The organism is Actinomadura sp. 6N118, from assembly GCF_044326415.1.
Taxonomy (GTDB): Bacteria; Actinomycetota; Actinomycetes; order Streptosporangiales; family Streptosporangiaceae; genus Spirillospora.
The window spans coordinates 56146-166463 of the sequence record NZ_JBIRAZ010000021.1; the positions used below are offsets into that span (position 1 = coordinate 56146).

Below are 110318 nucleotides of genomic sequence, written 5' to 3' on the forward strand. Positions count from 1 at the left end.
TGGCGGGCTGGGTGCACAGGCCATCGCCGCCCGCACGTTCAGTATGTAATTCGATACTGATTGTGACATCTGGAGGACAGTCGGCGCTGGGCGTGCTCGAATGCCCGAAGGGCATGGGCTGCGAGGGTGAACTGTTGTCGATCGAGTGTGCTCCGGCCGGCGATCTCGCGGAAGGCCGGGATACCCAGGTTGATCGTGGCGGCTCGGCGGACGCGGTTGTCGAGTTGGGCGAGCTTGCCTTCCGTGGCAGCGAGACTGACCCGCAGGCCTTCGGCTTTGCCAAGCCATCCTTCACGTTCGGCTTCGGCGATGCGGGCGGTCAGGTTGTCGCGGATCTCGCTGACGACGGCAACGCGGAAGCCGGCGGTGGTGAAAGCATCGGTCATCGCGTGCAATGGCTTGCGCCAGAACCTCATCGGGACCAACTGCCCGTTGAACATCCAGTCGAAGGCATAGCTGCGGCCCTAGGTGTATTGACCTTCAGCGTTGTTGACGCCGCTGATGGGTGGCTGGCCTCCGAGTGCGGTGTGGCATTGGTGGGAGATCGCGTCCCGGGCGGTGAGGTGCCCGCCCTGCCGCGGCCCGGACCTGACGTTCATCCCCGAGCCGTCCGCCTTGGACACGCCCGAACAGGTACAGACCATGGAAGGCCAGGGTTCGGGGATGTGGGGAATGGCGACTACATCGTGTTCAACGTCGGGCGTTACTGCTGGTCTCTGTCGGGCAGGTGCTCCACCTTGCTGACCTCGTCCCTCGGGCGGACTCCGGGTCCGTCGAGGACGGGCGTCGCCCCGCCCTGCCCGTCGCCCTCGTCGAGGAGGACCACCCCGGACCCGACGGGAACGTTCACGGTCGGCTTTTGGGCGTCGCCACCGATCTCGCAGGCGAACACGACTTTCCAGTGGATGTGGTGAAGGTAGACCACGTCCACCAGCCGGTGGTCGTCGTCCTTGACGGCGACCAGCCACGTCCAATATTCCTTCTCCCCGCCGCACTCGGTCGGCACCCAGCCGACGAGGTCCGTCTGGCCGGGCCCGCCGAAGTAGAAGGGGGCCGCCGGACTGTCCGACAATTCGACGGTGACCGGTTTGGCGGAGTCGGCCTTCTCGCGCGCCTCGGTCCCGTACCAGCAGCCCTTGGGAGCGTCGCTGTCTCGCATGCGCTGCGGCAGCGTCCTGTGATACTTGGCGGCGTGCACGCCGTTCCGATAGAGCACCCAGTAGTCGGACGGCTCGACGGTCTGCACCCAGCCGATCTTCCAGGCCTCGTTCCCGGTGAACTCCACGGTCGCCTTGAATTCGACCCCATTAGATCCGATCGCGTGGGACGGCAACTCGGCGACGTCCTCTTCCTCGTCGGAGTCGGGCTGGTTCGGATGGACGACCAGCCCGGGCTCGTCGTGGCCGGGGTCCAGGCTCAGAACCTGGAACCCCTGCCCCCGCGGGCCGACGACCTTCAGATATTGCACGGCGCTGTCCTCCTCCGTGCGCACGTTCTGCGGAGGCTGGAACGGCTGATCGGTCATTGGGGCCCTCTCTCCGGCTTCGTCCTCATGGCATCACAGCGTGATCGGCGTCACAAGACCGCCGCCCGACCTGGCCACGCCCTACGCTCCCGAACCCAGCTACGTAGTGCACGAGCGGGAGCTGTGCGACCACTGCCGCAGCGGTCGCACCGTCCAGCAGGCCAAGGACGACGAGTACCTACGGCTGTGCGGCCCCTGCGCTGCTCGTCTGGGGTACATCCATCTCTCGCATCCGCTGGCGCAGCCCTGACCGGCGCCCGCGTCGGCCGAAGGAGTGCCGGGCGTAGCATGACCGGCCGTGGATAGCTCAGCCGAAACCCTCACCTCGACCGTCGCCGCGTCGGCCGTTCCCCTCGTCCCCAGTCTCACGGGGCAGCCGTGCCCGCTGTGCGCCGAACGGGTCCAGCAGGTCGTGCAGGCAGACAGCGACCTGCGGGTGCTCAAGCCCTGCGGGTGCGCGCTCTAGGCCGCTGGGGGTGCACGGACGCAGGGGCTTTCCTGGGGCGAGGAGTCGGTGCATGGAGGTTCGGCAGAACGCTCTTGCGCGCGGCGAGTGGGACGAGGCCTGGCTGGGGTTGACCAAGGGGTCTGTTCGGGTGGTAGATGGTCAGCCTGGTTGGTCGGAGGTGTATGACCAGCTTGCGTCGGCACTGCGTCCTGCTCTGGGTGCCTCGGCCGTGGCCATTGAGCACGTCGGATCGACCTCGGTGCCAGGACTGCCGGCCAAGCCGATCGTGGACATCGCGGTCGGCCTGGCGGCCGATGCGCAGCTTGGCGGCGTTCAGCAGGTGCTGCATCCTGCCGGGCGTGGAGTCGCCGGCGTGCTCGGCGATGCTCCAGCAGTTCTTGCGCGGCAGGTCGCTCATCAACGCCCGTACGTACTTGCGGGCCTGGGTGCGGGGTTCTCACCTGCGGAAACACCCGGCCATCAAGCCCATCAACTCATCGAGATGACCGCGGACGGACCCGACCTCTACCATGGCGGCATCAGCCGCCCAAGATTCCTCTTGCGTCACAACTCGAAGATCATCGGGCGGCTGTCTTGCGTTACGAGCCGCCCGCTATCGGCTCAGATCACAATCTCGGATTGCCGTATCAATCTGACCTACCAGTCGGCCTGGAACAGCGATCTCAACGGTGCTGAACCGCAACCGGCGCAGCGCCACGCGCGAGTTCCGGCAAAAAAGGAGCAGTCACGATGAGATCCAGAGTCCTGCGCGTGGTCATCGCGCTGATCGCCGCGGCGACAGGGTTACCGGCGGCGACAACGTTCACCGCTGCCGCCTCCGCAGCCGAGCCGGCAGCGGTGTTCCGGCCGGTGGCCACCTGCGAGGAGCTGGCGAGAACCTTCACCATCCCGGGCGCGGTCACTCATGTCGACAAGGCGCAGGTCCGCACCGTCACCGGCCAGCCGAGGCACTGTCTGGTGGAGGGCTACGTGGAGCCCGCCGTGAGGTTCACGCTCAAACTGCCGATGGACACCTACGGCGGGCGCTATCTGCAGTACGGATGTGGCGGCCTCTGCGGGGCCATCGAGGAGCCGGGATTCCCCGCCTGCGGCGGGCCCCCGAGCCGGGACATGGCCGTCGCGGCCACCGATGACGGCCACACCGGAGAGGGTGGCTTCTACGACGCCATCGTCGACGGGCGCGCGCTCGCCGGCAATCGGGCCGCCCGTGCCGACTACTTCTATCGCGCACCTCATGTCGTGTCGGTGGCCGCCAAGCAGATCATCAAGACCTTCTACGGGTCCACGCCGAAGCACTCGTACTTCAACGGCTGCTCCACGGGCGGCCGGGAAGGACTGCTGCTCGCCCAGCGCTACCCGGCCGACTTCGACGGCATCGTCGCCGGAGCCCCGGCCGCCTACATGGGCCCGCTGCTGGGCGTCTACTTCACCTGGCTGTCCACGGTGAACAACGACCGCAACGGTTCGCCGATCATCACCGCAGCCAAGCTGCCTGCCCTGCACCGCGCTGTCCTGCGCGCCTGTGACCGCCGGGACGGGCTCACCGATGATCAGATCGACGACCCCCACGCGTGCCGCTTCGACCCCGTTGCCATCCAGTGCAAGCCCGGCACCGACCAGCCGAACTGCCTGACCCCTGCCCAGGTCACCGTCACACGCAAACTCTACGACGGCCCCCGAGACCCGCACGGGCGCCGGCTCTATCCCGGTTGGCAAAACCGCGGCTCAGAGCTCGCGTGGGACGGATCGATCATCCCCAACCAGTACGGCTCCCTCGCCAAACTCCCTGACAACTACCTCAAGTACGTCGGCTACCCAATCGGAAAGCCGCACTCCTCGATCGCCGACTTCCAGTTCACCGCCCGCCAATTCCACCGGCTAACCCCCGAGGGCGCCAAGGGCAACGCGATGAGCCTTGACCTGAGCGAATTCCGTCGCCGCGGCGGCAAGCTGCTGCTCTGGCACGGCTGGGACGATCAGTCGATCCCAGCGGTCGGCACGCTGGACTACTACCAGCGTCTCACCCAACGCAACGGCGGCCTCCACCAGACCCAGACATGGGCCCGCACCTTCATGGTGCCGACCATGTACCACTGCACCCTCGGCGGCTACCGCATGACCACGTTCGACCCGTTCCCCCAACTCACCAGCTGGGTCGAGCACGGCACTGCCCCAGACCGGATCATCGCCACCGGCACCGACGCCAACAACCACCCCCGCACACGCCCGGTCTTCCCCTACCCGCAACAGGCCAAGTACGACGGCTCCGGCGACATCAACGACGCCGGCAACTTCACCCCCACCAACCCCTCCGAGGCGCCGAACGACACCATCCCTTGGATCGGTAGCTACCTCCACACACTCCCCGGGCCCACAGCGCCCTGACTCCCCAACCCCGATTCCCACCCGAACGCTCACACCAAAGCACAGGCGCTTCCCGGGCCAGGAACAAGGCCCGGGAAACGCCTGGCACGTCCACCCATCAAGGCACCTCACACGCCCAGCTGGCTGAACGGCGCGAGCTGGAGCACTTCCTGGAGGCAAAAGAGAGATCGCCCGGCGGTGGCGAACTCTACCGACGTCCGAGCACCTACCTTCGGCAAGGGTTTGGCGCCTGTCGACTCAGGACGCGACCGCTGCAAAGGACCAGCGAACCAGCGGACTGCAGGTGCAACCGGAAAGTCCGGCATGGGGCTGAGCGTGACGCTGAAGGACGTCGCTCGCCGGGCGGGTGTGGGCGTGGGCACCGTCTACCGGCACTTCCCGACCAAGGACGACCTGCTGGACGCGCTCTTCGCCGACCGGCTGGCCAGTGCGACCGACTGCGCCCGCGCCGCGGCGGCCGACCCCGACGGGTGGCGCGGCCTGGTCCGCTACGTCGAGGAATCGATGCACATGCAGGTGGGCAACTGCGGCCTGCGAGGGCTGGTGGTGTCAACCGCCCAGCAGCCCACTGGTGATCAAATCCCGGGAGGAGATCGCCCCCTGGTGGAGCAGATGGTCGCCAAAGCCCAGCAGCAGGGCACGCTGCGCCCCGACTTCGGCGCCGAGGACGTGACGCTCATCCAGATCGCCCTGGCGGCGATCATATCTGAGACGGCATCGGCCCAGGTCGCGATCTCACGTTCCGCGATCTTGGAGTGTCTCGGTGGACGATCCCCAAACGGACACCGATGCTCGCCCGTCCTGGCGAATCTGCATCGCGACGACGCAGTCCCCCGGTGCGCCAGCCCATGGTGACCATGACGGCCGCCGGGGTCTGGTCACCCCTCCAGGGCGCTCGGGTTCTGGGCGCGGTGGTGGAGCCCAGGCCCCGGGTCTCACAGCGCTCAGCGCACGAGGCCATGGTTGCAAGGAGATGCTCCGGGCCGGCCGGGCCGGCCCGGAGCGCCTCGCTTTCTCAGTTCTTGGTGCGGCGGTCGCGGTTGCGGGGTTGCCGGGCGTGGTCGGGGTTGATCTTTTCGCGGGTGGTGTCGGCCTGGGCCTGGATGGTGGCCAGGACCGCAGGCGGGACGTGCAGGTTGCGGAAGTGGTCGACCATCTGGTTGAGGGCGGCGTCGGCGGCGGTGGTGTCGCCGGCTTTGGCGTGGACGGTGGCCAGGCGGCGCATGGCGGCGTTGAGGGTGATGTTGTTCAGGCCGCCGGGGCCGGTGGAGGCGTCGATCGCCGCGGTCAGCTGGATGACGGCCTGCTTGGTGTCGGGCGGCCGGATGTGCAGGCGGCCGTCGCGGATGTGCTGGTAGTGGCGGCCGGCGTTGGCGCCGTGGGCGAGGTTGGCGTACACGGTCAGCGGGTGGTCGGGGAACCGGTCGGTCAGCTCGGCCAGCGCGGCGTTGCCGGTCTGCAAGGAGGGCGAGTCCGAGCCCAGCAGCGCCATCAGGGTGCCGGACTGGTCGTCCATCAGCAGTTCACCGGCGTCCTGGTCGTCGCCGGTGCGCGGCAGCCGGATCCGGACGGTCAGGTCGTTGGAGACGACGCGGGAGCCGTCGGGTGCGGTGTAGGCGGCGCGGACGCGGTAGAGGCCGGGGTCGGTGAAGTACTGCCCGTCGGCGCCCGAGCCCAGGTAGGCCGACTCGTACAGGGCCGGCTGGTCGGCGGTCAGCGTGGTCAGGGTGTCGTCGCTGTGCCCGTTGCAGTGGCGGGCCAGCGGCCGGAACAGCCGGGTGATGCCGGAGGGGGCGGTGATGGCGATGGTGAGGTATTCGCTCTTGGGCGACAGGTCGCGGTGCACGGTGACATCACGGCCGTCGCGGGCGAGTTTGAGCTCGACGGTGACCGGCTCGCCGTAGGCGAACGGCCGGGCCGACAGGGTGAGGGCCAGGCCGGAATCGTCGGCGATCGGGTCGTCCATCGCGGCCAGTGCCGGGTCGTGGGCGGTGTAGGCGGCGCTGCCCTGCGCGGCGTAGTTGGCTCCGCCGGGGATGATGTCGTAGCGGAAGGCGTGCCGCAGGTGGGCGAGCTCGTTGGCGGTGAAGGTGAACGGGAACCGGCTCCAGAAGACGTGCGAGTCGTTAGCGCCGCTAGTGCCGTCCTCGGCGATGTAGAGGTTCCAGTACTGCATCCATGACAGGTCGCCATAGCCGTTTCTGGGGCCTAGCGGGGCGCCGGAGTCGCTCTTCTGCCACGAGTGCTGCAGGTTGAGGCAGTGGCCGAGCTCATGGACGTACAGGCCCAGCTTGAAGTAGCCGGGGTTACCGTCGATCTGGTCGTAGAAGACGGCCATGCCCTGCCGCTGCTTGCCCACGCTGACATCGAACATGACGCCCGTGCTGTTGTTGACGTGCCGGCTGGCCACGAACGCCCACAGCTTCCACTGCTCGCTCTCGGCGTGGCCGGAGAAGTTGTGGACCATCGCAGTGTGCAGTTCGGCGTCCGACCACTTCACGTCGGCGCCGGAGTCGGCGTCGCCGACCTCGTTGACCGTGCCCGCGGCGCGCAACTCGATGCCCGCCTCAGCGAAAGCAGAGGCGATGGTCAGCTGCCGGTCGACGTAGTCGGGCGGGCCCGCCTCCGCATCGGTGGCGGTGTTGTAGGAGGCCAGCGCGGCCCGGCCGGCCATCGCGTCGATCTCCAGGTCGATGGTGCGCAGGTGCGCCGACTGGTAGGGCAGATCGTAGGAGACGACGTTGCCGTCGTCGAAGCGGAGCTCCACTCGCAGCGCGGGGGCGGAGGAGGACTGCGTCACCCGCGGAATGGTGATCTTGATGGTGCAGCCGACCCAGGCCGGTTTCCACTGCGCCCTGCCGGTGGCGATCACCTCGGTGGCCGAGGCGGCGATGGTCGGCGCGGTGACGCGGAAGGAGTACAGGGGGCTCCGCGTCGCGCCGCTGATCTGGTCGATGTCGCCGCTGAACTGCCGCGTCGCGCCCAGGCCGTCCAGATCGACGCGCACGGTGACCGGGTTGGGCGCGGCCGAATTGCCCCAGCGGCCCACGATCGGCTTGTACTGCGTGGTGTAGGACGCGGGCAGCGCGGCCACCTCGGTCATCAGCGTGGTGAGCGCGCCGGTCTTCTCCGGGCCGGTGTTCCAGTTGAACACGCACCCGTTGGCGCCCTTGACCAGCAGGCTGCGCTTGACGCCGCCCGCCGCGTCCGGCAGCGGCAGTACGTGGTCATAGTCGCGCAGCCACTCGGCCGGCAGCTTCGCCCAGCCCGCCGTGGCCTGCGCGCCCTGGTAGATCCGCACGTCCCGGGTGCAGCCGGTTCTCCAGTCGATGGTGGCGACCCGGTCGCCTTTGAACACATAGGTCTTCCACGACGACGAGTCGGCCGTGGAGTCCATCAGCAGCGCGTCCACGCCCTCGCGGTAGCCGGCGGGCAGCATCGTGCCCCAGGCCGGCAGGTCGGCGGCATACCTGAGATCGATGACCGGCTGCTCGCTGCGGACCTTGGCGTCCCAGTGGTACCAGCACACCCGGTCGCCCTTGAACAGCAGCATCTGCCAGGACCCGCCGGTCAGCGGCAGCATCAGCGCGCCCTCACAGCCACTCTTGTACGGCTCGGGAATACCGTTCAGCTTCCCGCTGTGAATGGTCGTGGCGCCGATCGGCCCGTTGTGGTCCAGGCCCGCCGCGCTGGTCTGCGCCATCTGATCGCCGCGCAGGAACATCGCCTTCCACGCCCCGGTCGGCAGCACCAGCGCCGAGTTGAACCCGGTGGTCTTGATCCGCATGAAACCCATGACGACCCGCCTCCCGGCCCCTGTGGTCCGGCCCTTTTCGTGCCGCCCCGGAGCCTTGCGGCCCACGCTCGCCCCCCACTCCGAACCGGTCAATCAGCCATCAACCGACTTCACGCAGACGAACCAGATACGACTACCCGAAACACACCCCGGCTCCTTGATCGCAGACCGCAAGCGGCCAACTACCAAAAGCCATGCGGTGCTGCCGCACCCAACGCCCCCGCCATCCTCACCGCCGGTTCCGCCCAGCAGACCTCGCCACCCCTTCCCCCTGCCCCCCGCCCAGGGATGTGACCAACCAGAACACCGCTGCCCCGGCCTCGCTCGGAACGCTTCTCATGCCAGCCGCGGCCAGCACCACCCAGACCGCCCGACCTCACATCCCGTCGATGGCCAGGTCCGGCCCTCACCACAACGCCTCGCCGCAACCCACCACCCGCCAACGCCCGCCTCGCTCGAACGGATCGTCCAGCGCCTCGTCGTAGCCCCACTCAACCTCAAGGATCGCGTCCTCAATTACACTCTGGCCGTCGCGACCTTCGCCGGCTTCGATGACCTCGGTGATGGTTGGCACCTCAGGTGCATCCCACCGGGCACGGACCGTATCCGCCATGGGCGGGCAAACCAGCCAGACCGGACCCGATGCCCCACGGCGTGAGGGACCCCGCCCTCCCCGGCCCGGACCCCGCACACGATGCGCAGGCCCGGCCGTGACCACCCACGCCCACCACGGGCACGGGCCACCACCCCAGCACGATCAGGCGGCCCGGGTGGCGGGAGCGAACGCGGGCGACCAGGACACCCAACACCGTTCGGGGTGCCCGGCTGTGCACGAGAAGTCCGAGCAACTACAACTCCTGCACAGTCTTTAGGAACGGTCGGAGCGGGCCTGGCCGAACAAGGAGGCGCTCCGCTGGAGGCGGCGTCCGACGCGCTGGTGGTGGTGGGACGGAAGGGCGGTCACCATCAGCGCGGCCACCGGACGGGCGGTCGCTGCCAGCGGCTACTTAGCGGCGGTCACTGTTGTGCCCTCTTGTACTGCGTGAGGACGGCGGCGCCTGCCTGATCGGACGACACGCACTCCAGGTACGCGGGCGGGCCGGCGGGAAAGAGCCGGTCGCCGGTGCCCAGGATCGTGGGGAAGGCCAGGAGCCGGTACTCGTCGATCAGGTCGGCGGCCATCAGCGCATGCACGACGCTCAGGCTGCCGGTGATGATGACATCGCGAGGCTCGCGCTTGACGACGTCGATGAGGTCATCGGTGATGACCTGCGAGTTCGCCCATGCCGATGTGTCGGTCAGCGTTCGGGAGGCGATCAGCTTCGGTACGGCGTTCATCCGCGCGGAGAACGGGTCGTCGCGGCCGGGCCACAGCTGTGAGAACAGCTGCCAGGTCGTGCGGCCCAGCAGCAACACGCCGTCCTCGAGCGTGCTTCCGAGCCGGAACTTGTCCCCGGCAACCGTCTCGGGGCCGTGCCGGAACGCCCAGCCGCCGGTCGGCGTGCCCGCGGATCCGTCCGGGTCGGACACGATCCCGTCCAGGGTGATGAATTCGATGACGATGACGCTCACGATGGGTGTCCCTTCGGTCGATGCTCACCCGTACGTACCGGCGGCATCGGCCCGACTCATCGCGGCCGGCGAAACTCGTCGAAAGAAATCTGTTGGGGCAGGTCGAACGCCTCGAACACGTGTGGATCGGCGAACACGACGTTGTGTGAGATCCGGCCTCCGGTGACCGTGAAGACCTGGAGGGTGTGCAACCGATGTCCGCCACTGGGCTCCGGCGCGTACGCGGCGAACGCGGGCTGGCCGTTGGCGGTGAGGCGTCTGGTGCCCCAGCCACTCCCCCACATCTCGAACACGCGGTGCATGAACAGGCCGTAGTCGCGGCTGCCCCGGTACCACAGCGGCACCGGCGGCATCTCCAGGATCGCGTCGGTGGTGAGGAGCCGTAGGAGCGCAGGGACGTCGCCCGCCTCGAACGCCCGCACGTACCGTCCGATCACCGCACGCACCTCGGGGTCGTCCGGCTCGGTGACCTCGCCTATCTCGCCCACGTCCGTGAGGCCGCCGCGGCCCTGCTGCTGGCCATCGCGGCCCTGCTGCAGGGCCGCGCGGGCTCGCTGCAGGGCGCTGTTGACGGCCGCGACCGTGGTCCCGAGCTGCTCGGCGACCTCGGCGGCGCTGAACTCCAGTACCTCGCGGAGCACGAGCACGGCCCGCTGACGCGGCGGCAGAATCTGCATCGCCGCCACCAGCGCGAGCCGCAAGTCGGCCCGCGCCCCCACGTCGAAGCGCGCATCGGGAAACGGCTGTATCCACGGGATGTCGAACGCCGGCGTGAGCGGCACCCCGGTATCGTCGCCCGGCGCTCCCAACCCGGACGGCAATGGCCGCCGCGCACGCCCTTCCAGCGCGGTCAGGCAAGCGTTGGTCGCGATGCGGTAGAGCCAGGTCCGGACGGACGCGCGTGTGTGGTCGTACCTATCGCGAGCCTTCCACGCGCGCAGCATCGTCTCCTGCACCAGGTCTTCTGCTTCGTGGAACGAGCCCAGCATCCGGTAGCAGTAGGCCACGAGTTCACCGCGATAAGGCTCCAGTTCCACGCCCTCATCATGGGGCATGCGGCCCACCGCCCGTTCAGCACTCTGGCCATGATGGGAAAGCTGCAGCTGCCGGGGCAGTGCAGTCGGTCAGTCGGTCAGCTCGACCGTGACGACGTCGGGGGCCACGTCCTTCCATATGGCGCTGTCGGCTGTGATCACCACGCAGTCGTGCTCTCGCGCGCAAACCAGAGCGTGCGCGTACAACAGTGCTCGGTCCTCTGGGGCGAGCCGTGACCCGGCCTCTGCGACCTGCAGCGCACGGTGCTCATCGAGCGCGTCCACAGTGATTTGCCGGAACCCAAGGGTGGCGTCGATGTGCCCGAGGAGCGACACCGCGTCAGGGTCGCCGAAGGCTTTCCGCGCCACGTGCTCCAGTGCCGTGGCTGGAATGACCACAGGTACGTCGAAGCGTTCTACCGCGTCCAGCAGGCGAAGCCCTTCCCAGGATCCGGCCGCGATCTGGCTGAGAGCCGTGTGGTCAACGATCCTCACGCGGCACCCTGGCGGGACTGTCCTGGTTGTTCGTCGAGATCTGCCGGGTCAATGCCCAGGGCGGCGGCGGCGCGGCGTCCTGCGGCGTCGAATGCGCTCGGGTCACTGGCTCTCATCTCGGCAAGCTTGTGATCCAGCCACTGGCGAGATCGGGCGTGGCGTTCCGCACGGTCTCGGACGGCGCCGTTGATGTAGTCGGATACCGAGCGGGCCTTGCCCGATTCGACGGCCGCCTCGGCGGCTTCTATCAGGTCACGGTCGATTGTGATCGTAATCTTGGCCTTCGCGGTCATACCTTTATCCTACCGTTCGCAGCCGACTCGCGGGCGGGCCCGCGAGGAGAACACCGGAACACCGGCCCGGCCCGGTCCGGTCCGGCAGATGGTTGACTCGTAAACCATGGGGCCCTCTCGTGCGTCCAAAGCACAGAGGTGATCCACTTGTCGAAGCGTTCAAGGGCGACCAGAGCCTGGCCATACTTAGCTGTCGGCGCCCTGGCTCTGCCCCTCGCCGTGGGGGGCTGCAATGCCGGGAGCACGGGGAAGACCGCCCCGACTGTCACGGTGACCGCCACCCCCGCGCAGACCGCGGCCCAGATCGCGGCGAAGGCACGGGACGCGTTCACCAAGGCGCCCAACGTACGGGTCCGCGGCAAGGTCAAAGCCGAGAAGGGCCGGATCACGCTCGACTACAGCGTCCGGGGCAAGAACTCCAAGGGCAAGGTCAGCGGCCCGTTGATCAGCAAGAAGAACACCACCACGCAGTTCGTCATCATCGGCGACAAGCACTACACCCGGGGTTCCGAGGTCATCGTCGGTGACGGCCCCAAGCCGCCTGCGGGCCTCCTGAAAAAGCTCAGGAACCAGTGGACCGTGATCCGGGGCAAGGACATGGGCGTCCTGGGTTCCCTCACGACGACCACCATGATGTTCGGCCCCGCCGGCACCGGCGAGACCCTTTCGATGGGACCCGGTCGCGACTTCGAGGGCAAGCCCGCCTTCGACCTGACCGACGGCAAGAGCGCCCACTTGTGGATCTCCGCCCAGGGCGAACCCCTGCCTCTCGCGGTCACCAACGACAAGTCACCCGACGATCGCCTCGTCTTCGCCTATGGCCAGGCTGAACGGATCAAAGCCCCGGCCAACGCGGTCGACTTCTCCAAGCAGGGCTTCCAACTCCCCTGACCGCCCGCACTTCGATGGGGGCTCGGGTCCAGCGCGGCGATCCCGGGCCCCATTTCTTCTACGCCGCAGTCGTCGTTCGGCGTCTCCGCGAGAGGCCAAGACGAGACCGCCGGGGCTGCCGGGATCGTCGCGGAGCGGGCTGGCGGGGATCCGGGTCCCGCGGTTGCTGATCTCGCGGGTCCAGGTGCCAGAGGGTGAGGCCGGCGGCTGTGGCGATGTGTCTCATGCCTTGGCAAGTTACGGACGATCTGGCCTAAGGATATAGTCCAGATCAATGGAAGATCAGTGGTCCAGATCGGAACTGGACCTGCATCTGCGGCTCGGCTCCGTTCATGGCAAGCGGGCCGGCCTTGAGCACGCCCTGCGCGAGGCCGTTCGCGACGGACGGTTGCCGCCCGGGACCAAGCTGCCGTCCTCCCGGGCGCTGTCGCGTGACCTCGGCATGGCGCGCGGCACCGTCACGCAGGCGTACGAACAGCTCGTCGCCGAGGGCTACCTGTCCTCGATGCCGCGCTCGGGCGTGCGCGTCGCACCGCAGCCGTGCGCGACTCCCGCCGAGGCCGTCCCGCCCGCGCCCGGCACCCTGCCGCCGGTCCGCGGCGCTGACCTGCGGCCGAGCCAGCCGGATCTGTCGGCTTTCCCGCGCCGCGAATGGGCGGCCGCGACCCGGCACGTCATGCGGACCGCACCCAACACCGCTTTCGGGTACGGCGACCCCACGGGTCACGCCGAACTGAGGGAGGCGCTCGCCGCGTACCTCGGACGTGCCCGCGGCGTCGTGACCAGCCCCGATCGGATCGTGGTGTGCGCGGGCTACAGCCACGCCCTGCAGCTGATCTGCCGGGCCCTCACCAGACTCGGGGCCGAGACCCTCGCGTTCGAGGACCCCTCACAGCCCTGCTTCCCGGCCTTGGCACAGGAGAACGGGCTCACCGCACGGCCCGTCCCGGTCGACTCCGACGGCCTGGACGCCGGGCTCCTCGGTGACGAGGCCGCGGTCGCCGTCACCCCCGCCCACCAGGACCCGCTCGGCATGACCCTCAGCCCCGAGCGCAGGACCCGGCTGCTGGAGTGGGCCCAGCGGAACGACGCGTTCGTGATCGAGGACGACTACGACGGGGAGTTCCGCTACGACCGGCAGCCCGTGGGAGCCCTGCAGCAGCTGGCCCCCGACCGCGTCATCTACGCGGGCACCACCAGCAAGACACTGGCGCCGGGCCTGCGCATGGCCTGGATGGCCCTGCCTCCGAGCCTGGCCGGGCCGGTTCACGAGACCTTGCTCGCGGACGAGTCCCATGTCAGCGTGATCGACCAGCTCGTTCTGGCGCGGCTCATCGCCACCGGCGAGCTCGACCGGCACCTGCGGCGCTGCCGGTCCCGCTACCGGCGCCGCAGAGATCTCCTGCACGACGCCATCTCACACCATGTGCCGAACGGGCACTTGACCGGCATCGCCGCCGGCCTGCACGCCGTGCTGCAGTTCCCGGGCGACCCGACGCCCGAGTGGCGGCTTCTGTCCCGGCTTGCCGAACGCCAGGTCTCCGTCGAGGGACTGTCCACCTACTACCACCGCGACGGCGACCATCCCCTCGGCATCGTCATCGGATACGCCGGGCCAGCCGACCACGCCTACGCAGGCGCCCTCGACGCACTCGTGGCAGCCCTCCGCTGACGCGCTATGGTTTCGACCACTTGATATCGGAAGGCACTTTGCATTCCGCAGCCGCCTTTGCATCCTCGATTGAGAGGTGCCCTCCGGAGTCTGGCCAGAACGATCCATCGCCACGAATGCCATGGAAAGAGACGTAGTAGCTGGCCCCTTCATCGTTGAGCCGGGGCTGCTCACCGGGCTCAAGCTGGCCATCCTCTTTCGCAACCTCGTACCAGAAATCGCAGTTGAGTCGAACGATGAAGACGTCCATGCGAACAGAGTCTGCGTAAGTCCACGCCCCCGTTGCGACGACGTCTTTCCGAATCCTCATGACTCCCAGCGCCTCCTAGCCGCGATCGGGCTCCTGTCGCCGTACAAGCCGCACTGAGGACAGGCTCGGCTCACGCGCCCATCGGGAAACACGGTTTCGACCGTGGTGGCCGGATTCGGACTGCACGTCGTTGAACGCTCATCCAACGCGATCCGTGATGCCTGCGAGGAGGAACCACGGCCCCGGCCGATTCGCCGGGGCAGATCCGGAAGCAGGGAGATCGACAATGATGCTTTCCCGACGAATGAACCGAGGCGTGCTGCTCGCGGTCGGTTCCGCCGCCGCGCTGCTGGGTGCCGCCGGACCCGCCCTGGCGAGCGGTGCGCTGTATTGCGGTGCCGGTCGTGGTCTGACCCGCGACGTCGCGATCCAGTCTGCGATCGACGACGCCAATGTCTCAGCCAGTGCCGACGGCAGATTCCACTGCGTGCTCAACGGCCAGCCCGAGGTCTTCGAGGTCTTCGACGATCCCAATTTCGGCCACATTTTCCGCGCTTCCGTGACCATGAACTGCGACTAGCCACAGAAGCCGACGAACGAGCGAGACCGACCCGCTCATCGAGATGTCCTGCGTGGAACGAGGGAACCCCCACCTACGAGGCGGGGGTTCCCCTGTCGAACGGGCCTGTCAGACTCCACTCACCCGTGGACCGACGGTCGCGGTGTCTCAGTCCTTCAGGGCGACGGCGATCGAGTCGGCGATCGGGGTGGTGGGACGGCCGGTCAGGCGGGAAAGGACGCCGCTGGTGTCGGCCAGCTCGCCCTTTTCGATGGCGGCCTCCACTCCGACCAGGATCGCCGCGAACGGCTCGGGGAGTCCGGCAGGGCCGGTCAGAATGGCGTTGAACTCCTCAGCGGAGACGGCGTTGTAGCCGATCTGCTTGCCGGTCTGCTTGCTCAGCTCGGCCGCGTACTCGGCGAAGCCCCAAGCGGTGTCGCCACTCAGCTCGTACGTCGTGTTCTCGTGGCCCTCGCTGGTGAGCACGGCGACCGCGGCGGCGGCGTAGTCGGCTCGGGCGGCGGAGGCGACACGGCCCTCGCCGGCGGCCTGGGTGACGGCGTTGTACTGGAGTACGGGGGCCAGCTGCTCGGTGTAGTTCTCGTTGTACCAGCCGTTGCGCAGCAGAACGTAGGGCAGACCAGACTCCAGGATCGCCGCCTCGGTTTCCCTGTGGTCGTCGGCGAGGGTGGCGGTCAGGCTGCCGGGGGCGCTGGTGTAGGCAAGGAGCGCGACCCCGGCCGCCTTCGCGGCGTCGATGACGACCTTGTGCTGGCCGACGCGGCCCTTGTCGAACTCGTTGCCGGAGATCAGGAGCACCTTGTCGCCGGCGGAGAAGAGATCGTCAAAGGTTTCGGGGGTGTTGTAGTCGGCAAGTGCGATCTTCACACCGCGGGCCGCGAAGGTGGCCGCCTTCTCCTGGCTGCGAACGACGGCGGTGATCTGGTCAGCCGGAACCTTGTCCAACAGGCCTTCGATGACAAAACGGCCGAGGTTCCCCGTGGCGCCGGTGACGACAATGCTCATGGTCAGAGATCTCCTTGTGGTTGAACTGTCTACCAACCTAGGAGCGCGCTAACCTTTCTGACAGTACCCACTTTGAAGTAAGGTACTGGTGTGGAAGTAAGTAACGCGAAGCTCATCGACCGGATGCGCACGGCCGACAGCGATGCGATGTGCCCTCACCGCCTGGTCCTGGAGCACGTCACCAGCCGCTGGGGCACCCTGGTCCTGATCGTGTTGCTGGACCACTCGTACCGCTTCAGCGAGCTGCGCCGGGAAATCAACAAGGTCAGCAAGGTCAGCGAGAAGATGCTGGCTCAGACTCTGCAGACTCTGGAACGCGATGGCATGGTATACCGCGACGCCAAGCCCGTGATCCCGCCCCGCGTGGACTACTCCCTCACTGACCTCGGCCGCGAAGCCGCCGAACAGGTCCGCGACCTCTCACTCTGGACGGAGCGACGATTGGCCGCGGTCCAGAAGGCACGCGCGGACTACGACGCAGCGAAGGCCTGACCCGCCACATCGAAGGCGGAGCGCGGACGGCACAGCAGGTGCCGCCGCCCGCGTCGCTCGACGCGTCCTGGCCCTGGCTGCGCCAGGTGGGGTCCCAGTAGCGAGAATTGGCAAAACTCAGAGCGGCGGCCGTTCGTACCCTCCGACCACGTCGGCGAGCACCTCGGCGAACGTGATCGCGGTGTTGTCTTCGTACAGTGGTCCCACGATCTGCAGGCCGACCGGCAGCCCTGCCGGGGTGCGGCCGATGGGGGCGACCACGGCTGGAAGGCCGGCCAGTGAGGCGTGCGAGATCCAGAAGGGCTGGTCGGTGTAGGGCCGCTCGCCCTCGGGGGTCACGATCGTCCGCTGGTCGAAGGGGCGGGCGTCGTGGGGGAAGGCAGGCGTGAAGTTCGATGGGCACAGGAAGACGTCGATCCCGGTGAAGTAGTCGATCCAGGTCGCACGAGCGGTCATCCGCCGGTGCTCTTGCTCGATGACCTGCGAGAGCGGCGCGAACTCCTCTCCCGGCTGCTGGTAGGCGAAGAACAGCCCCACGTGGAAGCCGAACGACTCGGCCTCGCGAACGGGATCCACCCCGCCGGGCCAGCCCTCCACCAGCGTCGCCCCGTTCTTGGCGAGGGCGTCCATTGCGTCGGACAGCAGGGCGCCGACCTCGCTGGAGACGGGCGCTTGGGGGCAGTCGAGCACGTATCCGACGCGGAAGTCCGCCAGCCTGGTACGCCGCGACGGCGGTAGCGCCCAGGTGTAGGCCGTGGGTGCCTCAGGTCCGGCTGTCACTTGCAGCGCCGTGCGCAGGTCGGCGGCGTATCGGCCCAGCGGCCCCAGCGAAGACATGTACGCCGACTCGGTCAAGGTGGACGGCACGCCAGGAGGGCCGAAGCCGGTGAGCGGGACGATCCCGGCGCTCGGTTTGAGTCCGTAAACACCGCAGAAGCTGGCCGGGATGCGGATCGACCCCACCAGGTCGCTTCCGTACTCCAAGAATGTCATCCCGGCCGACAGTGCTGCGGCTCCCGCTCCTGTCGACCCGCCCGGCGTGCGCGAGGGGTCCCACGGGTTGTTCGTCACGCCGTACAGCTCATTCGCTGTCTGGGCGAAGTCGGCCAGCATGAACGCCACGTTGGTCTTGCCCGCGATGATCGCCCCGGCCTCTTTGAGTCGCCGTACGATCGTGGCGTCGGAGTCGGCCACGAAGTCCTTGGCGCCGGGATCGCCCCAAGTGGTGTGCATCCCGGCCACGTCGAAGCTGTCCTTGATCGTGATCGGCACGCCGTGCAGCGGCCCGGCCTGGCCCCTGCGGGCGGTCACCTCGTCTGCAAGGGCTGCTTCCCGCAGGGTCTCCTCGCGCCGGCACTCCACGACGGCGTTCAGGACGGGGTTGACGGCTTCGACCCGGGCGAACAGCGTCTCGGTCAGTTCGCGTGAGGAGATCTCCCTGCGGCGGATCATGCCCGCGACGTCGGTCGCCGATCGGAACAGTGTCTCGTTCATGTCAGCAGGTCTCCGGGAGGTCGAAGGCGGGGAAGTAGCGGGCGCCGAAGGTGGTGAACTCCGCGACGGCGCCTTGCTCGACCCGCAGGACGTCGAGTTTGGCCGCGCGGAAGACGGTGTCGCCGGGTCGGCGGAGGTAGCAGGCGGCGGCCGGCTGCCGGTTGGCTGCGGTGGGCGTCACTTTCCAGTCGCCCATGCGTTCGGAGCCGAAGGCGCGTTCGAACAGCGGCTGCATCGCGTCGCGGCCCTGGTAGCACAGTGGCTCGGGTGGCATGGTGACCCGCACGTCGTCGTGCACGAGCGCGGCCAACGCGGCGACGTCGCACCTGGTGTGGGCGTCGACGTAGCGGGCCAGCAGCGCCCGCTCCTCCTCGCTCGGCTCGGTGACGGGCGTGTCGAGGCCGTGCTTCGGGAGTCGCCCGCGCAGAGTGGCGCGCGACCGCTGCAGGGCGCTGTTGACCGCGGCCACGCTCGTGCCCAGTGCCTCCGCCGTCTCCCGCGCGGACCAGTCCAGCACCTCACGCAGCACGAACACTGCGCGCTGCTGAGCGGGCAGCAACTGGATGGTCGCCAAGAACGCCAGCTCGATCGTCTCCCTCGCCACCACGACGGCGTCTGGCTGGAGTTCATCGAGTATCCGGTCGGGGTACGGTTGCAGCCAGGGGACGTCGGCGTACGAGCGCACCGTGGAGGCACGGCGTTCCCGCTGTCGTATCACGTCCAGGCAGGCGTTCGTCGCAATGCGGTACAGCCAAGCCCGCAAGCCGGGGCCGCCATCGACCCCCTCGCGGTTGCGCCAGGCCTTGACCAGCGTCTCTTGCACCACATCCTCAGCATCGGTGAATGAGCCGAGCATGCGGTAGCAGTGCACGTGGAGCTCCCGGCGGTATTGATCGGCCTGCCGGGTGAAGTCCGTTGTCATGTGCATAGAACGTTCTCATCGTGGCGAACTCATCGGTGCCGCGATGAAATTCTCACAACCATTGCTGTAAGCGATAACTTGGTCACTTTCTGAAGTTCAGGTCATGGTTTCGTGCGCCACCGCGATCGCGGATCGCAGGCCGATCTTGCCCACCGCGAAGGATTGGAGGCTGGAGCACGTGTTATTGTTGGCGTTCCCAATGTTGGATTAGCCAATGAAAGAGGAATGGTGACCGGACAGGCTCATCTGGCGGACCGTATGGAGATCGCCGACCTGCTGGCCCGCATGAACCACTGGCTGGACGACAACCGGCTCAGCTGGCAGGACGACCGCCGCTACGCCGACCTTGACCGCCTGTACACCACCGACATCGTGCTACGCAGCCCGCGCGGGACCGCGCACGGCCTCGACGAGTTGATCGCATATGTGCGCCGCAACAGCACCGACACCCAGCACACCCAGCATGTGACCTCCGACGTGCTCATCGACGTGGACGGCGCCAAGGCAGACGTCATCGCCAACACCGTTGTGCACTTCTACCGCCCCGATGAAGGCCCGTTCCTCACCACCGGCCTGCGCGCGGCCTACACCGCCGTACGCACTCCGGACGGCTGGCGCTTTGCCAGCAACGAGATGACCCTCCTGTGGCGCCGAGCCACCTGACAGAACGCCATGGGCATCGACCGGCACGTCAGCCGACTGACGAGGCCGCCGGAACTCATCACACGGAGCGTGGCACAACCTTCACTTAAGGTGAACAATAGGTCTCAGTTGGTGTCGGGGATGAGCACATCTGGGGGGGTTGGTCCGGCTGGGGGGTGCTGTCAGCCCCTGCCAGTGAGCGCGTTCGCTGGGTTCGATGGATCGTGAAGGGCGCGGATGGCGCGCCGTTGACGAAATCGTTGTCGGCCTGCGTGGGTGCCGGCGAACGAGCAGCGAGGGGACGTTCATGCTGGGCGTGGTGATGCACACCGCAGGCGACGTGCGGGTGGAGAAGCGCGAGGATCCCAGGATCATCGAGCCGACGGACGCGGTCATCCGGTTGACGGCGACCTGTATTTGCGGGTCGGACCTGTGGCCTTACCGGGGTATCGAACCGGCCGACCACCAGGTGATGGGGCACGAGTACGTCGGCGTGGTCGAGGAGATCGGCGCGGACGTGAGGAACCTCAAGGTCGGCGATTTCGTGGTCGGGTCGTTCGTCATCTCCGACAACACGTGCGAGATCTGCCGGTCGGGTCACCAGTCCAAGTGCGTGAACGGCTCCTTTGTGTCGCAGGCGATCGGCACCCAGTCGGAGTGGGCACGCATCCCCTACGCGGACGGCACGCTTGTTCCCACACCGGGGCAGCCGGGCCCGGAGCTGATCCCGTCGCTGCTGGCCGCGTCCGACGTGCTCGGCACCGGCTGGTTCGGTGCCGTCGCCGCTGAGGCAGGCCCGGGCAAGACCGTCGCGGTCGTGGGTGACGGGGCGGTCGGCCTGATGGGTGTCCTGGCCGCCAAGCAGCTCGGCGCGGAACGGATCATCGCGATGTCCCGCCACCCCGAACGGCAGAAGCTTGCCCGCTTCTACGGCGCGACCGACATCGTCACCGAGCGGGGCGACGAGGGCGTAGCGAAGATCAAGGAGTTGACGAACGGGCTCGGCGCCCACAGCGTGATCGAGGCGGTCGGCACGCAGGAGTCCACCATGCAGGCGATCGGTGCGACCCGGCCCGGCGGGCACCTGGGCTTCGTGGGCGTGAACTACGACGTCGTGATCCCTGGCCTTGAACTGTTCTTCGCCGGCATCCACGTTCACGGCGGCCCTGCGCCGGTGCGCCGGTTCCTGCCTGAGCTCATCCAGCTCATCTGGGACCGCAAGATCGATCCCGGCAAGGTCTTCGACCTCACCCTCCCGCTGGAGGACGCCGCGGAGGGGTACACGGCGATGGATGAGCGTCGCGCCATCAAGGTCTTGCTGACCGTCTGACCCTGCCCCGACCGGAGCGTTCACCCAGATCTACGGTGGAGGACATGAGCAGGAAGGACGAGGTGCGGGAGTTCTTGATCTCCCGCCGCGCGCACGTGACTCCCGACCAGGCGGGACTGCCCGACTTCGGCGGCGAACGGCGCGTGCCCGGCCTGCGCCGCGAAGAGGTCGCCATGCTCGCCGGCGTCAGCGTCGACTACTACACCCAGCTCGAACGCGGCAAGATCCGCGGCGCCTCCGAGAGCGTGCTCAACGCCATCGCGCGGGCATTGCAACTCAACGACGTCGAACGCGGATACCTGTTCGACCTGGCCCGCACCCCGGCCGCGCGCAGCCGGCGACGAGCCAAGCCGTCGTTGCGGGCCTCGGTGCAACGGGTCCTGGACAACATGGCCGTGCCTGCCGTCGTAGTCAACGCCCAGCAGGACCTCATCGCCGCCAACCTCATGGGCCGCGCGCTGTACGCCCCGCACTTTGAGGCCGAGAAGCCGAACCTGGCCCGGTTCGTCTTCCTCGACCCCCGCGCTCGAGACTTCTACGTCGACTGGCCCCTTGCCCGCAGCATGATCGCCGCGATGCTGCGGCTTGAAGCCGGACGCGACCCGCTCAACCAGGACCTCACCGCGCTCATCGGGGAGCTCTCCACGCTCAGCCCGCAGTTCCGCACGGATTGGGCCGAGCAGGACGTGCACGAGCACCGCACCGGCCAGAAGATCTACCGCCACCCCGAAGTCGGCGAGATCGACGTCACCTTCGACGTCTTCGAACTGCCCGGCGAACCAGGCCTCTCCATCTGCACGTTCAGCGTCGAAGAGGCCTCACCGTCCGCCGACAGGCTGGCCCTTCTCGCCAGCTGGGCAGCCACCCAAGAGTTCGGAAGCCGGAACGCGCCCACAGAGCCACCGGTCAGGGACCAACAAACAGCGCCTCCCTCCCCACAAGAAGCAACTGGCAGGGAGTCCGTCGCGCAGGAGGGAGAGGACTGACATGGCGCTGACTCTGGTGACCGGGGCATCCACCGGGCCCCACGAGGGCTGCGGCAGCGTCGTCGCACACTGAGATCGCCGAAACCGCCACGGCCGGGTCCGCGGCGTCACCGCTGGGCAGGTCAGCGCAGGTCGGCGCGCGGCGCCATCATCCTGCGCGAAACCAGCGACTGCACGCCGCCGCCGGTGTCTTGTGGCGTCCGGGAAACCCGCCAAGTTCCGGCGCTCTTCTTGGGGACCCGTTCAGCGTTGGTAGGCCTAGGCCTGGCCGGTGCCGCGGTAGGCCTCGACCGGAATCGGGTCGACGCCCTGCTGTATCCGGTCGGTGTAGAGGCGTCCGTGCAGGTGGTCGATCTCGTGGCCGACCAGGCGGGCGAGGCGACCAGGCCCATGAATCGGGCGTCTGGCTCAACTGTCACGAGACCCTAGACGGGTGTTTCGGCGGCGGTGGGAGGCTGGTCGAGCCGTTCGATGCGCGCTGGCAGGTGTTTGTGCCAGGGAGTGGCGGAGAAGGGGTCGCGTCGTCGGGAGTCGGTGAGTTCGTTGAGCGCCACGCCTGTTCGGTTGAGCGGCTCGCGATCGGGTCGTGTTGTGGCTGGTTGGGCAGGCAGGCGTGGCCGGGTTGGAGCCGGTCGTCGATCTCGGCTTTGCTCACGGCGCGGCCGCGGGCCGTGGTGATCACGACGTGGTCTCCGTCGGAGATGTGGAGGCGTTCGGCGTCTGGTGGGCTGATGCGCACCGCACCGTCGGGGTCGCGCCGGCGCCAGGTGGTGTCGCGGAAGATGGTGTTGGCGGTGAAGGCTCGCCGCTGCCCGGCGACCAGGACGAAGGGGTAGTCGTCGCTGGTGTGCGTGGTCGGGGTGTCGGGCAAAGCCGCGAGGGTGTCCGAGGAGTTCGGGGATGTGCAGTGGGATGCGGCCGGAGGTGTGGCGCACGTGGGTCCATGCGTCTTCGGCGCGGTCGAGGGTGAAGGTGACGCCGGAGCGGTTGTCCAGGATGGCGGTGAAGAGGTCGTCGGCGGAGCGGTGCCTGGCGCGTCTCATGGCGTCGGGGTACTCCCGGGACACGCGCAGTGCCAGCCCCCACAGCACCGCTGCCGCTTGCGCGCCGTCGGGCAGCGCGCGGCCAAGGGTCTGGTAGAGCAGATACGGAGCCATTGCCAGGGTCGACCGGTCGGCGGCGATCATGGCCGCGACGACGGCCTTGAAAACAGGGCGGCCGAGTCGCAACGCCGCTCGCAGGAGTTTCACCTTGTGTCGGGGGGCCGCGCCTAGGGCTTGGAGGAGGCGGCTGTAGATCTCGGGCTCGGGCAGGGTCCCGGGCGGCGGGTCCAGGACCGGAGCGCGCAGCTGGAAGGTGTTGCCGGGGAACTCGAAGTTGAAGAACGTCGCCTCCCACTTCTCGAACTGGGTGCTGGCCGGAAGCACATAGTGCGCGAGCCGCCCGGTTTCGGTCAGGGCGACGTCGACCACGACCACCAGGTCGAGCGCCGCCAGGGCCCGCCTGAACTCCGCGGAGTCGGCGAGGGAGTGAGCGGGATTCGAAGAATCGATCACCATGGCGCGGAAGCGCTGCGGATGATCGTTGAGGATCTCGGCGGCGATGACGTTGCACGGCACGAGCCCTGCGGGCATGGGCGTGCCGGTGACCGGTGTGCGCTGCACGTCGGTGTCGTAGCGGCCCAGCGGCGCGAACCAGGTGTGGGGTTGCATCGCGCCGGGCTTGCCGAAGTTGCCGGTCAGCAGCCACATGAGCTTGTTGAGGTAGGAGATGAGGGTGCTGTTGGGGCCCTGCTGGACACCGAGGTCCTCATAGGTGGAGACGCTGCCGGCGGTGGCGATGCGGTGAGCCACCTGGCGGAGGGTCGCCTCGGCGATGCCGCATACCTCTGCGTACGCGCTCACCTCGACCCTGCGCAGGACGTCCAGGACGCAAGCCTGGTCGCTGAGGTGCTCGGAGGCGAAGTCGTGGTCCAGCAGGTCGTCTTGAACGATGACGCCGACGATGGCCGCCAGGCACCAGGCGTCAGTGCCGGGCCGGACCTGCAGATGGATGTCGGCAAGGTCGGCGGTCTCAGAACGGACGGGGTCGATGACGATCATGGTCCGGTCGGGGTTCCTGGCGATCTCCTTCAGCACTGTCCGGGCGCGTGTGACGCCGTGACTCTGCCACGGGTTCTTGCCGATGAAGACCGAGACCTGGGCGTGCTCGAAGTCACCGTGGGTGTGACCGCCGGTGAGATGAGCGTCGACCCAGGCCTCGCCACACTTCTCCTGCGCCAGCGGGTTGGACCGGTACCGCGCTCCCAGAGCGTGCTGCAAAGGTTGGCGGTAGGCGCCGCCCAGATGGTTGCCCTGCCCGCCGCCGCCATAGAAGAAGATGCTCTTCCCGCCGTGGGCATCGCGCACCGCCGCCAGCCGGGAGGCGATCTCGCTGATCGCGGTGTCCTAGCTGACCTCGGTGAACGTTCCGTCCTGCTCGCGACGCAGCGGGCTGGTCAGCCGGCGTCCGCCGTTTTGATAGTGGTCCAGGCGCAGGGCCTTGTTGCAGGTGTAACCGTGGCTGGACACATGGTCCTTGTCGCCGCGGATCTTGGCGAATCGGCGGCCCTCGGTCTGGATCTGGATTCCGCAGTTGTTCTCGCACAGGATGCAGGCGCTCTTGTGCCAGGTGGCCTCGGCCGGGTGCATCATCTGCTCCTCCTGCTCATCGACAGGCCTGCGTCTGCGCCGGTTCGGGTGCGGGCCGGCCGTTGCCTCAGCCAAGGGGGTTGTCTTTGTCCTGCAGGGCCGCCAGAGCGGGTGCGTACATGCGGGTCTTGATGGTGCCGAGGGTGGTGCCGGCCTTGCCCACCTGGGACTGGGCGATATCCACCGCGGTCTGGCGCACGGCGTCCTGGTCCACCGCGCGGTCGACGATGGCGGCGTCGAGGGCGTCGTGGCCGCCGTAGCGGCGGGCGGTGGTCATGGCCTCGTGCGCGGTCTGCGGGGCCAGCCGGGCCTGGATGAGCGCGGACATGCCCCAGGTGAAAGGGATGTCGATGTCGGCTTCGGGCAGGCACCAGTAGCCGCGGTCGGCGCGCATCACACGGAAGTCGTGGGCCAGGGAGAGCATCGCGCCGGCGGCGAAGGTGTGCCCCTGCAGGGCGGCCACCGTGACCACCGGCAGCGACAGCACCCGGGCCAACAGCTCGTGGACGCCGATGACGTAGTCCTGGTGCTGGTCGGCGTGGGCGACCAGCCAGTCCAGATCCAGGCCGTTGGAGAAGAACTTCCCCGTGGCGGCGGTCACCAGCCCCCGGGATCCCTCAGACTTCTCCACCTCGTCCAACGCCGCGTTGACCGAGGCGATCCAATCGGGGTGGAAACGGTTCTCGCCGTCCCCCAGATCGAGGATGAAAACACCGTCGTGGCGGTCGAGCGTGGGCATGGCGACTCCTTCAAAGCTCAGATAGGCAGGGTCCGGGGTGGTGGTAGGTCACGGCCGCGGCCGGGGGCCTAGGGCTGGTGGCCTGTGGTCTCGGGCCGGGGGCCTGTGGTCTCGGTCCGGTCGCGGCAACCGGGCGGCGGGATGGCCAGGACCGCGCGGACCGCGGCCTCCAGCCGTTCACGGCTGTCGGCGTCGATGAGCGCGGTTCCCTCAGCGGCGCGGTGGGCGGCGGGCGCGGTGAGGGCGCGACTGAACACGGCGGTGGGCACATCGACCACGCACAAGGTGATCACGGCGACGCTCGGCGCATCGGACCGGTCCCACAGGCCACGGGCCAGCCGGGACAGCAGGGCTAGCAACCGCTTGTCCAGCGCCAGCAGTTCATCGGCCAACTCCTCAGGCAGTTGCGGGCCGAGCAGTTGTTCACGGCTTACGGTCATCAGCATCCGGGCCGCCGCGGGACGGCGCAGCGCGAACCGGGCGGGCGCGTCGGCCGCCGCGACCACGGCGTCCACCGCCGCCTCGGCCTGCGGTCCCGCCGAGCTCAACGCCACCTCCACCAGCGCTGCCTGCTGGTCGAGGAAGTCGGTCGCCGCACGCAGCCATACCCGCCCCAGCAGGGCTGGCAGCGACCCGAACGCGTGGTAAATCGCCCCGTTCGACACTCCCGTGACGGCCGCCAGGCTCCGGACGGTGACGCCGCCGGGACCCAGCTCGGCCACCCGCCGCTCGGTGGCGTCCAGCACCAGGTCGAGATCGTGAATCCGTGGTCGTGCCATACCCCAACAGTAACAGAACACGCGCTCTGTTACTGACAGTGAATACCGACGCTCCCCGGCCTCATCGCCGGCGGACCAGATCTACACACGAAGGGAAGACGCATCACGGCACGGCACCATCCGGAAACGCTGTCGATTTCCGTAGTGCCCTGGACAGTCGACCTGGGGTGATGAACCGGATTGCAGAGGACTTCGGATCGTCGTGCTGTCCGTACTCCTATGCACGGTGAACATCAACCCGTACGGCACGTTCCGGCTGGAGATGGACAAGCGGCTCGATCTCGCGCCCGTGACAGTTCCCCGTACCCGGTAGGCAGGCGCAGCCGCCACGGCACGCGCAAGGCGGTCAGTGCCACGAGTGTCAGACGTCCTTTCCGGGACGGCTGGTGTGAAGGCGTTCCCAGAGGCGGACCAAATGCGCGTGCAGGGCGTCCTCGGCCTCCTCAGCGGTCAGGTGCCCTATGAGCACATGGCTGGTCAGGCCGTCCGCGAGGGCGAGCAGGGCCCGGGCCTCGCGCTGCGGATTGAACGTCGCAGGGTCATCGTCGGCCGGGCCGCTCTCGCTAGCCTCCGTGATGAGGCGGACGAGGAGGCCCTGGAGAGCCGCGTAACTGATTCTGAGTTTGGCGGCGAGTGGCTCGCTGACGGCGGCCTGGGCAACGAACGCGAGCCACACCCGTGCCTCGGCGCGGTGCTGTCTGTGGAGCAGGGCGATCTCGGTGGCCGCGTGGCCAAGGGCGGTAGCGGCCGACCGGGCCGGGCTGCTGGACAGGCGGGCGCGTACACGTTCGGTGATGCGCTCGCCGACGTGGTCGACGGCGAACAGGAGCATCTCCTCCTTGTTGCGGAAGCAACGCTGAACGGCACCCAGGGAGACCTCCGCTCGGGTGGCGACGTCGCGCATGGTCACCCCCTCAGGTCCGTGTTCGTCAGCGAGGAGGCAGACGGCCTCGGCGATCCGTCGGCGTCGGCTCTCGTAGTCCACCTGCTTGGGCATGTTCGGGCGCCTCCTTTTCCGATACGAGCGTATCGCTTCTGGGTTATGGTTCCGATGCGAGCGCTTCGACATATGAACGGGGAGGACAAGAATCGTGCGGGATGCCCTATGGAAGATGCCGGCCGCAGCCCAGGCAGAGGCAGTCCGGAACGGAGACGTATCGGCTGTCGAACTGGTCGACAGCCACCTGGATCGCATCGCCGACGTCAACCCGCAGGTCAACGCGGTCACGCAGTTGATGGCCGAGCGCGCCCGTGAAGCCGCGGCGCAGACGGATCTGCGCCGGGCCGCAGGCGAAGAGCTGGGGCCTCTGGCAGGGGTGCCGTTCACGGTGAAGGAGACCACCGCCGTCGAAGGTGTGCCGACCACGATGGGAATCGCGCGCTTCCGCGATCTGGTGGCGACGGCCGACGCACCCCCGGTGGCCCGGCTGCGTGCCGCCGGAGCCATACCGATCGGGCACAGCAACATACCCACCCTGATCCTGGCCGGGATGCATACCCGCAGCGAACTGTTCGGCGACACCGTCAACCCGTGGGACCGGAGCCGGACTCCGGGAGGCTCCAGCGGCGGCGACGGAGTGGCCGTAGCCACCGGCATGGCCGCGCTCGGGCTCGGCAACGACTCCGGCGGATCAGTACGAATCCCGGCCTCGTTCTGCGGCGTGGTGGGACTGAAGCCCACCGCCGGGCGCTTCCCCGCCGACCACCGTATTCTCGGCCCGGACGACCCAGGACCGGCCTCACAGATGCTGGTCACCGACGGGCCCCTGGCCCGCAGGATCGCCGACCTGCGGCTGGCATACGAGGCGCTGGCCGGGACCGACCCGCGGGACCCGCGGGCCGTACCGGTGCCCGTCCGTGGTGAGCCGCTGCCGGGACCGGTGAAGGTCGCGGTCGTCGTCGATCCCGGCGGCCACGGCGTCCACTCCGCAGTCCGCGGTGCTGTCGCGGCCGCGGCCGGCGCGCTGCGGGACGCCGGGTACGACGTGCGGGAGATGGCGGACGTTCCGCGGCTGGATGAGGCACTTGAGGCGTACCACCGGATCGTCGTGACCGAATTTGCCCCGACCTGGCCGGTGGTGCGGACACTGCTCGGCGAGGGCGGAGATCGCTACATCGAGATGACGATGGAGAAGACCCCACCCGCGACCGCAGCGGAGTTCATGCAGCTGATGGGGGTCTGGCTGGGCATCCGCCGCTCCTGGGCGGAGTTCCTCGACGAGTACCCGCTGCTGCTCGGGCCGGTGTTCACAGAGCCGGCCGTCGAGCCGGGGCTGGAGTCACGCGACCAGGCAGGACGGGAACGAGTCGGCTCGGGCATGCGCCTGTGCACGGTGACCAGCTTCGCGGGCGTACCCGGGGTCGCCGTACCGACCGGAGTGACCGACGGCCTGCCGTCCGGCGTGCAGATCGTCGGGCGCGCGTTTCGGGAGGACCTGTGCCTGGATGCCGCCCAGGAGGTCGAGGACCGCCTCGGAGTGCTCACACCGATCGACCCTCGCCCGGAAGTCCCAGCGGCCGCGCGGTAGGCAGTGCTACGACAGTCCCCGAGGCGTTCCTGCCTGTCGCCGCGGGCTGCGGGCGCGCCGATCTGCTGCCCTGGCCGTGATGACGGCGACAGGCCCGGCCGGCCCGGGCGGTTGAGGGGACAAGGACCGCTACGTCAGGGCCGCGAAGTCCGCGTGCGCCTGCTCCACGGCCTCGGGGTGGGCGCTGGCCTTCTCGTGCTCGGCGAGTGCCGGGTAGATGCTGGCCAGGGAGGGGTTCTGGCCCTTGTTCTTGCCGGTGGGGATGATCAGGTCCTTGCGGATGTCCTCGACGCGTTCGCCGGCGGCCTTGCGGCGCAGGACGGTGTGGAGCATGTCGTCGGTCATCACGGGGCGGCGGCCGCCGTGGTTGCCTTTGCGGGCGGCGGCGTCCAGGCCCTCCAGGGTCGCCTCGCGGATCGCTTCGCGTTCGGTCTCGGCCATCGCGGCGAAGAACCCGAACAGCATCCGGCCCGGCCCGGACGGGTCGTAGGTCCCCGCCAGCGGCCCGGCCAGCATCTCCAGGACCAGCCCGTGCGCGGTGAGATGGCCGGCCAGCGCGGTGAGCTCGGCGGCGTCACGGCCCCGCCGCTTCATCTCGTACACGGTGAGGATGACCCGGCAGTGCGGGGCGTGCGCCTTCACCTCGCGGGCGGCGGCGAGCGCGGCCTCGAACTGCGGGCGCACCTTCACCCGGGTGGAGATCTTCTCGGAGAAGATCTCCTCGCGCGGGATGCCGTGGCGGGCGAGCGCGTCCAGCTGCGATTGGAGCTCCTGGGTGAGGGAGGAGCAGCGGGCGTAGCCGATCCGGATGTCGGCGGTCGGCCGGTCGGGGTCGATCGGCGCGGGCGGAGGGGTCCCCGGCCGCCACGGCTGCCCCGGTCCCCGATCAGCCGGCGTCTGGACCCGCAGCAGCTTCGCCAAGCGGGGAACCTTCACGAACCGGCCGGTGTGGTAGGTCCCGGCCACCGCACCCGAACGCCACCGGCACGGCGAACCGGCCTCCACGCCACATCGCGGGCCTGTTCCCGGGCATGTCTGCTGACACCGATTCCAGAGCCCGCCGCTGAGTAGGGTGGGTGGCCGCGCCCACAGGATGGAACGCGACCACCTCCCTCCGAACCCGACGTGCCCCTTTCGAGGCATCAGGCTCTCCGGTAGTGAGGAGGGTTCCTCTGTCGGTCATGCTGGCCTCCTGGCGAGGTCAGCCAGCCCCATGCCGTCGTAGGCGCCGTTGTGGATTTTCACGTGGCACCCGTGGCAAACCGGGATCTGCTTGCGATTCAGGGCGGCCATGGTCCGGGTGAACCCGGTGACCTTGTTACCCATCTTGCGGATGTGGCGGACGTGGTGCATCTGCACCCTGTCTGTTGATCCGCATACGCAGCAGATCCGGCCGAGGCTGCTCTTGGTACGCAACCCCCAATTGGCCGCGCCGATGTCCGAGGCGACCGCTCTCTTCCTGCCGGCATGACTGACTCGCGGCCGTCTGTCGCATGTGGACCAGAACTATGTGCGGTCTGAGATCCATGTGGCGGCCGCGCAAGAGACCAGCGGCTCCACTGCGAAGCAGGAGGAACTGAGCCTCTGACCTTGCCGTTTACGCCGAATGGCGTAGTTCTTGTGGGGTGTCCGTTAACGTCTGACGTCATGATCATTGCTGACGATTTCGCCGTGGTGGCGCGGGATCCCGGGGTGGCGCTGGAGATGGTGAGGGCCGCTGACTGGGACGCGTTCGCGCCCGAGCGCGACCTGCCGCCGCTCCGTGACGCGCTCGCCGCGTTGGAACGGGCGCACGGCGTCACCGAGGCGCACCGCCATGCGACCGCGAAGATCAAGGCGTACGGCGCTCTGCTCCGCCATGCCGACACGCACCGGGCCGAGCTGCTGACGCACGTGCTCAGCCCCTGCGGCCGGTACCTGGCGATCGGCAGCGCGGTCGGTGAGGAGTTCGACGACGGCGGCGTGCTGCAGGTCTGGGAGGTCGCCACCGGCCGCTGCGTCAACGTCATCGACAGGATTCCCGGCGGCGTGGGTTGGGAGAGCGCGCGGCACATGATCCAGTGGTCGGCCGACGCCTCCCGGATCGCGGTGGTGCACGACAAGTCGATGGTGGGGGTCTGGGAACCGTTCCGCGACCAGGAGGGCCTCTGGGGTGCGCCGATCGTCCAGGTGGACGTGAGTGACTCGCGACCGCGCTTCGCCTTCGCGCCAGACGGCGAACGTGTGGTGATGTGGGGCGGCTGGCACCGGAAGGACCAGCGAGGCCGGCTCTTCCCGCTGGACGACGTCGAGGCCGTCGAGGCTCTGGTGCCGGTCGAGTCGCTGTCCGATGAGATGCTCGCCGTACTCGACGGAGAGCCGCTCTCCCTCGACTGGTCCGCGTGGTCGAAGGATGGCGAGCGGGTCTACGGGGTCTACAGGTACGAGGCGTCCGGGTGGGGATGCTCCATTGACGTCGCCGCGCGCAGGGTCGTCTGGCTGAGGGACACTCACGACCTCGACGGCCCGCTGCCGGCCTGGAGTCCGGACGAACGGGCTCCTTGCCCACCAGCGGAACGGTCAGCTGACGATCAGCGACGCGGTGACCGGGGAACCGGTGGCGGTGCACGCTGCCCGCCCGGGTGCCGAACTGCTCTCCTGGGGCCCGGCCGGACGGCTGGCGATCGTGACGCCCGTCGGCAACGACGAAGGCGAACGCCCGAGCGTGAGCATCGTCAAGGCGACCGGCGAGCACGACTACGACTTGGATCTGGCGCTCAGCCCGACGGGGTACAACACGCCCGACCTCACCGCGTGGGCATGGTCGCCGGACGGCGGCCGCGCCGCCTGCCTGACCGGCGAGGGCCGGATCGAGATCTGGGACTTGGGTGAACGCCCCGAGCGAACCCGGGCGGTCGAGATACCGGAGGACGCGGACGGGGTGCTGTGGGGTGCGGACGACGTGCTCGTCATCGTCACCTCGTTCGACGAGGACGGCGGGACGATCCCGGGGCTGCGGTTCGTCAAGGCCGGGACCGGTGAGGTGGTCGGCCCATTCCAGTTCCTGCGGGAGCCGCCCGGACCGAACCCCCTGAATCTGGACGGAGAGGACATCGGTGTGGACTTCGAGCCCCATCCCGCGTTCGCGCTGGACGCGCGCACCTGGGGAGTCGCGTTCGAGCCCGGCTTGGTCATCGCCCCTCCCGGCCGGGAAAGCGACCTGGACGCGCTGCTCGCCTGGTCGGTGGACCGCAGGTTCGCCTGGCCGGTCCGCTGGGGCGGCCTGGAGATCTTTCCGAACGCTCCCGCGGCCGCTGACGGAGCCGCCCCTCCCCTCGACGAACTCGTCGAACCCTTCCAAGGCAGCGCACCGGCCGAGCCGTCCGCGTGGCCGCCACCGGAGACCGCCACCTTCGAGGACCTGCTCCATCTCGCCGGCGAGGTGGTCGAGCAGGTCAGGGCGAGCGACCCGGAAGGCGTCCATACCCCCGGGGCTGTCACGCGAGATCGCGATCCTGTACGCGCAGCGGAACGGGGCCGAGCGGGCGCGGCGGTTCGTCGAGCTCTGCCCCGACCGCCTGCGACCCCAGGTAGCCCCGCAGATCGAGAAGATCCTGAGGAAGGCAGAACGGCTGGACGCGGCACCTCCGGCACCCGAGCCGCCGACCCCGATGGAGATCGCTGACCTCGTTGAGGCTCACGAGAAGTTTCTCCGTACGCCCCGCGGTCAACGTTCGGGCGCGAACGCCGAGCTGGTTCGGCAGGCCGCCCACGCCCGCCACATCTCCGCCGTTCTCGATCTGCTCGAGCAGGCGCCGCTGGAGACCTACCTTGGCCTCGGCTCTCACGACAGGTACTACTTGACGCTGTGTGCCCTCCGGATCATCGCCACCGGCTCCGACAAGGAGATCCAGCGCTGATCAACAAGGCCGTGACGTGCCGAGGCCGCCGGGCAGCGTGACCGAAGCGTGCATCAAACACCCTTCAGAACACGATCAAGTGCCGCCCCACCTGCAGGTCCCCAGTGAGGTTTGCCGCCGGGAAGACCCCGATCTCCGTTCTGCCCCATGAGCATCAGGAAGAGGCTCTTCATACGGCCAGCCCGCGGGCGCGCCGAAACATCGGCATGCCGATCATCCCCGGATGACCAGGTGAGCCTGGACGGGCCTCGTGCCACGACTCCTCTCAGGATGGGACCAAGTCGATGGCACTCCGGACCGGTCCCGATGATCGTGCGGCAGGATGGATGTCGGCTGGTAGCGATGGCGCAACAGTTCTTCATTTTGTGGCATTTGGTGGAATGCCGCTCGGACCCCGGCCATGACCACCTCTATTTCCAGGGGGTGGTTTTGTCTGGGGCAGCGCGACTGTGGGCGCGCGTTGGTGTCGCTGGCGTATCTCGGCCGGGCCGGTTCCCCAGTGTTGGGTGAACCGGTGGTCGAGGTAGGCCAGAACCTGGTGCCGGGTCATCGTTTGCAGCCCGCCGGGGCACGAACGTCGTGCCTTGATGACGCGGGCGCCGTTGATGTCGGCATGCAGGGTCTTGCCGCAGAACCTGCATGCGAAGCGGTCCTGTGTGCGGCGGTTACGGGCGTGGACGAACCCGCACCCGGAGCATTGGCGGGAGGTGTGGGCGGGGTTGATGGTGGTCACGGTGATGCCGTGGTCCTGGGTGAGGGCGGCCAGGCGCCGTTTGAGGACGGCGCGTCCGGCGCGGGAGGCGCCGCAGGGTCGCGGACAGGCCCTTGCCGCGGAAGTCGAGGTCTTCGACGACCAGTTCGCGGATGTCGTGTGCGGTGAGCCGGTTGAGGATCCGGCCGATCTCGTTCTCGGCGTAGCGGCGGATCCGCTTGGTGAGGTTGCGCCAGCGTTTGCTGTCGCGGAACCGGACACCGCGCTGGGACAGGCGGGCCTGCAGGGTGGTGAGCTCGGCGTCGCGGGCCCGTAGCCACGGGTACAGGGCCTGCCCGAGGCGCTGGCCGTGGCTGGTGGTGAGCAGGTTGCACAGCCCCCAGTCCAGCCCGACCACTTCACCCTGCGTGCGGGGCTGGGACTTGGGGGAGGTTTTGACCAGCCGGATGGTGACCTCACCGTCGTCCGCACCGTCGCCGTCGGAGACGGCGACCTGTACCACGCTGGACAGTTCCCCAGCTTGTGCGTCGAAATAGCGGCTGGTCTGCAGGGGGATGCGGACCGGGGCGCCGGCTCCGGGCAGGCGGGAGATCCGCAGCCACCACGCGAACGATCCCCCGTTGGTGGCGCCGGCGGAGTCCTCACGCTGGGCGATCGGGCCGTCGAACAACATCGTGCGGACCCGCGCCAGGTTCGGGAACGGATGATCGATGCGCAGCGCCTGCTCGGCCAGGCGGCGTGCCAGCGCCAAGTCCTCGAGCGTGGCGGTGAACACACCGCCACCATCCTGCCCACCGGTGCGGCTGGTAGTGGTGTATTCGGAGCGGAACCAGGCCCGTCCAGCGTTGATGCGGAACAGGTTGCTCTTGCGTTCGGCCGGGACATCCAGCGCGGCGATCAACGCGCGGATCTTGGGGACGGCGGCTCCGGACCATGCGGCCAGGGCCTGGTTGACCTGGTTGGCCACCGGATCCTGCGCAGTGACGAACGCGGAACCATCGAGGTCTGGGAACTCGATCACGGCCTGCGGCGTATCCGCCTGGAAGGGCACGACGGCCGTATCCCGTGGATCGCCCTCGACGAGGCTGGACGGATTGCCCTGTCGGCTGGTGAGGACGCCTCCGTCCGGCTCTGGGACCTTCCATCCGGACGTTGTGCGCGGGTGCTGCGCGGCCACGACGGTCCGGTTGAAGCGGTGGCAGTAGACGCCAGCGGGCGCGTTGGGTTTTCCGTGGGCGCCGACATGCTCGTTCGTGTGTGGGACCTCGCCACCGGAAAGTGCCGCGCGGAACTCGCTGGCCACACGGCCAAGCCGACCACGCTGGTGGCCGACCGCGACGGGCGATACCTCCTCACCGCGCCCAGGTGGGGCGAGGAAGGTCCGCGGCTCTGGGATGTCGCAGCGGGCCACTGCCTGTGCGAACTCCCTCTGGGCGCAACCACGCTTAGCCCGGACGGCACTGTGCTGGTGTCCGGCCACGATGACGGCGGCCTCCACCTGTGGGACCCACGAACGGGTAGTCACCGACGAACCCTGCACGCGCCTGACGAATCCGGCAAAGTAGGCCCACTGTGGACCGATGGAGACACCGCGATCGCCAGTCGGGAAGGCAGCGGAATCGAGGTGTGGGACCTGCACGCGGGCCGACGCACACTCCAGCGCGAGCAGTTGCCGTCGTTTCGGCAGGTGAGCCCCGATGGCCGGTTCGGCGTCTCCGGAGGATTCGACATGCTCGTACGGGTCTGGGATGTCCGCTCCGGTGGCCAGCTCGCCATGCTTGAAGGACACGACGAGGTCGTAGCGGGAACGCTACTCGCCGATGACGGCCATACCCTCGCATCATTCGACGGTGCGGGGTGCATCCTGATCTGGGACCTTGACTGGGACTACGACTTCACGCCGCCGCCCGACCGTTTTTGACCAGGCGGCGGCTTCTCTGTTTCTTCCCAGGCCAGGTCGAGCAGGAATACCCGTTGCCGTGCGGGGACCTGGTCGAACTGCGGGCGCGAGGAGATCCCGCGGAGCGCCCCGGGGGAACTCGACGAGGCGCTGCGCCACCCGCGCTCGGGTCCGCACGACCAGCCCCAAGACGTCCCAGGTGCTCAAGGCGTCAAGCTGTCAGGGGTTTGAGGTGATGGTGACCATGCGGTCGCTTCGTTATAGAGGGCGGCGAAGCAATAAAAGGTGCGGCCGAGGCTGGCTAAGGGTGTTCGTTGACCGGCGGTGGGCTGGTGGACGGGTTTCAGCAGGTGGTTCGCCTGGCTCGGGATGCTCGTTGGGCGCGGCTGTCAGCTTGCGGCGGAGGTCCGTCTTGCTGACTGTGACGTCAAGGCGTGGAGTACGGCGTCGAGCAGGCCCGGGAACAGCTTGTCCAGGTCGTCGCGCCGCAATCTGATCAGCCGTGTCCGTCCGTCCACGGTCGTGCGTGTGAGCCCTGCCTCGCGGAGGACGCGGTAGTGGTGCGACAGCGTGGACTTGTGCAGTTCGATGCCGGTGCCGAGAGGCAGGCAGGTCTCGTCGCCGTCGGCAAGCCGGGCGACGATCTCCAGCCGCGCCGGATCGGACAGCGCGTGCATGAGCTGGGCCAGCGTGATGTTCTCCGCTGGCGGGTGCGGTAGTTCGCGCATCGGTTCCTCCGTGCCTTTCGACGGGTCCACGGTAGCGTCCGTTTGATTGTTGGACAAATATCAAACTCGCCGTTAGTTTGATGATCGCCCAACAGTCCAACGGAAGGAACGATTGTGTTCGTGCGGTTGCTTCCCCTGGCGCTGGCCACGTTCGCGGTGGGCACCGATAACTTCGTCATCGCCGGGCTGCTGCCGGCGATGGCGGAGGATCTCGGTGTCACGGTTCCCGTCGCCGGGCAGCTGGTGACCGCGTTCGCCCTGACCTTCGCGATCTCGGCCCCTGTCCTGGGAGCGGCCACGAGCGGCATGAACCGGCGCACCGCGTTGCTGCTGGCCCTGGCCGTCTTCGTCGCGGGCAACGCCGCCACAGCGTTGAGCACCAGCTACACGTTCGTCCTGATCGCCCGCATCGTCACTGCGGCCGGCGCGGGCATCATCACCTCCGCCGCGTCCAGCTCAGCCGTGGCCTTGGTGCCGCCCGAACGGCGGGGAGGCGCGCTGGCGCTGGTCATGGGCGGTCTGAGCGCCTCGACCGCGCTCGGCCTGCCCATCGGTACGCTCATCGGCGGCACCAACTGGCGGCTCACGCTGTGGGCCGTCGCCGGAGCGGGGCTCGTCGCGGCCCTGGGCATCGCCGTTGGCCTGCCCAAGCTCACGCTGCCCGCCGCCGGGTTCCGCGCTCGCCTCGCCCCCATGAAACAGCCCTGGGTCTTGGGCGTCCTGGTCGTCACCATGACGGCGCTGGCCGGGTCGTACCTGCTCTACCCGTACGTGGCGGCCGCGACGGAGGGCCTGACCGGCGGATCGGCGACGACGCTCACCGTCCTGCTGCTCGCCTGGGGACTGGGCACGCTGACCGGGACCCTCATCGCGGGGCCCCTCACCGATCGACACCGTCCCGAACGCGTGCTGGCCGTGGCACTGCTCGCCGCGACGCTGGTGCTGGCGGTCAGCCCGATCATGATGGCCGACCTCGCGTCCGCCGTGGTGTGGGCCGCGCTCTGGGGTCTCTGCATCGGCATCCCCGTCGTTCCGCAGCAGCACCGCCTGGTTGCCCACGCGCCAGCCGCTTCGCCGATCCTGCTCGGCCTCAATTCCGCGGCGGTGTACGCCGGGATCGCGGTCGGCGGCGGCCTGGGAGGGCTCGCCCAGAACTGGATCACTCCGGCCCGGCTCGGGCTGCCCGCTGCGGCGATCACCGCACTGGCGTTCGCCCTCACCCTGGCAACGACCCGCCGCCCGGCCGCGCACGGCAACAGCACCGACGCCGGACACCGGCATCAGTCCACCGAGCCGGAACGAGCCTGACGCGGCTCCCGCACTTCACCAGTCACCCGACAAGTAAGGAACGACGATGACCGGATTCACCATGACCATCAACGGCGCGGCAGCGACGGGCGACGGAACGTTCGACGTCATCGACCCCGCCACAGGCGAAGTCTTCGCGCAGGCCCCGGACTCCGGGAGAGACCATCTGGACGCCGCGATGAACGCCGCCGCCGAGGCCTACCGCCACTGGAAGCTCGACGACAAGGCGCGACGACGCACCCTCCTTGACGCCGCCGACGTTCTGGAGTCCAACACCGAACGGCTCGCGCGGTTGCTCACGTCCGAGCAGGGCAGGCCCCTTCCCGAAGCGCGCGCCGAGATCGGCTGGGCCACCGCGTGGCTGCGCTACTACGCCGGCCTGGAGCTCCCGCGCGAGATCGTCCAGGACGACCGGAACGGCTTCGCCGAAGTGGTGCGCCGCCCGGTCGGCGTCGTGGCCGCGATCGTTCCGTGGAACCTGCCGATCATCCTCGCGGTCTGGAAGTTCGCGCCCGCGCTGCTGGCGGGCAACACCGTGGTCCTCAAGCCCTCACCGTTCACGCCGCTGGCCACCCTGGCGATGGGAGAGATGTTGCGCGAGGTCTTCCCGCCCGGCGTGCTGAACATCGTCAGCGGGCGGGATCCCCTCGGCGCCTGGATGACGGCGCACCCCACCCCGTGGAAGATCAGCTTCACCGGGTCGGTCGCGACCGGGATGAAGGTCGCCGCCGCGGCGGCCAAGGATCTCAAGCGCGTCACCCTGGAGCTGGGCGGCAACGATCCCGCCATCGTGCTCGAGGACGCCGATCCCGGCCGGATCGCGGGCGACGTCTTCACCGGCGCGTTCATGAACAACGGCCAGAACTGCATGGTGATCAAACGGGTCTACGTGCACGAGCGACGCCACGCCGAGCTGGTGGAGGCTCTCGCGGAACGAGCGAGGACAGCGCGTGTCGGGAGCGGGTTCGACGACGTTCAACAGGGCCCGATCGCCAATCGCCCGCAGTTCGACCGGGTATCCGAGCTGGTCACCGACGCCATCGCACACGGCGCGGTCGCCGCAGCCGGAGGACGGGCGCTGGACCGTCCCGGATACTTCTTCGCGCCCACCATCTTGACCGGTGTGGCGGACGGCATCCGCATCGTGGACGAGGAGCAGTTCGGCCCCGCCCTGCCCGTCATCGCCTACCGCGATCTGGACGATGTCGTCGACCGGGCCAACGCCACCCCCTACGGCCTGACCGCGTCGGTATGGACGAACGACGCCGCCCGAGCTGCGAACGTGGCGTCGCGGCTGGAGTGCGGGCAGGTCACGGTGAACGCCCACGGGAACGGCCTGCGCCCGGACCTTCCGTTCGGAGGCCACAAGCAGAGCGGGATCGGCGTGACCAACGGACCGTGGGGCCTTCACCGCTTTACCGAGCTCCAGGTCCTCACCGGCCCGGCAAGAATCGCGTGAACGCCGGAGAGTGAGCGACAAGCCGTCTGACCAGCCGCATGATCGCACGGCAGGTCGGCGAGCTCACCTGGCGACATCGATCAAACGAGCCAAGGTCAAGTCAAGGCTCTGGGCATCGCCCGGCGGCGGGCCGGCTGGATCCCACCAGCAGATCGCGCTGATCTCATCGTTCGGGACGAAGCCGTCATGCGGCCCCGCCTCGCCGAGATAGACGGCACCGTACTCGGGGCGCTGCTGCGCAACGAGCTGGAAGCGTGCATATCCAACCAACGCGAGCGCGGGCAGATCCAAGCCGGCTTCCTCGTACAGCTCACGGACCGCCGCCTGGTATGGGGTCTCGCCGGGATCGATCAAGCCGCCCGGCAGTTCCCAGCACTGACGGAACCGGTTGAACACCAACAGCAGCCGCGGGCCGTCCCAAACCGCAGCCAGCGCCAAAGGCAGCGGCTGAGGCGGATCCAGCACGTGAGATCCCTCTGCGGCGAAAGGCAGGAACCCCAGCAGCTCGTTACCCGCCTCGTCGGTGCAAGGAATCTCATCCACACCTCGATACTGCCCCCATCCGAACGGCCTGCGCTGCCGCGTCTCCATCGAGAGCTGGCTCCGCTCGTGAGGGGCCATGAGCTTCACACCTTGCGGCTCGACCTGGGCCCGTCCAGTCCCCACGAAATGATCTGACTCGGCGTGATCGTGATGATCTCCCGGGACAGGCCCGGCAGCGGCGGCTCGTGATCGGTCAGGGCCACCGCCGAGCCCCGGATCTCGATGCCGCGCGGCGTCCACGGGTCCATCGAGGCCAGGTCGTCCACGACGAGCGACACGGTGCTGCCCTTCTGGACGTTCCTGAATTTCTTGGACGCTCCCAGCGCGCCCCCACCGATTGTGATCGTGCCCGCGGCGGCGTCCACAAAGAAATTCACGGGGTTGTTCTGCACCTGACCACTCGGAGAGGCGGTGGCCAGGCGACCGAGAGGTTGGCTGGTCAGATAGTCAAGTTCCGCCTGTGTGAAGATCATGCGGGCCAGCTTGTCACCCTGACACCGATGTAAGTCAAACGCGGGGCGGGCCCACGCATCTGGCGTCCGAGCGAAACCAAGGTTGCCCGTCCATGCCGGTCAGTTACCGGGTTGGGGGCGGAGTCCGTCGAGGATGAGCTGGGCGATGTGTGCTGAGCGTTTGCGGCTGGTCTCTGCGTTGGCGTGGCGGATCGCGGCGAAGGCGCCGGCGACGAGTGCCATCACCTCGTCGACGGTGAGATCGTGGCGTACGGCGTCGGCAGCGTGCGCGCGCTTGAGCAGATCTGCGACATGGCGTGTGAGGTCTACTGCGACGTCCGGGGCGGCGGTGCGCAAGTCGAACTCGGCGGCCACGAGCGCGCTCTTGACAGCTGCGTTCTCGGCGCCCGAAGCCATCATCCGGGACAGCAACGTGAACAGGGCTGCGGGATCCTCGGTGGCGGCGAGCGCTTCTGCCTCCGCCACGAGCTGTTCCAACGAGTCGATCGCGACAGCGAGGTACAGCGCTTCCTTGGCAGGGAAGTGCCGGTGGACGGTGCCGGGGCCGACCCCCGCGCGGCGAGCTATCTCATCGAGCGAGACACCCAGACCCTCCGTCGCGAACAGCTGCTGCGCGGTCCGCAGCACCCGCTCCCTATTTCGGCGCGCGTCAGCCCGCAACTCGCGGTCACTCCCGTGAGCTGCCGGAGCGGGCTCAGGCGGCTGGCTGGACATGTCGGCATCAGCATAACCGGGGCGCCGCACCGTATACTCTGGATCTGTAACCGGGGCGGCACCCCGCTTATGGGTCGCGCTGCTCAGCATGGCCCGATTCACCAGCCACGAGGAGACCACGCCGATGACCACACGCGACGACGCGATCGCACTCGTGCGGCGGATGCACGAGTGCTTCAACACGCGGCAGTTCGACCAGGCCGCCGACCTGCATGCGCCCGATTTCTTCAGCCATCCGCTCGGCACCACCGGGTTCGAGGCAGGGAGGGACGCCTGGCGCAAGCTCGTTTCCCAATTCCCCGACGTGCGCGTCGTCGCCGACGACATCCTGGTTGACGGCGACAGAGTGGCCGTCCGCTCGTCCGTACAGGGAATCGCGCCCCCGGACGGCGACGCGCAGCCAACGCTCATGGAGATCTTCCGCATCGCCGATGGCCGCTTCGCGGAGGCGTGGGGCGTCACCGAGGGCCCAGATCCACGTCTCGGCTAAGGCCAAGAGGCGCCTTCAGCCCTCAGATGATTCGGTGGAACGGAACGTGCAGTTGTTGTTGCTGGAGGCCGGGCAGGGTCTGGGGCCGGGCGGGTCATGAGATTGCGAGCGCTTGGGCCAGGGCCATGCCGCAGTACGCGGCGCCCAGCCCGGCGGTGATGGAGACGGCGGCGTTGAGGACGGCGTAAGTACGGGCGCCGTCTTCGGCCAGCCGCAGCGTCTCGTAGCCGAAGGTGGAGTAGGTGGTCAGCGCGCCGCAGAACCCGGTCCCGGCCAGCGCCATCGCCCCGTGGCCAGCCGGAAGGGCGGCCAGGAAACCCAGCAGCGCCGACCCAGCGATGTTGACGGTGAAGGTGCCCCACGGAAACAGGCTGTCGTGGCGGGCCTGCATCATCCGGTCCGCCAGGTAACGCAGCGGCGCCCCGATCGCGGCGCCGACCGCGACCAGCAGCACCGTTCCCGCACTCACCGCCCACCTCCCGGCGTGCTGGGGCCATCAGCCGACCCGTCGGCGGGGCGGCCGACGTAGCGGATCACCTCGACCGGGTCGATGATGACCAGCCCTTCGGTGACCAACTCGTCCAGCTGCGGCAGGAACGCGCGGACCTTGTCGGCGGCGTCGACGATGACGATCGCCAATGGCAGGTCTTGAGACAGCGACAGGATGCGGCTGGTGTGAATGCGGCTGGAGGCGCCATAGCCCTCGATGCCGCGGATCACGCTGGCGCCCGCCAGCCCTGCGGCATGCGCCCGGCGCACGATCTCGTGGTAGAGCGGTTTGTGATGCCAGCTGTCGCTCTCCCCAACGAAGATCGTCAGCCGGAGCGCGGACCCTTCCAGCTTCATGACCGCCCCCTCCCCTCACGGTGGCGCCTGAGCGGGCGGGCCAGCAGCCGGGTCAGATGCACCCCCGCATATACCGCCACCAGCGCTCCGGCCAGGGTCGCGGCCAGGTAGATCAGGCCGGTCGGGGCGGCGCCGGCCTGTACGGCCTGCTGGGCCTCGACGATGGCGGTGGAGAACGTGGTGAACCCGCCCAGTACCCCTACGCCCAGGAACGGGCGGACCAGCCGGTGCGCCTGCCACAGCTCGGTGATCGCCACCATCAGGATGCCGATCAGCAGGCACCCCGACACATTGATGCCCCAGGTCGCCCAGGCGAAGGCGTCCGGCGGATGCGGGAACGCGGTGCTGATGCCGTAGCGGGCCAGCGCCCCGAGCACCCCGCCGGCCGAGATCGCGCCCAGGGTGCTCCACGGCGCCCGCCGCAGTTCCCACCGCTGCCGGGGCACCGACAGATCAACATCGGGATCCACCGCCTCAGCGGTGTGCGCGCCTGTCTCCGACATCACATTCTCCCTACCGGCATGACGAGGTCATCGGTAGGGACCGTTGGCGACCTGCCGGAACAAGCCGCAGTTACCCCACCTACACGGACCGAGCCCGCAGACGGGGGGCGGTGGGCCCCACCACCGCAACCTCCCCCGACGATCACGCCAGAGGGTCAGGCCCAGGATATTCCATGAGGGCGACTCCGCAGCGACCAGGCCGATCTGGCCCAGCCGGGCCGCACTTGGCTACGGCACGGCCGCGTACGCAGCGGTCACAGGTGCGACGCCGGGGCCGTGCCGGTGACGCTGGTGGTGGCGGAGGCGCACCCACAGCCCGAACGCGAACTGCCAGCTCGGCTGCTGGCCTTGGTGCTGGACTTGGTGGAGCCGCATTGGCCTGCGCAGCTGGTACGGCGGGTGGTGCGGCGGGCGGCCAGCAGCAGCACCGCGGCCGCCGCGACCGCCAGCGCGATGGCGACCAGAGGCAGCTTGTCGGCTAGGAGCGCCGCGGCGCCGCCGCTGAGCACTCCGGTGCCGATCAGGACCGGTAGCGCGCAGCAGGCCACGCACGCCGCCCCGGCCAGCACCCCCAGCCCGGCCCCGCTCTTGGCCAGCCGTTTCTGGCCCGGTGGTTGCTGCGTGGTCTTCGGCTGCGTTGTCTTCACGGTTGCTCTCCAGGGTCGGGGCGGGCCAGGTCGGCGAACGGCAGCGGGCAGCACTGGGTGGTGGCGCACTCCATCAGGTCGGTGCAGCCGGCGTCGATGGTCTGGCTCAGTGCGGCGCCGATGACCCGCAGGTCGGCGATGCGCTGCTCGACCTCGATCAGCTTCATCCGGGCCCGCTCACCCAGCGCCGTATCGGCTGCGCCGGGCCGGGGATGGCGGTGGCGGGTGGTCTCCAGCAGGTCGGCGACCTCCTCCAGGGTGAATCCCAGCCGCTGCGCCGCCTTGATCACCCGCAGCACCGTCACCGTTTCGGGCGGGTAGGCGCGATGCCCACCGGGGCTGCGGTGCGGCTCGGCGATCAGCCCGCGGCGCTCGTAGTAGCGCAGCGTCTGGATGTTGACCCCGGCCCGCTGGGCGACCTGCCCGGTACGCAGCCCCGCCGCACCGGCCCACACCGGCCCGCCGCCGGACACATCCCCGGGCTCTGCGCCGGGCTTGTCGCCGGTCATGCCGGTGCTCCGGTGCGGGTGCCCTGCAGCGGCAGCCCAGCCTGCGCCCAGTCCTGCTTGCCGCCGACGTACACCCGCACGTCCTGGTAACCCATCCGTACCAGCGCCGCAGCGGCGATCCGGGGCCGGTTGCAATAGGGGCCCGAGCAATACACCACCACCGGCGCCGCCCGGTCCGGCGCCGCCACCGCGGCCACCTGGGCGGTCACCCGGTCCGGCGCGTTGCGCGCCCCGGGCAGGTGTTCGGCGTCGTAGGCATCGGCCGGCAACGCCTCCACCAGCTGCACGCCCCCGCGCTCCAGCAAGGCCAGCAGTTCCTGGCGCTCAATACGGTCCATCACCCCTCCATCCCCCTGCACAGACGATGCGCCGCTACTTACGCCGGTGCGGCCGCGGTCTGGGTGCGCTGCTGCAGCGCGTCCAGCACCTCGGCGTGCGCGTCGGGCACCTGCGCGGCCAGCGTCATCACCCCGTCGGCGACGGTGAAGGTGAAAAACGAGCAGCACCCGTTCTCGCGCGCCGCCAACCCTGCGGCCTGGGCCGCGACCTCGGGAGAGAACTCCAGATCCCAACTCAGCCGGGTCCGGTCGATGCGCGTCACCCCCTGCACCGCACCGGCGAAGAAGGCGTCGAACTCGGCCACCCGCAGCGGCTGCTGCGCCGTCGGCAGCGTGCACGCCGACGGCACCCACCCCAGATTCTCAACGCCGAGCTCGCCTCGGCCGGCCTGGTCAGCCGTGCCCGTTGTGTTCTGCGTCAGTTCCATGTCTTCGACGGTAAGCCTGCACCCCGGTACCGGATGCAAGCCCTCAACCTCAACAAACTTCGCAGTGCTCATCGGGGCGGGGTCTGGGTGAACCGGCAGTGGCCGGCGCGGCAGTCGCGCAGGCCCGCCACGGCGGCGTCGCGTGCCTTGGACAACTGGGCCATCTTGGCTTCGAGTCGTTCCACCACCGCCTCCAGCCGCCACCGCTCGCTGTCACAGGTGGCCCCGCCCGCGTCGTGCGCGGCCAGCGCGTCGACCACCTCGTCCAACGTCAGGCCCAGCTCCTGCAGCCCCTTGGCCAGTCGGATCCGCTCCACCACCCCGGCGTCGAAGATCCGGTACCCCGACGGGCGGCGCTCGGCCGCGGGCACCACCCCGCGCCGCTCGTAAAAGCGCACCGTGTCCACGCTCACCCCAGCCTGGCGGGCGACCTCCCCGATCCTCAACTGCCCTCACCCCTTGACTCTGGACTATGGTCCAGACTCTAGAGTCTGGGATGTGGCCGCCACAAGGCACCACCACCCCCTCTTGGCAAAGGAGTCTTGATGGACATCCCGCCCGCATCCACCCCCGTTGTCTGCGACATGACCAGCGCCACCGACACCCCCCAGCAACGTCTGGACGCCTACCAGCGGCTGTTCGGCCAGTACCTGGTAGGCCGCGAGAAGACCACCCAGGGCATCCGGTTCCGGCTGCGCAACCAACCCGGCGTCGAGGACCAGGTACGCCAGCTGGCCGCGCGGGAGAAGGCCTGCTGCGCCTTCTTCGCCTTCGACATCCGCACCGACGGCGACCAGGTCATCTGGGACTGCGCGGTCAGCGACAACGACACCGCACGCGCACTATTGGCCGAGTACTACCTGCTCCCCGAAACCGCCGCTCAGACCCCCGACCAGCTCGGCGACCACCTGGCCGCCAAGGGCCTGCGCTTCATCACCGAACCGGGCGGCACCGTGCACCAGATCATCCATCAGCCCACCTGACCCTGGCGCCTCCTCCGGTCGGCGGCCCGTCTGCCGGGCAGGCGGGCCGCCCTCGCCCGGCGGTAACCATCCCAGTCCCCTCGGCGGCCCGCCGGTCAAGCGTGCGCGGGGTCGTGAAAGGGCCGCAGTCCAGCGGCGGTGCCAGCGCGGGTGAAGGCGTGGCGGCCCAGGAAGTTGATGTGCTCGTAGGCGATGGGCGAGAGCCGGGCGCACATGGCGCCGGTGGCGGGGAACCCGCCCTGGGTGGCGAACGCCTCCCACCGTGCGACGAACGTGGGGTCATGGTGGGTCAGCGCCCGCTCGATGCCGGTGAGCCGGTGCCTGAACCAGCGCGGTGAGATCCGGGTGAATTTGCTGAACATGATGATCTGAACCCATCACCGCCTTCGTGGTTTGTCCACCCGAGGGCGCGGCGCGGCCAGGTGGTGGACGGATCGGGTCATCGGTGGCGGGCACCGCCGTCAGGCAGGTCGTCCATCGGGCGATCCTTACCACCGACGTCGTTGCCCTCGCCGTTGTCCTGGTCGTCGTTGTCCTGGTCGTCGCGCTGGTGGTGGGACCGGGCCACGAGACTGCCGCGAGGCCCGGGAACCTCCTGGGGCCCGGTGTGGTCGGTGGCGCGGCGAGCGGCGCGGCGTGCCTGCGCGGCGCGCAGGGTGTGGGCCGCCGGTTCGGCGGTGCGGGCCAGCAGCGGCCCCGCGACGGCGAGGATGAGGACATAGGCCGCGGCCAGGGGCCCTAGTTTGGGGTTGATCCCGGCGGATACGGCCAGCCCGGCGATGACGATGTTGAACTCGCCGCGGGGCACTAGGGCGGCGCCGGCGCGGATCCGGCCGGTGACGGCGACGCCCGCGCGGCGGGCGGCCAGCCACCCGGTGCCCAGCTTGGTGGCGATGCCCGCGACGGCCAGCAGCGCGGCGACGCCCAGCACCGGCGGTAGGGCGGCGGGGTCGGTGTGCAGGCCGAAGAAGACGAAGAACACCGCCGCGAACAGATCGCGCAGCGGTGCCAGCAGGTCGCGGGCGGTGTGCGCGAGCGGACCCGACAGGGCGATGCCGACGAGGAACGCGCCGACGGCGGCCGAGACCTGCAACTGCTGGGCGAGCCCGGCGACCAGCAGGGTCAGCCCCAGCACCTTCAGCAGCAGCACCTCGTCGCTCGGGCTGGTCACGAACCGTTCCACCAGCCGCCCGTGCTTGAGTGCGATGAACAGGATCGCCGCGATCGTGGCGGCGGCGATGCCCAGCGTGGTGGCGCCTGCGGCCAGGGAGGCTCCGGCCAGGACAGCGGTGAGGATGGGCAGGTAGGCGGCCATGGCCAGGTCTTCGAACACCAGGATCGACAACACCGCCGGGGTCTCCCGGTTGCCCAGCCAGCCCAGGTCGCCCATCACCTTGGCGGTGATGCCCGAGGAGGTGACGTAGGTGATGCCGCCGAGCGCGACGGCGGCCACCGGCCCCCATCCCAGCAGGACGGCTGCCAGCACACCGGGGGCGGCATTGAGCACCAGGTCCGCGACGCCGGCGGGCGCGGAGGTGCGCAGGGTGCCCACCAGCTCGGAGGCGGTGTATTCCAGGCCGAGGGTGAACAGCAGCAAGATCACCCCGACCTCGGCGCCGATCGCAACGAAGTCCTCGCTAGCGCCCAGCGGCAGGATCCCACCCGACCCGAACGCCAGCCCGGCCACCAGGTACAGCGGGATCGCGGAGATGGAGAACCGCTGCGCGATCGCGCCCAGCAGGCCGAGCGCGAGAATGATCGCGCCGAGCTCGATCAGTTGTGTAGCGCCGTGCATGCCCGCATCACCCGCTGGAGAAGATGTCGGCGACCGCCGCGGTACCGTCGCCGGTGCCGACCGCCACCACCACGTCGTCGGTGGCGAACACGAAGTCCGGGCGAGGGCTGGCGATCACTTCGCCGTGCCGTACGACGGCCACGATCGAGGCGCCGGTGCGGGTGCGGGCGCGCGTGTCGGCCAGCGGCCGCCCCGCATACGGGGATCCGGCGGGAACTGGGATCTGCTCGGTCACCAGGCCCTCCACCTGGCGGTGCAGCTCGGCCAGCCGCTCCACCACCCGGTCGCTCTCCAGCAGCTCGGCGAGCCCGTTGGCCTCCTCACCGGTCAGCTCCACCGACACCACACAGCTGTCAGGGTCTTCCTTGTCATAGATCACCACGTCGCGGCGGCCGGTGCGATGCGACACCACACCCAGCTGACGACCCCGCCTGGTGGTGAACATGTGACGCAGCCCGATCCCCGGCAACGATGTCCGCTCGACGTCCATGACCTCTCCCGCTTACCTTCACGCGCCACCCGGGAACCCGTCGTTCCCAGCTCAAATGCCGCATACCGCCCGCCAGTCACCCGGCGCGTCATGATCCCAGAACCGCGGCGCCGCCTGCCAATCAGAGCCCCACCCGCCACGCAGGTTCAACGGAAGCTGTTGACCGCCGGCGCGATGGTGAGATCGTGAACCCGTGGCAGCTCCCCGCCGAACGCGCCACCGCGAGCAAGCCGCGCCGGCCACGCCGACCGCCCGGCCACCCCAGCCTGCGGCCGACCCGTCGGAGCCGTTCGACCCGTGGGCCGCCACCTACGACACCAGCCTGCTCCAACAGGCGCTCTACCAACCGGTCCACCAAGCCGTACTGCAGCACGCCCACCGGCACGCTCCCGACCCAGGCCGGATCCTGGACGTCGGCTGCGGCACCGGCCGCCTCCTGCACGCCGCCGCCCACACCTACCCGCACGCAGCCCTGATCGGCACCGACCCCTCCACCCAGATGATCCGCTGCGCCGCGGCCAGACCCCCCGGCCGCACCACCGCCGTCACCGCCAGGATCGGGTTCGTGCGCGCCCGCGCCGAAGCACTCCCCTTCCCCGACGCCACCTTCGACCTGATAGTGAGCACCCTGTCCCTGCGGCACTGGCACAACCGGCGGCAAGGCCTCACCGAAATCGGACGCATCACCACCACCCGCACCGGCATCATCGTCATCGCCGACGTACTGCAACCGCCGCCCGGCCACTCAGCCCAGCAGCGACCGCATCCCCGCCGATGGCTACCGCCTGCACCCCACCGCGGCGGCCAGGTGCTCCTGCCCGCCGACCTGGACCGCTCTCTCACCGCGGCCGGACTGCGACCAGAGCACATCGAACCGATCCACCTGGCCATACCGATGACCACCACCACCCTCATCGTCGCCCGTCTACACCGCTAGAGCTGACACATCGCCATCACCCCCCGGACCTGCCAGATACCGCCCGAGCCGCTCGCCTCACCTGCGTGAATAGCTGCGCATCGCGGCGGCCGAGCCGTCGGCCCGGCACTCCATCCGACCTGCTGAACCCAGCAAGGTGGTGGGCGTCAGGCGGCCGTGAGGTCGAGGCGGGTCCATGTCCAGGCCGCAATTGCGTCAGCGACTGCACCTGCTCGACCACACCCACAAGAACCCGATGAACCGCACTCGGAGTCGGTGCCCAGGTGCAGGCTTAGATTTGCGGCACGCGGACCCCGGTGCAGTGGTGTCAGCCCCCAACAGCAAGATCGCATGTTTGAGAACAGAAGCTGAGACTGAGTGGGGCCATGTACGCCAAGCGGGCGGCACCCCTCGTGAGGATGGGTGCCGCTCGCCGCTGGGGTGGACGTTGCTGCTGTTGAATCAGCGACTCGGCCGCCTTTGGTTGATCACCCGGTTGCGGAGGGCGGCAACGTTCCTGTTGGCCGTCTTGGTGTTCTTGGCGTCGGGCACCATGGATGTCTAGGAGCCGCACAGCGCGAGGACGTGCAGCTGCGCGTGTTCACCCCCGGAGGTGCCGTTGGCGAACCACCCGATCTGGCCGTTGTCCACCGGAGTCGACACCGACAGCTGCGCATGGGCTGCCGATGCGGAACCGTCCTGCGTGAAATGCGCTCCTCCGGAGATGGGTAGGAAGCCCGCCGGGCAGTGTGCGTAGCCTTGGGCCCTCCCGACGGCCCCCGGGCGCTCCGGGACGACGGGATAGATCTCTTCCACCAGTCGGGTAGAGGTCGACTGGAACGCGCACCGGGTGGTGACGACCAGCGTGTCGGTGAAGGTGTTGTTCAGCGCACTGACTGTCCAGCCCCTTCCATCCAGAGTGGGGGTGCTGGCGCTGAGGAAGAACTGGTCCGCACTGACGGCGCCGTTGCGTGTCCTGAAGTAGCCACCGCCTCCGAACGCGCGCATTCCGGCAGGACAGGTCTTGGTCGCCGTCCATTCTCCGGTTGTGGAGTGGGCATGCTGCTCACGCGTGCCGACCGTCGTGCCGGCGAACTGCTCGGTCGGCGCGCAAGTGGCGTTGGCGACTATCGACTGGCCGGTGTTGCCGTTGACTGCGTGCGCGCTCACCACCCCACCGTCGTAGTTCGGCCCGGGCGTGATGCTGTACAACCCTTCGGCCAGGCCGCCCACAGAGACGGCCGCCTTGCCGGCTGGACACGACACGGGGACACTCACATCACCTGTCAGCGGGATCCTCCCCGAAGCGTATTCCTGGGTGAAGGTGCTGGGCACCAGCGCACCGAAGGTGCTGGGCGTGGCGGCGGTGGCGGGGGGCACGACGGAGAGCACCCCCATCACAGCCACCGCCATCAACATGGCTGTTCGTCGGATATTCATTGCACATTCCTCTTCCTGCTCGAAATCACAGTTGGGCGCGTTGGTTTGCCAGTCCGGGTCAGCCGGGTGGAGCCGCAGCCACGAGGGTGGCTTCGGCTGCACGTGGGCCCTTCGGTCACACGACGGACGTTCGCCGCTGGTACCACCCTGAGTCGCCTTCGGGCCACCGGGCATCCGTGCCCGCCACGGGGACCGGTGCTTCCGTGGTGGCCACGGATGCCCCCAGTCCGCGCCGACGCACACGCTTCACCCACAGGTCCATCGGGGGACCTGCACAAAGAGCGGAGAAGCTCATGACCACCGCAACCGGCACTCCGGCGATCGACCTCCCGGCGATCGACGAGGCCAAACTCCAGGCCTTCGTCGGGCAGGCGGTCGTCGACATGGGGGCCGCCATCTCCGGGCTGCTGCTTCACCTCGGCGACCGGCTGGGCCTCTACAAGGCGATGGCCGGCGCCGGCCCGATCACCTCGGCCCTGCTGGCGCAACGCACCGGCACCACCGAGCGCTATGTCCGTGAATGGCTCGGCAACCAGGCAGCCGGCGGCTACGTCGTCTACGACCCGGCCGCCGGCACCTACGAGCTGCCGGCCGAGCAGGCCATGGTCGTCGCGAACGAGGACAGTCCGGTCTTCCTCGGCGGCGCCTTCGAGGCCATCGCCTCCTGCTACGCAGACCACGATGTGCTGGCCGAGGCGTTCCGTACGGGGGCGGGTGTCGGCTGGGACGCGCACGACCACCGGCTGTTCTCCGGCATCGTGCGGCTCTTCCGTCCCTCCTACGCCGCCCACCTCGTCGAGGAATGGCTGCCGGCGCTGGACGGCGTGGTCGAGAAGCTGCGCTCAGGGGCGAGCGTGGCCGACGTGGGGTGCGGGCTCGGCGCGTCCACGCTCATCATGGCTCAGGCGTTCGAGCGGTCGACGTTCGCGGGCTTCGACCTCCACGACGTCTCCATCGAGGCCGCCCGCACGGCCGCGCGGGAGGCCGGCCTGCACCAGCGGGCGAAGTTCGACGTCGCGTCCGGGAAGGACTTCCCCGGCCAGGGCTACGACCTGGTGTGCCTGTTCGACGCCCTGCACGACATGGGCGACCCGGTCGGGGCGGCTCGTCGCATCCGAGGGTCGCTGGCTCCGGACGGCACGCTGTTGCTGGTAGAGCCGAACGCGGGCGACACGCTGGAGCAGAACCTGAACCCGGTCGGACGGACCTACTACGGCCTGTCCACCGTGATCTGCACGCCGGGCTCGCTGGCCCAGGAGGTCGGGCTGGGACTGGGCGCGCAGGCGGGTGAACGCCGGCTGACCGAGGTGCTGCGCGAGGCCGGGTTCAGCCACGTGCGGCGGGTGGCCGAGACCCCGTTCAACATCATTCTGGAGGCCAGGCCATGACCGTCGCACCCATCCCCGCCAGCTCGGACTCACCTTGGGCCCGCTGCTCTCCGCCGAGGAACACGAGCGTGCGGGCCCACTGATAGCGGCACCCGGCATCGGCGAAGGCAGCGGCCGCGACGTTCAAACCGTCGCGGTCGCCGCCTCGTACGGTCATGGCCGCCGCGCGATCGACGATCGCGGTGGCGATCAAGTTGCCCGCCGTCGCCACGCGTGCGCGCCGGAGGCGTCCGGCGGCGTCCTCGTGCCCGGACAGGACAGCGGCCTCGGCCCACAGCGCGGCGTTCCAGGCACGCCATGCGGCGTTGTACCACTCCTTCAGCTGCTCTGGGGGTGTGTCCAGCACCCCCACCGCGTCCCGCGGTAGACCGCGGTGCAGCAGGAGCAGGGCGTCGAAGAACTCGCCATAACCGAAACCCGCGAGCGAGCGGTCCGGCGTTTGCAGGGCGTCGACGAGGTCCAGCCACTCCGCACGGGCGTCGTCGTCCCCACGCAGCCCGTGGACCGTCGCGGCCGCGTACGCGCCGCGGCCGAGGTTGCTCGCACGGGGCCGACCGGCCCGGTCCCAACCTTCCCGGAACCGCTCCGCCAACGTGACCGTCTCGTGCCAGTCACCCGCGAGCGCCGTGACGACGAGCAGCCGAACGGTCGCCAGGTGGCCCTCTTCCCCGTGGAAGGGCAGGTCCCGCAGGCGCTCGGCGTGTCGCCTCGCGGCCCGCAGGTCGCCGGCGGCGACGGCGCAGTCGGAGGCCATGGTGAACCCGTCGAAGAACTCCAGCCCGGTGATGGCCGTCACCAGCAGCGGGGCCATCAGCTCGGTGCGCCGCGATGCGCTGGCCGCCGCGGCGCCGACCTCGCCGCGAACCGTGTGTATCGCGGTGAGCTGGTCGAGCGCGGCACTCTCGATCAGCGGGTCGCCGATGCGGCGGGCCAGGGTGAGCGCGCGCTCGACGAGTTCGGCGGTGGCCGGATCGGCGGTCACGCCGTTGAACGCCTCGGCGGTGAGCAGCCGCGCCTGCGCGGCCAGGTCGCCGCCGGCCAGCTCCCACCCTTCAGCGATCAGCGCCTCCACCTGCCCGGCCACCGGACCGGCGGCCATCAACCCCGGGCCACGGGTGATCAGCTCCGCGTTCCGGGCCAGGTCGGTCGCCGCGCCGGCCCGGTCACCCGCTCGTAGCGCCGCGTCCGCCGCGGCCCTGCGCAGCCGCAGTGCCTCGGTACCGAACTGCCGGGATTCCGCGGCGCCCGCCGCGGCGCGCAGGGCGTCGGCGGCCGTCCTGTCGTCGTCGGCCAGCTCGGCCGCCTGCTGGTAACGCCGCTGCGACTCCCCGGGCATGCCCCGGGTGAAGGTCAGCTCGGCCAGTCCGATCGCCAGCCGGTAGGCGTCGGGACGCCGTCCGGCAGCACCGGCCGCCCAGGCCAGGGCGGCTCGCAGCTCGTCGGCGAGCCGGTCGAACGCCGCCCGCCAAGAACCGGTGGGCTCGCGTGAGGCGGCCTGGAGATCCGCGCTCTCACCCAGACACCACATGAGGTGGCGCGAAAGCGCCTCGTCCGACTCGCCCGCGTCTTCGAGTCGGTCCACCCCGTACTGGCGAACGGTCTCCAAGGCGCGGTAGCCCGTCCCACTCGGATCAGGGATCGCCAGCAGCAGGCTCTGGTCGGCGAGGCCGGCCAGGATGGTCGCGATGGCGCCGGTCGGCACCGGCGGCCAGCCGGCCAGAACCGTCGCGGCGGCGCCGGCGGTGAACGAGCCGGCGAAGACCGAGATCCGGCGCAGCACCGCCTGGTCGGGTCCGGGCAGCAGCGCATGACTCCAGTCGAGCGTCGAACGCAGCGATCGGTGCCGGTCATCGACCCGCGGTCCGCCGGTCAGCAGCCGCAGCCGGTCGGCAAGCCCGGCCTCCAGCCCGTCGAGACCGAGCGACGCATAGCGGGCGGCGGCCAGTTCGATCGCCAGCGCCATGCCGTCCAGGCCCCGGCAGATGGCGGCGACGCGCTTCTCTTCGCCGGATCTGAGCCGGCTTCCACCGGCAGCGACCCGTCCAAGGAACAGCTCGACCGCGTCACCGGGGCCGCCGTGGTCGGCTTCGACGGACATCCCGGGCACCGGGAACACCCCTTCGAAGGGCACCAGCAGCCTGGACCGGCTGGTGGCCAGCACCACCAGCCGGGGGCTGCCGGCGAGGAGCCGTTCCAGCAGGACGACCACGCCGTCCAGCAGGTGCTCGCAGTTGTCCAGTACGAGCAGCGCTTCCCGACCCGCCAGCCAGCCCAGGACGTTGTCCGCCGCCGATCGGCTCTGGCTCTCCCCGAGGCCGAGCGCGTCCGCGATCGCCGGTGCGATCATCACCGGATCGGTCACCGGCACCAGATTGACGTACCAGACGCCGTCGCTGAACCGGCCACTCACGTCGGCGGCGACGCTCAGGGCCAGGCGGGTCTTGCCGACCCCGCCCGGGCCGACGGCCGTGACCAGCCGGTGCTCGTGCAGCGCCCGGGTCAGCGCCGCCTGCTCGGCCACCCGCCCCACGAACGGCGTCAACGGCGACGGCAGCATCGCGACCACGGGCGGCGCACCCCGCACGCCCGCCGGATCGGAGCGCAAGTTCACCGAAAGCGCGGCCAGCGCGCGGCGATCATCCACCCGTAGCTTGCGCAGCAACGACGAGACGTGACTCTCCACGGTGCGGATGGAGATGAACAGCCGAGCGCCGATCTCGGCGTTGGTCAGATGTTCGCCGAGAGCGGCCAGGACCTCCGCCTCACGGGCCGAAATGCCTACTGCGGGTGATGTCCCCTCATTGGCCATGTTCCGATTGTGCACACGCTAGGGATTCCTGCGATCCACACTAACCCTGCGCTCCCGATCCTCTGCTCCAACGACAGGGCGAAACGGGATGGGTGTGGTTACATGAAGAACGGCGTGGAGTACTTCTACCATTTGCGCGCGCATGGTCAACTTCGAACGCCTCGGAACTCGCAGACAACGGACACGGACGGGGTGGCGAGGTGGCGGGTCGCTGCCTTCCGGTGTCCTGATTCGCTGCTGACTCGGCAGAGCAAGTGACCGCAGTGGTCCGGCAAACCGTCCCCAGCTCATACAAGGACGGCCCGCCGGTCCACCGCAACGCGCTCGGGCGGCGCTGGGGCACCTCTGTCGTCCTGAAATGCCGCACCACAATCCCCGCCTGATCAAGTGGGCCCAGTTGTCCGATGAGGAATTCCGAGCATGCTGCGGCTGCGTGGCCGGGTTCAAATTTGACTGGCGCTGAGGCGGTCGGCCTTGTCGAGGTGGTCGCGTAGGTCAAGGAGCTCCCAGCGCTGCAGGGTGAGCGGCACGTTGCCCTCCCGCCAGAGCCTGTCGTGGAATCGCTGGAGGTCGAAGGCACCGCCGTCTCGTTCCATGCAGGCCACGAGCAGGTCAAGGATCTGGAGATTGCCGGTCAGATAGCCGAGACCAAGGCCGGGGTGGCTGGCGAAGTAGACCGCCTCCAACCAAGCCGTCTCCTCGTCCATGGGCACGGCTGTCGCGAGCCGGGCGGCGGCCTGGTCGAGGGTGAGGTCGCCCAGCGCGAGGGAGAGATCGATCTCGACGCGCAGGGCTTTGAGCCGCATGGCGTTGACCACGAAGAGCTCGGTGTGAGGCGAGTCGTCGAAGTAGCCGATCTGCAGCATGAGCACTTCGTTGTAGAAGGCGATGCCCTCGTTGGGCACGGAATCGTAGAAGTGCCGGCGCAACGGGTCGGGGTGCCGCCACGAGAGGGCGAGTTGCTGGGCGTGGACGCCTTCGTGGGCGATGGTGGTGCGCGGGTCGCGCGCAGCGGCGAGCTGGAAGTACGGCAGGCCGGGGTGCGGATCGGCGACGTACCTTACGGCGTCCCGCGTCGGTGAGGTGGCGTCGTGCTCCACGCCCAGCCAGGTCAGCGGGGCAATGTAGGGCGGCATGGGGGCGTATCGGTAGTGACGAAGGTCGTCTGGCTGGCTGAGGAGACCGTGTTCGGTATAGAAGCGCCGGGTTGCCGACTCGGCGGCTTGCTGGCGTTCGATCAGCTCTGCGGTGTCACGTGGCAACGTCGGGGGCGCCGGGTCACGGTGACGCTGGCGCAGTGCGTTCTCCTCCGAGACCGCTCCCCGCCACTCCTGCCGCGCCATCGCACGCAGGTCTGTGGCCGAGTACGGCAGGAGGGCGATGCGGTGCAGCAGGAACGCCAATGTGTCCGGCCCGGCGGCGATCGCGCTGGTGAAGACCGGCAGATGATCGGTCAGCCAGTCACTGAAGCCCTCTACCGCGTTGGCTGCCGCGTCGAGGGCCAGGCGCAGCGCGTCCGCCTGCGGTTCGGGGAGCAGTGGCGCCAACGCGGTCATCGACTCCCGGAGCGCATCAGTGGCGGTGCCGAGCTGCCGGAGTGCGTACTGCGCGAACGGCGCGACGGCGTGCCCGGCCAGGTTGTCGCAGCCTTGTCGCAGGATGTCGGGCACCCGCTCCAGGCAGCCCACGATCGCCGCCGCGCGATGCTGGTCGAAGGGCGGCGGCGCCAGCAGCAGGTTGTAGATCGGGACGAGAGCCTGATCGATGTAAAAGCATGGGTTGCGCTGCCAACTGCGCAGCAGGTCCAGCTCCCAGTGCACCCGATCGAGGGCCGACCGCAGCAGCCGCCCATCTACCTGTACCGCAGTCGGCGCATCGGACAGGTCGAGAGCCTGCTGGCGGCCGGTGAACTCCCGCAGCGTACGGCGCCGTGCGGCGATCGCATCGGCGGACCAGTCGGGCACCCAGCCGTGCGGACGCTGTACCCGTGGCAGGTCGTCGTAGGAGTCGGGCGCCGTGGCCGCGCGCCACGTCCAGAACTCCTCACCCAGATCCTCCAGGTCTTTTCGAGCTTGCTGCGTCATTTCTCCGTCTCCGGTTCGAGTGCCGGTTGCCGCCGTTGCCGGTACGCGCGGATCTTGACCCGGTTCCCGCACAGTTGGGGCGAGCACCAGCGTCCCCGTCCCGGCCGGGACCGGTCGAAGAAGATCCACTGGCAGTCGTCGGCCGGGCACATCTTCAACCGTGCCCAAAGCCCGCGGGCGGACAGCTCCACGGCCGTGATCAAGACCCGGGTCAACGCGGCACTGACTCCCGTGTCCGCGGGGACCAGGCGAATGCCGGTGCCTTGCCCGGCCGACGCGATGAGCGGGAACTCGGTGAGCAGCGCGCCGTTGCCCAGGAAGAGCTGCGAGGTGCCGTCCTGTGGCGAGGCGTCGTCCTGTGGCCAGGTGTCGTCAGGTGGCGAGGCGTTGTCAGGTGGCGAGGCGTCGTCCTGTGGCGAGGCGCCGTCTTGTGGCGAGGTGTCGTCCTGTGGCGAGGCGTCGTCAGGTGGCGTGGTGCCACCCGGGGTCGACTGCCGGGTGCTGTCGCGCAGGATCGAGCGCAGCCGCTGTGCGCGTTCGAGGTCAGCCGCGTCGGCCGCGTCGGCCGCGTCGTGCGCGTCAGCCGGTCCCTGCGTCGTGAGCAGTTGATGCTCGCGCAGCCACCGCTCAAGTGCCTCCGGGCTCTCCCATGCGTCGTGGCTTCGCATCCGCTGTCCGTGGACGCGATACTCGCGCAAGTCGAGCGTGTTGACGAACGCGTGGACCAGCGCGACGTCGGCGGGAAGCCCTGTGACGTCCTCAGGATCGGCAGGAGGGACCACCAAGGGAATCTCCCCTACCTGTCTGCGGACGATCGTGAGATGTCGCCGTCGAGCTTGCGGTAGGCATCCTTGACCCGGATCCGGTCGCCGACGAACTCGTAGAGATCGCACCCATGGACGTGCACGACCGTGCCATCGGCCGCGACGTGGGAGTACGACCACTGGGATGCCCCGCGTTCACCAGCGATGAACGCCAGGCCACCGTGGGCCTCGGCGCCACGATCGTAGGCGAGCATGAGCTCGAAGCCGCGGCGCACCTCCGCGCGTCCGCGGAAGACGGTGCCCGGCTCGGTGCCCACCGAGGCGCGGAACTCGCAGTCCTCGGTCATGAACGACATGAGCCGATCCACATCCTTGGCCCGCCACGCCGCCCCGAACTCAGACAGCCGATCCGTCGTCATCACTTCGGTCGAAGCGCTCATGGAATCTCACACCTTTCCGGTGAACGTCGCGTGCAGATAGGCGTCCAGATCGGGGCCGCCGGGATTGGCGAGAACATGGCGCAGCCAGGCCCGCCGCTCGAAGTCGACGACCTCCAACTCCCACACGCAGCCGATCGCCTCGGACGCGTGAGGAACGAGTGCATCCGGTTCCTCAAGCGGTGCCGAGAACATGCGCTGGTGTAGCTCGTTCTCCGCCGCCCACCAGTCAACGAGGACGAAACAGCGGTCACCGGCGTCATGAACGACGCAGAATCCCACGCCATAGCGATCCGGCCCCTCATCCTCGCGTCGCCAGGCGGGAGCCGGCAGTGCCTGCCCAGCCCTGTGGATGCCCGCTTCGACCAGGCTCGGCCGCGGCCTCTCACCCTTCCAAGCGATGCCGTACACCTTCACCTGCCAGCCGGCCACCTCGTGCACGCCGAGGCTTCCGATGACGCGCGGCCTGTGCAACCCGCTCAAGAGGATCATAGGTCTGACACTAGTTAAACGATTAAAAGGTGTCAACGCCTGCTTGGGGCCCGAGATGCATGCTTGGGGCCCCGAGATGCATGCTTGGGGCTCTGAGATGCGTGCTTGGGGCTCTGAGATCTGACCGTCACCCCAGCGGACGGGCCTCGATTAGCGGTGGCCTTGCGGCGGATTCCGCTAACCGAGGCTGGTCCGCAACGGTCATCCTGGTTTACTGCTCGGGCTGGTAGACCAGGATGACCAGGCCGGAGCTGAACGTCTTGCTCTCCAGCAGCTTCAGCTTCGCCTTCGACTCACGCCTGAACAGCGGCTCACCCTCACCGACGATGAGGGGGTGCACCCACAGGTGCTGCTCGTCGAGCAGCCCGGCCTGCGACAGCGCGTCGGTCAGCTGCCCGTGGCCGTAGATGATGATGTCGCGGCCCGGCTGCTGCTTGAGCTTGGTGACCTCCTCGACGAGGTCCTTGCCCCTGATGATGGTGGAGGTGCCCCAGATGTCGGCCTTCTCCAGGGTGTCGCTGACCACGTAATGGTGCATGCCGTTGATCCGGTCGGAGAACTCGTCGCTGGGCCTGGTCGGCCAGACCGACGCGAACCCCTCGTAGGTGAGCCGCCCCGCCAGCAGGGCGTCCGACCTGCGCATCAGGTCCAGGGCGTACTGCATGGCATCGTCCGTCCGGTAGTCGAACGACCAGTTCTGCGGCTCGTCGATGTAGCCGTCGAGCGTGCTGTAGGTCGAAGCGATGACTTTCCTCATTGTTCTCTCCATTGGTAGTCGTTTCTGGCGTCCCGCAGCGCGCGGGCCCACCATGACAGCTGGTCAAGCGTGATTCCGGCCGCCGCATGGCAGCTCGCGCCCCGTTTGGGCCAGGAGCCGTCGGCGTCGAAGAGATCCCAGTAGCAGGGCAGGCTGACCGGCTCGGTGACGGCCACCGCCCGCAGCTCGGCGAAGATCTCACGGAGCTGGGTGACCGCGTGCAGGCCGCCCGACTCTCTGCCGTACGACACGAAGGCGACCGGTTTGGCCTGCCACTCCGCGTAGTACCAGTCGATGGCGGTCTTGAGCGGTGCGGGGAAGCTGTGGTTGTACTCGGGGGTCACCACCACGAAGCCGTCCGCCGCGGCCAGCCGCGGAGCCAGCGCCCGCACCTCGGCAGGCAGCTCCTCGTCCTCGTCGGTGAGGACCTCGGGCAGCCGCGCCTCGGCCAGATCGACGACGTCGACCTCCAGCTCCCTTCGCCTGCGGGCCTGGGCGGCGAACCACTCGGCCACCGTCGGGCCGAACCTGCCGCTTCTGGTGCTACCGATGATCACCGCCACCCGCAGCCGTTCGTTGCTTGCCATGTGACTACTGTGCTGGGCGGCCCTTACCGTTTCCTTCCACCGCACTTACCGCTCCGGCATAGGGTGACGGTCATGCGTTTTGGGGTGCTTGGTCCGCTGACGGTGTGGGACGCGGATGGCGTGCCCGTCACGATCCGTGGGCTGAAGGTCCGCACGCTCCTGGCCAACCTGCTCCTGAACGAGGGCCGCCCGGTGTCGGCCGACCGGCTGGTCGACGACCTGTGGGGAGACGACGCCCCCGCCAATCCATCGGCCACGCTGCAGGTCAGGGTCTCGCAGCTGCGCAAGGCGCTGGGCGATCGGAACCTGGTGGCGCACCGGCCCACGGGCTACCTGCTGCAGGTGGAGGCGGACGCCGTGGACGCGCGCCGGTTCACCGAGCTCACCAAGCAGGCCCAAGCGGCGAAAGACCCGGGAACGAGGGCCGCGCTGCTGGCCGACGCGCTGGCCCTGTGGCGGGGCCCGGCGTTCGCCGATTTCGCCGACGAGGAGTTCGCCAGGGCGGCGATCGCCCGGCTGGAGGAGCAGCGCCTGAACGCCGTGGAAGCGCATGCCGAGGCCCGGCTGCAGCTGGGAGAACACGCCCTGCTCGCCGGGGAGCTGGCCGACCTGGTGGCGCGGCATCCGCTGCGTGAGCGGCTGCGTGCCGTACACCTGAAGGCCCTGTATCGGGCCGGACGGCAGAGCGAGGCGCTGGACAGCTACGCCGACCTGCGCGAACGGCTCGGCGAGGAGCTCGGCCTGGACCCCAGCCCCGAGCTGGCCGAGTTACAGCGGGCCATCCTCGCCCAGGACCCTGACCTCGCTCCAGCGGTGCGGCACGCCACCAACCTGCCCGCTCCGCTCACCGAGCTGATCGGACGGGACGAGTCATTGGCCGCGGTATCCGCACAGCTCAGGACGAATCGGCTGGTGACGCTCTGCGGGTCCGGCGGGGTGGGCAAGACGCGGCTGGCCGTGGAGACGGCGGGTCGGCTGGTCTCCGCCCACGCCGACGGTGTCTGGCTGGTCGAGCTGGCCTCCATGCCCCGGTCCGGCGAGGTGGCCGAGCTCGTGATGGCGGTCATGGAGATCCGCGACCCGGGCGGCGAGCCGCTCTCGGCACGCGACCGGCTGGCGCGTGCGCTGCGCAACCGGCGGGTGCTGCTGGTGCTGGACAACTGCGAGCACGTCGTGGAACAGGTGGCGGACCTGGCGGAGGCGTTGCTGCGGGCCGCGCCGGAACTCCGAATCCTGGCGACGAGCAGGGAGCCGCTGGCGCTGCCTGGCGAGGTGGTGTGGAACGTGCCGCCGCTGGAGCAGGACAGCGCGGTCCGGTTGTTCGCGGCCAGGGCGGCGGCCGCGCAGAGCGATTTCCGGCTCGACGACTCGACCGCCCCCGCCGTCTCGTTGCTGTGCAGGCGGCTGGACGGGATCCCGCTGGCGCTGGAGCTGGCCGCCACCAGGGTGCGGGCGCTGGGCGTGGACGGCCTGGTGGCCCGGCTGGACGACCGCTTCAGGCTGCTGGCGACCGGGCATCGGGGTGCGCCTCCCCGCCAGAAGACGCTGACCGCCATGATCGACTGGAGCTGGGAGCTGCTGACCGGGGAGGAGCGGCTCGTGCTGCGCCGCCTGGCCGTACACGCCGACGGGTGCGTCCTGGAGGCGGCCGAGGCCGTGTGCCCCGGCGACGGCGTGGCCGCCGAGGACGTCCTCGACCTGCTCGCCCGCCTCGTCGACAGGTCGCTGGTGGCCAGGGCGGGTAACCGCTTCCGCCTGCTGGAGTCCGTCGCCGCCTACTGCGTGGAACGCATGCGAGAGGCGGGCGACCTGGATGAGGTACGGCACCGCCACCATGCTTATTACACCGATCTCGCTGAACGAGCCGCCTCCCACCTCTACGGCCCCGACCAGCGCCAGTGGCTTGGCCTGCTCGATGCGGAGGCCGCCAACTTCCGCGCCGTCGTGGACGGTGCTCACCCGGAGCTGGCCCTCCGTCTCGCCAATGCCCTCACCTGGTACTGGTACCTCCGCGGCCGCCTGACCGAAGCCGGTCGCTCACTCGAAACCGCCCTCACCGCAGCGGGTGGCGGGGTGCGGTCTGTGGCGATGGCGTGGCTCATGGGCATCGCCGTTCTGAAGGGCGGGAGTGCCGAGTGGGTGGCACGCCGGGAGCAGGCAGCGGAGGTGTTCGCCGGAGAGCTGGGCGAGCGGGCCAGGGCGGCGTGGTTCCTGGCCTTCGCGCTGGTGAACCTGGGTGAGATGGAAGCCGCTGAAGACCTGCTCGACAGGGCTCTGGAGTCCCTGCGCACCGCGGGCGACCGGTGGGGCGAGGCGGCGGCGCTGAACACTCGCGCCCAGTTCGCGCACGTACGCGGCGACCTGACCGTACTCGAGCGGGCAGCGACCAGAAGCGCGGAGCTGTTCGCCGAGATTGGCGACCGATGGGGTCAGCTGCAGGCATCGGGCTGGCTGGGCGGCCTGGCAGAACTGACCGGCGACAACGACCGCGCCGCCAGGCTGCACGTGAAAGGTGTGCACATGGCGGAGGAGCTGGGCCTGTGGCCGGAGCTCAGCGGTCAACTCGCCTGGCTCGGCTGGACCCACGTGCAACTGGGCGACTACGCGAAGGCCTGGAAGCTGTCCGAGCGCGCCTTTCGCCTCGCCACCGAACAGGACTACGCGCTCGGCGAGATCCTCGCCGAGATCGGCCTCGGCTACGCCGCCCGCAGGCAGGGCGAGCTCGATCTCGCCGAGGAACACCTCGGCAACCTGGTACGGCGGGCGAAGTCAGGAGGCGGCGCCGAGCCCCTGTACCTCTCGATGGTCCTGGTCGAACTGGGCTTCACCGCCGAGGAACGCGGCGACGCCGAGGCCGCCCGCGCCCTGCACCTGGAGGCGTACAGCGCGGCGTGCAAGCTCGACTCCCCGCGCAGCGTGGTCGCCGCCGCGGAGGGCCTGGCCGGGGCCATGGCCCTCGCGGGCGCCCACGCCCACGCCGCCCGGCTCCTCGGTGCGGCGGCTGCGTCCCGCGAGGCCACCGCCCTCCCGCAGTCCCCAGCGGAACGTGCCGACGCCGACAGAATCGCCGCAACCTGCCGCCAGTTCCTAGGCGAAGAGGTCTTCACCACCGAATACACCGCCGGCCGCCACCAGACCCTAGACGAGACGATCACATAAGCACGTCGTCATGGCCCCGCGACGGTTCAGCCGGTCCCGCCTACCGCCACGCACGAGAACGGATCAGTTGGCGTGCGTGCGCAGGCGCTCCGCGACGTTCCGTGCCAGGCCGAGCACCAGGGCTCGCTCCTGGTCACCCGGCGGGGTGTGCGTGCGCGCTGACACGTCAACCAGCACGTTCGAGTCCCGGAACTTGACGTGCAGGTCGTAGATCTCAGTGACGGCAAAGATCTTGATCACGGTTTTGTCGGTGGTGGAGTAGGCCCGTTCCGCCACGCTGACCGGCCGCACCCCGTCCTGGCCCTTGTTCCGGACGGCGTTACGGTGCCAGATGTCCAGGTCGTGGTCCGCCTCCTTCTCGGCGGACTGGCGCCCATCGTGCGTCATGGTCTTGGCGTGGATCCGCACTGTGCGGAACGGGCGGTCCTGCTTGGACGGGACGCTGCTCCATTTGCATTGGGACGCCATATTGCCTTCGTCTCCCAAGTCCAGGAACGTCTTGGGCCGCGAGTCTCCCGATTCCCGCGCGCCGTTCCGCACCAGGGGCGCCAGCGTTTCGGTGGACGGCATGAGGGTGCACGCGTCGATCGGGTCGTACCGGCCTTTGGAGGTGAACACCCCCAGGGACCACGCGGCCGTCACCGTACAGCCGCCGAACGCCAGCACACACACCAGCCCCAGGCCGAGGACCAGGCGACGCCGTTTCACAAAACGCTCCCGTGGAGAAATCCGGCACCGGTGAAATCGACCAGCATATGCATAACAAGAGGTCGGGCCCGAACAGTTGACTAGAGCACGGCGCGCAAGCATGAAAACTGCCAAATATGGCCGCTTCACTGCCATGGGCAGGTGGCTTCGTGGAGAACGCTCAATGCGGGGGCGCGGATGCCGATGTCCGGGACAGCGCTGGGGCCAGCCAGCGGTTGAGGAGGGCGCGGAGCCGGGCTTCGTCCTGCGGCGGCTCGCTCGGGTGCTGCAGCAGCGACGTCAGGAGTCGCATGATGATCTCGGCGAGGCCGTTGAGGTCGTCCTCACCGATGCCGGCGGCGGCCCAGTCGACGGGGTAGCGCTGCAGCATCTCGGCGCCGTAGGCGATGGTGTCCCTGGTGGTGGCGCCGCGGCCGAAGGCGGTGGTGTCTCCGAGTTGCAGCAGGAGGCTCAGCCGTGGCTCGGTGGGGATGGTCCGTACGCAGAAGACCATGCCTTCGACCACGGCTTCGGCCGGATCGGTGATCCCGTGCAGGTGCGCGATCAGAAGCTCGACGAACGACTCGGCGCCCTGGGCAGCCACCTCGCCGATGATGTCGCTGATGCGGCCGAAGTGGCGGTAGACGGTCTGGCGGGTCACGCCGAGCTCGCCGGCGACGTCGGACAGGGTCGTCTTCGTGACGCCGTGCCTGTCGATGCAGCGGACGGTCGCGTCGATGATGCGCTGCCGGGCCTCGGCGTCCGATGCGGGCGGCCGCCCTCCCCAGCCGTGGTGCCCCATGGCCTTAGGATCGCACAGGCTCTGCGGTCGGTTGGGACATGGTCGCGCGGAGTGCGGCCAGGATGAGCCCGGTCGCGGCGACGGCGCACAGCAAGGCGTACCACAGGCTGCCGATCGGCGTGCCCTGCTCGGTGATGCCGTCGGCCGCCGCGAAGTAGGCCGGCAACGCGACCAGCCACAGGACGATGTGGACGCCGAGGTACAGCGCCGGATAGGTCCGCACGAACAGCGGCGAGGCCACCGTGGCCGGATCTGTTCGCGGCGCGCGCCAGGCGTCCGCGAGAAGGTAGAGGCCGACGATCCAGACCAGGGCGAGCTCGGCGCCGAGGACAGCCCGCTGGATCCCGAGCTGGTCCTCACCGCGGAAGGCGCCGCTGGGCGCGCCGGCGACCACCATCGCCAACGGTGTCACGACGCCGGCGCCGACGGTGCGCAGGCTGATCTGCCGGCCGGTGAGCGTGCCCCGGCCGTCCTTCGCGCCGACCAGCCGGACCACGAGGTAGGTCATCGCGCCGAAGGACACCGAGGCGAACAGGAACATGCTGTTCATGGGGACCGAGGCGAGCGCCGGCTTGTTGATCATCTCGTTGTCGGTGTTCCAGGCCCACCACTTCAGCTGGGGTCCGAGCTGATCGAAGATCTCGTAGAACGCCTGGCAGGCGAACGCGACCGCCAGCGAACCGGCCAGGGGCCCGCGCCGCGCGAAGACGCCGAGGACGCGGACCACCTCGTAGGCCAGCTGCGACAGCGCCGGATAGAAGGCCACGATGTAGAGCGGCAGCCGGTCGTACATGAACTGCACGGCGAACACGTTGTGGGAGAAGATGAACCCGACGTGCTCCTCCAGGCCGAACCAGCCTGGGAAGTAGAGCGGCGGCTCGATCACCGCCAGGTAGACGACCGAGGCGAACCACAGCGAGATGTTGATCGGGTCGCCGTCGCGCCGCCACCGTCGCCACGCATGGACGAGGGCGAACACCGCGCCGCCGATGATGAGCAGCTCGAGGAACGGCATGGTGCCGTTCTCGAGACCGAACGGGTTGCGGAAGTCCACGATGGGTTCGGCGCCTTGGCAGGAGTAGCCGAGCCTTTCAGCGAGGCGCTCGGCCGCTGAGTCGCATGAATAGCCCATTCGTTGCTCCTCGGGTCAGGCGTCGACGAGATCGGTTCCGGCGGACGGTGATCTGCCGGCGCGGGTGAAGTCGGTGCCGGGCGGGTCCTGCTGGTCGTCGAACCCGCCGGGCACGACCGTGCGTCCGAGCCGCTGACGCACCTTGTAGCGCACGATGCCGAACCAGAAGCGCGGATCGGTGGCCATCTCCTTGAGCGACATGTCGAGGTTGAAGACCTGGGCGAACGTCCGCTCGACGTAGGCGTCCTCGCGGCTCGCGGCGGTGATGGCGTTGAAGATCGGCCAGCTGAGGCGCGCGGCCAGCCTGCGGCGCCAGGGAGCGACGAGCTCACTCCCGGTCGCGAAGTCATAGGCCTGGTCACGGGCCATCGCGAGCATCCAGGGCACGTCGAGTGACTTCTTCTGCCGGGCGAGGAACTCGCGGAAGAAGGGCGGGTCGAGGACGTCGCGGCCCGGCAGCATCTCGGCGAGGATCAGCGCGGAGCGGGCCGCCGAGCTCATCCCCTGGGCGTAGAACGGGTTGAACGCGCAGATCGAGTCACCGACGCAGACCAGCCCGAGCGGAGGCCGGTCGAGCAGGTCGAAGCGGCGCCACTTGTTGCCGGTGGAACGGGTGAGGTGCACCTCGGAGGTCGGAGTGCAGGCACGCGTCGCCTGCCCGAAGGTCGTGGCCCGTACGCGGTCCAGCGCGGCCTCGAAGGCGTCGGCCTCGCGCGGCATCCGGACGCCCCACGACCCCATGCACACGATGGCGCGGTCGCCCTCGATCGGGAAGAAGTTGCTGAGGAACTCGTGCTCCTCGGGATGGTCGCCGGTGTCCTGGGTCGGAGTGATGACCAGGTGCTTCCACCACCACGACTCCGGACGCCGGTCGGCGGGCGGCAGGTCGTACCATCGCGAGGTGTAGGTGACCTTGGCGTCGAGGGTCTTCTCCGGCGGCGCCGTCCATCCCGCCGCGCTCAGCCAGTCGACAACGGACGAGCCGCGCCCCAGCGCGTCCACGACGAGCTCGGCGGCCAGGTATCCCGACTCGTCGCCCACGCGGTACTCGACTCCCTCGACGCGCCCGCGCGCGGTGCCGCCCCCGCTGGAACGAAGCCCGGTGACGGTCACCCCCTCGCGGATCTCGACGGCCGGGAGCTCGCGGACCTTGTCGCGCAGGACCCGCTCGATGAGCACCCGGGAGCTGTAGACCATCGTCATCGACCCGGACTTGCGCGGGGCCCAGCCGTCGTTCTCGCAGTACGCCGCGTCCATCGAAGGCATCAGGCACATCCCACCCGCGGCGATCAGTGCCTCCTCGAACCCGGGGAAGATCTCACCGATCGCACGGCGCCCTGAATTGAGGAGGAAGTGAGGGTGCTTGCTCTGCGGCACGCCCCGCCGATGCTGCGCGCCCGGCGGGAGCCGGTCCCGCTCCAGGACGATCACCTCGTCGAAATGCCTCGCGAGCACTCCCGCGGCGCACAGCCCCGCCACGCTGCCGCCGAGCACCACGGCCGTCTTTCCCCGCATCCGAGCTCCATTCATACAAACTATGAATGAATGTATGATCAGTGAAAGCGAAGGTCAACAGGCGCGGCCCGAACAAGCCACGGGACCTCGACCAGCGGCGATGGCGTGTCGCGGCCCTTCCCGACGTATTCCGGCCGTCAGCGCCTTGATCACTGCTGGACGGCAGCATCACACCGCCCACCCGACGAGCGCGTCCAGGAGCCGACGCCACCATCCGCGCGGCGCCGGTTTCGTGACACCGAACGCGTCGGCGACAGGCAGGTACGCGGTCAGTAGTCCCGTGATCCGTTCGGCTGCGCACGGCAGGTCCCATACGGGAGCCAGTGGGATGCCGGTGGAGGAGATGAACCACGGTTCCCCGTTAGGGCCGGTGCCGACGCGGACGCTGTCGCCGAAGCGGGGTGTGTTGGGCAGGAACACCCGTTGCCGTGCGGGGACCTGGTCGAACTGCGGACGGGACGAGACCCCGCGAAGCGCGAGCTCCTGCGCGAGCGCGTCCAGGCGGTCGGTGGCCTTCACCGCTTCACCCTCTCGAGTTGGGCGCGTAGCTCCTCGGCCGTGTTGGCGTCGAGGGCGGTCACGCTGTGGTCAACAAGTCGCCTGGTCTCGGGGTCGCGTTCGGGATTGCGGGTCGCCCACCAGCGGTCGCGGTTGGTCGTGATGATGGACCAGCCAGGGAAGTCTCGCCGTAGCGCGGCCTTGGCCTCCGCTAGGTTCGTCATGCCGGACCCTTCCGTCCGGTAGGCCCTCGGAGTCCCGGCGTTCGCCCGCCGGCCGGGGGCCGCCTGTGTCACCTGACACGTTTCCGCTCGCGCGGCTACCGTGGAGGCGTTGACCTGTTGCTCACCGGCAGCGGGCAACCCCCGACAACGGGTCAACCCGGGGCGAAACGGGTGAGGCGATGACCTTCGGCGAGAAGCTGTGCCAGCTCATGACCGAGCGCGAGATCAGCTTGCGCAAGCTGGCCAAGACGGTGCCGTGTGACCCCGGCTACCTGTCACGGATCTCCAACGACCACAAGCCGCCGTCCCCCGAGGTCGCCCAGCGGCTCGACGACCTGCTCGACGCCCGGGGCAGTCTGCTTGCGGTTAAGCCGGTCTCGGTCCGCGCGCCCGCGCACGACGATCTCGGCGAGGAAGTGGAGGCCGTCGACCTGGCTCGCCGCGTCGACGCGAGCGACGTGGGTGATGAGACGCTCGCCGCGCTGGAGATGACCGTGGACGACCTCGCGTCCGCCTACCCGAGGTCGGCGCCTGGTGAGCTGCTCGCCCGCACCCGGCAACACCTTGCCTACGTCGCTCAGCTCATGGACGCGCGGATGACGCTGGCCGAGCGGCGGCGCCTGATGGTCGTCGGCGGGTGGCTGTCTCTGCTGGCCGCGACGTGCGACGTCGACCTCGGCCGCCCCCCGGCCGCCGCGGCGCGCCTGCGGACGGCCGCCGCCATGGCCAAGCACGCAGACCACCCCGAGATCCTGGCGTGGTGCCTGGAGACCGAGGCATGGCAGGCCGTCACCGATAAGGACTACTCGCGTGCCGTCGAACTCGCCCAGGCCGCACAGCGGGCCGCGCCTCGCACCAGCTCGGCCTATATCCAGGCGACCGCGCAAGAGGGGCGCGCGTGGGCCCGGCTCGCCTCGGAAGGGGACAGCGGCGCGGCTGAGGAAACACGCCAGGCACTGACGCGCGTCGAGCGTCTCGTGTCGCCCCTGCCACAACCCGACCGGCCCGAGCACCATTACCGGTACGACCCAGCAAAGAGCGACGCTTACACCGCAACGACGCTCGCATGGGCCGGCGACCCGGCGGCCGAGGCGTACGCGCGCGGCGTGCTGGACCGGCTCGAGCATCCCACGGTCGGCCTGGCCCGGCCGCGGCGGGCGGCCTCAGCGCGGCTTGACCTGGCGCTTGCACTGCTCGCGTCTGACCAGCCCGACGAGGCCGCACACGCGGCCATGGAGGCGCTGGAGAGCGGCCGTCTCGTGCCGTCGAACTACTGGCGCGCGGCCGAGGTCATCACGGCCGTGGAGGCGCTGAAGGTGCCGAAGGCGGTCGAGTTGCACGAGGCGTACCGCGAGCTGTGCGCCCCAGCGGACGAATAGCAAGGCGCCCCCTCACCAAGGGGGCGGGACGCCGAGTTCCTCAACCAGGCCTGGCCGGCAACGCGCCTGGTGCACGCCTCCTGCCGCAGCGTTCGGGTCCGCAACCGAGGTCGTCGCCGCGGTGGGCGATGCGGACGCGCTGCGCGCCGCGGTCGCAGCGCACCGGCCGGACGCCGCCGTGATCGACATCGCCCTAGGGAGGGCCCGGCCTTTCTGTTGGTCATGCCGTCAACCTGCGTCGACGCGGGTGGCGGCGGCCTGCTGCAGGACCGCGAGCTCATGCGGATGTAACGCCGCCGACCGGATCGTGCCCGGCCGGCGGTCGGGCCGGTCGTCGACCAGCACGACCGCCACTCCGGCGACCTTGGCCCGCCGCTCCAGCGCCCGCACGTGCTCATCAGGCAACGGCGTCACATCCGCCAGGAACCGCACCTGCGACACCGCGACACCGTCGGCGGCGGCATCCTGCAGCTCCTGGACCGTCTCCTCCACCTGGCCGTCAGCGCGGTCGTCCCGCGGGGTGGGCCAGCATCCACGAGCGCAACACCCACACATGTTGATCAGGTTCATTGCCTCATCCCCACCTGCCACTCCACGTGCCGAGAACATGAGCCGGGGACGCTCTGTCGGGTGTGTTGAGCGCCCCCGGCTTCCCCCCATTCCCCCCGGATGGCCCCCCGAAGGCCCTCGATGGCCTGCGGTGGCTCCTGTGCCGGCGGCCAGGCGTCAGCGTGTCCCGGCTGCGCCGAGCAGCGGAACCGTGTCGGCGAGCCGGTCGGCCAGGGCGCGGGTGAGGGTCTCATCGGCCGGGTGATGGTGGGCCAGATAGGTCAGCGCATCACTGATCTCCTCACAGGTCAGATCCGCCACTGCCTTGCCCGCCCAGGCCGCTTGCCCGGTACCGTCTGCGCCGCCGATGCCCATTGTCAAACCCTCCCTCGACTTGTAACTTAGCGAACTTGCGCGATTACTAACAGTTAAAAGCGGGGCTGGTTTCACCGGCATTCTGAACGCGGCGCTGTCAGCGTCTTATTGGCCCACGCGGCTCTTGTGTGAATGGGCGCGTTAGTGAGCCAGCGGGCGCGCTTTGCGGTTATTGGGCGATTGATATCAGCCGATGGTCATGGTGTTTTTGGTTGAGTATCGGTCGCGTCACCGCACGGTGAGAATCTCGTCCCTGATCACCCGTGTCCGCCGTCGCCGGCCGCGCCGCCCTGCCTCCGGCCTTTGGCTGGAGCGCAACACCATCGACATGTCCGACCTCTCACCCAAGCCAAAGGTCGCGCGAACGCGGAACCAGGCGCAGCTGCATGGCCGGAACGCGCCGGTGGCGCGCAGGGTCGGGGCTGGGACGCTCGGCGGCCTGCTCCTGCTCGCGATGGTGGGTGTCGGCATGCTGGTGATCGACGAACTCCACAACGTCTTGGCCGGGCGTGGGGACACCCGCTGCGGGTTCCTTCACAACGACGGTGCGTGACGCCATGGTGGTGTTGTTGGTGGGCCGTGGCCGGTAGCGGTGGTGTGGGTGTGCAGGGTGCGGCCTCGGCCGTAGCAGAACATGTGGTCGCCTGCGGCGATGCCGGTAGTGCGACGGGGTAGGCGGCTGCGCCAGGCCGGGGTGTCTTGATGGGGATCGTAGGCGGCGAGCTGGCCGCGGGGCCACAGCGCCAGAACCCTTTCCCCGGCGGGTACCGGCGTGGGCGCCCCCCGGCCGCCGGCGAGGTTGTCCACCAGGCGCAGCCCGTCGGCGGGACGGTAGCGGCACAGGTATCCGTTGCGGGCCCCGAAGAACAGGCCGTCACTCACCACGACGACGCCTTGGTCGATCACCGGCGACCGCTGGCCGGGGTCTTGCCACCCGACGGCCGCGTGCAGCGCTTCCCACGGTGGCCGCCCCTGGTAGCGGATGTTTCCGGTGTCGGCGTCCAGGCACACCAGCCCGCCATCACCGGTGCCGAGATAGACCACACCGTCGTGCACCGCCGGAGCGCTGTAGGAGTTGTAGTGGGAGCCGTGGGCGGTGCGCCAGACCACGGTCCCGTCGCGCCCGTCCAGGCAGTAGCACACCGAGGTGCTGATGTGCACCAACACCCGCTGGCCGGTCACACACACCGGTGTGTTGATGGAGAAGATGTGGTCACGGGCGCCGCGGTGCTTCTCCCACTCCTCAACGTCGGCCCGCCATAGGGTCGCGCCCGTCGCGGCGTCAACGGCCCGCAGCACGGCGCCGCGCGGGCCGGCGTCGACGACGAACACCCGCCCATGCCGGTCAGCCGCCGCCGCACCCCAAAACCCCCGGTGCGGGTCGTCCCAGAGTTGTTGCCCGGTGCCGGCATCCAAGGCGACCATCGCCTGCCCTTGGCCGTATGTGCCCCCCGGGTCCACCGCCAGCAGCACCACCCCGCCGGCCACGACCGGGATCGAGGCGGCACCGGCGGGGAGTCGTTGGCTCCACCGTGGCTCACCACGCGCTCCATCCAGCGCATAGATGACGCCGGCCGAGTTCACCGTGTACACGGCGTCGCCGGTGACCAGCGGCGTCCACGTGATCTTGCTCTCGGCCCGAAACGACCACGGGGTAAAACCGGCGACAGCTTCCGGCTCGGTTGGGTACTGCCCCATTGGGCCAGTGTCCCTCAACGGCCAGGTGGCGCAACCGCGGCCGTCCAACGCCACCCGGGTTTGTGGCATGTGCTACAGACTCACCGTGATCGGGCGACGCGATGGATGCACCCCACACCCCACCGGCATGGGGTGGAGAGCATGCGCCGCGGAAGGGGTGGAGAGCCCACCCCTACACGGGAAGATCGAGCATCTGTGCGAAGATCCGTGCCCGCCTTTCGATCATCGGGCCGCCGTGGTCCACCGCGTCAGAAGCCATCTGTCGCGCCTCCGGCGAGTAGTGCGCGGAGTCGTTGCACACAGGGTGGGCGCACTCCAACCAGTCCAGCGCAGCTGAGTAGTCCCGTTGCTGGTGATACGACCGGGCCGTCTCCACCATGAGCCGTGCGCGCCGCTCGCGGCTCGGAATCGTGTCCGGGTCGATCTGCTGTGCCCAGTCACGCGCGGCCGATGACTTCGACAGATCGGCGCCGATGGACACCGAGTGCACGGCCACGTTCGAGGCGCCGAACTGCGTCCACGGGTGGTGGTAGCCGTTCGGCAGGCGCTCGGCCGTGGCCTGTCCCTCATCGAGGTACCGAAGCGCGTCCCCTTCCCGGCTGGCGCGGGCGCTGGTGGTGGCCGCGTGCAGGTGCAGCGCGCCATACATCGCCTGAAGCTCGACCGGGCCGTCTTCCAGTCGCGGACGCAGGATTCCGGCGGCCTCGATGACGAGCTCGATCGCGCCGTCCAGATCGCCCATGGACCGCTGGACGATCGCCAGCGTCCACGCGGCGCCGGCGAGCGTGATGGGGCGGTCTGCGTCGTGCGCCGCGCTGATACTCCGGTCGGCCACGACCCAAATCAGCTCTGGTTCAGAAGCCCACACGATCTCGTGCTGCGCGAGCGCATAAATGTCGGACAGGACGGCGTTCGCGTCGCGGCGTTCCTCCCCCTCGGTGAGCCGCACGGCGGTCCTGGCATCGCGGATGAGCCCGGGGAGCACGCGGCCCACGTCGGTGCGGTGCACCGGTGCAGTGCACTTATTAGGAGGGTGCGGTATTCACTGGTCTTCATCGGGAGCCATGCCAGCTGGTTGTGGTCGTGATGATCTGGCGCTCAACGCGCCTCCGGACCGGCTCGCCGAGGTCCATGCCAGCGCCACCGGGAACGGCCCGCTGGAGGAGATCCTCGCGGCCGCCGCGGCCGTGTGCGACGCCGCCCCCTCCAGGTTCCGCTGCCGTCCCTGGCCGACGCACTCGATGATTGCCCGTCACGAGCAACCGACCGGCCAACGGCGTTAGCGAGCCGGGTTGAGTGGAGTTGTCGCCGTCGGGCGTTCGGATGGCCATCTACGGCTGGCACGCCACCTTCGTTGCCGTCGTTACCGCCGGCGAGGGCAACATCGCCCGCGCTGATGGCCTGCTGTCGCAGGGCCACGCGGTCGCCGTGCGGATGGGCCGGGATGCGTCGATCAACGGGACCGCTTTCGGTTCGATGATTGTCCAGGCCCGCCTGGCCCAGCCTGCGGACGCAACCACGTCCGCCAGCTCGGAGCCCTCGGTTACAAGGGTCACCCTCGAACCGAGTGCTGACTCCCGTCCACACCACAGGCTGATGACGTCCGCCGTGCTGAGCACCGATTTTCTGAGCTAGACCGTGGGTGTGTTCACCGCGTGTTCCTGGTCGGCCGGTGTGTCGGCGTTCGGGTGTGTGTGCCTGAGGAGGGACACCGCCAGGCAGGCCAGGCCGAGCAGTATGGGGATGGCGATCAAGGCGGTGAGTTGCAGCCCGTCGGCGAAGGCGTCCTGGGCTCTGGCGGCGAGTTGGCCGGCGAAGGGCTCGGGAAGGGTGCGGGCCGCGGCCAGAGCCGCTGGGAGTGTGTCGGCCGCCGAGGGGATGTGGTCGGGGACCGTGGCGGACATGCGGCTGTGGAAGACGGCGTTGACCAGGCTGCCGATGAGGGCGATGCCCAGGGCGCCTCCGAGTTCCTGGGTGGTCTCTCCGACGGCTGCGGCGGCTCCGGCCTGGCGGGGCGGAGCGGCGCCGACGATCATGTCGATGCCCAACCCTGATACCGGCATGAGGCCGGTGAACAGCAAGACGGATCCGGTCACGACGACGGGGAGCCCGGCTGAGGCGTCGGCCTGGGTGAGGATGCCGAAACCGACGGCCGCGATGACCAGCCCGGTTCCGAAGATGTAGGCGCGGTGGATCTTTCCGGTAAAGGCCGAGGCCACGAAGATCGCGACGGTGCCCGCGATGACCAGGGGTAGTCCCCACAGTCCGGCCTGGAGCGGCGGCAGGCCCAGGACCATCTGCATGTACTGGGCCATGAGGAATTGGGTGCCCAGCATGAAGATCACGGTGATGGTCAGGGTGCCCAGGGAAACGGTGAAGTTCCGGTTGCCGAAAAGCGACAGGTCCAGCAAGGGGTCGGCGAGTTGCCGCTGCCGGCGGACGAACAGGGCGCCGATGGCCAGGCCGATCAGGGTGGTGGCTATGGGGGGCCAGGCGACGCCGTCTTTGGCCACTTCTTTGATGCCGTACACCACCGCCAGCGCCGCCGTCAGCGACATCGCCGCGCTGGGCAGGTCCAGCCGGGTCGGCCGGGGATCGCGGTACTCGGGCAGCAGGATCGGCCCGAAAGCCATCAGCAGCACCATCACCGGCACCGCTGCCAGGAACACCGACCCCCACCAGAAGTGTTCCAGCAGCACGCCGCCCACCAGCGGGCCCACGGCGCCGCCGGCCATGAAGCTGGCCATCCAGACGGTGATGGCGGTCGTGCGTTGCCGCGGGTCGTGGAACATGACGCTGATCAGCGACAGCGTGGAGGGCCCCAGTGCGGCCCCGGCCAGGCCGAGTAGCGCCCGGGCGATGATCAGCGTCTCGGGGGTGGAGGCGTAGGCGGCCAGCACGGAGGCCGCGCCGAAGGTGGCCGCGCCGATCAGCAGGATCCGCCTGCGGCCGACGCGGTCGCCCAGAGCGCCCATGGTGATCAGCGATCCGGCGATGAGGAACCCGTAGATGTCGGTGATCCACAGCAACTGGGAGGCGCTGGGGTCGAGGTCGGCGCTCAGGCGCGGCACGGCCAGGTGCAGAACGCTCATGTCGATCATCACGAGCATGGCGGGAAGGGCGAGGACGGCAAGGCCCGCCCACTGTCTCCAACCGGCCCGTGCTGAGGCGTCAGAACGCATGAAGTCTCCTTATGGTCGGGGAGAAGCCCCGGAGAGGGGAAGTCGATGTGAGGGAACCGCAGGCGGTGTGTAGTGGCCCGCCTCAGCGGGTCGTCACGCGCCAGGCGCGGTGGAGTTCCTGGCCGAGCACCTGCGTGGGCTGGGCGCCTGCGATCCGGCGCTGGCCGGCGAGGATGAAGGAGGGCACTCCGGTCACCCCGTGGCGGCGCGCCTGGTCGTGGTCGGCGCGTACGGCATCGGCGTGGTCATCGCCCTGCAGTAGCGCCTGCGCGTCCTCGGCGGGGAAACCGGCATCGGCCGCCAGTGCCACCAGGGTCGCGTGATCGGCGAGGTGGGCGCCCTCGCCGGTGTAGGCCCGCATCAGCCGCTCTCGGACCCGGTCGCCCAGGTCGTGGGCGGCGGCCGCGTGCAGGAGGCGGTGCGCGTCGAAGCTGTTGACCGGGCGGGCCTGCTCCAGCCGGTAGGTCAGGCCGAGGCCGGCGGCGAGTCTGGTGAGCGAGGCCACGCCTTCGGCCGCTTGCTCGGCCGACAGGCCGAGATCCTGCTGCATACGTTGCGGGATGGTCGCTCCGGCCTCGCGGGAGCCGTGCGGATCCAGCTCGAAGCTGTGCCAGCGGACCTGGACGGCGTCGGCGTGCTCGAATCCGGCCAGCGCGGCCGCCCAGCGGCGTTCGCCGATGTGGCACCAGGGGCACACGAGATCGAACCAGATGTCAACAGTGAGTACAGGCATGGGCTCACTCTAGGAATGGGACTTACCATAGGTAAGGACGTACTTTGAAGTAAGCTCCCTGCCATGCACGTAGGAGACCAGGAAACGCGGGGTCTACCCGACCCGATGAGTGACGTGTTCAACAGCGACTGTCCGGGCCGGGCCGTGTTCACCCACGTGACCAGCAGGTGGGGCATGCTGATCTTGGCCGCGCTCCACGACGGTCCCCTGCGCTTCTATCTCCTGCGGGATCGGATCGGCGGGATCAGCGAGAAGATGCTGTCGCAGAACCTCCGCGAACTCGTCCGCGACGGTCTGGTGGACCGCCGGGTCGAGCCCTCCGTGCCCCCCAAGGTCTTCTACTCCCTGACGCCGCTCGGCCAAGGGCTCGCCGCATCACTGCGGGGGCTGCTGGCATGGATCGGATCGCACACCACCGACGTGATCGCCGCACAGCGTCGGCATGACGCATCCTCGTAGGGACCGAGACCTAACAGGCGCCTGTCTGGCGATGGATACAGCTCGGCTCAGCGCCCGGGGTGGCCGCGACCTGCATGCGGCGGCAGGTAGGTGATGAACGTCTTTGGCTTCGGCGCCTTTCGGCAGACCAGGGCGCTGATAGGTGCGGTGGCCTCGGTGGAACTGCAGCGCTGGCGGACATTGGCACGGACTCCACCCGACGAGGACCGCAGAGTCGGCGAGCAGGCCGTGGCCGCGAGAACAGAGGAACGGGCGGTGCTTGCCGATCGTCTCGGGCGCCATACCGCCGATCAGGTCGCCGTTCATGACCAATCCGCCGCCTACTGGTGGTCATTTATTTCGTCTGCTGAGGTATTCCGGTGCTGGATGGGCCAGAGAACCGGGTGGCGACGTAGTCGAGCCAGTCTCGCCCGGCGAGCTTGGTCCAGGTGACGGCGGTGTTGATGTGCAGGCCGAGAAGGTCGGCGAGGATCGCTGCGGGCAGTTCGGCGGCCAGGGACATCAGAGCCGTGACTCGTGCTGAGCGTGCTTGGATGCCGTAGGCGTTGAGGCGTGTGGACAGGTGGCCGGTGCCGGCGTGCGCTGCGGGCAGGGTGGAAGGGAACAGCCAGTTCTTCTTGGCTGCGACGACTCTGCCGAGCGGTGAGCCGGGAGTCGCTGTGTCGCGGAGGCGGAGGACAAGGCTGGCGAGTGTGGGTGGGAGTCGGATGGGGTGGGATGAGTCCAGGTGCAGGTAGCAGCCATCTGGGCGCTGCTGGATGTGATCGGCGGTGAGCTGGGCGGTCCGGCTGAGCGGGTTGCCGTAGAGGAGTACCAGGGCCCCGGCGACTCGTTGATCGAGCCGGATCGTTCGTCGACCCAGGTCACGAATTCCAGTGCCTGCCTGATCTTTGTTCGCAGGTAGCTGGAGCTGGATGTCGTGGTCGGCCTGCGGGCTATGCGGCGGGCACGGGGAAGGACGTGCCACTGCGCGTAGGTTCGGATCAGGTGGGCCCGTGGGAGAGGCTGTCCGGCAAGCAGGATGTCAAGCCAGGGAACGATCCGCTCCAGCCGGTCGTCTCGATCAGGGAGCGCCCCGACGGCGGTCATGGACGACCGCAGGAAGTCGATCGTGGGGCCCGGCGGATATCCGTCGAGGACCTGATGAGTGATCGGTTCCCCGTCGGCGGTGAGATCGGTCAGCAGTTCGGCTCCGCGGCGGCGGAGCCACCACAGGGCAACTCTAGGGCTGTCGACCGCGGCAATGGCCTCGGCCAGGGGCCTGAGCTGATCGCTGACGATGCTGTCGGGTCCGGCGAGCAGGGCGTTGATTCGTTCTCGCAGGACGCACCGTGCGCAGCGCCCTCGAGTGTAGGTGTCGCCGGACTGCCCGCATTCCCGGCAGGGATAGATGTTGGGGTCACCGGCGCAGGGGCCGCAGATCCGCTGGTCTTGGTCGTTGCCGATCAGAGGGCGGCGCCGGCCGCATTGGGAGCAGGGCTGCGGGTTGTAGATGGCTGAGTGATAGCAGGTTGAGCAGACTGGCCCGGCCGGCCAGTTCGCCTGGACCACGCGTTGCTGCCCGCAGCGGGCGCACGGACGTGCGGGTCTGGGGACGCAGGACGTGCAGATCCACGCGCCGTCACGCATCAGGCAACGTCGTTGCCGTTGGCAGGCCGAACAGATCTCTATCGCTGCTGGAGCGGCTGCTGCGCGCACAGCCGACGGACGGCACGTTGGGCATAGCCCTGTTGTGGCTGCTTGGGCCCTTCCGGATTTCTCCCGAGGACCGCAGCGAGCGCAGTCGGGAACCTTCGCCATCGTGTAGCGGGCTTGGGCTAGGAGCCGGATGAGCCGCATCACTTCCGCGGGCACATCAGGGTTTCCGCAGGTGAGCGAGTCCGGATGGGCCTGCAGATGACGGTGCAGTCGGCCCAGAGCGGCGGGGCTGTCGCCCACGGCTTGGCGGATCAACACCGCAATAGGTGCTCTGTCCAGGCACATCACCCCGTCCGCCACCAGGTCAGCGGATTGCTGCAGGACGTTTTGGCGGAGGGCGGGTCGCGCCGGTTTCGGCGTGATCACGTGAGGGGCGGACGGCGGACGGTGGTCCGCCTCACCGGCGAAGCGGACGGACCGCTGTCACCGGCCGTCTTGCGGACCTCGGTGTTGACCACCTCGATTTCGATGAGGTCGTTGGGAGTGCAGCTCAGGATGTCGCACAACGCTGCGAGGGTGTCCATCGACAGTCGTTGCGGTGGCTGGGTGACGAGCCGGAACACCTGCTCACGAGACAGGTGGATTCCACGCTCGGCCAAAAGCGGGACCAAGGCGGTGGTCTGGAACATGTCCTTGGCGGCCATGAGTCGGCGCAGATTCCACTTGTAGCCCATCTTTCTGATCAACTCGGGTCCTCCCACAGGCTGCCGTGCCGTTCGCGCAACGAACGTTCCAGCAGCCGGTTCCGGTAGTCGTCGGACACGTGTGTGTAGATGCGGGTTGTTGCTGCGAGAGCGTGACCTGCCTGATCTTGGACGAACCGTTCCGGGTAATCGAATTCCACCAGATGCGTGATCATCGAGTGCCGGAGGCTGTGCAGGTCCAGTTCGAGCGGAAGCTCTGCGGCCTGGCGGGCGTTCTCGAAGGCCTCGTTGGCAGAGCGCCTGGACAGCCGGCCGCACCGCTCACTCACCCACAACGCGGGATGGCTGCCGACCTCGAACCGCGGCCGGACCTCGGCCAGGTAGTACTCCAGCACATCGACGACCCAGTCCATCTCCGGAACGGTGAACACCGTCCGCCGCTTGGGCGGGCTTCCGTTGGAGGCCTTGCCGTACCGGACGAACAACGCCCCCAGCCGACCGTACTGCGGCATCTTCGGGTTGCGGCGCAGGTCAGCGATGTCGAGACCGACCATCTCCTGGCGGCGAACACCGTAGGCGTAGAACGCCTTCAGCAGCGCCGAGTCCCGCAACGCGGTCAACGCGCCCTTGCGGCCGCGGGCCCGCTTGTCCTCCACCAGCCCATCGGCGGCGTCGAACAGGGCCTGAACCTCCTCGTAGGTGAGCGGCCGCCGTCCCGGCCTGCCCTCGAAGTCGGTCACGTGCACGATCGAATTCCACTCGTGCAGGATCTGCACCGGAGCCTGCCCGAACCGCTCCACGCAGGTCGACAACCATCCGTAGCGGGCATCGCAGATGAAGTCCATGAACATCCGCAGCCCGTTCTGGTACTGCCGCCCCGTCGAGACGCGAAGTTCGGGTTCGCCGCCCGGACATGGTCGAAGAACGCCTCCACCTCCGCGGGCTGCCACTCCCACGGGTACTGGTTGGTGAACGACGCGAACCGGCGCACCAATGACAGCCGCGGCTTGATCGTCCCCTCCCAGTTCAAGAACCGTGTCCGCTGCTGCCGGGCCCACCCCTCCAACATCGCCTCGAACACCATCGGCGCCGGGTCCAGATGAACCACATTGTCCGCCAGCACCAGGTGCGCCGCACCCGGCAGATCAACTACCCGACCCACCCCTGCCTCCGTTACATCAGATGCAACATTGTTGGGATGGGGGCGCCGGGATGCAAGAGGCCCAGGTGGATTCACTGATCACACTGCAACCACAACCGAGCACAAGCCTTTAACCTGCATGAATGCCCCGCCTCGGGTGACGCCGAATGTTGCGACAAGTGCAACTTTGCCTATTTCGTCACCGAGCCATGCCACAGGCGCCACGCGTGCGCGGTCCTGGCGGCCAGTGCCCCGACGTGAACCGGGCCGTCCGGGATGGTGAGCAACGGAGCGCGTCGCGGATCGCGGGTACGGCCTCATGCGGGATGCGGGCGAACGATGCCATCGGGATGGATGCGGCGTCACCCAGGCGCATGTCGGTGCCTGCCAGGAGTGCGACGTCGCCGAGGCCCAGCGCTTCGGTCAGCTTGACCAGGGTCGGCAGCCGGGGCGGGAGTAGCCGACCGCGTTCAACGTCCTTCAACCACGACGCGGACATGCCGACCAGCCCGGCGAGAGTTGGCCGCGAGAGGCCCCTGCGTTCACGGAGGATCTTGATCCGCTCGCCGGTGGGCTTCCCAGCCAGATCATCGATCATGAGCGCCGCCCGCCGCCGGGGGGAGCGTGTTACCCCCACGCATAGGCCCCGTACCTTCCTGGAGTCTCGACAACTCCCAGGCTAGGCACGGGGCCAGCGGTTTTTTCCCAGTGCTTATGCGAAGGTGCCCCGCCCCTCTCACCTAGGGGCGGGACACCGCGGCATCACGCGCGATGCCCGTGGGCAGCATCGAAGATGGGTGCAGCTCTCCTGGAGGGAGCCTTTCGCCTCTTCGTAGGCGATCTCAACGGCCGGTCGGTGAGGCGGGTCGGGTGGTGGTGCGGCGGCCCGCCGTTGTCTGGGTTCAGCGAACGGGCCGGTAGGTGGCGATGACGACGCCGCTGCTGGTGGGCTTGGCGGTGACCAGTTCGAGCTTGGTGAGGGTGGCGTCGTCGGCGAAGAGCTTCTTGCGGCCGCCACCGGCGACGACCGGGTGGATGAGGAGCACGAGCTCGTCCAGGAGGTCCCCCTCGATGAGGGACCTGACCAGGCCGGGGCTGCCGGCGACGGTGATGTCCTTGCCCTCGGTGGCCTTGAGCTTGTCGATCTCGGCGGCGAGGTCGCCGGTGAGCAGGGTGCTGTTGGCCCAGTGGTCGGCATTGTCCAGGGTGGAGGAGACGACGTACTTGGGCGAGTTGTTGATCCAGTTGGCGAAGCCCGCGTCCTCGCCCTCGGTCACGGTCGGCCAGTAGCCTGCCCACTCGGTGTAGGTGACCCGGCCGAGGAGGATCGCGTCGGCCGATTCCATCGACTTGCCGAGTTCCTGGCCCATCTCCGCGTCGAAATCGAACTGCCACTGGTCCGGCGCCTCGGCGACGCCGTCGAGCGAGATGAACAAAGCTGAAACGACCTTGCGCATGATGACTCCCTGGCTTGCTTGTCTGTGCGTGCGAAAGGAACGCTAGAGGCCCCGGCGAGGTCAGGTCTTGTACAGAAGCGACACCGGCTCCGCCTGGTCGGCGGCGGCCAGCCGTGTGGCGGTCAGCCCGATGTATCGGTTCAGCGACCTGGAAAGATGCGGCTGGTCGAAGTAGCCGAGTTGGTGGACCACCTCGACCGCGGCCATGCCCTCGCCGAGCAGGACGGCTGCGTGGCGGGCGCGATAGATCTGCCGGATGGCGCCTTGGGTAAGGCCCGTGGACGCCACGAAATGCCGCTGGACGCTGCGTTGGGAAATGGCCGGAGGCCTTGCGTCCATGACGGCCGCGACGACCGGGTCGCGGACGATGACGCCCTCACGCACCAGCCGGTCGACGAACCCTTCGGCGTTGTCGTAGGTCGGCAGGCGCCAGGCAGAGCCCTTGATCCAGACCGACAGGCGGGTGAGGTCAGGGATTTCCAGGGCGCCGTCGACGAGCCGTTCGGTCGCCAGATGCGGGATCACCGTGCCGAGCGAGAGGACGATCCCAAAGAACGTGGCGTCCGCCGGGACCGGCGCCAGGGTCGCCTTGGACTCCGGGCCCTGGACACTGGCACGGATCCGGCCGTGCCGCTCCCAGAAGACCAGGTCGCAGAGCGGCATTGCGACCGAGGTCATCTGGCCGACGTCCACGCTCCGGCTGCGCCACACCCGTTCGATGTAGGGCGAGTCGGAAGGTCGGCTCTCAAGCTCCAAACCCATCCGATACCACCCCTTCCCGCGGAGAGTCTGGCATGGATGACCGCGATGGTGCCGGGCTTGTCCCAGGGGCGGTTCTCAAGAGCCGATGGGTGCGGCTCTCTTTGAGGGAGCCGCACCCATCGGGCGTTCTGGGTGGCGGCGGAGCGTTGTGTCTGTCAGGTCTGTTGGTAGATCGTGGCGGCAAGGCCACAGGAGGCGTCGAGGAATAGGTAGGTGGTGCCTTCGGCGATGGGGTCGCCTTCTGGGTCCTGTGCTTCCTCCAGCCCGATGTAGTCCATGGCTCGCGCGCAGATGGGGCAGGTGGGGTACTGCGCGTCGTCGATCCATTCGGGGTGCCCGCCGATGGACGGGGCCGTCATGTCCCAGCCGCCGGCGGACATGTCGGCGTTGGTGAGGTGTTGTTCGGCCGCGGTGTCGTCGGCGGTGTGCAGGCAGCGGGCGGCGCGCCAGCAGTACTCCAGGACGTGGATCAGGTCGAGCACGATGTGGATGCTCACGCTGCGGCGTTTGGCCTCGGCTTGGAGCAGTCGGATCTGGCGCGGGTCGCCGTCGACCAGCACCACCCAGGTCCGGGCGTGCGCGCCATCGCGAGCGGTGGCCTGGTCGAACGCGGTGGCGATCACCTGATGGGCAGGCGATCACCGACCCGTAGATCCATTTGCCGGTCGCGTGCGGTCCGGCCCGCGCCGGCCACTGCCCACTCCGTTCGGCCACGCTGATCACATCATGCGGGCGGCGCGGGGACGGGACGGCATTGTGGACCACCGCCAGGGTCGCCATCCGCTTGCAATACGGCTTCTCTCCCGAGGCCAGGCGGGTCCAGAACGTCCCCGACCAACTCCAGCAGCTCCGCTTCGTCGTTGAGGACGCGGCGCGACAGCAGCCGTTTGCCGTCAGCGTCGATCACGACACAATGGTGGTGCTGCTTGCCGATGTCCACCCCGGACCAGATCTGGGCACCGGTCGCCTCCGCCAGCCTGTTCCAGCCGTTCCTGCAGACGACCACGCCGACGGTGTCCTACGCAGCGATCGGTGTCGCATCTCCCAATGGGCGGTCGGGTCGTCACGGGGCTCTGGGCGGCCAAGTAGCTCAAGCCAGGGCGGTGATGCCCTCTGCCCTGGCCACCGCCAGTGCGTGCGCGTAGGCGGTCATGGCGGTCCAGAAGACATGTGTGGCCGTCGGGTACGGCGCACGGTTGCTGCAGACCATCACCGTTCCGGGACCTGGTGGAGGTGTTTGGTGGCGGTTTGGATGCCGAAGTCGGCGCTGGTGAGGGCGGTTGGTGGTGCGGGTTCCAGGCCGGCGTGTCGTTGCCATTCGGCGATCTCGTCGGCCGACCAGGTGCCTGCGCGGCTGGTCAGCCCGAAGTAGAAGTCGGTGAGCGCGCCGAGCTGGGTGATGCCGCCGGACGGGTCGGTGCGGAAGGGCTCCATGACCGCGAATACGCCGCCGGGCCGCAACGCCCGGGCGACGCGTGCGGCAAGTGCGCGGTTGTGTTCGGCGGTGAGATGGTGCGCGAGGCTGATGAGGAGGACGACGTCGTAGGCGTCGTCGCCGAGATCGTCGTGTAGGGCGTCGCCTTCGCGGTGGGTGATGCGGTCGCCCATCTGTTCGGCGGCCAGCAGCGGGGCGGCATGCTTGATCGCTTCGGGGAGATCGAGCACCTCGGCGCGCAGCCCTGGGTGTCGCCGGCACAGCGCCACCGAGTAGTAGCCGTGCGAGCCGCCGATGTCCAGCAGCGTGGAGGCGGCTGCGGGGACGGCGATGAGTTGCGCAGCCTCCTGTGCGGGTGCCGTCGCCAGCGCACGCATTCCGCGCTGGTAGGCAGCCCACTGCTGGTCGTTCATGCGCTCGTGGAATTCCACCGGCTGCCCGGTGCGGACGTATTGGGATGCCTGCGCCATCAGGTCCCACTCGTGGAACTGGAACACCATTTTGTCGGCCAGGGATTGGGGACTCTCGCGCACCAGCCAGGTCCGTGCCTGTGCTGTCAGCTCGTAGGTCTTGTGATCGGTACGGACATATCCGGACCCGGCGAGTGCGAGGAGGAGCTTGCCCGTGGCCTGCGGGTGGGCCTGGCAGCATTCGGCGACCTCGGCGGCGGTGGCGGGCCCGGTCGCGAGCGCGTCGAAGACGCCGAGCTGTGTGGCGACCATCACCACCTGGGCCAGGGTGAAGGCGAACTGGGTTTCGAACAGCGGGGTCGGGACCATCCCTGCCTCAAGGGCCTGGCGCTCTTGGGGACTGTCCGGAATTACTGCGAGTCTCATGATCTCCTCCAGCCCTGGATCGGAGGGGCTGATGGGGGCGAGTCTTGCCGGGATGGTCCGGTTCGTCCTTGGGAACGCGTGCACGGTGATTGGAGATGAGCGCACCCAGGGATGGTCGGCTATGCCGGGGCCCGCCGCGGCGAGGAAGCGTCAGGGTCTGCGTGTGGTGTGCGCAGGCGGCGGTATTCGCCGGGCGGCATGCCGTAGGTGGTGCGGAAAAGCCGGCTGAAGTGGCCGGGATCGCCGAATCCCCAGCGGGCGGAGATGGCGGCGACTGGGCGGCCGGACAGGGCGGGGTCGGTCAGGTCGCGGCGGCAGCGGTCCAGGCGCTGGCTGCGGATCCATTCGGCGACGGTGTGTTCCTCGTCCTCGAAGAGCTTGTGGAGCTGGCGAAGCGAGATGTGGTGGGCGTTCACGATCTTGCGCGGGGTCAGCCCGGGGTCGGCCAGGTGCCGGTGCATGTAGGCGTAGATGCGGTGCAGCAGGGCGCTGCGCTCGACCTCGGGTGGCAGCGCGGCGGACAGGTCGAGGCGTCCGGCGAGGGTGGCGGCGACCAGGTCCAGGAGCGCGGTGCAGATGCGGGTCGCTTGGGCGGGCGGGTAGGTGCCGGCGTCGGTGGTGATGCGCCGCAGCAGTGTTGACACCAGGGCGGCGGGTCCGTGCTGCCCGGACATGCGGACGGCTGTGAGGCGGGCGACCTGGGGCGATGGCAGGGGCAGCAGCGTACGGGGAACGATGAAGGAGGCGACGTGTTTGGGAAGGCGACCCGCGGCCATCGCTGAGGAGGGCCGTGTGAGGTCGGCGATGGCGAAGTCGCCGGGGTGCAGGTCGTCTTGGCGGCCGTCTTGGGTGAGGACGAATTGTTCGCAGGCGAGCGAGAACTTGATCTCGTAGGCGTCCATTTGCCCGCAGAACGTGGGGGTGCGGTGAGCCTCTCCCATGCTGGGAGCCGGGCCGCCGGCGTAGAAGAGGACGACCGCGCTCATCGCTCCGAGTTCTGTGACGGCGCAGCGGGCGCGGAACCAATCGTGTCGACCGTTCGGGAAGCGGAGGTCGATGGCCAGGGCTTCCCGGTGCATGTGCAGCCAGTAGTCGTACCGCTCTGAGTGCTGCACGTCGTCGGTGCTGAACGACGTACCCACGGCCGTAGCCCCCTTTGGTCTCCGCGTGGGAAGCGGTCAGATCTACGACGATAGGCGGCCCGCGCCTGACCGCTCAACCCGTTGCGCGTCGGCCCAGGGTGCTGATGTCGGTGGCCACCTTTTCGCCGCCCCGACCCCAGTTTGACTCAGCTCCCAGGTGGTGTGGCTTACCGGGCGTCAGTGATTCGTTGGCTGTTCTGTGCTGGTGGGAGTGTGTCACTGCCCGTGGGGCTGCGGTGGGGAGGGGACACGCTGTGCGGTGAGCACGGGCTGGAAGAACCCGCTGGTGGCTGGGGTGTGCCAGGTGATGCCGGTAAAGCTGGCGTTGGCCACGAAATCGGTCAGCTGCTGGCGGGTCAGCGCCCAGTAGGTGGTACGGCGAACGCGGACGTCCCAGTCGCTTCCGGCAGGCAGGAGCTGGAAGTGTTCCAGGTCGTAGCGCTCGCCGTCTTCGTGCCAATGCCACAGCTGGAAGGTGATCACCTGGCCATCGGGGGTCTGTGACACCTGGGGAGGTGTCGCCGTGGGGTGGGTCCGGCGGGCCTCGTCGTAGTCCCGGACAGTGATCACCAGGAGTCCGTCGTCCCGGAGTACCCGTCGCATGGAGAGGAGGGCTGCCTCGATGTCTTGGGTGGACAGCAGATGCGGGAGCGCGTTGTCAGCACACAGGACGACGTCGAAGGTGGATGTTCTGAAGGGAAGAGAGCGCATGTCCGCCGCGACGGTGCGAAGGCCAGTGCCGCGGGTTGCGGCTTCGACAGCGGCGCGGGAGGCGGCGGCGGGGCTCAGGTCACTGCCGACGACCTTGTATCCGGCCAGGGCAAGCCCGATCGCCTGGGTGCCGATACCGCAGGAACAGTCCAGAACCATGCGCGGTCCTGCCCCCAGACGCAGACGGATGAGCCCGTCCAGCGCCGTGGCCTGGCGCGCCATGCTCGCATCCCAGTCCGGGAACATTAGGTGGTAGTCGCCGGCCAACTCGTCATAGAAGTCTCTCAGTGGGTGTTGAACAACTTCTGATCTTGGTTTGGGGGGTACGGGGTTGGTGGCGGGTTGGGTGCCGGTGACCCACGGGCGTCGTTGCCCGACGTGTGGTGTCGCTCTGCCGGGGTGGATGCGGCGGGACGCGGTGTTCTGCAGTGATGCCTGCCGTGCGCTGCACCGGTGGTGGCAGGTGCGGACGCGGGCCCAGATAGCGGCGGTCAAGGACGGCGTTGGCCGGTAGGGTGGCGTGTCCGGAGTGCGGTGGTTCGTCGGCAGGATCCGACCATGAGAACGGCTTGCGTCGCTGCGATCAGCGTGGTGGGTTGGCTACTTGTCATTGTCGGCTACTACTTCCCCTGGCGGGGTTACTACGACTACGCCCTCCGTGCCCTCGCCTTCCTCGTCGTCGCCTACGTAGCGGCGATCATCGCGACCGTGGTCTGGGTGGTCCTGCTTTGGCGGCGCCACCATCGCGCCTGGGCCCGGGGAGTGGGCGGCGCGACGATCGCCCTCGTCGTCACCATCACACAGGTCCCCTGGAACGGCGTCTTCGGGCGGAGCTGGTATGCGACCCATCGCACGAAGTTTCAGGCGCTGGCCGACGCCGCCCGCCAGGGTGAACTGCACCCGGATGCCGGCGATTGGGTGCGGGGACGGAACTTCTCAGTCCCGAACTTCGGGCACGGGCTCCAAGACGCGCCCATCCCCGATGCACCCGGGCGCGTCCTCATGGCCCCCATGTCGCCTGAGGAGGTGTCGGAGAACGTCTACGTCTACGTCTACGACCGATCCGACGGCGCCCGAATAGACCCCTGCACGCTCACGACTGCCACCTTCGGCGAGTACTACCGCTGCACCCGGCTGGGCACCGGTTGGTGGTGGCTCCAGCGCCGGTATTGAGTGGTTTCTGAGAACCAGAACGGCGTTTGAAGATCGCTAGGGCGATGCCAGGCGGGGATCGCGAGCGCGGGATTGTGGCGGTTTGAGGGCTGGTGGCCGCCTGCGGCCCGGGGCGATGGTGGATGGGTGTCGGTGACCGATGGGCGCTGTTGTCCGACGTGTGGGGGCCGTCTTCCCGGGTGGATGCGGAAGGACGCGGTGTTCTGCTGTGACGATTGCCGTGCGTTGCATCGGTGGTGGCGGTTGCGGACGCGGGCTCGGATCGCGGCGATCAAGGGTGGTGCGGCGCCGAGGGTGTCGTGTGCGGGGTGCGGTGGGACGTGGCTGGAGGGTGTGGATCACCCGGTGGGGACGATCTACTGCGGGGGCGCTTGCCGGACGGCGGCGTGGAAGCGGCGCAGAGCCGAAAAGGAACAGCGTCACAGAGACGGTGTTCCTTTCGGATCGTTGATCCTTGATCGTGCCAGTATGTCCGGATGGCGATAGGTCGCTAACCAGGACATTGTGACCATGGGTGATGAGGTGAAGACTTCCCGCCAGCAGAGTTTCTCAGGGCTGTTGGAGGGAGGTCGGCGATGAGCGCCATCACGGAGGAGAGAGTCGGGAAGGTCAGCCGGAAGCGGTATGAGGAGTTGGTCGCCGACGGGCTGGAGCAGTTGGCGCTCGCCGGGGCGGCGCAGCTGCGGCTCGGGGACAACGCCTTGGAGATCGCCCCGATGAATCCGCACGGCTGGTGGCGGAGCACCGCAGGGACGGGATCGGTTACACCGTCTACAAGGCGCTCGCGGCGATTCAGGACGAGGCGACGCGGTTCGCCAAGCTCGCGGACCCGCCGCTGCATGAGGGGTCGGGGACCTGCCGGTGGACGCAGGACGCCGCCAAGCGGGCGGTGGGGCAGCGGGCGGGCCGGCCGGAGACGGTGCAGGAGAAGGTCAACCGGGTGCATGACCTGGTCGAGGACGAAGAAGTAGCGGTGCAGGTCGCATCCTCGCTGCTGCGTCGGCCGGACGTGGTCGGGGACGTGGTCGGGGACGAGACCGCGATGCACGTTGTGAACACGGCGCAGGCGAAGCGCTCTCGCGCGGCCGCCAAGAAGCGGGTGGAGGACAGGCCCACCGACACCGAGGCCGAGGCGGAGACGAAGAAGGCGGTGAAGAAGGCGGCCGCGCGGATCGCGCACACCAGCGAGTTCGTGGACCTGGTGGGGGCGTGTGCGTCGTTCACCGCGGCGGCGGGCCGGATCGTGCCGACGCTGGGCGAGCACCACTTCACCGATGAGGAGCGTGCCACGATCCACACGAACCTGGACCGGGTCCGCGGGGCGGCCGGGTGGATTGAGGCGGCGGTCGACACCGGCCGGGTCAGCCTGGATGCCGGGCTGGCGGCGCTGCTGAAGGGCGAGTGAACGGTCATGGCCTTCGCCAAGGGCGGGCAGGGCCGCTCCGGCAAGTTGCCCAAGAACGTGTGCGGGGAACGGGTCCGGATCGCGCTGGTCGAGGCACGTCCCGCCGGGCTGTCGTTGAAGCAGCTGGTCGCCGCGACCGGGCTTTCGCCCTACCAGGTCCGCAAGGGCATCTTGTGGATCAAGGAGACCGCGGCCACCGAGCATCTCACCCCGCTGATCTGGACGCCGCGAGACGGCTACCGCTTTCCCACCGACCCCGCCGACTGGATCGCCTACGAACGGGCCCAGTTCAAGGCCTCCCTGACCCGGGTCGGCAGGCTGCTGTCGGGCACCATCGCCCCGCACGCGCTCAGATACCCCGACGACCGGTGGGCCAAATTCGTCCTGGCCCAGACCACCAGCATGGCCTCCACGCTCGACATGCTCGCCAACGGCACCACACCAGTCGGAAGCCGACCGGCGGCTCCGACAACATAGATCGGACAGCAAGGACACGTGATGCCGCTCTCGGGGCGTTCTCGCCGTTACCCCTCCGACATGACCGTCGCGGAGTGGGCCGTGCTGGAGCGGCTCCTGCCGCCACCGGCCTGCCTGTCGGCGTACGGGTTCCAGTACAGAACCCGGTACAGGTAAATGTGCAGAGGCGATCAGGGTGTCAGCTGCGATCCGAGCGTTGTGATCTTGAAGTCTGCCGGGTGTTGTTGATTATCACGGTCGGCTGCTCGCCCGTTCCGAGGCGTGGCGGTGGTCATGGTCCCGTGGCTGAAGGCTGTGATCGTCGGCGGTCACTGCTCTGTGGCTGTGAGGTAGCGCCGTAGGCTCGCCGGGTCGTCGGGGACGCCCCATGCCCGGAGCATGGTCTCGATCACTGCGTCGTCCCAGGCGTCGGGGGGCAGGTCGGCGAGTGCCCGGACGGCTTGGCGTTGTCGGTCGTCGAGGTCCTCGAAGGGTTCGAGTTCCTCGCCTGCCGAGCGTTCCTCCTCGTCATAGGGGATCCGGATGCCGGCCAGGAACGGAGCGGACGCGTAGATCGAGTAGTCGGCCAGGTCAAGGATGCCGAAGGCGAATGTCAGCGCCGCCCCGACCATCAGCCGCGTCTGCGTCACCGGGCCGGTGCGCAGCCGGTCCAGGGCTCGATCGAACACGGCCGGATCGGCTTCGGCGCGCAGCAGGAATCGCGTGGTCGCCTCGGGCGAGCCCGAGGTGGCGAGAGTACGAAAGGAGTCCTCGGTGTGGCCCAGGTTCGCCCAGACGGAGGAGACGGTGAGCTGTCCGATCACGGTCTCGTCCACCTCTCCCAGGCCCACGAGCGCTGTGGCCGCAACGAGCCGGTGCACGGGACGGTCACCGGACAGGAACGTGCGGATGCGCGGGATCGCCGGCCGGTGCCCGAGCATGCCGAGCGCGGTGATCACGTTGCTGAGCGGGTGCGGGTCGGTCTCGGCCTCCAGGCGCGCACTCAGGGCCGGGATCGAGGCGGCCGCCTCCTCTGGGAACAGGCCCAGCAGGGCGGCGGTCCAGGTACGCAGGCCACTGTCGGGGGACTCCAGCAGCGGCCGCAGCGCCGGTACGCCCGCCAGAACGGCGTCGTAGACGGCCAGCTCGATCTCCACGTTGCGCAGTTCGACCTCCGGATCCCGGTCCTTGCGCAGCCATGTGCGGCGTGTGCGCTGAAAATCGTTCGGCGCCTTCTCCACCCAGGCGTCGAGCCGACGTTCCCAATCCTCGGGCGACATCGCGCGCCGTTCCCGGAGGTCGGTGCGCCAGGCGGCGATGTCGACACCGTGCGGCAGCATTTGGTCTGGGTGGCCGACGGACAGCATCATGAGCAGAAAGACGATCTCCTCGCGGTCGGGCGTGGCCGGATCCGCCGCCAGGGCGACCAGGAAGGGCACCGCCGCGGCGCTCGCCGGATAGCGGGTTCCCTGGTGCCAGATGCAGTTCCACAGGTGATCGTCGCGCGCCTCCTTGCGCTCGTCGGAGGACGGGGATCGCAGCGCCCGCAGCGTCGCGGGGATCCCCTCCGCAGAGCCGTAGGCGTGGTGGAGGCCCGCCCAGTCGATGTCGTCGAGTCCTGCAAGAGGGTCCATCAGCCCGATTGTGTCGGGTATCAGCGCCACGGCACGGTCCCTTTTGGATCTTCGGCCGTCTTGCCACCGGACGAGAAACCGTGATCGGCTCCACTGCTGCCTACCTGTGGTCAAGCTGGAACGAACTCACCAGACTGAGCACCGCGCTCCTGCACGTTTATCCGTACTCGACTCTGCACACAAAGGAGTACGCCGACACTGCCAGACCCCCACCGGCGGCAGGCCGGAGAAGTATCACCGCCGCGACGTGGTCGACGCCATCCGTTACGTGGTCGCCCAGGGCTGCACCTGGCGTGGTCTTCCCTCGGATTTCCGCCCTGGGCCACGATCTACGCCTGCTTTCGCCGTTGGGCCCAAGCCGGGGTGGTCACCGCCATCCGTGACCAGCTCCGCGCCCGGCTCCGCACTCGCGCCGGCTACAGCCCCGGCGCGGTCACGGTCATCCTGGACAGCCAGTCAGTCAAAGCATCTGAGACGGTCAGCAAACGGACCAGAGGGTGGGACCATCCCAAACGGATCAACGGGCGCAAGAGGCACCTGGTGGTCGACTCGGGTGGGCTGCAGGTGATGGTCATGGTCACCCCGGCCCACTACAGCGACCGCGACGTCGCCCGCGAGGTGCTGTTCCGGCTCCGCCTCACCCACCCCGAGATCACCATCGTCTGGGCCGACTCGGCCTACGCCGGAGGCCTGGTCGACTGGGCGCGCACCTTCCTCAACCTCACCCTCAAGACCGTCTCCCGCCCGAAAGACGACCAGGGTTTTGTCCTGCTCCCACGTCGCTGGGTCGTCGAAAGAAGCCTTTCCTGGGTGATGCGCGCCCGCCGCAACATCCGTGACCACGAACGTCTCCCACCAGTCAGCGAAGCCATGCTCGCCTGGTCGTCGATCATCCAGATGAGCAGGCGCTTGACCCGCCCCCGCACCGCCGCCTCCTCCTGGACCACCACTGCCAAGACCGCTGCCTGAACCCAGAACCTCAAAACCAGCAGGTTTACGGATCACCCGGCCTCGGAACCCCGGAAACGAGACACCCCTGGCCGCATCCCCGCGGCCACAAAACCTCGCCCACGGGAGCCTGCTCATGGCCACCCAGAACACCTGCCTGCACTGCCGCAAACCCCTGTCCGAACCCGGCCCGCGCGGCGGACGACCACGCAAGTTCTGCTCCGCCCCATGCCGGTGGGCGTTCCGGCGCGGCCTCGCCAAGCGCTGGCGGCCCGTCACCCGCCTCCACGAACGGCAGACCAGCACCGCCAAACACCGCAGGCACCTACCTACGAGACCAAGCCGAACATCTCGCACAGGCAGCTGGGAAACTCGCCCTGGACACCCGCGAAGAAGACCTCGCGCCCATTTCCCAACAGACGGGCTGGAAACCCGGGCCCCATCGCCGGCTACACCGCCGCCGCCCTTCCCCTGCTCGCCCAGGCCCGCGCCGTCCTGGCCGAGGCAGTCGCCACCGACCGTGCTGCAGGCGCCACCTGGGACGAAATCGCAGCCGTCCTCGAAGTCAGCGCCGACACCGCCTCCCGCCGCTACCGCTCCTGACCCCGCCACCGCAAGTCACCACCCAGGAGCCAAGATCAACGGTTGTTCAACACCCACTCACCGAGAACCCAGACACATGACCCTCCGGAGTGCGCAACCAGGGGCCGGGACGTTCAGGCGGCACTTGTCCTGGCCCGGCCGCCCCATCGACACCGACCGCATGCCGCCGCCCGAGGTCAGGTCCCATCCCTGGAAATGCCGGTCGGCCGGGTCGTTACCCGCCCCGGCCGACCTCACGGAAAATTGAGGCTGGCTAGCAATTACGCAGCCTGCCCAGGTGACTCCTGTGCACCCATCCTCCCGGGTTGAAGTCTCGCAGGTGCAACCACCTCTTGTGATAACTGTCGAAGGCGTACCACTTTCCTTTCAACAGGCGGCCTTGGACCTTGCTGGTTGTGTTTGGCCGGTAGCGATAAGGTGCACTTCCCTTGGTCCTGGCCACAACGCACCATTGCTGCTGCGCTGACGACGCCCTCGCGGTTGTGGCGAGGTCCTGCTTTGCGGTGAGTGCACTGGTGGCGGGGGGCGTGTGTGCCGTTGTGGCGTCCGTAGCGGACGCCGGGCTGAGAGCGGTCGCCGAGGATTGCCCGGCCGCGAACACCGTCAGCGCCCCGCCCATACTCGCGATGACCGCCAACTTCGTTCCGAGGTCATTCATGTGAACCTCCTGTCGACGTATGCCTCCAGGACTTCTGAGGCTTTCCCCATCGTTCTGACTGGAACGGGACGGAGTCATTGGCGTCGAAGGCACGGCGATTGACCGTCCGTGCAGGACGGCGGCCGGCCTGGCTGGATCCGTAGTCGGTGTCTTCCAGGCCCGGGGACTCGGATTCCCTAACGGCTGGGCATGTCCCAGCGGGCTAGGTCGCGTAGCCAGGCTTGGGCTGTGCTGTCGGATGGGGCGCGCCAGTCGCCGCGCGGTGAGAGGGAGCCGCCGGCCGAAACCTTCGGGCCGTTCGGCATGGCTGAACGCTTGAACTGCGCGAACGCGAAGAAGCGGCGGCAGAAGACCTCCAGCCAGTGCCAGATCTCCGGCAGGTCGTAGGCCGCCCGCTCGGGCTCGGGGAAGTTGGCTGGCCAGGCGCCTGCGTCCCGGTCGTGCCAGGCGTGCCAGGCCAGGAAGGCGATCTTCGACGGCCGGAAGCCGTGGCGCAGTACGTGGAAGAGGGTGAAGTCGTGCAGCGCGTACGGGCCGATCATGGACTCGGTCGACTGCATCTCCTCGCCGGGCACGAGCTCCGGGCTGATCTCCGTGTCGAGGATCGCGGCCAGCGTCCGGTTGGCTTCCTCGTCGAACTGCCCGCTGCTGATGACCCACCGGATCAGGTGCTGGACGAGCGTCTTCGGCACGCCGGAGTTCACGTTGTAGTGGCTCATCTGGTCGCCGACGCCGTACGTGCACCAGCCGAGCGCCAGCTCGGACAGGTCACCGGTGCCGAGCACGATGCCCCCGTGCTGGTTGGCCAGCCGGAACAGGTAGTCGGTGCGCAGCCCGGCCTGCACGTTCTCGAACGTGATGTCGTACGCCGCCTCGCCGGAGGAGAACGGGTGATCGAGCTCCTTGAGCATGAGCTGTGCGGTCGGGGTGATGTCGAGTTCGGCCGCAGTGACGTTTAGGGCGCGCATCAGCCTGTGGGCGTTGGCCTTGGTGTGCTCGCTGGTCGCGAAGCCGGGCAGCGTGAAGCCCAGGATGTCGCTGCGCGGGCGTCCGGCGCGGTCCATCGCCCGAGCGGCGACGATCAGTGCGTGCGTGGAGTCGAGGCCGCCGGACACCCCGATGACGACCTTCGGGCCGCCGATCGCCGCCAGCCGCTGATGGAGGCCGGCGACCTGGATGTTGTACGCCTCGTAGCAGTCCAGGGCGAGGCGTTCGGGGTCGGCTGGTACGAACGGGAACCGCTCGACCCGGCGACGCAGCCCGAGGTCTGCGGCTGGCGGGTCGAGGACGAAGTCCACCTGGCGGAAGGCTCCGGTGCGCGCGGCGTGGGTGCGGCGGTTGTCGTCGAACGTACCGATCCGCCGCCGTTCTTGCCGGAGCAGGTCGAGGTCCACGTCCGCCACCGCGCATTGGTCGTCGAGCGGAAATCGATCGGTCTCGGCCAGCAGCGCGCCGTTCTCATAAATCATGGTCTGGCCGTCCCAGGACAAGTCGGTGGTCGACTCGCCCTGCCCGGCCGCGGCATAGATGTAGGCGGCGAGGCAGCGCGCGGACGCCGAGCGGCACAGCAGCCGCCGGTCCTCAGCCCGGCCGACCGTGATCGGGCTGCCCGAGAGGTTGGCGAGGACGGTCGCGCCGGCCAGCGCGGCCTCGGCGCTCGGCGGCACCGGCATCCACATGTCCTCGCAGATCTCCACGTGCAGCACCAGTCCGGGGACGTCCTGCGCGGCGAAGAGCAGGTCGACGCCGAACGGCACGGTTGCGTCGCCGATGCGGATCGTTCCGCCGCGCTCGTCGTCGCCCGAGGCGATCTGCCTCCGCTCGTAGAGCTCCCGGTAGTACGGAATGTAGGACTTGGGCGTGATGCCGAGGATCTTGCCGCGATGCACGATCACCGCGCAGTTGTAGATCCGGTGGCGATGGCGCAGCGGGGCGCCGACGACGAGCACCGTCATCAGCTCCGCCGACCCGGCCACCACGGTCTCGACCGCCTCCTCGACCTCGTCGAGCAGCGCGTCCTGCAGGAGGAGGTCCTCAATCGAATAGCCGGTCAGGCACATTTCCGGGAAGACCGCGACGGCGACGCCCTCCTGCGCACATCGGCGCCCTTGCCGCAGCACGGCCTCCGCGTTGGCGGGCGGGTCGGCGATCGCGGCATGACCGGTGCACGCGGCGACCCGCGCGAAGCCGTGTTGATAGATCGACCAGAAGTTCACAGGGTCTCCGGGGCGTGCGGCGTGTGGCGCTCGCTGGTTATGCGAGTCCTTCCCATCCAGATCAGAAGCCGAATCTGTTACGGCCTCTGGGAAAGATTGCAGATGAGACATGGAGGACGCCACTCGGCCCTACGCCGCGCTGGGCCAGGCCGTGGGCCTGTGATCATGCCGCGTCCGCCTCTACGAGGTGATCCGCAACCCGTCGAGGTGGACGGTGAAGGCCTGCACTATCACGGCAGCGTGATCGTGCAGGCCTTTCACAAGTGGGTTCAGTGGGCCTGGCGGGCCTTCCTGAGGAGGAATCAGTGGGACTGGCGGGCCTTTCTGGGGAGGAGGAAGCCGACCAGGAAGGCCAAGGCGAAGAGCCCGAGGCTGATCAGGGTGACCTGTTCGGCGGCGGCCAGGGCGCCCTGCTTGAGGGCGGTGAGATCACGGGCCGGGTCGGTGAAGCGGTCGAAGAAGACGGTTCCGAGGGCGGCGACGCCGAGGGCCGCGCCGAGCTGCTGGAACGACTCCAGCGCGCCGGCGGCGGTGCCGACCTCGTGATCCTGGATCTCGCCCATGATGATGTCGTACATCGGGACGAAGATCATTCCCATGCCGATGCCGCAGATGAGCAGGGGGACCAGCAGATTCCAGCTGCCGAGGCCGATGCCGGAGGTGTCGAACACCAGCAGGAGCCCGACCGTGCCGACCGCCATGATCGTGAGGCCGATGTGCAGGCTCTTACGGCCGAGCTGGGGCGCCATGGCCCCCACCGCGGAACCGGCGAACGCGCCGATCGCCCAGGGCGCCATGGCCAGGCTGGCACCGATCGGGCTGTAGTGCAGGCCCAGTTGGAGCATCAGGCCGACAGCCAGCGAGAAGCCCATGAGCGCGCCGAGGAAGACGATGACGAACAGGACCCCCGAGGTGTACGAGCGGCGGGCGAACACGCTGAGCTCGATCAGTGGAGCCGCGCCCGCGGCCTTGCGGTGCACCTGCTGCCATGCGAAGACGACGAACACCACGACCGAGGCGGCGAGCATCAGGAAGGTCCAGGCCGGCCAGCCGTGCTCACGGCCCTGGATGAGCGGGTAGACCAGCAGTGCCATGGCCAGCCCGGCCAGGCCTGTACCGACCAGGTCGAGCCCGCCCGTACGGTCGCCCCCGGCTCGCGGCAGCGACCTGCGGCCCGCGACCAGCGTGAACGCGCCGAGCACCAGGTTGATCAGGAAGATCATGCGCCAGCCGGAGCCGAAGAGGTCCGCCTTGATCAGCAGACCGGCCATGACCGGGCCGAGGATGGAGGCCAGGCCGATGGAAGGGCCGAACACACCCCAGGCCTTCGCCTGCTCCTCGCCGGGGAAAAGGTCACGGATCAGGCCGAAGCACTGCGGCACCATGAGCGCGGCGAACAGCGCTTGCAGCACCCGGCCTGTGACCAGCGACCCGGGCGACCAGGCGATGCCGCACAGCACCGATGCGGCGAGAAAGCCGGCCAGGCCGTACATCAGCATGCGGTAACGGCCGTACATGTCACCGAGGCGGCCGCCGGTCAGGAGGCCCATCGCCAGGACCAGGGTGTAGCTCGCGGCGATCCACTGCAGGGTCGCGTACGAGCCGCCCAGGTCGGTACGGATCACGGGCAGCGCCACGTTGACGATGCTCGCGTCGAGCAGGTTCATGAGCGTCGCGGTGAGGATCGCGAACAGGCCAAGCCAGCGCCGGGGCACGGTCGGCGCGTCAACGACGGCCTTCTCGTCGGCTGTGGCCTTCTCGTTGGCTAGAGCGGTCAAGGCGCCCTCCTGGATCAATTGACGATGACAGGAGTTTCCAGGCGTGCGCCGCCGCGTGGCAGATGCCGATGTCCTCAGCCTTCGGTGACGAACATCAGTGATGAACGTCATCACCGAAAGGGGACGAATGCATCTGGTGTGGCCGTTCTGCGGCGCGGACACTGATTGTTTCGCCGCAGAAGGGCTAGTCCAGCACATTCATGGTCAATACAGTGGTGCTCCGGCAATCCGGCCGTCTCTCCTTTCTTTCCGGTCTTCGGTCGGGGGTCGCGCGCGTGGTCGAAGAGCACCGGCAGTCCAGCCGGTTCATCCAGGTCGCGACCGCTGGCGCGGTCGCCTACAGCGTGTTACTCCCCTTACTCAACCTGCATCGGGTCGCGACGCACCCTTCCTTCCCCGGTCACACCGAGGAGGCCGCTGTCGTCACCGCCTGCTATCTGCCCCTTCAGGTGTGGATCGTCCGGTCGAAGGCGCGCGGTGACCGTACGCCCAAGCAGGCCTGGGGACTCCTCGCGGTCGCAGCCCTCGTCTTCGGCGCGATGCCGTTCATCGGGGTCGGCTGGTTAGGCGCACTCTGCCCGCTCGCCGGTCTGATCCTGATCGTGATCCGGGCGCCGTGGTCGTTCCTCACGTACGCGGCGCTGGCAGCGGTGCCGGCCCCTGCCGCGATCTACGCCTTCGACCAGCCGGAATGGGCGGTCTACTTCACCCTGGCCGTACTGGTCTACGGCACGTCGCTGTCGGTCCCGATCTTCCTGATCGGCGCGGTCCGGCAGCTGGAGAATGCCCGCCGATCCCTCGCCGACGAGGCCGTGGTGCGGGAACGCCTGCGCATCGACGGGCAGCTGAGGCAGTCGGTCGGCCCGGCGCTGGAGGGCCTGGTGGCCAAGGGTCAACGGCGCGAACTCGCCACACTGGTCGAGGACTCGCGGCGCACGCTGGCCGAGGTACGCCGGATGGTCACCCGATATCAGGAGGTCACGCTGCGGGCCGAGCTGGAGACGGCGGCGACCCTGTTATCGGCGGCGGGCATCGAGACGAACCTCGTTCTGCCGGAAGGCCTCGACGGTGAGGTGCCGGACGCCCTCCGGGCCGAGCTGCGCTGCGGCCTGTCGCAGTTGCTGGAGAACCAGAACGCCCGGCACTGCGTGATCAAGGTGATCGACCGGGACGGGACGCTGACCGCCGAGGTGACCAGCGGATGAGCCAAGGTGACCAGCGGATGAGCCAAGGTGACCAGCGGATGAGCCAGAGCCGCTCCTGGAACATGCGCAGGGCCCGTTGGGTACTGGTCGCTGCCCACGTCCCCATTGTCGCGATCTCTCCGGTCTTCATCGTCTTCGGCACTCCTGGCCTGCCCACGCCCAGCGTGTCGGTCCCCATGGCCGTGCTGGCGTTCCTCGCGCTCGGTGCGCTGCAGCTGCATCACAGCCTCGCGGTCGCCCGCGGCGTACGACCGCCCTACGGTGTGCTGACCCTGCTGGCGCTGGCCGTTCTGGTGTACGGGCCGATGCCCGTGTACACGTGGAACTGGGTGCCCACCCAGGTGCTGCTGATCGCGTCGGCGCCGATGGTGCTGCCCAAGTGGCCTGCCATCGGAGCGATCGTCGCACCGCTAGCGGGGACCGCCGCGACCGCTGGGATCCTCAAGGCGGCTTGGCCGGTCGGTTCCGCCTTCACGCTGATCAACGGGTTCGTCTACTGGCCGATCGTGCTGGCGTTGATGGCGGCCAGCCTGTACGGCTCGGCACGGCTGGTCCAGGTCGTCCAGGAACTCCACAACGCGCGGACCGAGCTGGCCGAACTGGCGATCGGCCGGGAACGGCTGCGGGTCTCCCGTGACCTGCACGACCTGCTCGGCCAGAGCCTCTCCGCCATCTCCCTCAAGGGCGACCTGGCCCTGAAGCTGCTGGACCGGGATCCACCGGCCGCCGAGGCGGAGATGAAGAGCATCGTCGCGGTGGCGCAGGAGGCCCTGCGGGACGTTCGGACGGTCACCCGGGAGGAGCACGCCGTTTCGCTGCGCACCGAGACCGAGGGCGCGGCCGCCCTGCTGCGCGCCGCGAGCATCGACGCGCAGATCCAGCACGAACTGGGGGAACTCCCCCCGAAGGCCGAGGCGGTGCTGGCCTGGGCACTCCGCGAGGGGGTCACCAACGTGCTGCGGCACAGCGAGGCGAGCACCTGCGAGATAGCGATCAGGCGGCGAGACGGAGCGGTACGACTGGAGATCACCAACGACGGGGTCCGGGCCGCGTCGGCGCCGGGCAGCGGGCTGACCGGGCTGAGGGAACGGGCACGGGCCGTGGCCGGGACGGTCTCCGCCTCGGTGACCCCGGGGGGCGGGTTCCGGCTGTGCGTCGAGGTTCCGGAGGAGAGCGAATGATCAAGGTGCTGATCGCCGAGGACAAGCACATGATCCGCGGGGCGCTGGTGGCGCTGCTGACGTTGGAGGAGGACATGGAGGTCGTCGCGGAGTTGGACCGCGGAGACCTGGTGCTGGAGGCGGCGCTCCGGACCCGGCCGGACGTGGCGGTCCTCGACATCGACATGCCGGGACTGGACGGGCTCAGCGCCGCCGGGCAGCTGAGCGAGCAGTTGCCCGGCTGCCGCACGCTGGTGCTCACCGGGCTGAGCCAGCCGGGCAACCTGCTGCGCGCCCTCAAGGTGCACGTGCGGGGATTCATCGTCAAGGACGCGCCCGCCGAGACGCTGGCGGAGGGCGTGCGCCGGGTGGCGGCGGGCGAACGGGTCATCGATCCCGAGCTGGTGGCCGCCGCGCTCGAAACAGGGACGAGCCCTTTGACCGGCCGTGAGGCCGACGTGCTGCGAGCGGCCGAGAACGGGATCCCCACCGACGAGATCGCCACGCAACTCTGCCTCTCACCCGCGACCGTGCGCAACTACCTGTCCAACGCGATCAGCAAGGTCGGTGGCCGGAACCGGATCGACGCGATCCGCATCGCCCGCCACGCCGGCTGGCTCTAGCGCCGGTTGGGAGGAAAGCGCGGCGCGGGCAGCCTCCGGCACCGCGCTCGGCCCGGCGGTCATCGCGATGGAGGACCCAGGCGTCGCGTTCCACGGGGAGGTTGCCCGCCACAACGGTGCGCGGACTGTCCCGCTGCCGGTGGACGATCTCGGCGCGCGAACCGACCTCCTGGGTGGACCGGACTTCCCCCAAGGTGGGCGCCGTGGAGGTGACCCCAGTGCCCCACCGGCCCGCGGTCGCGTGCGACCAGCGCGCTGGCGGGTCAGCGCATCCGGCGGTAGCGGCCGGGAGCGACCGCGAACGCGCGCTTGAAGGCGTTGGCGAAGGCGTACTCCGAGCCATAGCCGACCCGCTCGGCCACCGCGCCGAGTGGCGCGTCGGACTCGCGCAGCAGCCGCGCCGCCGTGGTCAGCCGCCACCAGGTCAGATAGGTCAGCGGCGGCCGTCCGACGAGCGCGTTGAACCGGCGGGCGAACGCCGCCCGCGACAGCCCCGCCCGGTCCGCCAGCTCTGCGACCGTCCAGGGCCGCGCTGGATCGCCGTGGACAGCGTCGAGCGCGGCGCTCACCGCGGGGTCGGCCAGCGCCGCGGCCCACCCGCCGGTCCCGCCGCAGGCGGGCTGCTCCTCCAGCCAGGTGCGCAGGATGTAGACCAGCAGCGTGTCCAGCAGTGACGGCACGACCGCGCTGGCGCCCGGGCCGAGTTCCTGCAGTTCCGCGCCGAGCAGGTCGACAACAGCGCGCAGGCAGGATTGGCGGCCGACCTGGGCTGGGAGGTGCACGATGCCGGGCAGGTCGTCCAGCAGCGGATGCCCACGGTCGGCGCCGAGCTTGTAGGCGCCGCACAGCACCACAGTGCTCGGCGGCCCGGTCGCGGCCGGGCCGTCCGCATCCACCCCCGGGAACGGAAGATCGGCGAGCGGCGTGGTGGGGGCGTCCGCCAGGCCGTACTCGCCTCCGTGCGGGAAGAACAGCACGTCGCCGGCGCCCAGCGCGATCGGGTCGGCCTCGGGGCGGAGCAACCAGTACGACCCGGCCAGCACGACCTCGAACCCGGCCGTGCCGGGCGCGTGGCGGAACCGCTGGCCCCACGGCGCGCGCCTCTCCACTCGCGCCGACCGGGGCGCGCCGGTGCGCATCACGGCGATCACGTCGCTCAGCACGTCCACGCGGCAAGGCTAGCTGGGAAGACGACTACATATGAAATCGAGATTCTGTGGCATTGGTCGTCTTGCTGACGGGCCCTACGGTCACAAGCACACCGTGTGAAGGAGAGCAGAATGATCGTGATCACGCAGCGTTTCAGCTTCAAGGCGGACACCACGCCGGCACGGAAGGAGGCCGCCCTCGCCGCGATGCGGCGAACCTCGGCCGTGGAGTCGACGTCCTTCTCGTTCGTCGGACCCGAACTGGGCGACGCCGACGACGGCCTCACCCATGGATACTGCGTGGCGATCCCGGACCTCGCCGCGCTGGAACGCTACATCCACGACCCGGTCCACATGGCGGGCGACCCCGAGATCCTGCCGTACCTGGCCCGCCTCACCCACGTCCGGTTCTCGGACGACTCCGACCCGGACCTGAACGAGAAGATCATCGTCATGCACCAGAAGAAGCTCGCGATGTACCCGGAGTGGGAGCGCCTCCTCAACGCGATCCCGAGCGGTGCCTCCGAGCCGCACCGGGCCTGAACGCGCGGCGCGACGCCGACGGTGCTCCAGGCGGGAATCTGACCCGGACACCCTGGTCGACGTCCTGAGCCGCTGGTGACGTGCTGCGGGAGTCCCTGCACCTGGGGTCGGCGTGGCCCGGTCAGGTGGCGAAGACCTGGGATTCGTCGGCGAACGCTTTGAACGAGGGCATGGGTGCACGTCCTTCCTGAGCGCGGTAGGTCTCCGGTTCCGGGACCTACCAGTGCCGTTGTGGTCGCTGCCCCCTCACCGGCCCGGGTGGGATCAGGTGTGAGGATCTACTTGGTCTGCGATGCAGGCGAGGTATAGGGCGAGGGCGGCAGGATGGTCGCGCACGGGGTGGCCCGAGAGTTGGGCGATCCGGTCCAGCCGGTAGATCAGTGTGTTGCGGTGGATGTTGAGGGTGGCCGCCGTCCGTACCAGGCTGAAGCCGCTCTCACACCAGACCATGATCGTGCGGCGGAGCATCGGCCAGTCGGAGCGGGCGCGCAGGGCGGGGATCAGTGAGGCGGTGAAGCGGGCCCTGGTGCGCGGGGCGACCGCGGCGATCAGCCGGTGGACCCGCAGGTCCTCGATGACGTGGACGCTGATGCCGGGCCGGGCGCGGGGCCCGAGGCGGAGGGCCGACGCGGCGTCCTCGTAAGAGTCGCGCAGCGCGGCCACCGAGGACGCGGCCGTGCCGATCCCGATCCGTGCCGGCAACGCCAGCCTCCGCTGGAGGCCTTCGACGATCGACTCGCACAAGGGCACCAGGCCCCGGACGGGCCGGTCGTGGGTCTGGTGCAGCACGGCGAACCGGCCCGCAGCCATCCCCGCGACCAGGTCCTGAGAGTCGGCGAACGCCTCCCGGATCACCCGGGGCGGAAGCGCCCGCACCATGTCCGCGTCGGCCCGCTGCGCCCGGGCGTCCACGCCTGGGGTCCTCATCCCCGCATCCGAGGTCGTTCCCGCGCCCGGGGTCGTTCCCGCGCCCGGGGTCGTTCCCGCATCCGGGGCGGACGGGTCGACATGGGAGACGGACGGGCCGGTGCCGCCGATGTCGACGATGACGGCCACGCGGGGCGCGCGCAGGTCGTAGCCGAGATCTGCCGAGCGCGCCACCAGGTCGTCCGGGGCCACCACTTCTGGGTCGAAGTGGGCGATCTCGCGGAGCAGGTCTTCGGCCGCGCGTTCACGCAGCAGCCGGGATCGCAGGAGGATTGACTCCTGGAGCAGGATCTCGGTCTGCCGCTTGACGACCCGGCCGAAGCGTCCGACCTGGGCGGGCGATCCGGTGATCCCGACGGTGCCGACCGCGTCGCCGTCGATGACGATGGGCAGGGTGATCCCGGGCCGTACGCCCCGCAGCCGGCGGGCCTCCCCGGCGGAGTGCGCCGCCGCCTCCTGGGTGAGCATGACCTGAACCGACGCCTCGTGGAACGAGCCGATGCGGCTGGTGTCGCCGCTGCCGATGACGATGTCGTCACGGTCGGTGATCAGGACGTTGTAGCCGGGAGGAATCGCTTCCCTGGTTTCTGGGCGTGGTAGCCGCCGTTGCCGGGTGTGTGGTGGCCTATGGGTCATGGGGGCTTGCTGCGTGATCAGGTTTGCGTTGTGTGATTTTGTCGGTGCGTACCGCTACCTTCGTGGTCGTGAAGTTGGTGGTGCAGGTGAAGCTGCTGCCGACGCCTGAGCAGGCGGCGGCACTGAGCGCGACCCTGCACGCGTGCAATCAGGCGGCGAACCGGGTGTCGGCCCGCGCGTACGACACCAGGGTGTTCTCCCGCGCCAAGCTGCAGAAGGCCGTGTACGCCGAGGTGAAGGCGTCGGGGTTGTCGGCGCAGCCTGCGTTGCATGTGATCCGTAAGGTCGCTGACGCCTACACCACGCTGCACGCCCAGATCGACGCCGGGCTGCTGGGTGGGGAACGCTCCCGGCGTCGCCGAAAGGCCGAGTCCAAGCCGATCGCGTTCCGGGCCGATGCGGCGCACCCGTTTGATGACCGGTGCCTGTCCTGGCAGGTCGACGCGCGCACCGTGAGCATCTGGACGGTGCACGGCCGGTTGCCGGGCATCGCGTTCACCGGGTCGGCCGCGCAGCTGAAGACCCTGGCCGAGCACCGCCAGGGCGAATCGGACCTGGTGCTGCGGGACGGCCTGTGGTTCCTGTACGCCACCTGCGAGATCGAAGAAGCCCCGCTCAACCCCGATCCCGTGGATTGGATCGGGGTGGACCGGGGGATCCACAATCTGGCGACCACCAGCGACGGGACCAACTTCCAGGGTCAGGGCCTGAAACGCTACCGGCGGGCCCAGGCCCGTCGCCGCGCCGAGCTGCAGGCCAAGAAGGCGGCCGGGTCCCGCTCGGCGGCGCGCAGGCTGGCCAAACGCACGCAGCGTGAGGCGCGGCACGCGACCAACCAGAATCACATCATCTCCAAGCAGATCGTGGCCGATGCCCAACGCACCGGACGCGGCATTGCCATCGAGCACCTCGATGGGATCCGTGACCGGGTCCGGCTCAAGCGGCACCAGCGGGCCACGCTCTCCAGTTGGCCGTTCCACCAGCTCGGCACCTTCCTGGCCTATAAGGCCCTGCGGGCCGGGGTGCCGTTCCTGCAGGTGGATCCGGCCTACACCTCGCAGAAGTGCCCCACCCCGTGGTGTGGACACGTCTCGAAGAAGAACCGCCCCACCCGGGGCCAATTTCTGTGCGTCGCGTGCGGGCTCGCTGGCCTGGCCGACGACATCGCCGCCGTGAACGTCCGCAACCGGGCGCGCACGGCGTGGGCATTTGTCACCATGCCCGACCCCGACCCCACCACCAGCCCACCCGGGCCAGGCACGGGACAAAGGGGTGATGCGCCCCAGCACCACAACCAGTGGCGACCAGGGAGCGCGACGAAGCGTGAACGGAATCACCGGGCCTCCAAGCCCGGCCGTTCACGGCCGAGAAGGTGACGAACATCCCGTTGCTGGCGATCATCTTCATCACCTACTTCGGGCTGACCTCGGTCGGGCTGAAGATGGGCGCCCTGGAGGCGGGGGCCCTGAGCCTGGTGGTGTTCTACGCGGCCTATCTGTCGGAGATCTTCCGTTCCGCGCTGGCCGGCGTGCACGACGGCCAGCGCGAGAGCGCCAGCGCCCTGGGCATGAGCAGGCTCGGCACGCTCACCCACGTGATCTTCCCGCAGGCGCTGCGGCTGGCGCTGCCCGGGACCAACACCTTCCTGGTCGACCTGCTCAAGTCGACGTCCCTGCTGGTGACCATCTCGGCGGCGGAGCTGATGACCCAGGCGCAGCTGATCACCTCCGACACCTTCCGCGCCCTGGAGGTGTACGTCGTCATCGCGGCCGTCTATTTCGCGCTGTGCTATCCGCTGTCACAGGCGCTCCTGTGGCTGGAACGCAAGGTCCGCGCGGGCGCCCCGCTGACCCTCGGCCGCCGGCGCCGACTCCGCAAGGCCCGCGCCATGCTCGCATCGGAGACCGCCGCATGAAACTCAAAAAGGCCAGATCAGGACCGGAGAACCCAGCGGACGCCGTCCCGGCGACGGCCGCCGACCCAGAGGGAAAGCCGTCCGCGACGGAACCCATCGCGGAGCCGGCCGCGGGGGAATCCGCGGGAGAATCGGTGGCGGTGCCCACCGCCGGGCCGGCGGTCGTGCGGATCAGCGGGCTGTCGAAGTCGTTCGACGGACGGCTGGTGCTCGACGACATCGACCTGGAGATCCGTGCCGGGGAGATCGTCAGCCTTCTCGGCAGCAGCGGCGGCGGGAAGAGCACCCTCCTGCGCTGCGTCAACCTGCTGGAACGGCCCGACCGGGCGACGATCGAGCTCGCCGGGGAGCCGGTCTTCTCGGGTGACCGGGCGGTGTACCGCGACCTGGCCGAGCTGCGCCAGCGCGTCGGGATGGTCTTCCAGCGGTTCCACCTGTTCCCGCACCTCACCGCGATCGAGAACGTGGTGCTCGCGCAGATGAAGGCCGCCAAGGTCAGCGAGGACCAGGCCCTGGAGACGGCCGTCCAGCTGCTGCGCCGCGTCGGGGTGGACCACCGTGCGCTGGCCTTTCCCGAGCAGATGTCGGGAGGAGAGCAGCAACGGGTGGCCATCGCGCGGGCGCTCGCGCTGCAACCGGCGGTACTGCTGTTCGATGAGCCGACCTCGGCGCTGGACCCGGAGTCGACGCGCGAGGTGCTGCGCGTCATCCGAGGGCTCGCCGAATTCGGCATGACGATGGCGATCGTGACCCATGAGGTGCCGTTCGCGCGGGAGATCTCCGACCGGATCGCCTTCCTCGACGGTGGGCGCATCATCGAGCAGGGAACGCCCGAGGAGGTCCTGGACGATCCGCAAGAAGCGCGTACCCGGGCGTTCCTGGCCTCCTACGACGGTTCGGGCCGGTGAGCGGCCTGTCCGGAGACAACAGGGCCGGCGGGCACAACGGCGTTCCGGTCGTCGTCATCGGCGGCGGCGCGATCGGCCTCTGCATCGCCTTCCATCTCCACCGGCAGGGCGTACCGGTGCACGTTGTCGACCGTGGCCCGGTCGGCGGCGGTTCGTCCCGGGGGAATGCGGGGTGGGTCTGCCTGAGCCACTCCGCTCCGGTCCCCGCACCCGGGGTCACTTGGCATGCCGCGCGTTCGATCGGACGGCCCGACTCGCCGCTGTATCTGCGTCCGCAGCCGACTCTGGCCTTCCTGCGCTGGCTCGTGATGTTCCAGAGGAGCTGCTCCCGCAAGAGCTTCGACCATGGGTACGCGGCGGTCGCCCGCTTCGCACAGAACACGTTCGAACGGTTCACGGAGCTCACCGACGACGGAGTCGTGACCACGCTGACGCGCCCCGGCCTGCTCCATGCCTTCTGCTCAGGGGAGGAGGCCCGGCGCGTACTGGAAACCCAGCGCGCCATGACCGGGGCAGGGTACGAGGTGCCCGGCGAGATCCTCAACGCGGCGGAACTGGCCGAACTGGACCCGGCGGTGGGCGGCAAGGTGACCGCCGGCTACCTCGTCCGCGGCGAGGGCGTCATCGACCCGAACGCCTTCGTGGAGTCGCTGGCCGAGCGGCTGCGCAAGGAAGGCGTGACGATCAGCGAGCACACCGCCGTCCGGGGCTTCCGCAAATCCGGCGGACGCGTGGTGGCGGTCCGTACCACCGGGGACGACATCAGGTGCTCGTCAGCGGTGGTCTCCGCAGGCGTCTGGTCGGCCGACCTGCTGCGGCTCCTGGACGTTCGGCTGCCGTTGCAGGCGGGGAAGGGCTACAGCTTCTCGGTGAAGCTCGATCCCGCCCCCGTGCACCCGATGTACCTGGGCGACAAGCACGTCGCGGTCTCCCCCATCGGCGGAACCACGCGCATCGCCGGGACGATGGAGCTGAGCGGCAACAACCGGAGGCTTGACTGGCGCCGCATCGTGGCGATCGCCCGGGCCAGCCGCGACTACCTGGGCCAGTGGTACGACTCGCCGGACGAACTGATGGCGCTCATCCACGATCCCTGGGTGGGCGGACGCCCCATGCTGCCGGACGGACTGCCCGTCCTCGACCGGGTCGCCACCACCCGCAACGCCTACGTGGCCACCGGGCACGGCATGCTCGGCATCACCCTCGCCCCCGTGACCGGCAAGGCGATGGCCGACTACATCACCACGGACCGCCGTCCGGCCGACCTTGAACCGTTCCGCAGCGACCGCTTCGCCGGCCTCACACTCCACCGCCGCCGCGAAACCGGAGAACCCCTCTGATCGACCCACCGAAGCGGGTGATGGACTCCACCGTTGGTGAAGATCGTTACTTGCGGACTACGCTCCTGCCCCAAAACGGCATATTTGGAGCACCTCATCGACACCGACCAGCGGGCGTTGTCCGCCTTGTTTTGTTCCTCCGCCCTGGCCGACTGGCGTCCGGTGCTGGCCTCGGCCGCCGACCGTTTCGAGGAGGCCCTGTCGGAAGGGCCGTTGCCCTCGCCGCTCGTCGCGGCGCTCCTGGAGGAGCACCGCATCGATTGCCTCAAACAACTGGCGTCCAACAAGGACACCCTCGGCGACGACCTCGACTTGCAGGCCCGCATCGCCGCGACCGGTCATCCGGATGTGGCGCGCGCCATCAACTTCGGCAGGCCCAACTATCCCGACACGAACTGGTGGCCGTTGCGCGGCCGCCGCGCGGTGCTGGCCGCCGCCCGGCCACACGAGGACTGGACGAAACCGGCAGGCGTCCTTGCACACCTCGGAAACAGTCCAACGCGCCGACGCCGCGCCCTGGTGGTGTGCCCGGTGGGACGGTCCGCGCGCACGACGCTCATCGACATCTCCTCCGAGCTCACTCGCGCCGAGCAGTTGCGCGGGCTGCTCACCGTCCACGACCACGACGGTGGCCTCGCGACGCTGGGCCATCTCAACCAGAACAAGTTCCGTCCGAAGGTCGCCGAGGTCCTGCGCACCGTCCTGGCCAACGGCGACACCGCCGCGTTGCGCGACGCGGTGACCGTCGCCGAGGGCACCGAAGGCCTCATCGAGGAACTCTACGAGAACGATCCGTGGCACGATTCCCTGGAGTTCCCCCTCGACATGGTGGGACTCCGCGACCGCATCGACTGGGATGCGGTCCGGCGCGCGCACGCGGACCGCCCGTTCGGGAAGTACTCGCTGAAGGCCCTGGCGACGCGCTCCGACTGCCCCGAGGAACTGCACCCGCCCTCGCCTCCAGCGAAGATCCACACCAAGGACGAGTCCGGACTGCCCGCGCTGGTCGCCGAGCACCTCGGCAACGACGTCGGGGCCTGGCGCGAGGTCCGCGACCGCCTTTCCCGCTTCAGCGGAGACATCGCCGAGCTGCTGGCCGAGGCCGCCAAGGCTGCCAAGGCCTCGGGGAGCAAGAAGGCGGCGGCCACGTGGCCGGGCGCGGGCGAACTGCCCGCCTGGGACCGCGCCGCCTCCGTCTCGGGAACGCGGGCGAAGTTCGTGACCCTGCTGGACGCCGCGGCTGTCGAGACGCACCTGGTCCTGCTGAGGCACCTGGACGACCGCACGGTCGGCGACCTGTTCGGCCAGGGTGTCTGGCGCGACGAATGGCTCGACTTCGCGATGGAGGCCAAGCAGAAGCGCTACCGGCTCGCGCTGGCGCAGCGGCCGTCGCTCACTTCGGAGGCCATCGAGGTGTTGATGAGCCGGAACGATCTGGCTGTCAACGCCCGGCTGTTCCTGCGGACCGGCACGACGGGCCCACAGCGGGAACGGCTGCTGTCGGGACGGCTGAGCAAGGACCTGGTCGAGCGGCTGATGGAGCGCGACGGCGGGTTCCGCGCCCGCGACGCGATCAGTTGCTCCAACGTGCGGCTGCAACGACGCATCCTGTCGCATGTCCGCGTGCGTGGCATCACCCCGCAGCTCCGCCTGCTGCTCAACCTGTGGGAACGCGGCGGCCCCAAGGCGGTGCGCGGCCTGCTCGACAAAGAGCCGAAGGGGAAGACGTTCTCCCGCAACGTCATCCGCCGCGAGGTGCGCAAAACCGTCACCAAACTGCTGGCCCAGCAGGACGCCGTCGCGGCACTGGAGGAACTGCGCGCCACCGTCGCCGCCGCCGAGACCGCCGAGGCCCAGATCGCCGAACTGCGAACGCAGGGCAGGCATCCTTCGGCGGACGTGTTCCGCGAGGCGCACCTGTGGCACTGGGACGAGATCATCGCCGAACACCGGCGCAAGCCGTTCGGCATCGTCGTGCTGCTCGGCCTGGCCGAGATTCCCGAGTGCCCACAGGAGATTCGCGCCGAGGCCGACCGGCGGCGGTGGCGCTGGATCGAGTACACGAACTCCGTGATCGAGGGCGAGACTCCCCAGGAGATCCTCGGCGACAACAGCGCAGGCTCGTGGCTATACGGCGCGGTCCGCGCGGGCGCGGTGACCTGGGAGCAGGTGGTCACGCTCGCGCACCCGGCCGACGCTGCGCTCGCCGCCATGACCAGCCCGGAAGCCCGGGCGGCCGTCACCCCGCTGGTACGCGACCACCTCGACCCCGCCCGCGAGCCATGGATTCTCGCGCTGCGCATGCTCCCAGGCTTCACCGGAACAGTCGCCGAACTCCTCCAAACCGCCGCCGCCGCGACAAGCCAGAGACCGGCGGCACCCGCGCGTAGCGGGGACACCCGCGCGTAGCGGGGGCACGTCATGCCAACGCCCGAGTGACGTTGGCATGACGTGCCTGGACTCCTCCGGGGTGAGATCCGGTCAGCAGCAGCGCGTGCCGGGGTTCTCCATCTGCTGCTCCGTCCGCCGGCGTTCGTAGTCCCGCCGGGACAGGGGCGGCTCGTGGGAATGCTCGCTGTGCCGGGCGAGGTAGCGGTCGTAGCCGGCCGCGCCCGTGAGTTCGCGGACGTACCACCGCGCGAAGCGCAGCACCGAGCGCGGGGTCACGCGGGGCCCGCGCATGCACCGAGCCCGCAGAGCGTTTTCGTGGGGGTGAGTCATGGCCGTTCCCCCTCGCCCGTGCCCGCGCCGACCTCCGCCAGTTGACGGTGCTCCCCGTTGGAGGCGAACAGCCCGGCCGGGGCGGTGATGGTCGACACCATGTAGGGGGCCTCCGAGATCGGCAGCGGCTCGCGCGAGCGCACGGCGCGCCAGCACACCAACGCCGCGTTCCCGATCACGAGGATGACCAGCAGCGCGAACATCGCCGCCAGGACGCCGTCGACGGTGGAGTTGGTGACGATGGTGTGCATCTCGTCCATGTTCTTGGCCGGGGGGAGCACCTTGCCCGCCTCGATCGCGTCGGCGTACTTCTCGCGCTGGGCGAAGAAGCCGATCCGGGGGTCGTCGTGGAAGACCTTCTGCCAGCTGGCGGTCAGGGTGACCGCCGCGTCCCAGGCGAGCGGCACGCCGGTGACCCAGGCCCACCGGAGCTTGCCGCTCTTGATCAGGATGGTGGTGGCGAGGGTGAGGGCGATGGCGGCGAGCAGCTGGTTGGCGATGCCGAACAGCGGGAACAGCTGGTTGATGCCGCCCAGCGGGTCGGTGACACCGACGTAGAGGAAGTATCCCCAGGCCAGGACGATGACCGCGCTGGTGGCCCAGAGGCCCGGCTTCCAGCTGACCCGCCCGAGCGGCTTCCAGACGTTGCCGAGGGTGTCCTGCAGCATGAAACGCCCGACGCGGGTGCCCGCGTCGACGGTGGTGAGGATGAACAGGGCCTCGAACATGATCGCGAAGTGGTACCAGAACGCCTTGAGGGCCCCGCCGCCGAACACGTCGGACAGGATGTTCGACATGCCGACCGCGAGCGTGGGGGCGCCACCCGTCCGGGCGATCAGGCTCTGCTCGTGGACCGCCGCGGCCGCCGTGCGCAGGTCGTCCGGAGTGATGGAGAAACCCAGGTTCGTCACCGCCGCCGCCGCGCTTTCGGGTGTGGTCCCGAGCATGGCGGCCGGGGCGTTGAGGGCGTAGTACAGCCCCGGGTCGAGGATGGATGCGGCGATCAGCGCCATGATGGCCACGCCCGACTCCATGAGCATGGCGCCGTAGCCGATCAGGCGGACCTGCGACTCCTTCTCGATCATCTTCGGGGTG

General features: G+C 69.0%; 115 protein-coding genes and 6 pseudogenes (1 of these 121 running past the window's edge). 43 read left to right on the forward strand and 78 right to left on the reverse strand.

The window, feature by feature from the left end; genetic code table 11:
* Positions 1-38: 38 nt before the first annotated feature.
* Genes ACH34W_RS40865 through ACH34W_RS40875 form a run of 3 tightly spaced genes read right to left on the reverse strand, consistent with a single transcriptional unit; the run spans position 39 to position 1525 of the window.
* Positions 39-440 (reverse strand): hypothetical protein, encoded by a 402-nt coding sequence (locus ACH34W_RS40865; protein ID WP_395966573.1) that lies wholly within the window; start codon positions 438-440, stop codon positions 39-41.
* 24 nt (positions 441-464) lie between these two features.
* The gene (locus ACH34W_RS40870) at positions 465-644 is read right to left on the reverse strand and encodes a hypothetical protein (RefSeq protein WP_395966574.1); all 180 of its coding nucleotides are present in this window, start codon (positions 642-644) and stop codon (positions 465-467) included.
* A 59-nt stretch (positions 645-703) separates the two neighbouring features.
* Positions 704-1525, reverse strand: a complete 822-nt coding sequence (locus ACH34W_RS40875) for a hypothetical protein (protein ID WP_395966575.1) — start codon at positions 1523-1525, stop codon at positions 704-706.
* A 40-nt stretch (positions 1526-1565) separates the two neighbouring features.
* Here ACH34W_RS40875 and ACH34W_RS40880 point away from each other — a divergent pair, with 40 nt between their 5' ends.
* From ACH34W_RS40880 to ACH34W_RS40890, 3 genes and pseudogenes are all read left to right on the forward strand, one after another.
* Positions 1566-1775, forward strand: a complete 210-nt coding sequence (locus tag ACH34W_RS40880) for a hypothetical protein (RefSeq protein ID WP_395966576.1) — start codon at positions 1566-1568, stop codon at positions 1773-1775.
* Positions 1776-1823: 48 nt separating this feature from the next.
* A complete protein-coding gene (locus ACH34W_RS40885) occupies positions 1824-1991 on the forward strand; it encodes a hypothetical protein (RefSeq protein WP_395966577.1) in 168 nt (55 codons plus the stop codon).
* 52 nt (positions 1992-2043) lie between these two features.
* A pseudogene (locus tag ACH34W_RS40890) lies at positions 2044-2271 on the forward strand (GrpB family protein); the annotation flags it as partial.
* Between the two features lie 24 nt (positions 2272-2295).
* Here the strand turns inward: ACH34W_RS40890 and ACH34W_RS40895 are convergent.
* Positions 2296-2463 (reverse strand): annotated as a pseudogene (locus ACH34W_RS40895) (IS701 family transposase); the annotation flags it as partial.
* Between the two features lie 260 nt (positions 2464-2723).
* Between ACH34W_RS40895 and ACH34W_RS40900 the strand changes: the two are divergent.
* Both ACH34W_RS40900 and ACH34W_RS40905 read left to right on the forward strand, forming a co-directional pair.
* On the forward strand, positions 2724-4379 hold the full coding sequence (locus tag ACH34W_RS40900; protein WP_395966578.1) for a tannase/feruloyl esterase family alpha/beta hydrolase: 1656 nt from the start codon (positions 2724-2726) through the stop codon (positions 4377-4379).
* Positions 4380-4694: 315 nt separating this feature from the next.
* Positions 4695-5234: a TetR/AcrR family transcriptional regulator gene (locus tag ACH34W_RS40905; RefSeq protein ID WP_395966579.1), complete on the forward strand. Its 540-nt coding sequence runs from the start codon at positions 4695-4697 to the stop codon at positions 5232-5234.
* 160 nt (positions 5235-5394) lie between these two features.
* Here ACH34W_RS40905 and ACH34W_RS40910 read toward each other — a convergent pair whose 3' ends face one another.
* The 6 genes from ACH34W_RS40910 to ACH34W_RS40935 form a co-directional block, all read right to left on the reverse strand.
* Positions 5395-8175: a hypothetical protein gene (locus ACH34W_RS40910; RefSeq protein WP_395966580.1), complete on the reverse strand. Its 2781-nt coding sequence runs from the start codon at positions 8173-8175 to the stop codon at positions 5395-5397.
* Positions 8176-8581: 406 nt separating this feature from the next.
* On the reverse strand, positions 8582-8749 hold the full coding sequence (locus tag ACH34W_RS40915; RefSeq protein WP_395966581.1) for a hypothetical protein: 168 nt from the start codon (positions 8747-8749) through the stop codon (positions 8582-8584).
* 443 nt (positions 8750-9192) lie between these two features.
* Entirely contained in the window at positions 9193-9747 is a 555-nt protein-coding gene (locus ACH34W_RS40920) for a dihydrofolate reductase family protein (protein ID WP_395966582.1), read from the reverse strand.
* A gap of 56 nt (positions 9748-9803) precedes the next feature.
* On the reverse strand, positions 9804-10802 hold the full coding sequence (locus ACH34W_RS40925; RefSeq protein WP_395966583.1) for a sigma-70 family RNA polymerase sigma factor: 999 nt from the start codon (positions 10800-10802) through the stop codon (positions 9804-9806).
* A 69-nt stretch (positions 10803-10871) separates the two neighbouring features.
* Entirely contained in the window at positions 10872-11276 is a 405-nt protein-coding gene (locus ACH34W_RS40930) for a hypothetical protein (protein WP_395966584.1), read from the reverse strand.
* Positions 11273-11569, reverse strand: coding sequence for a ribbon-helix-helix domain-containing protein (locus tag ACH34W_RS40935; protein ID WP_395966585.1), 297 nt, complete (start codon positions 11567-11569; stop codon positions 11273-11275). Before ACH34W_RS40935 ends, ACH34W_RS40930 begins: the two co-directional genes overlap by 4 nt.
* Before the next feature lie 270 nt (positions 11570-11839).
* Here ACH34W_RS40935 and ACH34W_RS40940 point away from each other — a divergent pair, with 270 nt between their 5' ends.
* On the forward strand, positions 11840-12460 hold the full coding sequence (locus ACH34W_RS40940; RefSeq protein WP_395966586.1) for a hypothetical protein: 621 nt from the start codon (positions 11840-11842) through the stop codon (positions 12458-12460).
* Between the two features lie 274 nt (positions 12461-12734).
* Positions 12735-14132: a PLP-dependent aminotransferase family protein gene (locus ACH34W_RS40945; protein ID WP_395966587.1), complete on the forward strand. Its 1398-nt coding sequence runs from the start codon at positions 12735-12737 to the stop codon at positions 14130-14132.
* Positions 14133-14136: 4 nt separating this feature from the next.
* Here the strand turns inward: ACH34W_RS40945 and ACH34W_RS40950 are convergent, their stop codons facing one another.
* A complete protein-coding gene (locus ACH34W_RS40950) occupies positions 14137-14382 on the reverse strand; it encodes a hypothetical protein (protein ID WP_395966588.1) in 246 nt (81 codons plus the stop codon).
* Positions 14383-14668: 286 nt separating this feature from the next.
* Between ACH34W_RS40950 and ACH34W_RS40955 the strand changes: the two genes are divergently transcribed.
* Complete coding sequence (locus ACH34W_RS40955; RefSeq protein WP_395966589.1) at positions 14669-14962, forward strand: hypothetical protein; 294 nt, start codon at positions 14669-14671, stop codon at positions 14960-14962.
* A 147-nt stretch (positions 14963-15109) separates the two neighbouring features.
* On the opposite strand, the gene ACH34W_RS40960 is transcribed toward ACH34W_RS40955, so the two are convergent.
* Positions 15110-15967, reverse strand: a complete 858-nt coding sequence (locus ACH34W_RS40960) for an SDR family oxidoreductase (RefSeq protein ID WP_395966590.1) — start codon at positions 15965-15967, stop codon at positions 15110-15112.
* Between the two features lie 90 nt (positions 15968-16057).
* On the opposite strand from ACH34W_RS40960, the gene ACH34W_RS40965 reads away from it, so the two are divergent.
* Entirely contained in the window at positions 16058-16459 is a 402-nt protein-coding gene (locus tag ACH34W_RS40965) for a winged helix-turn-helix transcriptional regulator (RefSeq protein WP_395966591.1), read from the forward strand.
* 117 nt (positions 16460-16576) lie between these two features.
* Here ACH34W_RS40965 and ACH34W_RS40970 read toward each other — a convergent pair whose 3' ends face one another.
* Together ACH34W_RS40970 and ACH34W_RS40975 are read right to left on the reverse strand one after the other, a co-directional pair.
* Positions 16577-17953: an amidase family protein gene (locus ACH34W_RS40970; protein ID WP_395966592.1), complete on the reverse strand. Its 1377-nt coding sequence runs from the start codon at positions 17951-17953 to the stop codon at positions 16577-16579.
* Between the two features lies 1 nt (position 17954).
* Entirely contained in the window at positions 17955-18881 is a 927-nt protein-coding gene (locus tag ACH34W_RS40975) for an RNA polymerase subunit sigma-70 (protein ID WP_395966593.1), read from the reverse strand.
* Between the two features lie 219 nt (positions 18882-19100).
* Here ACH34W_RS40975 and ACH34W_RS40980 point away from each other — a divergent pair, with 219 nt between their 5' ends.
* From ACH34W_RS40980 to ACH34W_RS40990, 3 genes are all read left to right on the forward strand, one after another.
* On the forward strand, positions 19101-19538 hold the full coding sequence (locus ACH34W_RS40980; RefSeq protein ID WP_395966594.1) for a nuclear transport factor 2 family protein: 438 nt from the start codon (positions 19101-19103) through the stop codon (positions 19536-19538).
* 286 nt (positions 19539-19824) lie between these two features.
* The gene (locus ACH34W_RS40985; RefSeq protein WP_395966595.1) at positions 19825-20847 is read left to right on the forward strand and encodes a zinc-dependent alcohol dehydrogenase family protein; all 1023 of its coding nucleotides are present in this window, start codon (positions 19825-19827) and stop codon (positions 20845-20847) included.
* A 44-nt stretch (positions 20848-20891) separates the two neighbouring features.
* Positions 20892-21833, forward strand: a complete 942-nt coding sequence (locus ACH34W_RS40990; RefSeq protein WP_395966596.1) for a helix-turn-helix domain-containing protein — start codon at positions 20892-20894, stop codon at positions 21831-21833.
* Positions 21834-22091: 258 nt separating this feature from the next.
* On the opposite strand, the gene ACH34W_RS40995 is transcribed toward ACH34W_RS40990, so the two are convergent.
* The 7 genes and pseudogenes from ACH34W_RS40995 to ACH34W_RS41025 form a co-directional block, all read right to left on the reverse strand.
* Complete coding sequence (locus ACH34W_RS40995) at positions 22092-22229, reverse strand: peptide deformylase (RefSeq protein WP_395966736.1); 138 nt, start codon at positions 22227-22229, stop codon at positions 22092-22094.
* A gap of 19 nt (positions 22230-22248) precedes the next feature.
* Positions 22249-22704, reverse strand: a complete 456-nt coding sequence (locus ACH34W_RS41000; RefSeq protein ID WP_395966737.1) for a molybdopterin dinucleotide binding domain-containing protein — start codon at positions 22702-22704, stop codon at positions 22249-22251.
* A 454-nt stretch (positions 22705-23158) separates the two neighbouring features.
* A pseudogene (locus ACH34W_RS41005) lies at positions 23159-24271 on the reverse strand (molybdopterin-dependent oxidoreductase); the annotation flags it as partial.
* 9 nt (positions 24272-24280) lie between these two features.
* Positions 24281-24526 (reverse strand): hypothetical protein, encoded by a 246-nt coding sequence (locus tag ACH34W_RS41010; RefSeq protein ID WP_395966597.1) that lies wholly within the window; start codon positions 24524-24526, stop codon positions 24281-24283.
* A gap of 64 nt (positions 24527-24590) precedes the next feature.
* Complete coding sequence (locus tag ACH34W_RS41015) at positions 24591-25262, reverse strand: enoyl-CoA hydratase-related protein (RefSeq protein WP_395966598.1); 672 nt, start codon at positions 25260-25262, stop codon at positions 24591-24593.
* 68 nt (positions 25263-25330) lie between these two features.
* Positions 25331-26041: a TetR/AcrR family transcriptional regulator gene (locus ACH34W_RS41020; protein ID WP_395966599.1), complete on the reverse strand. Its 711-nt coding sequence runs from the start codon at positions 26039-26041 to the stop codon at positions 25331-25333.
* A 361-nt stretch (positions 26042-26402) separates the two neighbouring features.
* On the reverse strand, positions 26403-27038 hold the full coding sequence (locus ACH34W_RS41025; protein WP_395966600.1) for a TetR/AcrR family transcriptional regulator: 636 nt from the start codon (positions 27036-27038) through the stop codon (positions 26403-26405).
* A gap of 94 nt (positions 27039-27132) precedes the next feature.
* Between ACH34W_RS41025 and ACH34W_RS41030 the strand changes: the two genes are divergently transcribed.
* Complete coding sequence (locus tag ACH34W_RS41030; RefSeq protein ID WP_395966601.1) at positions 27133-28569, forward strand: amidase; 1437 nt, start codon at positions 27133-27135, stop codon at positions 28567-28569.
* 129 nt (positions 28570-28698) lie between these two features.
* On the opposite strand, the gene ACH34W_RS41035 is transcribed toward ACH34W_RS41030, so the two are convergent.
* Both ACH34W_RS41035 and ACH34W_RS41040 read right to left on the reverse strand, forming a co-directional pair.
* Entirely contained in the window at positions 28699-29490 is a 792-nt protein-coding gene (locus ACH34W_RS41035) for a recombinase family protein (protein WP_395966602.1), read from the reverse strand.
* A gap of 258 nt (positions 29491-29748) precedes the next feature.
* Positions 29749-29985, reverse strand: coding sequence for a hypothetical protein (locus ACH34W_RS41040; protein ID WP_395966603.1), 237 nt, complete (start codon positions 29983-29985; stop codon positions 29749-29751).
* A gap of 231 nt (positions 29986-30216) precedes the next feature.
* On the opposite strand from ACH34W_RS41040, the gene ACH34W_RS41045 reads away from it, so the two are divergent.
* Both ACH34W_RS41045 and ACH34W_RS41050 read left to right on the forward strand, forming a co-directional pair.
* Positions 30217-31440, forward strand: coding sequence for a hypothetical protein (locus ACH34W_RS41045; RefSeq protein ID WP_395966604.1), 1224 nt, complete (start codon positions 30217-30219; stop codon positions 31438-31440).
* A gap of 779 nt (positions 31441-32219) precedes the next feature.
* Positions 32220-32468: a hypothetical protein gene (locus ACH34W_RS41050; RefSeq protein ID WP_395966605.1), complete on the forward strand. Its 249-nt coding sequence runs from the start codon at positions 32220-32222 to the stop codon at positions 32466-32468.
* A gap of 358 nt (positions 32469-32826) precedes the next feature.
* Here the strand turns inward: ACH34W_RS41050 and ACH34W_RS41055 are convergent, their stop codons facing one another.
* Together ACH34W_RS41055 and ACH34W_RS41060 are read right to left on the reverse strand one after the other, a co-directional pair.
* A complete protein-coding gene (locus tag ACH34W_RS41055; protein ID WP_395966606.1) occupies positions 32827-33201 on the reverse strand; it encodes a zinc ribbon domain-containing protein in 375 nt (124 codons plus the stop codon).
* The gene (locus ACH34W_RS41060) at positions 33134-34357 is read right to left on the reverse strand and encodes a hypothetical protein (protein ID WP_395966741.1); all 1224 of its coding nucleotides are present in this window, start codon (positions 34355-34357) and stop codon (positions 33134-33136) included. Before ACH34W_RS41060 ends, ACH34W_RS41055 begins: the two co-directional genes overlap by 68 nt.
* On the opposite strand from ACH34W_RS41060, the gene ACH34W_RS41065 reads away from it, so the two are divergent.
* Positions 34250-35101, forward strand: coding sequence for a WD40 repeat domain-containing protein (locus ACH34W_RS41065; protein ID WP_395966738.1), 852 nt, complete (start codon positions 34250-34252; stop codon positions 35099-35101). The two genes, ACH34W_RS41060 and ACH34W_RS41065, sit on opposite strands and share 108 nt — an antisense overlap.
* A gap of 368 nt (positions 35102-35469) precedes the next feature.
* On the opposite strand, the gene ACH34W_RS41070 is transcribed toward ACH34W_RS41065, so the two are convergent.
* Positions 35470-35808 (reverse strand): ArsR/SmtB family transcription factor, encoded by a 339-nt coding sequence (locus tag ACH34W_RS41070; protein WP_395966607.1) that lies wholly within the window; start codon positions 35806-35808, stop codon positions 35470-35472.
* A 120-nt stretch (positions 35809-35928) separates the two neighbouring features.
* Between ACH34W_RS41070 and ACH34W_RS41075 the strand changes: the two genes are divergently transcribed.
* Both ACH34W_RS41075 and ACH34W_RS41080 read left to right on the forward strand, forming a co-directional pair.
* Entirely contained in the window at positions 35929-37116 is a 1188-nt protein-coding gene (locus ACH34W_RS41075) for an MFS transporter (RefSeq protein ID WP_395966608.1), read from the forward strand.
* 46 nt (positions 37117-37162) lie between these two features.
* Positions 37163-38575 carry an aldehyde dehydrogenase family protein gene (locus ACH34W_RS41080; RefSeq protein ID WP_395966609.1) on the forward strand — a complete coding sequence of 471 codons (1413 nt, stop codon included), beginning with the start codon at positions 37163-37165 and terminating at the stop codon, positions 38573-38575.
* A gap of 63 nt (positions 38576-38638) precedes the next feature.
* On the opposite strand, the gene ACH34W_RS41085 is transcribed toward ACH34W_RS41080, so the two are convergent.
* The 3 genes from ACH34W_RS41085 to ACH34W_RS41095 form a co-directional block, all read right to left on the reverse strand.
* A complete protein-coding gene (locus tag ACH34W_RS41085; RefSeq protein ID WP_395966610.1) occupies positions 38639-39196 on the reverse strand; it encodes an NUDIX hydrolase in 558 nt (185 codons plus the stop codon).
* A 5-nt stretch (positions 39197-39201) separates the two neighbouring features.
* Complete coding sequence (locus ACH34W_RS41090; protein WP_395966611.1) at positions 39202-39591, reverse strand: PPOX class F420-dependent oxidoreductase; 390 nt, start codon at positions 39589-39591, stop codon at positions 39202-39204.
* Between the two features lie 99 nt (positions 39592-39690).
* The gene (locus tag ACH34W_RS41095) at positions 39691-40305 is read right to left on the reverse strand and encodes a TetR/AcrR family transcriptional regulator (protein ID WP_395966612.1); all 615 of its coding nucleotides are present in this window, start codon (positions 40303-40305) and stop codon (positions 39691-39693) included.
* Between the two features lie 124 nt (positions 40306-40429).
* On the opposite strand from ACH34W_RS41095, the gene ACH34W_RS41100 reads away from it, so the two are divergent.
* Positions 40430-40795, forward strand: coding sequence for an ester cyclase (locus ACH34W_RS41100; RefSeq protein WP_395966613.1), 366 nt, complete (start codon positions 40430-40432; stop codon positions 40793-40795).
* Positions 40796-40889: 94 nt separating this feature from the next.
* Here ACH34W_RS41100 and crcB read toward each other — a convergent pair whose 3' ends face one another.
* The 8 genes from crcB to ACH34W_RS41140 all read right to left on the reverse strand — a co-directional run bounded on the left by crcB (position 40890) and on the right by ACH34W_RS41140 (position 44512).
* Positions 40890-41264, reverse strand: coding sequence for a fluoride efflux transporter CrcB (crcB, locus tag ACH34W_RS41105; RefSeq protein WP_395966614.1), 375 nt, complete (start codon positions 41262-41264; stop codon positions 40890-40892).
* Positions 41261-41641: a DUF190 domain-containing protein gene (locus ACH34W_RS41110; protein ID WP_395966615.1), complete on the reverse strand. Its 381-nt coding sequence runs from the start codon at positions 41639-41641 to the stop codon at positions 41261-41263. The genes crcB and ACH34W_RS41110 overlap by 4 nt, the downstream gene beginning before the upstream one ends.
* On the reverse strand, positions 41638-42144 hold the full coding sequence (locus ACH34W_RS41115; protein ID WP_395966616.1) for a fluoride efflux transporter FluC: 507 nt from the start codon (positions 42142-42144) through the stop codon (positions 41638-41640). The genes ACH34W_RS41110 and ACH34W_RS41115 overlap by 4 nt, the downstream gene beginning before the upstream one ends.
* 254 nt (positions 42145-42398) lie before the next feature.
* Positions 42399-42791 (reverse strand): hypothetical protein, encoded by a 393-nt coding sequence (locus ACH34W_RS41120; protein ID WP_395966617.1) that lies wholly within the window; start codon positions 42789-42791, stop codon positions 42399-42401.
* Positions 42788-43300 carry a MerR family transcriptional regulator gene (locus ACH34W_RS41125; protein WP_395966618.1) on the reverse strand — a complete coding sequence of 171 codons (513 nt, stop codon included), beginning with the start codon at positions 43298-43300 and terminating at the stop codon, positions 42788-42790. Before ACH34W_RS41125 ends, ACH34W_RS41120 begins: the two co-directional genes overlap by 4 nt.
* Entirely contained in the window at positions 43297-43638 is a 342-nt protein-coding gene (locus tag ACH34W_RS41130) for a rhodanese-like domain-containing protein (RefSeq protein WP_395966619.1), read from the reverse strand. Before ACH34W_RS41130 ends, ACH34W_RS41125 begins: the two co-directional genes overlap by 4 nt.
* A 38-nt stretch (positions 43639-43676) precedes the next feature.
* The gene (locus tag ACH34W_RS41135; protein ID WP_395966620.1) at positions 43677-44066 is read right to left on the reverse strand and encodes a hypothetical protein; all 390 of its coding nucleotides are present in this window, start codon (positions 44064-44066) and stop codon (positions 43677-43679) included.
* A 68-nt stretch (positions 44067-44134) separates the two neighbouring features.
* On the reverse strand, positions 44135-44512 hold the full coding sequence (locus ACH34W_RS41140; RefSeq protein ID WP_395966621.1) for a MerR family transcriptional regulator: 378 nt from the start codon (positions 44510-44512) through the stop codon (positions 44135-44137).
* A gap of 99 nt (positions 44513-44611) precedes the next feature.
* Here ACH34W_RS41140 and ACH34W_RS41145 point away from each other — a divergent pair, with 99 nt between their 5' ends.
* Positions 44612-45049, forward strand: coding sequence for a hypothetical protein (locus tag ACH34W_RS41145; RefSeq protein WP_395966622.1), 438 nt, complete (start codon positions 44612-44614; stop codon positions 45047-45049).
* Between the two features lie 95 nt (positions 45050-45144).
* On the opposite strand, the gene ACH34W_RS41150 is transcribed toward ACH34W_RS41145, so the two are convergent.
* From ACH34W_RS41150 to ACH34W_RS41160, 3 genes are all read right to left on the reverse strand, one after another.
* Positions 45145-45411 (reverse strand): hypothetical protein, encoded by a 267-nt coding sequence (locus ACH34W_RS41150; protein ID WP_395966623.1) that lies wholly within the window; start codon positions 45409-45411, stop codon positions 45145-45147.
* A gap of 77 nt (positions 45412-45488) precedes the next feature.
* Positions 45489-46844, reverse strand: a complete 1356-nt coding sequence (locus ACH34W_RS41155; RefSeq protein ID WP_395966624.1) for a cation:proton antiporter — start codon at positions 46842-46844, stop codon at positions 45489-45491.
* Between the two features lie 7 nt (positions 46845-46851).
* Positions 46852-47334 (reverse strand): cation:proton antiporter regulatory subunit, encoded by a 483-nt coding sequence (locus tag ACH34W_RS41160; protein ID WP_395966626.1) that lies wholly within the window; start codon positions 47332-47334, stop codon positions 46852-46854.
* 193 nt (positions 47335-47527) lie between these two features.
* On the opposite strand from ACH34W_RS41160, the gene ACH34W_RS41165 reads away from it, so the two are divergent.
* Positions 47528-48271 (forward strand): class I SAM-dependent methyltransferase, encoded by a 744-nt coding sequence (locus ACH34W_RS41165; RefSeq protein ID WP_395966627.1) that lies wholly within the window; start codon positions 47528-47530, stop codon positions 48269-48271.
* Between the two features lie 540 nt (positions 48272-48811).
* On the opposite strand, the gene ACH34W_RS41170 is transcribed toward ACH34W_RS41165, so the two are convergent.
* Positions 48812-49792 carry a hypothetical protein gene (locus tag ACH34W_RS41170; RefSeq protein ID WP_395966628.1) on the reverse strand — a complete coding sequence of 327 codons (981 nt, stop codon included), beginning with the start codon at positions 49790-49792 and terminating at the stop codon, positions 48812-48814.
* 191 nt (positions 49793-49983) lie between these two features.
* Between ACH34W_RS41170 and ACH34W_RS41175 the strand changes: the two genes are divergently transcribed.
* Positions 49984-51078: a class I SAM-dependent methyltransferase gene (locus tag ACH34W_RS41175; RefSeq protein ID WP_395966629.1), complete on the forward strand. Its 1095-nt coding sequence runs from the start codon at positions 49984-49986 to the stop codon at positions 51076-51078.
* Here ACH34W_RS41175 and ACH34W_RS41180 read toward each other — a convergent pair.
* The 7 genes from ACH34W_RS41180 to ACH34W_RS41210 form a co-directional block, all read right to left on the reverse strand.
* Positions 51056-53887 (reverse strand): ATP-binding protein, encoded by a 2832-nt coding sequence (locus ACH34W_RS41180; RefSeq protein ID WP_395966630.1) that lies wholly within the window; start codon positions 53885-53887, stop codon positions 51056-51058. The genes ACH34W_RS41175 and ACH34W_RS41180 overlap by 23 nt on opposite strands.
* 443 nt (positions 53888-54330) lie before the next feature.
* Positions 54331-55971, reverse strand: coding sequence for a DUF885 family protein (locus ACH34W_RS41185; protein WP_395966631.1), 1641 nt, complete (start codon positions 55969-55971; stop codon positions 54331-54333).
* A complete protein-coding gene (locus tag ACH34W_RS41190; protein ID WP_395966739.1) occupies positions 55968-56753 on the reverse strand; it encodes a CGNR zinc finger domain-containing protein in 786 nt (261 codons plus the stop codon). The genes ACH34W_RS41185 and ACH34W_RS41190 overlap by 4 nt, the downstream gene beginning before the upstream one ends.
* A gap of 14 nt (positions 56754-56767) precedes the next feature.
* Complete coding sequence (locus ACH34W_RS41195; protein WP_395966632.1) at positions 56768-57175, reverse strand: nuclear transport factor 2 family protein; 408 nt, start codon at positions 57173-57175, stop codon at positions 56768-56770.
* A gap of 6 nt (positions 57176-57181) precedes the next feature.
* Complete coding sequence (locus ACH34W_RS41200) at positions 57182-57664, reverse strand: hypothetical protein (RefSeq protein WP_395966633.1); 483 nt, start codon at positions 57662-57664, stop codon at positions 57182-57184.
* Positions 57665-57875: 211 nt separating this feature from the next.
* Complete coding sequence (locus ACH34W_RS41205) at positions 57876-58421, reverse strand: dihydrofolate reductase family protein (RefSeq protein ID WP_395966634.1); 546 nt, start codon at positions 58419-58421, stop codon at positions 57876-57878.
* Positions 58418-59008 carry an NADPH-dependent FMN reductase gene (locus ACH34W_RS41210; protein ID WP_395966635.1) on the reverse strand — a complete coding sequence of 197 codons (591 nt, stop codon included), beginning with the start codon at positions 59006-59008 and terminating at the stop codon, positions 58418-58420. The genes ACH34W_RS41205 and ACH34W_RS41210 overlap by 4 nt, the downstream gene beginning before the upstream one ends.
* Positions 59009-59080: 72 nt before the next feature.
* Here ACH34W_RS41210 and ACH34W_RS41215 point away from each other — a divergent pair, with 72 nt between their 5' ends.
* Entirely contained in the window at positions 59081-62167 is a 3087-nt protein-coding gene (locus ACH34W_RS41215; protein ID WP_395966636.1) for a BTAD domain-containing putative transcriptional regulator, read from the forward strand.
* A 63-nt stretch (positions 62168-62230) separates the two neighbouring features.
* Here ACH34W_RS41215 and ACH34W_RS41220 read toward each other — a convergent pair whose 3' ends face one another.
* From ACH34W_RS41220 to ACH34W_RS41245, 6 genes are all read right to left on the reverse strand, one after another.
* Positions 62231-62875, reverse strand: a complete 645-nt coding sequence (locus tag ACH34W_RS41220) for a hypothetical protein (RefSeq protein ID WP_395966637.1) — start codon at positions 62873-62875, stop codon at positions 62231-62233.
* 160 nt (positions 62876-63035) lie between these two features.
* A complete protein-coding gene (locus tag ACH34W_RS41225) occupies positions 63036-63656 on the reverse strand; it encodes a TetR/AcrR family transcriptional regulator (protein ID WP_395966638.1) in 621 nt (206 codons plus the stop codon).
* 4 nt (positions 63657-63660) lie between these two features.
* Positions 63661-64788 (reverse strand): hypothetical protein, encoded by a 1128-nt coding sequence (locus ACH34W_RS41230; protein WP_395966639.1) that lies wholly within the window; start codon positions 64786-64788, stop codon positions 63661-63663.
* A 15-nt stretch (positions 64789-64803) separates the two neighbouring features.
* Positions 64804-66303, reverse strand: coding sequence for an FAD-dependent oxidoreductase (locus tag ACH34W_RS41235; protein WP_395966640.1), 1500 nt, complete (start codon positions 66301-66303; stop codon positions 64804-64806).
* 168 nt (positions 66304-66471) lie between these two features.
* Positions 66472-66822 (reverse strand): hypothetical protein, encoded by a 351-nt coding sequence (locus ACH34W_RS41240; protein WP_395966641.1) that lies wholly within the window; start codon positions 66820-66822, stop codon positions 66472-66474.
* Positions 66819-67025 (reverse strand): hypothetical protein, encoded by a 207-nt coding sequence (locus ACH34W_RS41245; protein WP_395966642.1) that lies wholly within the window; start codon positions 67023-67025, stop codon positions 66819-66821. The genes ACH34W_RS41240 and ACH34W_RS41245 overlap by 4 nt, the downstream gene beginning before the upstream one ends.
* Positions 67026-67204: 179 nt before the next feature.
* Between ACH34W_RS41245 and ACH34W_RS41250 the strand changes: the two genes are divergently transcribed.
* Positions 67205-68404: a helix-turn-helix domain-containing protein gene (locus ACH34W_RS41250; protein ID WP_395966643.1), complete on the forward strand. Its 1200-nt coding sequence runs from the start codon at positions 67205-67207 to the stop codon at positions 68402-68404.
* A gap of 228 nt (positions 68405-68632) precedes the next feature.
* On the opposite strand, the gene ACH34W_RS41255 is transcribed toward ACH34W_RS41250, so the two are convergent.
* On the reverse strand, positions 68633-68974 hold the full coding sequence (locus ACH34W_RS41255) for a hypothetical protein (RefSeq protein ID WP_395966644.1): 342 nt from the start codon (positions 68972-68974) through the stop codon (positions 68633-68635).
* Positions 68975-69130: 156 nt separating this feature from the next.
* Positions 69131-69328 (reverse strand): hypothetical protein, encoded by a 198-nt coding sequence (locus tag ACH34W_RS41260; RefSeq protein ID WP_395966645.1) that lies wholly within the window; start codon positions 69326-69328, stop codon positions 69131-69133.
* Positions 69329-69767: 439 nt separating this feature from the next.
* Between ACH34W_RS41260 and ACH34W_RS41265 the strand changes: the two are divergent.
* A pseudogene (locus tag ACH34W_RS41265) lies at positions 69768-69866 on the forward strand (TniB family NTP-binding protein); the annotation flags it as partial.
* On the opposite strand, the gene ACH34W_RS41270 reads toward ACH34W_RS41265, so the two are convergent.
* A complete protein-coding gene (locus ACH34W_RS41270) occupies positions 69863-71095 on the reverse strand; it encodes a PQQ-binding-like beta-propeller repeat protein (RefSeq protein WP_395966646.1) in 1233 nt (410 codons plus the stop codon). The pseudogene ACH34W_RS41265 and the gene ACH34W_RS41270 overlap by 4 nt on opposite strands.
* Positions 71096-71198: 103 nt before the next feature.
* Positions 71199-72035, reverse strand: coding sequence for a hypothetical protein (locus ACH34W_RS41275; RefSeq protein ID WP_395966647.1), 837 nt, complete (start codon positions 72033-72035; stop codon positions 71199-71201).
* A 55-nt stretch (positions 72036-72090) separates the two neighbouring features.
* Between ACH34W_RS41275 and ACH34W_RS41280 the strand changes: the two genes are divergently transcribed.
* Positions 72091-72309 carry a hypothetical protein gene (locus ACH34W_RS41280; RefSeq protein ID WP_395966648.1) on the forward strand — a complete coding sequence of 73 codons (219 nt, stop codon included), beginning with the start codon at positions 72091-72093 and terminating at the stop codon, positions 72307-72309.
* Positions 72310-72349: 40 nt separating this feature from the next.
* The gene (locus ACH34W_RS41285; protein ID WP_395966649.1) at positions 72350-72661 is read left to right on the forward strand and encodes a hypothetical protein; all 312 of its coding nucleotides are present in this window, start codon (positions 72350-72352) and stop codon (positions 72659-72661) included.
* Here the strand turns inward: ACH34W_RS41285 and ACH34W_RS41290 are convergent.
* Entirely contained in the window at positions 72658-74208 is a 1551-nt protein-coding gene (locus ACH34W_RS41290) for an MFS transporter (RefSeq protein ID WP_395966650.1), read from the reverse strand. The two genes, ACH34W_RS41285 and ACH34W_RS41290, sit on opposite strands and share 4 nt — an antisense overlap.
* An 82-nt stretch (positions 74209-74290) precedes the next feature.
* A complete protein-coding gene (locus ACH34W_RS41295) occupies positions 74291-74941 on the reverse strand; it encodes a DsbA family oxidoreductase (protein ID WP_395966651.1) in 651 nt (216 codons plus the stop codon).
* 105 nt (positions 74942-75046) lie between these two features.
* Between ACH34W_RS41295 and ACH34W_RS41300 the strand changes: the two genes are divergently transcribed.
* Entirely contained in the window at positions 75047-75400 is a 354-nt protein-coding gene (locus tag ACH34W_RS41300; RefSeq protein ID WP_395966652.1) for a winged helix-turn-helix transcriptional regulator, read from the forward strand.
* A gap of 334 nt (positions 75401-75734) precedes the next feature.
* On the opposite strand, the gene ACH34W_RS41305 is transcribed toward ACH34W_RS41300, so the two are convergent.
* From ACH34W_RS41305 to ACH34W_RS41355, 11 genes and pseudogenes are all read right to left on the reverse strand, one after another.
* On the reverse strand, positions 75735-76367 hold the full coding sequence (locus tag ACH34W_RS41305) for a hypothetical protein (protein ID WP_395966653.1): 633 nt from the start codon (positions 76365-76367) through the stop codon (positions 75735-75737).
* Between the two features lie 1093 nt (positions 76368-77460).
* A complete protein-coding gene (locus ACH34W_RS41310) occupies positions 77461-77784 on the reverse strand; it encodes a helix-turn-helix domain-containing protein (protein ID WP_395966654.1) in 324 nt (107 codons plus the stop codon).
* Complete coding sequence (locus tag ACH34W_RS41315) at positions 77781-78587, reverse strand: tyrosine-type recombinase/integrase (RefSeq protein ID WP_395966655.1); 807 nt, start codon at positions 78585-78587, stop codon at positions 77781-77783. Before ACH34W_RS41315 ends, ACH34W_RS41310 begins: the two co-directional genes overlap by 4 nt.
* A 495-nt stretch (positions 78588-79082) precedes the next feature.
* Entirely contained in the window at positions 79083-79481 is a 399-nt protein-coding gene (locus ACH34W_RS41320; protein ID WP_395966656.1) for a helix-turn-helix domain-containing protein, read from the reverse strand.
* A 304-nt stretch (positions 79482-79785) separates the two neighbouring features.
* Positions 79786-80340, reverse strand: coding sequence for a dihydrofolate reductase family protein (locus ACH34W_RS41325; RefSeq protein WP_395966657.1), 555 nt, complete (start codon positions 80338-80340; stop codon positions 79786-79788).
* Between the two features lie 60 nt (positions 80341-80400).
* Positions 80401-81102 (reverse strand): helix-turn-helix domain-containing protein, encoded by a 702-nt coding sequence (locus ACH34W_RS41330; RefSeq protein WP_395966658.1) that lies wholly within the window; start codon positions 81100-81102, stop codon positions 80401-80403.
* A gap of 155 nt (positions 81103-81257) precedes the next feature.
* Complete coding sequence (locus tag ACH34W_RS41335; RefSeq protein WP_395966659.1) at positions 81258-81725, reverse strand: hypothetical protein; 468 nt, start codon at positions 81723-81725, stop codon at positions 81258-81260.
* Positions 81726-81925: 200 nt separating this feature from the next.
* Positions 81926-82054, reverse strand: a pseudogene (locus ACH34W_RS41340) (transposase); the annotation flags it as partial.
* Between the two features lie 257 nt (positions 82055-82311).
* Entirely contained in the window at positions 82312-83373 is a 1062-nt protein-coding gene (locus ACH34W_RS41345; protein ID WP_395966660.1) for a methyltransferase, read from the reverse strand.
* Positions 83374-83492: 119 nt separating this feature from the next.
* Positions 83493-84515 carry a helix-turn-helix domain-containing protein gene (locus tag ACH34W_RS41350; RefSeq protein ID WP_395966661.1) on the reverse strand — a complete coding sequence of 341 codons (1023 nt, stop codon included), beginning with the start codon at positions 84513-84515 and terminating at the stop codon, positions 83493-83495.
* Positions 84516-84731: 216 nt separating this feature from the next.
* Positions 84732-85472, reverse strand: a complete 741-nt coding sequence (locus ACH34W_RS41355; RefSeq protein WP_395966740.1) for a class I SAM-dependent methyltransferase — start codon at positions 85470-85472, stop codon at positions 84732-84734.
* Between the two features lie 312 nt (positions 85473-85784).
* On the opposite strand from ACH34W_RS41355, the gene ACH34W_RS41360 reads away from it, so the two are divergent.
* The 3 genes from ACH34W_RS41360 to ACH34W_RS41370 all read left to right on the forward strand — a co-directional run bounded on the left by ACH34W_RS41360 (position 85785) and on the right by ACH34W_RS41370 (position 88281).
* Positions 85785-86399, forward strand: coding sequence for a hypothetical protein (locus ACH34W_RS41360; protein ID WP_395966662.1), 615 nt, complete (start codon positions 85785-85787; stop codon positions 86397-86399).
* Positions 86400-87132: 733 nt separating this feature from the next.
* A complete protein-coding gene (locus tag ACH34W_RS41365; RefSeq protein ID WP_395966663.1) occupies positions 87133-87804 on the forward strand; it encodes a DUF6192 family protein in 672 nt (223 codons plus the stop codon).
* Positions 87805-87810: 6 nt separating this feature from the next.
* Positions 87811-88281, forward strand: coding sequence for a hypothetical protein (locus ACH34W_RS41370; protein ID WP_395966664.1), 471 nt, complete (start codon positions 87811-87813; stop codon positions 88279-88281).
* 308 nt (positions 88282-88589) lie between these two features.
* On the opposite strand, the gene ACH34W_RS41375 is transcribed toward ACH34W_RS41370, so the two are convergent.
* A complete protein-coding gene (locus ACH34W_RS41375) occupies positions 88590-89894 on the reverse strand; it encodes a HEAT repeat domain-containing protein (RefSeq protein ID WP_395966665.1) in 1305 nt (434 codons plus the stop codon).
* Here ACH34W_RS41375 and ACH34W_RS41380 point away from each other — a divergent pair.
* From ACH34W_RS41380 to ACH34W_RS41390, 3 genes and pseudogenes are all read left to right on the forward strand, one after another.
* Positions 89866-90204: pseudogene (locus tag ACH34W_RS41380) on the forward strand (transposase); the annotation flags it as partial. The gene ACH34W_RS41375 and the pseudogene ACH34W_RS41380 overlap by 29 nt on opposite strands.
* Positions 90205-90257: 53 nt before the next feature.
* On the forward strand, positions 90258-90863 hold the full coding sequence (locus tag ACH34W_RS41385; protein WP_395966666.1) for a transposase: 606 nt from the start codon (positions 90258-90260) through the stop codon (positions 90861-90863).
* A 207-nt stretch (positions 90864-91070) separates the two neighbouring features.
* A complete protein-coding gene (locus ACH34W_RS41390; protein ID WP_395966667.1) occupies positions 91071-91445 on the forward strand; it encodes a hypothetical protein in 375 nt (124 codons plus the stop codon).
* An 834-nt stretch (positions 91446-92279) separates the two neighbouring features.
* On the opposite strand, the gene ACH34W_RS41395 is transcribed toward ACH34W_RS41390, so the two are convergent.
* Both ACH34W_RS41395 and ACH34W_RS41400 read right to left on the reverse strand, forming a co-directional pair.
* Positions 92280-94319, reverse strand: a complete 2040-nt coding sequence (locus ACH34W_RS41395) for an NAD(+) synthase (protein ID WP_395966668.1) — start codon at positions 94317-94319, stop codon at positions 92280-92282.
* A gap of 302 nt (positions 94320-94621) precedes the next feature.
* Positions 94622-96097 (reverse strand): MFS transporter, encoded by a 1476-nt coding sequence (locus tag ACH34W_RS41400; RefSeq protein ID WP_395966669.1) that lies wholly within the window; start codon positions 96095-96097, stop codon positions 94622-94624.
* Positions 96098-96372: 275 nt separating this feature from the next.
* On the opposite strand from ACH34W_RS41400, the gene ACH34W_RS41405 reads away from it, so the two are divergent.
* From ACH34W_RS41405 to ACH34W_RS41415, 3 genes are read left to right on the forward strand one after another with little or no spacing between them, the layout of a single operon-like run.
* Positions 96373-97302, forward strand: a complete 930-nt coding sequence (locus tag ACH34W_RS41405) for a hypothetical protein (RefSeq protein ID WP_395966670.1) — start codon at positions 96373-96375, stop codon at positions 97300-97302.
* Between the two features lie 17 nt (positions 97303-97319).
* Positions 97320-98483: a sensor histidine kinase gene (locus ACH34W_RS41410; protein ID WP_395966671.1), complete on the forward strand. Its 1164-nt coding sequence runs from the start codon at positions 97320-97322 to the stop codon at positions 98481-98483.
* Positions 98480-99085: a DNA-binding response regulator gene (locus ACH34W_RS41415; protein ID WP_395966672.1), complete on the forward strand. Its 606-nt coding sequence runs from the start codon at positions 98480-98482 to the stop codon at positions 99083-99085. The genes ACH34W_RS41410 and ACH34W_RS41415 overlap by 4 nt, the downstream gene beginning before the upstream one ends.
* 263 nt (positions 99086-99348) lie before the next feature.
* Here the strand turns inward: ACH34W_RS41415 and ACH34W_RS41420 are convergent, their stop codons facing one another.
* The gene (locus ACH34W_RS41420) at positions 99349-100254 is read right to left on the reverse strand and encodes an AraC family transcriptional regulator (RefSeq protein ID WP_395966673.1); all 906 of its coding nucleotides are present in this window, start codon (positions 100252-100254) and stop codon (positions 99349-99351) included.
* A 111-nt stretch (positions 100255-100365) separates the two neighbouring features.
* Here ACH34W_RS41420 and ACH34W_RS41425 point away from each other — a divergent pair, with 111 nt between their 5' ends.
* On the forward strand, positions 100366-100776 hold the full coding sequence (locus ACH34W_RS41425; protein WP_395966674.1) for a Dabb family protein: 411 nt from the start codon (positions 100366-100368) through the stop codon (positions 100774-100776).
* Positions 100777-101040: 264 nt separating this feature from the next.
* Here ACH34W_RS41425 and ACH34W_RS41430 read toward each other — a convergent pair whose 3' ends face one another.
* Entirely contained in the window at positions 101041-102339 is a 1299-nt protein-coding gene (locus ACH34W_RS41430) for a CdaR family transcriptional regulator (protein ID WP_395966675.1), read from the reverse strand.
* A gap of 68 nt (positions 102340-102407) precedes the next feature.
* Here ACH34W_RS41430 and ACH34W_RS41435 point away from each other — a divergent pair, with 68 nt between their 5' ends.
* From ACH34W_RS41435 to ACH34W_RS41455, 5 genes are all read left to right on the forward strand, one after another.
* Complete coding sequence (locus ACH34W_RS41435) at positions 102408-103715, forward strand: RNA-guided endonuclease InsQ/TnpB family protein (protein WP_395966676.1); 1308 nt, start codon at positions 102408-102410, stop codon at positions 103713-103715.
* Entirely contained in the window at positions 103712-104254 is a 543-nt protein-coding gene (locus ACH34W_RS41440; protein ID WP_395966677.1) for an amino acid ABC transporter permease, read from the forward strand. The genes ACH34W_RS41435 and ACH34W_RS41440 overlap by 4 nt, the downstream gene beginning before the upstream one ends.
* Complete coding sequence (locus tag ACH34W_RS41445) at positions 104251-105162, forward strand: amino acid ABC transporter ATP-binding protein (RefSeq protein WP_395966678.1); 912 nt, start codon at positions 104251-104253, stop codon at positions 105160-105162. The genes ACH34W_RS41440 and ACH34W_RS41445 overlap by 4 nt, the downstream gene beginning before the upstream one ends.
* Positions 105159-106502 carry an NAD(P)/FAD-dependent oxidoreductase gene (locus tag ACH34W_RS41450; protein WP_395966679.1) on the forward strand — a complete coding sequence of 448 codons (1344 nt, stop codon included), beginning with the start codon at positions 105159-105161 and terminating at the stop codon, positions 106500-106502. Before ACH34W_RS41445 ends, ACH34W_RS41450 begins: the two co-directional genes overlap by 4 nt.
* A gap of 84 nt (positions 106503-106586) precedes the next feature.
* On the forward strand, positions 106587-108911 hold the full coding sequence (locus ACH34W_RS41455; RefSeq protein ID WP_395966680.1) for a hypothetical protein: 2325 nt from the start codon (positions 106587-106589) through the stop codon (positions 108909-108911).
* A gap of 72 nt (positions 108912-108983) precedes the next feature.
* Here the strand turns inward: ACH34W_RS41455 and ACH34W_RS41460 are convergent, their stop codons facing one another.
* Positions 108984-109184, reverse strand: a complete 201-nt coding sequence (locus tag ACH34W_RS41460) for a CstA-like transporter-associated (seleno)protein (RefSeq protein WP_395966681.1) — start codon at positions 109182-109184, stop codon at positions 108984-108986.
* 35 nt (positions 109185-109219) lie between these two features.
* Positions 109220-110318, reverse strand: partial view of a carbon starvation CstA family protein gene (locus tag ACH34W_RS41465; RefSeq protein ID WP_395966682.1) — the 3' portion only. Its footprint extends 1091 nt past the window's final position; only the last 1099 of its 2190 coding nucleotides appear in the window; the start codon falls outside the window, past its right edge; it ends in the stop codon at positions 109220-109222.

Bases quoted from the DNA above. Each gene is read 5' to 3' on its own strand.
- ACH34W_RS40865 (WP_395966573.1), bottom strand. From the start codon at position 440: ATGTTCAACGGGCAGTTGGTCCCGATGAGGTTCTGGCGCAAGCCATTG.
- ACH34W_RS40870 (WP_395966574.1), bottom strand. From the start codon at position 644: ATGGTCTGTACCTGTTCGGGCGTGTCCAAGGCGGACGGCTCGGGGATG.
- ACH34W_RS40875 (WP_395966575.1), bottom strand. From the start codon at position 1,525: ATGACCGATCAGCCGTTCCAGCCTCCGCAGAACGTGCGCACGGAGGAG.
- ACH34W_RS40900 (WP_395966578.1), top strand. From the start codon at position 2,724: ATGAGATCCAGAGTCCTGCGCGTGGTCATCGCGCTGATCGCCGCGGCG.
- ACH34W_RS40910 (WP_395966580.1), bottom strand. From the start codon at position 8,175: ATGGGTTTCATGCGGATCAAGACCACCGGGTTCAACTCGGCGCTGGTG.
- ACH34W_RS40925 (WP_395966583.1), bottom strand. From the start codon at position 10,802: ATGCCCCATGATGAGGGCGTGGAACTGGAGCCTTATCGCGGTGAACTC.
- ACH34W_RS40935 (WP_395966585.1), bottom strand. From the start codon at position 11,569: ATGACCGCGAAGGCCAAGATTACGATCACAATCGACCGTGACCTGATA.
- ACH34W_RS40945 (WP_395966587.1), top strand. From the start codon at position 12,735: ATGGAAGATCAGTGGTCCAGATCGGAACTGGACCTGCATCTGCGGCTC.
- ACH34W_RS40950 (WP_395966588.1), bottom strand. From the start codon at position 14,382: ATGGACGTCTTCATCGTTCGACTCAACTGCGATTTCTGGTACGAGGTT.
- ACH34W_RS40955 (WP_395966589.1), top strand. From the start codon at position 14,669: ATGATGCTTTCCCGACGAATGAACCGAGGCGTGCTGCTCGCGGTCGGT.
- ACH34W_RS40960 (WP_395966590.1), bottom strand. From the start codon at position 15,967: ATGAGCATTGTCGTCACCGGCGCCACGGGGAACCTCGGCCGTTTTGTC.
- ACH34W_RS40970 (WP_395966592.1), bottom strand. From the start codon at position 17,953: ATGAACGAGACACTGTTCCGATCGGCGACCGACGTCGCGGGCATGATC.
- ACH34W_RS40975 (WP_395966593.1), bottom strand. From the start codon at position 18,881: ATGCACATGACAACGGACTTCACCCGGCAGGCCGATCAATACCGCCGG.
- ACH34W_RS40980 (WP_395966594.1), top strand. From the start codon at position 19,101: ATGGTGACCGGACAGGCTCATCTGGCGGACCGTATGGAGATCGCCGAC.
- ACH34W_RS40985 (WP_395966595.1), top strand. From the start codon at position 19,825: ATGCTGGGCGTGGTGATGCACACCGCAGGCGACGTGCGGGTGGAGAAG.
- ACH34W_RS40990 (WP_395966596.1), top strand. From the start codon at position 20,892: ATGAGCAGGAAGGACGAGGTGCGGGAGTTCTTGATCTCCCGCCGCGCG.
- ACH34W_RS41010 (WP_395966597.1), bottom strand. From the start codon at position 24,526: ATGATGCACCCGGCCGAGGCCACCTGGCACAAGAGCGCCTGCATCCTG.
- ACH34W_RS41015 (WP_395966598.1), bottom strand. From the start codon at position 25,262: ATGCCCACGCTCGACCGCCACGACGGTGTTTTCATCCTCGATCTGGGG.
- ACH34W_RS41020 (WP_395966599.1), bottom strand. From the start codon at position 26,041: ATGGCACGACCACGGATTCACGATCTCGACCTGGTGCTGGACGCCACC.
- ACH34W_RS41025 (WP_395966600.1), bottom strand. From the start codon at position 27,038: ATGCCCAAGCAGGTGGACTACGAGAGCCGACGCCGACGGATCGCCGAG.
- ACH34W_RS41045 (WP_395966604.1), top strand. From the start codon at position 30,217: ATGATCATTGCTGACGATTTCGCCGTGGTGGCGCGGGATCCCGGGGTG.
- ACH34W_RS41050 (WP_395966605.1), top strand. From the start codon at position 32,220: ATGGAGATCGCTGACCTCGTTGAGGCTCACGAGAAGTTTCTCCGTACG.
- ACH34W_RS41070 (WP_395966607.1), bottom strand. From the start codon at position 35,808: ATGCGCGAACTACCGCACCCGCCAGCGGAGAACATCACGCTGGCCCAG.
- ACH34W_RS41080 (WP_395966609.1), top strand. From the start codon at position 37,163: ATGACCGGATTCACCATGACCATCAACGGCGCGGCAGCGACGGGCGAC.
- ACH34W_RS41085 (WP_395966610.1), bottom strand. From the start codon at position 39,196: ATGGCCCCTCACGAGCGGAGCCAGCTCTCGATGGAGACGCGGCAGCGC.
- ACH34W_RS41090 (WP_395966611.1), bottom strand. From the start codon at position 39,591: ATGATCTTCACACAGGCGGAACTTGACTATCTGACCAGCCAACCTCTC.
- ACH34W_RS41095 (WP_395966612.1), bottom strand. From the start codon at position 40,305: ATGTCCAGCCAGCCGCCTGAGCCCGCTCCGGCAGCTCACGGGAGTGAC.
- ACH34W_RS41100 (WP_395966613.1), top strand. From the start codon at position 40,430: ATGACCACACGCGACGACGCGATCGCACTCGTGCGGCGGATGCACGAG.
- ACH34W_RS41110 (WP_395966615.1), bottom strand. From the start codon at position 41,641: ATGAAGCTGGAAGGGTCCGCGCTCCGGCTGACGATCTTCGTTGGGGAG.
- ACH34W_RS41115 (WP_395966616.1), bottom strand. From the start codon at position 42,144: ATGTCGGAGACAGGCGCGCACACCGCTGAGGCGGTGGATCCCGATGTT.
- ACH34W_RS41125 (WP_395966618.1), bottom strand. From the start codon at position 43,300: ATGACCGGCGACAAGCCCGGCGCAGAGCCCGGGGATGTGTCCGGCGGC.
- ACH34W_RS41130 (WP_395966619.1), bottom strand. From the start codon at position 43,638: ATGGACCGTATTGAGCGCCAGGAACTGCTGGCCTTGCTGGAGCGCGGG.
- ACH34W_RS41135 (WP_395966620.1), bottom strand. From the start codon at position 44,066: ATGGAACTGACGCAGAACACAACGGGCACGGCTGACCAGGCCGGCCGA.
- ACH34W_RS41145 (WP_395966622.1), top strand. From the start codon at position 44,612: ATGGACATCCCGCCCGCATCCACCCCCGTTGTCTGCGACATGACCAGC.
- ACH34W_RS41150 (WP_395966623.1), bottom strand. From the start codon at position 45,411: ATGTTCAGCAAATTCACCCGGATCTCACCGCGCTGGTTCAGGCACCGG.
- ACH34W_RS41155 (WP_395966624.1), bottom strand. From the start codon at position 46,844: ATGCACGGCGCTACACAACTGATCGAGCTCGGCGCGATCATTCTCGCG.
- ACH34W_RS41160 (WP_395966626.1), bottom strand. From the start codon at position 47,334: ATGGACGTCGAGCGGACATCGTTGCCGGGGATCGGGCTGCGTCACATG.
- ACH34W_RS41175 (WP_395966629.1), top strand. From the start codon at position 49,984: ATGACCACCGCAACCGGCACTCCGGCGATCGACCTCCCGGCGATCGAC.
- ACH34W_RS41180 (WP_395966630.1), bottom strand. From the start codon at position 53,887: ATGGCCAATGAGGGGACATCACCCGCAGTAGGCATTTCGGCCCGTGAG.
- ACH34W_RS41185 (WP_395966631.1), bottom strand. From the start codon at position 55,971: ATGACGCAGCAAGCTCGAAAAGACCTGGAGGATCTGGGTGAGGAGTTC.
- ACH34W_RS41195 (WP_395966632.1), bottom strand. From the start codon at position 57,175: ATGAGCGCTTCGACCGAAGTGATGACGACGGATCGGCTGTCTGAGTTC.
- ACH34W_RS41200 (WP_395966633.1), bottom strand. From the start codon at position 57,664: ATGATCCTCTTGAGCGGGTTGCACAGGCCGCGCGTCATCGGAAGCCTC.
- ACH34W_RS41205 (WP_395966634.1), bottom strand. From the start codon at position 58,421: ATGAGGAAAGTCATCGCTTCGACCTACAGCACGCTCGACGGCTACATC.
- ACH34W_RS41210 (WP_395966635.1), bottom strand. From the start codon at position 59,008: ATGGCAAGCAACGAACGGCTGCGGGTGGCGGTGATCATCGGTAGCACC.
- ACH34W_RS41215 (WP_395966636.1), top strand. From the start codon at position 59,081: ATGCGTTTTGGGGTGCTTGGTCCGCTGACGGTGTGGGACGCGGATGGC.
- ACH34W_RS41225 (WP_395966638.1), bottom strand. From the start codon at position 63,656: ATGGGGCACCACGGCTGGGGAGGGCGGCCGCCCGCATCGGACGCCGAG.
- ACH34W_RS41230 (WP_395966639.1), bottom strand. From the start codon at position 64,788: ATGGGCTATTCATGCGACTCAGCGGCCGAGCGCCTCGCTGAAAGGCTC.
- ACH34W_RS41235 (WP_395966640.1), bottom strand. From the start codon at position 66,303: ATGCGGGGAAAGACGGCCGTGGTGCTCGGCGGCAGCGTGGCGGGGCTG.
- ACH34W_RS41245 (WP_395966642.1), bottom strand. From the start codon at position 67,025: ATGACGAACCTAGCGGAGGCCAAGGCCGCGCTACGGCGAGACTTCCCT.
- ACH34W_RS41250 (WP_395966643.1), top strand. From the start codon at position 67,205: ATGACCTTCGGCGAGAAGCTGTGCCAGCTCATGACCGAGCGCGAGATC.
- ACH34W_RS41255 (WP_395966644.1), bottom strand. From the start codon at position 68,974: ATGAACCTGATCAACATGTGTGGGTGTTGCGCTCGTGGATGCTGGCCC.
- ACH34W_RS41260 (WP_395966645.1), bottom strand. From the start codon at position 69,328: ATGGGCATCGGCGGCGCAGACGGTACCGGGCAAGCGGCCTGGGCGGGC.
- ACH34W_RS41270 (WP_395966646.1), bottom strand. From the start codon at position 71,095: ATGCCACAAACCCGGGTGGCGTTGGACGGCCGCGGTTGCGCCACCTGG.
- ACH34W_RS41280 (WP_395966648.1), top strand. From the start codon at position 72,091: ATGCCAGCTGGTTGTGGTCGTGATGATCTGGCGCTCAACGCGCCTCCG.
- ACH34W_RS41285 (WP_395966649.1), top strand. From the start codon at position 72,350: ATGGCCATCTACGGCTGGCACGCCACCTTCGTTGCCGTCGTTACCGCC.
- ACH34W_RS41290 (WP_395966650.1), bottom strand. From the start codon at position 74,208: ATGCGTTCTGACGCCTCAGCACGGGCCGGTTGGAGACAGTGGGCGGGC.
- ACH34W_RS41295 (WP_395966651.1), bottom strand. From the start codon at position 74,941: ATGCCTGTACTCACTGTTGACATCTGGTTCGATCTCGTGTGCCCCTGG.
- ACH34W_RS41300 (WP_395966652.1), top strand. From the start codon at position 75,047: ATGAGTGACGTGTTCAACAGCGACTGTCCGGGCCGGGCCGTGTTCACC.
- ACH34W_RS41315 (WP_395966655.1), bottom strand. From the start codon at position 78,587: ATGGACTTCATCTGCGATGCCCGCTACGGATGGTTGTCGACCTGCGTG.
- ACH34W_RS41320 (WP_395966656.1), bottom strand. From the start codon at position 79,481: ATGATCGATGATCTGGCTGGGAAGCCCACCGGCGAGCGGATCAAGATC.
- ACH34W_RS41325 (WP_395966657.1), bottom strand. From the start codon at position 80,340: ATGCGCAAGGTCGTTTCAGCTTTGTTCATCTCGCTCGACGGCGTCGCC.
- ACH34W_RS41330 (WP_395966658.1), bottom strand. From the start codon at position 81,102: ATGGGTTTGGAGCTTGAGAGCCGACCTTCCGACTCGCCCTACATCGAA.
- ACH34W_RS41345 (WP_395966660.1), bottom strand. From the start codon at position 83,373: ATGAGACTCGCAGTAATTCCGGACAGTCCCCAAGAGCGCCAGGCCCTT.
- ACH34W_RS41355 (WP_395966740.1), bottom strand. From the start codon at position 85,472: ATGTTCCCGGACTGGGATGCGAGCATGGCGCGCCAGGCCACGGCGCTG.
- ACH34W_RS41360 (WP_395966662.1), top strand. From the start codon at position 85,785: ATGAGAACGGCTTGCGTCGCTGCGATCAGCGTGGTGGGTTGGCTACTT.
- ACH34W_RS41370 (WP_395966664.1), top strand. From the start codon at position 87,811: ATGGCCTTCGCCAAGGGCGGGCAGGGCCGCTCCGGCAAGTTGCCCAAG.
- ACH34W_RS41375 (WP_395966665.1), bottom strand. From the start codon at position 89,894: ATGGACCCTCTTGCAGGACTCGACGACATCGACTGGGCGGGCCTCCAC.
- ACH34W_RS41390 (WP_395966667.1), top strand. From the start codon at position 91,071: ATGCCGGTGGGCGTTCCGGCGCGGCCTCGCCAAGCGCTGGCGGCCCGT.
- ACH34W_RS41410 (WP_395966671.1), top strand. From the start codon at position 97,320: ATGAGCCAAGGTGACCAGCGGATGAGCCAGAGCCGCTCCTGGAACATG.
- ACH34W_RS41415 (WP_395966672.1), top strand. From the start codon at position 98,480: ATGATCAAGGTGCTGATCGCCGAGGACAAGCACATGATCCGCGGGGCG.
- ACH34W_RS41425 (WP_395966674.1), top strand. From the start codon at position 100,366: ATGATCGTGATCACGCAGCGTTTCAGCTTCAAGGCGGACACCACGCCG.
- ACH34W_RS41430 (WP_395966675.1), bottom strand. From the start codon at position 102,339: ATGACCCATAGGCCACCACACACCCGGCAACGGCGGCTACCACGCCCA.
- ACH34W_RS41445 (WP_395966678.1), top strand. From the start codon at position 104,251: ATGAAACTCAAAAAGGCCAGATCAGGACCGGAGAACCCAGCGGACGCC.
- ACH34W_RS41460 (WP_395966681.1), bottom strand. From the start codon at position 109,184: ATGCGCGGGCCCCGCGTGACCCCGCGCTCGGTGCTGCGCTTCGCGCGG.